At 64.9% G+C, this 113674-nt stretch carries 111 protein-coding genes, 4 tRNA genes and 1 pseudogene (2 of these 116 cut by a window edge); 50 read left to right on the forward strand and 66 right to left on the reverse strand.

What is annotated here, in order from left to right:
• The 3 genes from J2S71_RS09825 to J2S71_RS09835 form a co-directional block, all read right to left on the reverse strand.
• Positions 1 to 494 carry the 5' portion of a DUF3592 domain-containing protein gene (locus J2S71_RS09825; protein ID WP_307391340.1) on the reverse strand. It extends 271 nt beyond the left edge of the window, so the window shows 494 of its 765 coding nt (coding positions 1-494); the start codon lies at positions 492 to 494; its stop codon lies off the left edge, out of view.
• A 141-nt stretch (positions 495 to 635) separates the two neighbouring features.
• A complete protein-coding gene (gene mgtA / locus J2S71_RS09830) occupies positions 636 to 3371 on the reverse strand; it encodes a magnesium-translocating P-type ATPase (RefSeq protein ID WP_307391343.1) in 2736 nt (911 codons plus the stop codon).
• Positions 3372 to 3436: 65 nt separating this feature from the next.
• Positions 3437 to 4000: a hypothetical protein gene (locus J2S71_RS09835; protein ID WP_021726941.1), complete on the reverse strand. Its 564-nt coding sequence runs from the start codon at positions 3998 to 4000 to the stop codon at positions 3437 to 3439.
• A gap of 314 nt (positions 4001 to 4314) precedes the next feature.
• Here J2S71_RS09835 and J2S71_RS09840 point away from each other — a divergent pair, with 314 nt between their 5' ends.
• The 11 genes from J2S71_RS09840 to recO all read left to right on the forward strand — a co-directional run bounded on the left by J2S71_RS09840 (position 4315) and on the right by recO (position 14598).
• Entirely contained in the window at positions 4315 to 4668 is a 354-nt protein-coding gene (locus tag J2S71_RS09840) for an AbrB/MazE/SpoVT family DNA-binding domain-containing protein (protein ID WP_307391347.1), read from the forward strand.
• 2 nt (positions 4669 to 4670) lie between these two features.
• On the forward strand, positions 4671 to 6326 hold the full coding sequence (locus J2S71_RS09845) for an ABC1 kinase family protein (protein WP_307391350.1): 1656 nt from the start codon (positions 4671 to 4673) through the stop codon (positions 6324 to 6326).
• A 135-nt stretch (positions 6327 to 6461) separates the two neighbouring features.
• Positions 6462 to 7268 carry a class I SAM-dependent methyltransferase gene (locus J2S71_RS09850; protein ID WP_307391354.1) on the forward strand — a complete coding sequence of 269 codons (807 nt, stop codon included), beginning with the start codon at positions 6462 to 6464 and terminating at the stop codon, positions 7266 to 7268.
• A gap of 134 nt (positions 7269 to 7402) precedes the next feature.
• Positions 7403 to 8506 carry a DnaJ domain-containing protein gene (locus J2S71_RS09855; RefSeq protein ID WP_021727000.1) on the forward strand — a complete coding sequence of 368 codons (1104 nt, stop codon included), beginning with the start codon at positions 7403 to 7405 and terminating at the stop codon, positions 8504 to 8506.
• Between the two features lie 63 nt (positions 8507 to 8569).
• Positions 8570 to 9745, forward strand: coding sequence for a molecular chaperone DnaJ (gene dnaJ, locus J2S71_RS09860; protein WP_307391361.1), 1176 nt, complete (start codon positions 8570 to 8572; stop codon positions 9743 to 9745).
• Positions 9742 to 10983 (forward strand): MiaB/RimO family radical SAM methylthiotransferase, encoded by a 1242-nt coding sequence (locus J2S71_RS09865; RefSeq protein ID WP_307391364.1) that lies wholly within the window; start codon positions 9742 to 9744, stop codon positions 10981 to 10983. The genes dnaJ and J2S71_RS09865 overlap by 4 nt, the downstream gene beginning before the upstream one ends.
• Positions 10984 to 11024: 41 nt before the next feature.
• Entirely contained in the window at positions 11025 to 12005 is a 981-nt protein-coding gene (locus J2S71_RS09870; protein ID WP_021727008.1) for a PhoH family protein, read from the forward strand.
• The gene (gene ybeY / locus J2S71_RS09875; protein ID WP_021726976.1) at positions 11995 to 12504 is read left to right on the forward strand and encodes an rRNA maturation RNase YbeY; all 510 of its coding nucleotides are present in this window, start codon (positions 11995 to 11997) and stop codon (positions 12502 to 12504) included. The genes J2S71_RS09870 and ybeY overlap by 11 nt, the downstream gene beginning before the upstream one ends.
• Positions 12501 to 12878 (forward strand): diacylglycerol kinase family protein, encoded by a 378-nt coding sequence (locus J2S71_RS09880; protein ID WP_307391370.1) that lies wholly within the window; start codon positions 12501 to 12503, stop codon positions 12876 to 12878. The genes ybeY and J2S71_RS09880 overlap by 4 nt, the downstream gene beginning before the upstream one ends.
• Before the next feature lie 32 nt (positions 12879 to 12910).
• Positions 12911 to 13837, forward strand: a complete 927-nt coding sequence (gene era / locus J2S71_RS09885; RefSeq protein ID WP_307391373.1) for a GTPase Era — start codon at positions 12911 to 12913, stop codon at positions 13835 to 13837.
• Between the two features lie 8 nt (positions 13838 to 13845).
• The gene (gene recO, locus J2S71_RS09890; protein WP_021726949.1) at positions 13846 to 14598 is read left to right on the forward strand and encodes a DNA repair protein RecO; all 753 of its coding nucleotides are present in this window, start codon (positions 13846 to 13848) and stop codon (positions 14596 to 14598) included.
• A gap of 204 nt (positions 14599 to 14802) precedes the next feature.
• Here recO and J2S71_RS09895 read toward each other — a convergent pair whose 3' ends face one another.
• Positions 14803 to 15624 (reverse strand): Cof-type HAD-IIB family hydrolase, encoded by an 822-nt coding sequence (locus tag J2S71_RS09895; protein ID WP_307391375.1) that lies wholly within the window; start codon positions 15622 to 15624, stop codon positions 14803 to 14805.
• Between the two features lie 111 nt (positions 15625 to 15735).
• Positions 15736 to 16611 carry a SurA N-terminal domain-containing protein gene (locus J2S71_RS09900; RefSeq protein ID WP_307391379.1) on the reverse strand — a complete coding sequence of 292 codons (876 nt, stop codon included), beginning with the start codon at positions 16609 to 16611 and terminating at the stop codon, positions 15736 to 15738.
• 512 nt (positions 16612 to 17123) lie between these two features.
• Between J2S71_RS09900 and rpsO the strand changes: the two genes are divergently transcribed.
• Positions 17124 to 17402 carry a 30S ribosomal protein S15 gene (gene rpsO / locus J2S71_RS09905; RefSeq protein WP_021727015.1) on the forward strand — a complete coding sequence of 93 codons (279 nt, stop codon included), beginning with the start codon at positions 17124 to 17126 and terminating at the stop codon, positions 17400 to 17402.
• Between the two features lie 95 nt (positions 17403 to 17497).
• Positions 17498 to 19717, forward strand: coding sequence for a polyribonucleotide nucleotidyltransferase (locus J2S71_RS09910; RefSeq protein ID WP_307391382.1), 2220 nt, complete (start codon positions 17498 to 17500; stop codon positions 19715 to 19717).
• A 120-nt stretch (positions 19718 to 19837) separates the two neighbouring features.
• Here the strand turns inward: J2S71_RS09910 and J2S71_RS09915 are convergent, their stop codons facing one another.
• Together J2S71_RS09915 and J2S71_RS09920 are read right to left on the reverse strand one after the other, a co-directional pair.
• A complete protein-coding gene (locus J2S71_RS09915) occupies positions 19838 to 19963 on the reverse strand; it encodes a hypothetical protein (protein WP_021726992.1) in 126 nt (41 codons plus the stop codon).
• Between the two features lie 50 nt (positions 19964 to 20013).
• Complete coding sequence (locus J2S71_RS09920; RefSeq protein WP_307391385.1) at positions 20014 to 20583, reverse strand: cysteine hydrolase family protein; 570 nt, start codon at positions 20581 to 20583, stop codon at positions 20014 to 20016.
• A gap of 210 nt (positions 20584 to 20793) precedes the next feature.
• Here J2S71_RS09920 and J2S71_RS09925 point away from each other — a divergent pair, with 210 nt between their 5' ends.
• From J2S71_RS09925 to hflX, 16 genes are all read left to right on the forward strand, one after another.
• Positions 20794 to 22758 carry an oxidoreductase gene (locus J2S71_RS09925; RefSeq protein WP_307391388.1) on the forward strand — a complete coding sequence of 655 codons (1965 nt, stop codon included), beginning with the start codon at positions 20794 to 20796 and terminating at the stop codon, positions 22756 to 22758.
• A 216-nt stretch (positions 22759 to 22974) separates the two neighbouring features.
• On the forward strand, positions 22975 to 24636 hold the full coding sequence (locus tag J2S71_RS09930) for a ribonuclease J (protein WP_307391390.1): 1662 nt from the start codon (positions 22975 to 22977) through the stop codon (positions 24634 to 24636).
• Between the two features lie 6 nt (positions 24637 to 24642).
• Positions 24643 to 27171, forward strand: coding sequence for an FtsK/SpoIIIE family DNA translocase (locus tag J2S71_RS09935; protein ID WP_370873221.1), 2529 nt, complete (start codon positions 24643 to 24645; stop codon positions 27169 to 27171).
• A 4-nt stretch (positions 27172 to 27175) separates the two neighbouring features.
• Positions 27176 to 28684 carry a helix-turn-helix domain-containing protein gene (locus J2S71_RS09940; RefSeq protein ID WP_307391396.1) on the forward strand — a complete coding sequence of 503 codons (1509 nt, stop codon included), beginning with the start codon at positions 27176 to 27178 and terminating at the stop codon, positions 28682 to 28684.
• Between the two features lie 36 nt (positions 28685 to 28720).
• The gene (locus tag J2S71_RS09945) at positions 28721 to 29218 is read left to right on the forward strand and encodes a YajQ family cyclic di-GMP-binding protein (protein ID WP_307391398.1); all 498 of its coding nucleotides are present in this window, start codon (positions 28721 to 28723) and stop codon (positions 29216 to 29218) included.
• On the forward strand, positions 29184 to 30572 hold the full coding sequence (gene rimO / locus J2S71_RS09950; RefSeq protein WP_307391401.1) for a 30S ribosomal protein S12 methylthiotransferase RimO: 1389 nt from the start codon (positions 29184 to 29186) through the stop codon (positions 30570 to 30572). Before J2S71_RS09945 ends, rimO begins: the two co-directional genes overlap by 35 nt.
• The gene (gene pgsA / locus J2S71_RS09955) at positions 30572 to 31225 is read left to right on the forward strand and encodes a CDP-diacylglycerol--glycerol-3-phosphate 3-phosphatidyltransferase (RefSeq protein WP_307391406.1); all 654 of its coding nucleotides are present in this window, start codon (positions 30572 to 30574) and stop codon (positions 31223 to 31225) included. The genes rimO and pgsA overlap by 1 nt, the downstream gene beginning before the upstream one ends.
• A complete protein-coding gene (locus J2S71_RS09960; protein ID WP_307391410.1) occupies positions 31218 to 31736 on the forward strand; it encodes a CinA family protein in 519 nt (172 codons plus the stop codon). The genes pgsA and J2S71_RS09960 overlap by 8 nt, the downstream gene beginning before the upstream one ends.
• A gap of 218 nt (positions 31737 to 31954) precedes the next feature.
• Complete coding sequence (gene recA / locus J2S71_RS09965) at positions 31955 to 33061, forward strand: recombinase RecA (protein WP_307391411.1); 1107 nt, start codon at positions 31955 to 31957, stop codon at positions 33059 to 33061.
• 9 nt (positions 33062 to 33070) lie between these two features.
• Positions 33071 to 33763, forward strand: a complete 693-nt coding sequence (locus J2S71_RS09970; protein WP_021726942.1) for a regulatory protein RecX — start codon at positions 33071 to 33073, stop codon at positions 33761 to 33763.
• Between the two features lie 245 nt (positions 33764 to 34008).
• Positions 34009 to 35565, forward strand: a complete 1557-nt coding sequence (gene rny / locus J2S71_RS09975) for a ribonuclease Y (protein ID WP_307391414.1) — start codon at positions 34009 to 34011, stop codon at positions 35563 to 35565.
• Between the two features lie 6 nt (positions 35566 to 35571).
• On the forward strand, positions 35572 to 36657 hold the full coding sequence (locus tag J2S71_RS09980; RefSeq protein ID WP_307391417.1) for an ATP-binding protein: 1086 nt from the start codon (positions 35572 to 35574) through the stop codon (positions 36655 to 36657).
• A gap of 98 nt (positions 36658 to 36755) precedes the next feature.
• Positions 36756 to 37073 (forward strand): stage V sporulation protein S, encoded by a 318-nt coding sequence (locus J2S71_RS09985; RefSeq protein ID WP_040652276.1) that lies wholly within the window; start codon positions 36756 to 36758, stop codon positions 37071 to 37073.
• Positions 37074 to 37132: 59 nt separating this feature from the next.
• Positions 37133 to 38440: a tRNA (N6-isopentenyl adenosine(37)-C2)-methylthiotransferase MiaB gene (miaB, locus tag J2S71_RS09990; RefSeq protein ID WP_307392476.1), complete on the forward strand. Its 1308-nt coding sequence runs from the start codon at positions 37133 to 37135 to the stop codon at positions 38438 to 38440.
• Positions 38437 to 39387, forward strand: a complete 951-nt coding sequence (gene miaA, locus J2S71_RS09995) for a tRNA (adenosine(37)-N6)-dimethylallyltransferase MiaA (RefSeq protein ID WP_307391421.1) — start codon at positions 38437 to 38439, stop codon at positions 39385 to 39387. The genes miaB and miaA overlap by 4 nt, the downstream gene beginning before the upstream one ends.
• 22 nt (positions 39388 to 39409) lie before the next feature.
• On the forward strand, positions 39410 to 40732 hold the full coding sequence (hflX, locus tag J2S71_RS10000) for a GTPase HflX (protein WP_307391424.1): 1323 nt from the start codon (positions 39410 to 39412) through the stop codon (positions 40730 to 40732).
• Here the strand turns inward: hflX and J2S71_RS10005 are convergent.
• Positions 40729 to 41478 (reverse strand): heparan-alpha-glucosaminide N-acetyltransferase, encoded by a 750-nt coding sequence (locus J2S71_RS10005; RefSeq protein ID WP_021726968.1) that lies wholly within the window; start codon positions 41476 to 41478, stop codon positions 40729 to 40731. The two genes, hflX and J2S71_RS10005, sit on opposite strands and share 4 nt — an antisense overlap.
• 7 nt (positions 41479 to 41485) lie before the next feature.
• Positions 41486 to 42133, reverse strand: coding sequence for a transcriptional repressor LexA (gene lexA / locus J2S71_RS10010; RefSeq protein WP_021726957.1), 648 nt, complete (start codon positions 42131 to 42133; stop codon positions 41486 to 41488).
• Positions 42134 to 42322: 189 nt separating this feature from the next.
• Between lexA and J2S71_RS10015 the strand changes: the two genes are divergently transcribed.
• The 5 genes from J2S71_RS10015 (at position 42323) to J2S71_RS10035 (ending at position 46279) form a co-directional block, all read left to right on the forward strand.
• On the forward strand, positions 42323 to 42775 hold the full coding sequence (locus tag J2S71_RS10015; protein WP_021726962.1) for a LysM peptidoglycan-binding domain-containing protein: 453 nt from the start codon (positions 42323 to 42325) through the stop codon (positions 42773 to 42775).
• A gap of 105 nt (positions 42776 to 42880) precedes the next feature.
• A complete protein-coding gene (nrdR, locus tag J2S71_RS10020) occupies positions 42881 to 43333 on the forward strand; it encodes a transcriptional regulator NrdR (RefSeq protein ID WP_021726986.1) in 453 nt (150 codons plus the stop codon).
• Complete coding sequence (gene dut / locus J2S71_RS10025; RefSeq protein WP_021727010.1) at positions 43326 to 43772, forward strand: dUTP diphosphatase; 447 nt, start codon at positions 43326 to 43328, stop codon at positions 43770 to 43772. The genes nrdR and dut overlap by 8 nt, the downstream gene beginning before the upstream one ends.
• A gap of 88 nt (positions 43773 to 43860) precedes the next feature.
• Positions 43861 to 45174, forward strand: a complete 1314-nt coding sequence (locus tag J2S71_RS10030; RefSeq protein ID WP_307391431.1) for an NCS2 family permease — start codon at positions 43861 to 43863, stop codon at positions 45172 to 45174.
• 157 nt (positions 45175 to 45331) lie between these two features.
• Positions 45332 to 46279, forward strand: a complete 948-nt coding sequence (locus J2S71_RS10035) for an NAD(P)/FAD-dependent oxidoreductase (RefSeq protein ID WP_307391434.1) — start codon at positions 45332 to 45334, stop codon at positions 46277 to 46279.
• Positions 46280 to 46500: 221 nt separating this feature from the next.
• On the opposite strand, the gene J2S71_RS10040 is transcribed toward J2S71_RS10035, so the two are convergent.
• From J2S71_RS10040 to J2S71_RS10105, 14 genes are all read right to left on the reverse strand, one after another.
• Positions 46501 to 48123 carry a ClC family H(+)/Cl(-) exchange transporter gene (locus J2S71_RS10040; protein ID WP_307391437.1) on the reverse strand — a complete coding sequence of 541 codons (1623 nt, stop codon included), beginning with the start codon at positions 48121 to 48123 and terminating at the stop codon, positions 46501 to 46503.
• Between the two features lie 106 nt (positions 48124 to 48229).
• Positions 48230 to 49540, reverse strand: coding sequence for a C40 family peptidase (locus tag J2S71_RS10045; RefSeq protein WP_307391442.1), 1311 nt, complete (start codon positions 49538 to 49540; stop codon positions 48230 to 48232).
• 128 nt (positions 49541 to 49668) lie between these two features.
• On the reverse strand, positions 49669 to 50205 hold the full coding sequence (locus J2S71_RS10050; protein ID WP_021726998.1) for an adenine phosphoribosyltransferase: 537 nt from the start codon (positions 50203 to 50205) through the stop codon (positions 49669 to 49671).
• The gene (gene ftsR / locus J2S71_RS10055; RefSeq protein WP_021726936.1) at positions 50183 to 50965 is read right to left on the reverse strand and encodes a transcriptional regulator FtsR; all 783 of its coding nucleotides are present in this window, start codon (positions 50963 to 50965) and stop codon (positions 50183 to 50185) included. The genes J2S71_RS10050 and ftsR overlap by 23 nt, the downstream gene beginning before the upstream one ends.
• Before the next feature lie 5 nt (positions 50966 to 50970).
• A complete protein-coding gene (locus tag J2S71_RS10060; RefSeq protein ID WP_021726960.1) occupies positions 50971 to 51402 on the reverse strand; it encodes an FHA domain-containing protein in 432 nt (143 codons plus the stop codon).
• A 48-nt stretch (positions 51403 to 51450) separates the two neighbouring features.
• Entirely contained in the window at positions 51451 to 51831 is a 381-nt protein-coding gene (locus J2S71_RS10065; RefSeq protein WP_021726975.1) for a Rid family hydrolase, read from the reverse strand.
• Positions 51828 to 53054, reverse strand: coding sequence for a MalY/PatB family protein (locus J2S71_RS10070; protein ID WP_307391451.1), 1227 nt, complete (start codon positions 53052 to 53054; stop codon positions 51828 to 51830). The genes J2S71_RS10065 and J2S71_RS10070 overlap by 4 nt, the downstream gene beginning before the upstream one ends.
• An 84-nt stretch (positions 53055 to 53138) precedes the next feature.
• Positions 53139 to 53978, reverse strand: a complete 840-nt coding sequence (locus J2S71_RS10075) for an aminomethyltransferase family protein (RefSeq protein WP_021727006.1) — start codon at positions 53976 to 53978, stop codon at positions 53139 to 53141.
• 9 nt (positions 53979 to 53987) lie between these two features.
• Positions 53988 to 55142: a D-alanyl-D-alanine carboxypeptidase family protein gene (locus J2S71_RS10080; protein ID WP_021726969.1), complete on the reverse strand. Its 1155-nt coding sequence runs from the start codon at positions 55140 to 55142 to the stop codon at positions 53988 to 53990.
• Positions 55139 to 55885: a CDP-alcohol phosphatidyltransferase family protein gene (locus J2S71_RS10085; RefSeq protein WP_021726982.1), complete on the reverse strand. Its 747-nt coding sequence runs from the start codon at positions 55883 to 55885 to the stop codon at positions 55139 to 55141. Before J2S71_RS10085 ends, J2S71_RS10080 begins: the two co-directional genes overlap by 4 nt.
• 100 nt (positions 55886 to 55985) lie before the next feature.
• Positions 55986 to 57053, reverse strand: a complete 1068-nt coding sequence (locus J2S71_RS10090) for a tartrate dehydrogenase (RefSeq protein ID WP_307391456.1) — start codon at positions 57051 to 57053, stop codon at positions 55986 to 55988.
• 45 nt (positions 57054 to 57098) lie between these two features.
• Complete coding sequence (locus J2S71_RS10095) at positions 57099 to 57581, reverse strand: deoxycytidylate deaminase (RefSeq protein ID WP_021726997.1); 483 nt, start codon at positions 57579 to 57581, stop codon at positions 57099 to 57101.
• A 101-nt stretch (positions 57582 to 57682) separates the two neighbouring features.
• Entirely contained in the window at positions 57683 to 59173 is a 1491-nt protein-coding gene (locus tag J2S71_RS10100; protein WP_307391459.1) for a glycoside hydrolase family 32 protein, read from the reverse strand.
• 24 nt (positions 59174 to 59197) lie between these two features.
• Positions 59198 to 60034, reverse strand: a complete 837-nt coding sequence (locus tag J2S71_RS10105; RefSeq protein ID WP_021726967.1) for a class I SAM-dependent methyltransferase — start codon at positions 60032 to 60034, stop codon at positions 59198 to 59200.
• A gap of 30 nt (positions 60035 to 60064) precedes the next feature.
• Here J2S71_RS10105 and J2S71_RS10110 point away from each other — a divergent pair, with 30 nt between their 5' ends.
• Positions 60065 to 61894 carry an elongator complex protein 3 gene (locus J2S71_RS10110; RefSeq protein ID WP_307391462.1) on the forward strand — a complete coding sequence of 610 codons (1830 nt, stop codon included), beginning with the start codon at positions 60065 to 60067 and terminating at the stop codon, positions 61892 to 61894.
• A gap of 134 nt (positions 61895 to 62028) precedes the next feature.
• Here J2S71_RS10110 and J2S71_RS10115 read toward each other — a convergent pair whose 3' ends face one another.
• The 5 genes from J2S71_RS10115 to J2S71_RS10135 form a co-directional block, all read right to left on the reverse strand.
• Complete coding sequence (locus J2S71_RS10115) at positions 62029 to 62490, reverse strand: GNAT family N-acetyltransferase (RefSeq protein ID WP_021726937.1); 462 nt, start codon at positions 62488 to 62490, stop codon at positions 62029 to 62031.
• A gap of 698 nt (positions 62491 to 63188) precedes the next feature.
• Positions 63189 to 63971 carry a family 1 encapsulin nanocompartment shell protein gene (locus J2S71_RS10120; protein WP_307391465.1) on the reverse strand — a complete coding sequence of 261 codons (783 nt, stop codon included), beginning with the start codon at positions 63969 to 63971 and terminating at the stop codon, positions 63189 to 63191.
• Positions 63972 to 63983: 12 nt separating this feature from the next.
• Complete coding sequence (gene encB, locus J2S71_RS10125) at positions 63984 to 64505, reverse strand: encapsulin nanocompartment ferritin-likeEncB family encapsulin nanocompartment ferritin-like cargo protein cargo protein (protein WP_503122926.1); 522 nt, start codon at positions 64503 to 64505, stop codon at positions 63984 to 63986.
• Between the two features lie 506 nt (positions 64506 to 65011).
• On the reverse strand, positions 65012 to 66304 hold the full coding sequence (locus tag J2S71_RS10130) for a type II restriction enzyme (protein ID WP_307391471.1): 1293 nt from the start codon (positions 66302 to 66304) through the stop codon (positions 65012 to 65014).
• Complete coding sequence (locus tag J2S71_RS10135; protein ID WP_307391475.1) at positions 66297 to 67127, reverse strand: DNA adenine methylase; 831 nt, start codon at positions 67125 to 67127, stop codon at positions 66297 to 66299. Before J2S71_RS10135 ends, J2S71_RS10130 begins: the two co-directional genes overlap by 8 nt.
• A gap of 182 nt (positions 67128 to 67309) precedes the next feature.
• On the opposite strand from J2S71_RS10135, the gene J2S71_RS10140 reads away from it, so the two are divergent.
• From J2S71_RS10140 to istB, 4 genes and pseudogenes are all read left to right on the forward strand, one after another.
• Complete coding sequence (locus tag J2S71_RS10140; RefSeq protein ID WP_307391477.1) at positions 67310 to 67588, forward strand: transposase; 279 nt, start codon at positions 67310 to 67312, stop codon at positions 67586 to 67588.
• A 196-nt stretch (positions 67589 to 67784) separates the two neighbouring features.
• Positions 67785 to 68447: pseudogene (gene istA, locus J2S71_RS12365) on the forward strand (IS21 family transposase); the annotation flags it as partial.
• Between the two features lie 32 nt (positions 68448 to 68479).
• Entirely contained in the window at positions 68480 to 69205 is a 726-nt protein-coding gene (locus tag J2S71_RS10145) for a Mu transposase domain-containing protein (protein WP_307391480.1), read from the forward strand.
• A gap of 1 nt (position 69206) precedes the next feature.
• Complete coding sequence (gene istB, locus J2S71_RS10150; protein ID WP_307391484.1) at positions 69207 to 69944, forward strand: IS21-like element helper ATPase IstB; 738 nt, start codon at positions 69207 to 69209, stop codon at positions 69942 to 69944.
• Positions 69945 to 70038: 94 nt separating this feature from the next.
• Here istB and J2S71_RS10155 read toward each other — a convergent pair whose 3' ends face one another.
• Positions 70039 to 71628, reverse strand: a complete 1590-nt coding sequence (locus J2S71_RS10155) for an IS3 family transposase (protein WP_307387982.1) — start codon at positions 71626 to 71628, stop codon at positions 70039 to 70041.
• A 10-nt stretch (positions 71629 to 71638) separates the two neighbouring features.
• Here J2S71_RS10155 and J2S71_RS10160 point away from each other — a divergent pair, with 10 nt between their 5' ends.
• Both J2S71_RS10160 and J2S71_RS10165 read left to right on the forward strand, forming a co-directional pair.
• Complete coding sequence (locus tag J2S71_RS10160; RefSeq protein WP_307391486.1) at positions 71639 to 71884, forward strand: hypothetical protein; 246 nt, start codon at positions 71639 to 71641, stop codon at positions 71882 to 71884.
• A 7-nt stretch (positions 71885 to 71891) separates the two neighbouring features.
• Positions 71892 to 72533 carry a transposase gene (locus J2S71_RS10165; RefSeq protein WP_307389112.1) on the forward strand — a complete coding sequence of 214 codons (642 nt, stop codon included), beginning with the start codon at positions 71892 to 71894 and terminating at the stop codon, positions 72531 to 72533.
• Positions 72534 to 73133: 600 nt separating this feature from the next.
• Here the strand turns inward: J2S71_RS10165 and J2S71_RS10170 are convergent.
• A tRNA-Pro gene (locus tag J2S71_RS10170) sits at positions 73134 to 73210 on the reverse strand.
• A gap of 78 nt (positions 73211 to 73288) precedes the next feature.
• Entirely contained in the window at positions 73289 to 73456 is a 168-nt protein-coding gene (locus tag J2S71_RS10175) for a hypothetical protein (protein WP_307391490.1), read from the reverse strand.
• A gap of 219 nt (positions 73457 to 73675) precedes the next feature.
• Between J2S71_RS10175 and J2S71_RS10180 the strand changes: the two genes are divergently transcribed.
• Positions 73676 to 74002, forward strand: coding sequence for an MGMT family protein (locus J2S71_RS10180; protein WP_021724895.1), 327 nt, complete (start codon positions 73676 to 73678; stop codon positions 74000 to 74002).
• Between the two features lie 27 nt (positions 74003 to 74029).
• Here J2S71_RS10180 and J2S71_RS10185 read toward each other — a convergent pair whose 3' ends face one another.
• From J2S71_RS10185 to J2S71_RS10290, 22 genes are all read right to left on the reverse strand, one after another.
• On the reverse strand, positions 74030 to 75880 hold the full coding sequence (locus J2S71_RS10185) for an ABC transporter ATP-binding protein (protein WP_307391496.1): 1851 nt from the start codon (positions 75878 to 75880) through the stop codon (positions 74030 to 74032).
• Complete coding sequence (locus J2S71_RS10190) at positions 75880 to 77616, reverse strand: ABC transporter ATP-binding protein (protein WP_307391499.1); 1737 nt, start codon at positions 77614 to 77616, stop codon at positions 75880 to 75882. The genes J2S71_RS10185 and J2S71_RS10190 overlap by 1 nt, the downstream gene beginning before the upstream one ends.
• A gap of 7 nt (positions 77617 to 77623) precedes the next feature.
• Entirely contained in the window at positions 77624 to 79441 is a 1818-nt protein-coding gene (locus J2S71_RS10195) for an ABC-F family ATP-binding cassette domain-containing protein (RefSeq protein ID WP_307391502.1), read from the reverse strand.
• Positions 79442 to 79444: 3 nt separating this feature from the next.
• Positions 79445 to 80290: a deoxyribonuclease IV gene (locus J2S71_RS10200; protein WP_307391505.1), complete on the reverse strand. Its 846-nt coding sequence runs from the start codon at positions 80288 to 80290 to the stop codon at positions 79445 to 79447.
• Complete coding sequence (coaBC, locus tag J2S71_RS10205; protein ID WP_307391508.1) at positions 80283 to 81509, reverse strand: bifunctional phosphopantothenoylcysteine decarboxylase/phosphopantothenate--cysteine ligase CoaBC; 1227 nt, start codon at positions 81507 to 81509, stop codon at positions 80283 to 80285. The genes J2S71_RS10200 and coaBC overlap by 8 nt, the downstream gene beginning before the upstream one ends.
• Positions 81509 to 82225, reverse strand: coding sequence for a zinc ribbon domain-containing protein (locus J2S71_RS10210; protein WP_307391511.1), 717 nt, complete (start codon positions 82223 to 82225; stop codon positions 81509 to 81511). Before J2S71_RS10210 ends, coaBC begins: the two co-directional genes overlap by 1 nt.
• A 32-nt stretch (positions 82226 to 82257) precedes the next feature.
• A complete protein-coding gene (locus J2S71_RS10215; protein ID WP_307391515.1) occupies positions 82258 to 83427 on the reverse strand; it encodes a cysteine desulfurase family protein in 1170 nt (389 codons plus the stop codon).
• Positions 83428 to 84141, reverse strand: a complete 714-nt coding sequence (rpe, locus tag J2S71_RS10220) for a ribulose-phosphate 3-epimerase (RefSeq protein ID WP_307391519.1) — start codon at positions 84139 to 84141, stop codon at positions 83428 to 83430.
• Complete coding sequence (locus tag J2S71_RS10225; RefSeq protein WP_307391522.1) at positions 84092 to 85150, reverse strand: NAD(P)H-dependent glycerol-3-phosphate dehydrogenase; 1059 nt, start codon at positions 85148 to 85150, stop codon at positions 84092 to 84094. The genes rpe and J2S71_RS10225 overlap by 50 nt, the downstream gene beginning before the upstream one ends.
• Positions 85150 to 85818: a glycerol-3-phosphate acyltransferase gene (locus tag J2S71_RS10230; RefSeq protein WP_307391524.1), complete on the reverse strand. Its 669-nt coding sequence runs from the start codon at positions 85816 to 85818 to the stop codon at positions 85150 to 85152. Before J2S71_RS10230 ends, J2S71_RS10225 begins: the two co-directional genes overlap by 1 nt.
• The gene (der, locus tag J2S71_RS10235) at positions 85815 to 87137 is read right to left on the reverse strand and encodes a ribosome biogenesis GTPase Der (protein WP_307391527.1); all 1323 of its coding nucleotides are present in this window, start codon (positions 87135 to 87137) and stop codon (positions 85815 to 85817) included. Before der ends, J2S71_RS10230 begins: the two co-directional genes overlap by 4 nt.
• A gap of 133 nt (positions 87138 to 87270) precedes the next feature.
• The gene (gene ispH / locus J2S71_RS10240) at positions 87271 to 88125 is read right to left on the reverse strand and encodes a 4-hydroxy-3-methylbut-2-enyl diphosphate reductase (RefSeq protein WP_021724910.1); all 855 of its coding nucleotides are present in this window, start codon (positions 88123 to 88125) and stop codon (positions 87271 to 87273) included.
• Positions 88126 to 88129: 4 nt separating this feature from the next.
• The gene (locus tag J2S71_RS10245) at positions 88130 to 88915 is read right to left on the reverse strand and encodes a lysophospholipid acyltransferase family protein (RefSeq protein ID WP_307391530.1); all 786 of its coding nucleotides are present in this window, start codon (positions 88913 to 88915) and stop codon (positions 88130 to 88132) included.
• Between the two features lie 50 nt (positions 88916 to 88965).
• Positions 88966 to 89643 carry a (d)CMP kinase gene (gene cmk / locus J2S71_RS10250; protein WP_021724907.1) on the reverse strand — a complete coding sequence of 226 codons (678 nt, stop codon included), beginning with the start codon at positions 89641 to 89643 and terminating at the stop codon, positions 88966 to 88968.
• Between the two features lie 4 nt (positions 89644 to 89647).
• Positions 89648 to 90322, reverse strand: coding sequence for a histidine phosphatase family protein (locus J2S71_RS10255; RefSeq protein WP_021724878.1), 675 nt, complete (start codon positions 90320 to 90322; stop codon positions 89648 to 89650).
• Positions 90309 to 91121 carry a pseudouridine synthase gene (locus J2S71_RS10260; protein ID WP_307391533.1) on the reverse strand — a complete coding sequence of 271 codons (813 nt, stop codon included), beginning with the start codon at positions 91119 to 91121 and terminating at the stop codon, positions 90309 to 90311. Before J2S71_RS10260 ends, J2S71_RS10255 begins: the two co-directional genes overlap by 14 nt.
• Positions 91114 to 91830 carry an SMC-Scp complex subunit ScpB gene (gene scpB / locus J2S71_RS10265; protein WP_021724908.1) on the reverse strand — a complete coding sequence of 239 codons (717 nt, stop codon included), beginning with the start codon at positions 91828 to 91830 and terminating at the stop codon, positions 91114 to 91116. The genes J2S71_RS10260 and scpB overlap by 8 nt, the downstream gene beginning before the upstream one ends.
• Positions 91830 to 92648: a segregation and condensation protein A gene (locus J2S71_RS10270; protein WP_307391537.1), complete on the reverse strand. Its 819-nt coding sequence runs from the start codon at positions 92646 to 92648 to the stop codon at positions 91830 to 91832. The genes scpB and J2S71_RS10270 overlap by 1 nt, the downstream gene beginning before the upstream one ends.
• 1 nt (position 92649) lies before the next feature.
• Positions 92650 to 93342: a site-2 protease family protein gene (locus tag J2S71_RS10275; RefSeq protein ID WP_307391540.1), complete on the reverse strand. Its 693-nt coding sequence runs from the start codon at positions 93340 to 93342 to the stop codon at positions 92650 to 92652.
• A 15-nt stretch (positions 93343 to 93357) separates the two neighbouring features.
• Positions 93358 to 93894 carry a hypothetical protein gene (locus J2S71_RS10280; protein ID WP_307391543.1) on the reverse strand — a complete coding sequence of 179 codons (537 nt, stop codon included), beginning with the start codon at positions 93892 to 93894 and terminating at the stop codon, positions 93358 to 93360.
• The gene (locus tag J2S71_RS10285; protein WP_307391545.1) at positions 93887 to 95878 is read right to left on the reverse strand and encodes an ABC-F family ATP-binding cassette domain-containing protein; all 1992 of its coding nucleotides are present in this window, start codon (positions 95876 to 95878) and stop codon (positions 93887 to 93889) included. Before J2S71_RS10285 ends, J2S71_RS10280 begins: the two co-directional genes overlap by 8 nt.
• Positions 95879 to 95983: 105 nt before the next feature.
• The gene (locus J2S71_RS10290; RefSeq protein ID WP_307391549.1) at positions 95984 to 96364 is read right to left on the reverse strand and encodes a VOC family protein; all 381 of its coding nucleotides are present in this window, start codon (positions 96362 to 96364) and stop codon (positions 95984 to 95986) included.
• A gap of 83 nt (positions 96365 to 96447) precedes the next feature.
• Here J2S71_RS10290 and J2S71_RS10295 point away from each other — a divergent pair.
• From J2S71_RS10295 to J2S71_RS10305, 3 genes are all read left to right on the forward strand, one after another.
• Positions 96448 to 96523, forward strand: a tRNA-Ala gene (locus J2S71_RS10295).
• A 43-nt stretch (positions 96524 to 96566) separates the two neighbouring features.
• Positions 96567 to 96642: transfer RNA gene (locus tag J2S71_RS10300), tRNA-Ile, on the forward strand.
• A 209-nt stretch (positions 96643 to 96851) separates the two neighbouring features.
• Positions 96852 to 97805 (forward strand): N(5)-(carboxyethyl)ornithine synthase, encoded by a 954-nt coding sequence (locus J2S71_RS10305; protein WP_307391552.1) that lies wholly within the window; start codon positions 96852 to 96854, stop codon positions 97803 to 97805.
• Positions 97806 to 97885: 80 nt separating this feature from the next.
• Here J2S71_RS10305 and J2S71_RS10310 read toward each other — a convergent pair.
• Positions 97886 to 97960, reverse strand: a tRNA-Val gene (locus J2S71_RS10310).
• 189 nt (positions 97961 to 98149) lie between these two features.
• Between J2S71_RS10310 and J2S71_RS10315 the strand changes: the two genes are divergently transcribed.
• A complete protein-coding gene (locus tag J2S71_RS10315) occupies positions 98150 to 98527 on the forward strand; it encodes a hypothetical protein (protein ID WP_021724883.1) in 378 nt (125 codons plus the stop codon).
• Between the two features lie 148 nt (positions 98528 to 98675).
• Complete coding sequence (locus tag J2S71_RS10320) at positions 98676 to 99929, forward strand: Nramp family divalent metal transporter (protein ID WP_307391556.1); 1254 nt, start codon at positions 98676 to 98678, stop codon at positions 99927 to 99929.
• A gap of 3 nt (positions 99930 to 99932) precedes the next feature.
• On the opposite strand, the gene J2S71_RS10325 is transcribed toward J2S71_RS10320, so the two are convergent.
• A complete protein-coding gene (locus tag J2S71_RS10325) occupies positions 99933 to 100331 on the reverse strand; it encodes an aldo/keto reductase (RefSeq protein WP_307391559.1) in 399 nt (132 codons plus the stop codon).
• 103 nt (positions 100332 to 100434) lie between these two features.
• Between J2S71_RS10325 and J2S71_RS10330 the strand changes: the two genes are divergently transcribed.
• From J2S71_RS10330 to J2S71_RS10340, 3 genes are read left to right on the forward strand one after another with little or no spacing between them, the layout of a single operon-like run.
• Positions 100435 to 101631, forward strand: coding sequence for an IS30 family transposase (locus tag J2S71_RS10330; protein ID WP_307392479.1), 1197 nt, complete (start codon positions 100435 to 100437; stop codon positions 101629 to 101631).
• A gap of 23 nt (positions 101632 to 101654) precedes the next feature.
• Positions 101655 to 102056, forward strand: a complete 402-nt coding sequence (locus J2S71_RS10335; RefSeq protein WP_307391562.1) for a UxaA family hydrolase — start codon at positions 101655 to 101657, stop codon at positions 102054 to 102056.
• A 41-nt stretch (positions 102057 to 102097) separates the two neighbouring features.
• Complete coding sequence (locus tag J2S71_RS10340; RefSeq protein WP_021724893.1) at positions 102098 to 102529, forward strand: GNAT family N-acetyltransferase; 432 nt, start codon at positions 102098 to 102100, stop codon at positions 102527 to 102529.
• Between the two features lie 81 nt (positions 102530 to 102610).
• On the opposite strand, the gene J2S71_RS10345 is transcribed toward J2S71_RS10340, so the two are convergent.
• From J2S71_RS10345 to rpsB, 11 genes are all read right to left on the reverse strand, one after another.
• Complete coding sequence (locus tag J2S71_RS10345) at positions 102611 to 103633, reverse strand: alpha-hydroxy-acid oxidizing protein (protein ID WP_307391565.1); 1023 nt, start codon at positions 103631 to 103633, stop codon at positions 102611 to 102613.
• Positions 103634 to 103681: 48 nt separating this feature from the next.
• Positions 103682 to 105385 carry a proline--tRNA ligase gene (locus J2S71_RS10350; RefSeq protein ID WP_370873242.1) on the reverse strand — a complete coding sequence of 568 codons (1704 nt, stop codon included), beginning with the start codon at positions 105383 to 105385 and terminating at the stop codon, positions 103682 to 103684.
• Positions 105386 to 105463: 78 nt separating this feature from the next.
• The gene (ispG, locus tag J2S71_RS10355) at positions 105464 to 106543 is read right to left on the reverse strand and encodes a flavodoxin-dependent (E)-4-hydroxy-3-methylbut-2-enyl-diphosphate synthase (protein WP_021724877.1); all 1080 of its coding nucleotides are present in this window, start codon (positions 106541 to 106543) and stop codon (positions 105464 to 105466) included.
• A 10-nt stretch (positions 106544 to 106553) separates the two neighbouring features.
• Positions 106554 to 107942 carry a M50 family metallopeptidase gene (locus J2S71_RS10360; protein WP_021724888.1) on the reverse strand — a complete coding sequence of 463 codons (1389 nt, stop codon included), beginning with the start codon at positions 107940 to 107942 and terminating at the stop codon, positions 106554 to 106556.
• Complete coding sequence (gene dxr, locus J2S71_RS10365) at positions 107939 to 109084, reverse strand: 1-deoxy-D-xylulose-5-phosphate reductoisomerase (RefSeq protein WP_307391573.1); 1146 nt, start codon at positions 109082 to 109084, stop codon at positions 107939 to 107941. Before dxr ends, J2S71_RS10360 begins: the two co-directional genes overlap by 4 nt.
• Before the next feature lie 50 nt (positions 109085 to 109134).
• Complete coding sequence (locus J2S71_RS10370; protein WP_307391579.1) at positions 109135 to 109956, reverse strand: phosphatidate cytidylyltransferase; 822 nt, start codon at positions 109954 to 109956, stop codon at positions 109135 to 109137.
• 149 nt (positions 109957 to 110105) lie between these two features.
• Positions 110106 to 110891, reverse strand: coding sequence for an undecaprenyl pyrophosphate synthase (gene uppS / locus J2S71_RS10375; RefSeq protein WP_021724919.1), 786 nt, complete (start codon positions 110889 to 110891; stop codon positions 110106 to 110108).
• A complete protein-coding gene (gene frr, locus J2S71_RS10380) occupies positions 110892 to 111446 on the reverse strand; it encodes a ribosome recycling factor (protein ID WP_021724909.1) in 555 nt (184 codons plus the stop codon). It lies immediately after the preceding gene.
• Positions 111447 to 111454: 8 nt separating this feature from the next.
• Positions 111455 to 112174, reverse strand: coding sequence for a UMP kinase (gene pyrH, locus J2S71_RS10385; RefSeq protein ID WP_307391583.1), 720 nt, complete (start codon positions 112172 to 112174; stop codon positions 111455 to 111457).
• Positions 112175 to 112342: 168 nt separating this feature from the next.
• Positions 112343 to 113212, reverse strand: a complete 870-nt coding sequence (tsf, locus tag J2S71_RS10390; protein ID WP_307391586.1) for a translation elongation factor Ts — start codon at positions 113210 to 113212, stop codon at positions 112343 to 112345.
• Positions 113213 to 113252: 40 nt separating this feature from the next.
• On the reverse strand, positions 113253 to 113674 hold the 3' portion of the coding sequence (gene rpsB, locus J2S71_RS10395) for a 30S ribosomal protein S2 (protein ID WP_307391589.1). 370 nt of this gene lie beyond the right edge of the window; the window shows 422 of its 792 coding nt (coding positions 371-792); its start codon lies off the right edge, out of view; the stop codon is at positions 113253 to 113255.

A 113674-nucleotide genomic window follows, 5' to 3' on the forward strand; every position in this document is an offset into this window, starting at 1 on the left:
TGAAGCATCTGGTCGACCGACTGGTTGAGCTCCTTTTCGGAGCGCTCCCAGGATGCTCCCCTTCGGAAGACGATAACGAGGAGCACGACGCCAACGGCGAGGAAGACACCGCCGATGGCTCCGGGCATCACCAGGGGGAACATGAGTCCCCACGTTGGTATGACCTCCCCTGGGTTGTCTGGATTGATCAGAAGCTCGACCTGTTGTCCCTCATACATGTCTAACGAGGTGTAAGGCAGCATGATGTGATCATATTCCTGGCCCTTGTACTCATAGCTCACGTATACGTTGGAGCGGGTTTCGCGTGTCGTGCGTGATCCGCTATGGTTATAGGAGTCATAGGTGTATACGCTGTCTATCGTTGCCATGACCTTCTCGCCTGCGGCAAAGTCCCTCTGGGATCGAACATAGAGGAAGATTCCCGCTGCGAGGACGATTGCCCCGATGACGGAGAAGATGACTCCAAGTAGCCTGCATACCTTCTTTGCGAACATCGTGCACCTCCATGAACCGTCCCCCACACGGTGCGGTCCGCGTGGGGGAGCAATGTTTTCCAGTCCAGTACGTAGGGTAGTCCCCTCATGCCAAAAAGGCAAAGGGTTCCGACCATGGCACACCGATGCCCGTGGTGGTGGTCACGGGCGATGGGGGCGGTGGGCCAGGCGCCGCACGCACATGACCGAGCACGCATAGCCTGCGATGACGGCGGCAAGCAGCCCGACGTAGAGGGCCGGCGGCGGGGAGAAGCCCAGGACACCAGCCAGTGGCGTGAACGGGATGACGGTCGCCAAGGCGACCGCCGCGGCACTGAGGGCGATGACGGGCGCGGCGGCGCGGCTCTGGACGAAGGGCATCCTCCTCGTGCGGATAAGGTGCACGAAGAGCACCTGCGACCACATGCTCTGGACGAACCACCCGGTCTGGAAGGTGGCCACGAAGAGCACCTGGCCATCGGGGCCGAGCGTCCCCCAGGCACCGCCGCAGACGGCCGGGCACACCACAAAGAAGAGCAGCGCATAGGTGAGCAGGTCGAACAGCGAGCTGATCGGTCCCAGCTGCAGCATGGTGCGCCGGATGGCCCGTGTGCTCCAGCTGCAGGGTGCCCGCACGAGCTCGTCATCCACGCCGTCCCAGGGAATCGCCGTGCACGAGATGTCGTAGATGAGGTTGAGCAGCAGCAGCTGGACGGCCGTCATGGGCAGGAAGGGCAGGAAGGCGGCGGCCACCAGCACCGAGAAGATGTTGCCAAAGTTGGAGCTCACGGTCATCTCGACGTACTTGAGCATGTTCTGGAAGGAGCGCCGCCCGCACTCGATGCCATGCTCCAACACCATGAGGTCCTTCTCGAGCAGGATGATGTCGGCTGACTCGCGCGCGACGTCGACGGCGGTGTCGACGGAGACGCCGCAATCGCTCTCCCGCATGGCCGCGGCATCGTTGACGCCGTCGCCCATGAACCCCACCGTATGGCCACGGCTGCGCAGGGCATGCACGACGCGTGCCTTCTGCGCGGGGGAGAGCTTGGCAAAGACCGTGGCACCCTGGGCCGTCTGCGCCAGGGCGTCGTCATCCAGGCCCTCCACATCCGCGCCCGTGAGGGTTCCCTTGAGGGGGATGTCGAGCTCCTGGCACACGTGGACGGCCACGCGTGCGGAATCCCCCGTGAGGACCTTGGTCTCCACGCCATGGGCGGCAAGCGCGGCGATGGCGTCGGCGGCGGAGAGCTTGGGCGGATCCATGAAGGCCAGGGAGCCCACGAAGGTCATGTCGTGCTCGTCCTCCGCCGTCAGCGCTCCCACGTCGGCCGGGTCATCCAGCAGCGCCACGCCGAGGACGCGCATGCCCTGGTCGGCCAGCTGCTGCGCCTTCGTCGTGAGGTCGTCGCGCAGCTGGGGCGTGAGCGGGCGAGGCGCATCGCCCACCTCCACCATGCTGCAGATGCCGAGGACCTCTGCCAGGGCCCCCTTGGTGACCATGTGCGTCCCTCCTGCGCCGTCCTCCAGGACCACGCTCACCCGGCGGCGCTCGAAGTCGAAGGGGAGCTCGTCGACGCGCTTCCATCCATCAGCCAGGCCATCCATCCAGCCCTCCGCGCGCCTGATGATGGCCCCGTCGATGAGGTTGCGCAGCCCCGTCTCGAAGTGGCTGTTGAGGAAAGCGTAGCGTAGGACCCGCGGGCTCTCGGTTCCCTGTGGGTCGAGATGGTGTACCAGTTCGGCACGGTTCTCGGTGAGGGTGCCCGTCTTGTCGGTGCAGAGGATGTCGATGGCACCCAGGTCACAGATGGAGTCCAGCCGCTTGGTGATCACGCGCTCGTGGCTCATGTCCACGGCGCCCTTGCCCAGGCAGGTCGTCACGAGCATGGGAAGCATCTCGGGCGTGAGGCCCACGGCGACCGAGAGCGAGAACAGCAGGGCATCGAACCAGCTGCCCTTGGTGAGGCAGTTGAGGGCAAAGACGATGGGGACCATCGTGAGCATGATGCGCACGAGGAGCCGAGACGTCTCGCTCACGCCCTCGTCAAAGGCCGTGACCTTCTCTGTTCCCCCCGTGAGGGCGGCGCTCACCTCCCCCATGAGCGTGCGCGAGCCCGTCGCCACGACGATGCCCTCGCCCGCGCCTGAGACGACGGTGGTTCCCATGAAGGCGAGGTCGGCCAGGTCGGTGACGGCATCATCGGCGGTGGGGGCCCTGTCCGCGGACATCGAGAACTTCTCCACGGGCTGGGATTCGCCCGTGAGCGCCGCCTGGTTCACGAAGAGGTCGCGTGCCGCAACGATGCGGAGCTCGGCGGGAACGAGGTCCCCGGGGCCAAGCTGTACGACATCACCCACCACCACCTCGCCGAGCGGGACCTCCGTGCGCCCGCCGCCCCCACGCCGCACGGTGCAGGTGGTCGTGATCATGTTGGCGAGGGCATCGGAGGCATGGGCGCTGCGCTCATCCTGGATGAAGCGCAGCGTTCCCGAGATGAGCACGATGCCGCAGATGATGAGGGGCATGGAGGCGTCGCGCCCCTCCGGCGCCGGGAGGATGCAGCCCGTGAGGGCCGATACGATGGCGATGCCAACGAGGATGTAGGTGAAGGGGTCCGCAAAGGACGAGAGGAGGCGCCTGATGGGGGAGGGCCGCCTGATGCGCCTCGGGGCATTGGCGCCGTGCCGTGCGCGCGAAGCCTCGACCTCCGCGCCCGTGAGCCCATCGGGCCTGGTGCCGAGTTCGCGATAGGCCTCGTCACGTGACAGCGCCGCCATGTGACGCAGCCACGCCCCACGGTGCGCGTCACACCCTTGCGAGGGGATGTCCCTCTCCATGGCATGGCCTCCCACCTCCGATGCGGAGCGCCTCACTGCCGTCCGCATGGTACCCATCCCCCTGTGCCAACCGTAGCGAAGCCATCCCCTCCCTGCACGCGGCGGACGGTATGCGGACATGGCTAGAGAAGGGCCGCTGCGATGCTGATGGCGCCGACAAGGGCGAGCGGAATGCAGCCATCAATGAAGGACGGCAGGGGCTTGAGCTGGTAGTAGAGCATGTAGCAGACGAGGCTGCCTATGAAGCCCGCCATCGCGCCCACTGCGATGACGACCGGGAGGCCTGGCATGCCTGCCTGCGAGAGGGCAACGGCGACGAACAGCTCCATGGCGAGCCAGGCAACGAAGAGGAGCAGCTCGGTCGTAGGCTGACGCTCGAACATCTTCCAGGTGATGACGAGGAGGACGATGTAGAGCAGGGCTGCCGACGCAACGGTCACGACGGTCGCGGGCGTCGCATCCCTGAAGAGGCTGACGGCCCCACCGCATATGCGCGTGGTCCCAAACGCGGCAGCGATGACGGCTCCGATGATGGCGGCGATGCCCAGCGTGTGCAGCGGCCCCTCAGCACTGCCGCCCGAGACCTTGGGCCAGAAGAAGATGACCCACCACACGAGGTAGAGAAAACAGCACACGGCCATCAGGAGATGCCCAGAACGTATGTGCTCCAACGCGGTCGTCTCCATCGCACGCCTCCTGAGGCCAGTATAGGGGCTGGGGCGCAGGATATCCCGTCGGACGCCATGGCCGGTGGACGTTCGGACTATTCATTGGGCCACCGGTATCGCGGATGCTGATCAGTAGTATGAAGATTATTTTGATTAATCAGAATAATCAATCAAATATGGGTACTATGACAGTATGACAGTAGGCAACGACAGAGGAGGCAGTCATGACGTACGCAACTCACCATCATCGCCATGGGACGGGGCCGAGGGAAGGCAGGGGCCAGCACGGCCATGGGTGCTTTGGGCCACATGGGCCCCATGGGAGCCACATCATGGGTACCGTCACGGTCGATGGGCGCGGACAGCTCGTCATCCCGCGCGAGGCACGTGATGCGCTCGACATCCAGGCTGGGGATCGCTTCGTCGTCTTTGGCAATACGCACCGCAGGTCGTTGAGCCTTGTGAGCGCCGACTACTTCGACGGCTTTGCCGACATGCTCATGTCCCGCTCGAGCCAGCTGGAGAAGCTCGCCCGTGATCTCCGCGGCATGTCCGACGAGGCGGATGCCTGGGATGACGAGCAGCCAGAGGAGGGCGAGGAGCCACACGGCGGGGCAGTGGCCAAGGCGCCCGGCGCCGATGAGGCCTCGAAGCGCGCGTCAGATGCGGACAAGCCGGGGGAGTAGCCATGGACAGAGGCCGCTATGGACGCGTCGTGCGTCTCTTCACGCGCTTTGGCCTGGAGCTCTGGTGGCTCGATACGGGCAAGCGCCTTCGCTCGGCAGACAGGCAGAGGAGGCTCGAGCACAGGGTCTACGTGCGCCAGGCACGGCAGTTCAGGGAGACTGCCGAGCGGCTCGGTGGGCTCATCATCAAGCTCGGCCAATACCTGAGCGTTCGCGTCGACATGCTGCCGCGCGAGTACACCGATGAGCTGAGCACGCTTCAGGACAGCGTTCCACCGGTGCCCTATGGGGACATCGCTGGCGTATTCGAGGAGAGCTCCGGGACGACGGTCGACGAGGCCTTCGCGACGTTCGAGCGTGAGCCCCTAGCCGCCGCCTCGCTCGGGCAGGTGCATGGGGCAACGCTCGCCTCCGGCCGGCGCGTGGCCGTCAAGATACTGCGACCGCACATCGCGGAGACGATCGAGACGGATCTCGCCGCCCTCAAGACGATCTTTGGGATGGCACAGCGCCACACGAAGCTGGGCGCCACCATCGACTTCGATCAGCTCTATGCCGAGTTCGAGCGCACGGTCTCGGCAGAGCTCGACCTCATGCGCGAGGGCAAAAGCGCCGAGGCCGTGAGGGACAACCTGCGCGACTTCCCCAACGTCGCCATACCAGACATCCAGTGGGAGCAGTCGTCCTCCAAGGTCCTGACCATGGAGTACATGGAGGGCGTCAGCATCTCCGACATCACCGCCCTGGACGCCCTGGGCGTCGACCGTGCACAGCTTGCGACGGACCTCATTGACGTCTTCGCCGAGATGATCCTCTACAACGGCCTCTTTCACGCGGACCCTCACCCCGGCAACGTCCACGTGCGTAGCGACGGCACGATCGTGCTGCTCGACTTTGGGATGATGGGCTCGATTACCGACGACATGCGCGATGGCTTCATGGGGGTGGTCACGGCCCTCTTCTCGCGTGACGCATCATCGCTGGTCGAGCGGCTGGGCGCGCTTGGCTTCATCCGTTCCGGCACCGACACCGAGGGCTTCGTCAAGGCCGTCTCGGTGCTGCTCGGCCGCCTTGACATGGATGACCCCGCCAAGGCTCTCTCTGCCCTCGAGAACTATACCGACGAACTGCGCGACTTCATGTACGAGCAACCGTTCCAGCTGCCCGCCAACGTGGCGTTTCTGGGCAAGGCGGTGGCAACCGTCGCGGGCATCTGCCAGGGACTCAATCCCGACATCGACTTCGTTGCCGAGCTCACGCCCTTGGCTGAGGACCTGCTGGGTGGAGGGGAGAGGGGAGGTCCTTCCGATCTATCTTCCCGACTCAAGGATATGGGCAAGGATGCCATACCAGCCCTAGGGCAGCTTCCCGGCCTCATCGAGCGGGCATCCTCGGGCAAGCTGGCCGTTCGGCTCTCGAGGTCCCAAGAGGCCCGTCTCGTGGAGGCCCAGCACCGCAGCTCCGACCGCATGGTACGGGGTCTGCTGGGGATGGCGCTCTTCGTACCTGGCACACTCGGCGGGATGACCGCGGGCTGGTCACTTCCTGCCATCGTGCTGTCCGCATCAGGCCTTCTGCTCATGCTCCGTCAGGCGTACTTCGTCGGACGCGGGGAGATGCGGGGGCATCCTCCGATGCTGAGGCATGGCGGCCCATAGGCTGCCCGTATGGGCACAGGTGGCAAGGCCTGGACATATCCTTTGGAGGAATCGGTGTCCCGTGCTTGTCCCGCAGGGCGCTGCTATCATGGAGTAAGTTAGCTATAGTTAATTAATTTCATGATGGAGGGTAACATGACAGGACCTCTGCGACCGGACTACAGGAACTGGGTGCCCAAGGGCATGCTCTGGGGCATCGGGATGACGGCGTTGGTTAGCCTTGTCCTGCTCATCGTTGTTGAGATCACTGGTCTGGGACCCTCTGGGGTCATGCACATGGCACTTGCAGTGGCCTTGGCCCTTGCCGCCCTTATCTGCCTCTACGGGTTCATCGTTCTCAGCAGGATGTACCGCGCCTTCGATTACAGCGGCACACGCCAGATGGCGCGGCAGATCATAGAGGGTACGGCCGGACAGCTGCGCATCGTGGACGGTGGCGTGGGGCTCGACGTGGGATGCGGCTCAGGAGCCCTCACCATAGCCGTGGCGAAGCGCAACCCTCGGGCGCGAATGGTGGGGCTGGACCGCTGGGGAAGGGACTATGCCTCGTTCAGCAGGCGGCTCTGCGAGGACAACGCACGGGCGGAGGGCGTTGAAGACAACACGGAGTTCGTGGAGGGCGACGCCATACACCTCGACTTCCCCGATGGGAGCTTCGATGCCGTGACCAGCAATTACTGCTACCACAACATAACGGGCGCGGATAAGCAGGCGCTCCTGCGCGAGACCTTGCGCGTGCTCAAGAAGGGTGGTACCTTCGCCATCCACGACATCATGTCCCCGCGCCGCTATGGAGACATGCATGCCTTCGTGCACAGTCTGCGCGCGGCAGGCTACGAGGAGATCCATCTCGTGGACACCACCCGAGGCATGTTCATGACGCCCAGGGAGGCAAGGTCCCTCTCCCTCGTGGGGTCGTCCCTGCTGGTAGGCAGGAAATAGGGGGGCGCGGCACTGCAGCGCGACCTCGTGCTCGTCGCTTTCCTTCTGTTTGCTTTGCGCCATGTGAATCAACCTCCCGTGATGGGGGATAATCAAGAGGTTGTCCAGCCTTTACAGCTTTGGGAGACCCCTCTATGGCGTCCATGAACGAGAAGGACTACTACGCGATCCTTGGCGTTGACAAGAGTGCATCCAAGGATGACATCCGCCGCGCCTTCCAGCAGAAGGCACGCAAGCTCCATCCGGACGTCAACAAGGCACCGGATGCCGAGGAGCGCTTCAAGGAGGTCTCCGAAGCCTACGCCGTCCTGTCCGATGACGACAAGCGCCGCCGCTATGATGCCATGCGTTCCGGTGCTTCCTTTGGCTATGGGGCCGGTGCGCCACCTCAGGACCCACGAACCTATGGGGGCGATGTGTGGGGATCGCCCTTTGGCTGGGGCTTCCCCTTCGATGGCTTTGGAGGCCGGGCAGGTCGGACGGTCCGCTCACGCTCCTACAACCCCAAGGCCGGTGCCGATGTCATCTACGAGGTGGAGCTCGACCAGGAGGCGGCACGGGAGGGCTGTACGCGTGGCGTCACCTACCAGCGCTATGTGAGCTGCGATGCCTGTGCGGGTCAGGGCTCCGTGCACCGCGAGCATGCCGAGACCTGCCCCACCTGCGGAGGCACGGGCCACATGTCCGTGGACCTCACGGGACTCTTCGGCATCGGCATGTTCGAGATGGAATGCCCCGAGTGCGAGGGCACGGGCAAGGTGGTCATCGATCCCTGCCCGACCTGCGGGGGCAGCGGTCGCGTGCTCTCTGCGAGCGAGGTGGTGGTCACGATTCCCGCCCACGCGCACGATGGCGACGAGGTGCGCGTGTCAGGCATGGGCAATGCGGGCACCAACGGCAGCGAGGCGGGCGACTTCGTGTGCCGCGTGAGCGTGGCGGGGGAGCGCGTGACACCCCGACAGCAGTTTGGCTTCTCCACGCTGGGGTTCGCACTGCCCTTCATCCTACTGGGCCTCATCTTCAATGACCTTGCGTCCATGGCTGGCATCATCGTGGTGCTGCTGCTCTTGGGAAGCTGGTTTGCCTTCCGCGAGGGGGTCAGGCACCCTAAGAGATGGTGGCAGCAGGGCTCGCGTGCCATGGCCGGAGGTGCAACCAACGCGATCTTCTTTGCGCTGCTGTTCGAGTGGATGCAGGGGTGCGTCTCCATGGGCTATTCCGGTTACACCGGCAGATAGGGTGAGCCATGGTGGCGCGTGGCAGTGGATGTACGTTGACGTTTGCTTGGGAGATTGGTGAGATTGGCAGCATCTGAGACTGACTACTACGACATCTTGGGCGTCGACCGTTCGGCTGACGCCAAGACGATAAAGCGCGCCTTCTTGAGAAAGGCGCGCCAGCTGCATCCTGACGTGAGTGACGACCCTCATGCCGAGGAGAAGTTCAAGCAGGTCAACGAGGCATATGCCGTCCTGTCCGACGAGCGCAAGCGTGCCAACTACGATCGATATGGCACCGCCGAGGGCCCCGGCGGCTTTGGGGCCGACTATGTGGACATGTCAGACATCTTTGGTGGCGGCTTTGGCATCAACGACATCTTTGACTCATTCTTTGGGGGCCGGGGTGGCTCCTCGGGGCAGCGCAACGGGCGCACGCAGGGCCGCAACATGGGCATCACGCTGCACATCACCCTCGAGGAGGCGGCGGCGGGCTGCACCAAGACCATCTCCTACGAGCGCCTTGCCCCCTGTGACGACTGCGGTGGTACGGGCGCTGCCGAGGGCGGCCACCAGGCCACCTGCAAGCGCTGCGGCGGCACCGGTCGCGTGGTCGAGGTCCAACGCACCATCTTTGGGCAGATGCAGTCACAGAGCGTGTGTCCCGACTGCGGTGGCACCGGCCAGGTGATCGACAAGCCCTGCGAGACCTGCGACGGCCAAGGTCGCACGCCCTCGCGCGAGACCGTGGAGGTCAAGGTGCCCGCAGGCGTGCATGCGGGACAATCGCTCTCGCTTACGGGCAGGGGCGAGGCAGGCGTACGGGGTGCCACGTCCGGTGACCTCGTGGTCTCCATTGACGTCGAGCAGCATGCCACGTTCGAGCGTCAGGGCGATGACCTCTTCTGCAGGGTGACGGTCGATTCCCTCGAAGCCGTCGTGGGAACCACCGTGAGCGTTCGCGGCATTCTGGCGGACGAGGTCGTGGAGGTCGCCATTCCGGGAGGCACGCAGTACGGGGAACAGATTCGCGTGGAGGGGCGCGGGATGCCCCGTCTGGGTTCCAATGCCCGTGGCAACCTGTTCTGCATCGTGCAGGTGAGCACGCCCCAGGACCTTACGCGCGAGGAGCGCGACGCCATCGCGCGGATGGTGGACGTCCGCAGGGGCAGGAGTGCGGGTGGGGCGTCGGGTCCTGACGCCCGGGCGGGCGAGCGGCGTGGCAACCGGGCGTGGCGCCGCGGGAGGAAGTGTTCGTGAGCGGTGGTTCCGTCGCCTTCGTCAACCTAGGCTGTCGCGTCAACCGCGTGGAGCTCGACGACATCGCGGCGCGGCTCGAGGCCGCTGGGCTTGTCCCCACCGCACCCGCGGCCGCGGACGCCATCGTGGTCAACAGCTGTGCCGTGACGGGCGAGGCCGAAGCAAAGACGCGCAAGACGGTGCGTCGCATGGCGACGCTCGCACAGGCGCCCGAGGTCATCGTCACAGGCTGCGTTGCCAGCCTCTTTGCGTCGGAGCTCTCGGACCTCGCCACCAACGTGACCGTCGAGGCGGACAAGTCGTTGGTGGCAGGGCGCGTCATCTCGCTGGTGGGCCAAGGGGGTGGCGTACCGTCTGCCTGCGAGGGCGTGACGCCCACGGGGCGCACGAGGTCCGCGATCAAGATCCAGGACGGTTGTGACAACCGCTGTAGCTACTGCATCGTATGGAAGGCACGGGGCAGAGGCCGTTCGCTCCCGGCGGTCGAGGTGCTGAGCCGTCTGGACGAGACCTGCGGGCGAGGGGCGCGGGAGGTCGTGCTCACGGGCATCAACATCGGCCGCTATCGGGACGGTGGGCTCGACCTTGCGGGGCTTCTCGACCTCGTCATGGCGCGTTCGGACGTGGGGCGCGTGCGCATCGGCTCCATCGAGCCGCCCGACGTGACGGAGCGGCTGGTGGACGCCATGGCACGCCACGGCGGGCGCGTGGCCCCCTTCCTGCACGTGTGCCTGCAGTCGGGATCGGATGCCACGCTCAGGCGCATGTGCCGGGCCTACGATACGGCGGCGTATCGCCAGGTCGTGGCATACGCACGCGATCGACTGCCCAAGCTCTCGCTGGGGACGGACCTCATCGTGGGCTTTCCTGGCGAGACCGAGGGCGAGTTCGAGGAGAGCCTGGCCTTCTGCGAGGAGATGGCCTTCTCGCACATGCACGTGTTCCGCTACTCCAGGCGTCCCGGCACACCCGCCGCCACGGCGCCCGGACAGGTCGACCCCCGGGAGATGGCACGACGGAGCCGTCGCATGCGGGAGCTGGCCCGTCGCATGCGCCAGTCGGAGGCCGAGCGCATGGTGGGATCCGAGCAGCTGGTCCTTGTGGAGCGCGCGGGCCGCGGTGTGACGGACGGCCTCTTTGACCTGCACCTTGATCCCTCGATACCCGTGGGATCCCTCGTGCGGGCGTGCGTCCGCTCCGTCTTGGATGACGCGAGCCTGCTCGGCAGGCTATCATGAGGGGCACAGACGCTCGTGCGAGAAGGGACCACACGGAATCTATGCAGCCTACCCATGTGAGACTCACCATACCGGATTCCGTTGACCCCCTGATGCTCATGGGGCCGAGTGACGCGCTGCTCAGGCGCATCGAGGGCGCCTTCGATGCCATCATCACCGTACGAGGGGACCAGATTCTCGTGATGGGCGCCTCCGCCGAAGTCGAGCAGGTCACGAGCGTGTTCTCGCGTCTCATCCATCTCGTCGAGCGGGGAGACGTGCCCACGGCCGAGGACGTTGACCTCATCATCGGTCAGGTGGGGTGTGGTGCCCAGGAGGCGAGCGAGAGCGCCTCGAGCATTCTGCTCACATATCGCGGCCGTGCGGTGCGCCCCAAGACGGCAGGGCAACAGCGCTACGTGGACTCCATCGCCGCCAACACCATCACGTTCGGCATGGGGCCCGCAGGCACCGGCAAGACCTACCTCGCCATGGCCATGGCGGTGGCGGCGCTCAAGCGCCACGAAGTGAGCCGCATCGTGCTCACGCGCCCCGTCGTGGAGGCGGGGGAGTCGCTTGGATACCTGCCGGGCACGCTGCAGGAGAAGCTCGACCCGTACGTGCGTCCCCTCTACGACGCCCTCTTCGACCTCACCGACGTCGAGCGCGGCAATGCCCTCATCGAGCAGGGGACCATCGAGATCGCGCCTCTCGCCTTCATGCGCGGACGCACGCTGAACGACGCCTTCGTGATCCTGGACGAGGCGCAGAACACCACGCCCGAGCAGATGAAGATGTTCCTCACGCGCCTGGGGTTCTCGTCCACGTTCGTGGTGACGGGTGACCGATCCCAGCGCGACCTCCTGGGCAGGGGTGGCCTCGAGAGCGCCCGGAGCGTGCTGAACGGTCTGGAGGGCATCGAGTTCGTAGACCTCGATGTGGGTGACATCGTGCGTCACAGCCTGGTGGCGCGCATCGTGGATGCCTATGACCAGGCGGGGATCGCATCACAGGGGACGGGAGGTGCCTTCCATGACGAGTGAGGTCGACGTCTCGTGTGACGAGGGGGTGTCGGCCCCCATCGACCTTCGCGAGCTGGAGGCGGATGTCGCCCTCGTGTTCGCCGAGGAGGAGGTCACTCGGCCCTGTTCCGTCTCGGTGAGCGTGGTCACGGACGGGCGCATGCGCGCCCTCAACCGCGCGTGGCGCGGCCAGGACAGGCCGACCGACGTGCTCTCGCTCGGGTGCGAGCGACCCGATGATCCCGACCTCGCCCCCGGTGAGCCCTGCGAACTGGGAGACGTCGTGTTGGCACCCGCCTACATCGAGCGTCAGGCGCGGGAGTTCGGCACCACGTATGCGGATGAGTTCCGCCTGCTGCTCGTACATGGCCTGCTGCATCTTCTGGGGTATGACCATCTCGACGATGCGGAGGCCGCGATCATGGAGGCTCGCGAGGATGCGCTAGTGGTCAGGATCGCCACGGACGCGCCCATCGACCCCGTGACGCTCACGCGGCATCGGGAGGGTGAGGATCGATGATCCCCGGCAAGAACCCGCACCACCCCTCGTTCCGCAGGAGCTTCCTCTTCGCCTTTCAGGGCTTCAGGAGCGCAGCGCTACAGGAGCGCAACTTCAAGGTGATGCTGGCCGGTGAGGCGCTTGCCATCGTGATGGGCTTCGTGTGCCAGCTCGACCTCGTGAGCTGGGCCATCATCCTCATCTGCATAGCCGTCGTGCTGGCCAGCGAGCTTCTGAACACCGCCATCGAGACCGTGGTGGACCTCGTGAGCCCCGAGTTCCATCCGCTCGCGGGCCGCGCAAAGGACGTCGCGGCGGCAGCGACCTGGGTGACCACACTGCTCGTGGCCCTTGCGGGCATCTGCGTGTACGTGAACGCGCTGTTCTTCCGCTGACCCCTCCCCAGTTTCCCAAGGTAAGGATGCCCATGGACACGGACACAAGCGCCCCCAAGACCCAAGAGTTCCACAGCGGTTTCGTCGCATTGGTAGGGCGGTCCAACGTGGGCAAGTCCACGCTGCTCAATGCCTGCTACGGCGGCAAGATCGCCATCACGGGCCCCGTGGCTCAGACCACGCGCCGCCGCATGAGGGCCGTCGTGAACACACCGGACTCCCAGCTCGTGATCGTGGACACGCCGGGGCTGCACAAGCCCAAGGACGCCCTGGGCAAGGAGCTCAACAGGGCATCGCTCGCCGAGCTCGCGGAGGTGGACATAGCGAGCCTCCTGATCGATGCCACCAAACCGGTGGGCAGGGGAGACGAGTGGGTGGCCCGCCACGTGCAGGAGTCCAAGGCTCCCTACAAACTGCTCGTCATCACCAAGGCTGACCTGGTCGAACCCGAAAAGGCTCAGGCTCAGCTCGAGGCAGGTCGAGGGTTGACCCCCTTCGATGACGCGCTCGTGCTCTCGGCCAAGGAGGGCTTCAACGTCCGCTCGTTCGTGAGCCTCGTGTCAGCGCATCTGCCCGTGGGACCGCGATGGTTCCCCGAGGACATGGACGTGGACATGACCGACGAGGAGCTCGTGGCCGAGTTCGTGCGCGAGAAGGTCCTTCTCAACATGAGACAGGAGGTGCCCCACTCCGTGGGCGTGCTCTGCGATGACATCGCGTGGGCCCACGACGGGCACGCCTCTGTCACCTGCACCATCGTGGTTGAGCGCGAGGGGCAGAAGGCCATGGTCATCGGCAGGAAGGGCACCATGATCAAGCGCATCGGCAGTGCGGCGCGCGCAGATGTCGAGCGACTGCTGGGAGCCAGGGTCTTCCTTGACCTGACGGTGCACGTGCGTCCGCAGTGGCGACGCGACCAGAACGAGATCCGTCACATGGGCCTCACGGTGGAGGAGTAGGCCAAGCTATGGCGGGTCGGCGCACATACCGTACGAGCGCCATCGTACTCGACCGCACGAAGCTCGCGGAGCAGGACCTCATCCTCACGCTGCTCGCGGCGTCGGGAGCCGAGGTGCGCGCCGTTGCCAAGGGTGCCCGCAAGCCGGGCGGACGCCTCGCCTCGCGTGTGGAGCTCTTCTCGGAGACGGACTTCCTGCTGGCCAAGGGCAGGGGGGCGCTGGACATCGTCTCCGAGGCGTCGCTCGTCGATGCACACCAGCGTATACGCGGAGACTTCGCGCGCTTGAGCGCCGCAAGCGCCATCGCCGAGGTCGCCCGCCTCACGTGCTTTCAGGACAGCAAGGACGGCTTTTTGTATCCCATCTGCTCACGCGCACTGGCGGCCGTCGAGCAGGCCGCGGACCAGGAGCATCTCGACCTGGTCGTCGCGACCTACGCCTTCAAGGTGCTGGCCCATGCAGGGTGGCGCCCCGCGCTCGACTCGTGCGTGGCCTGTGGGGATGCGGATGTCTCGTACTTCTCCGTGCGCGCAGGCGGCGTGCTGTGCGCGAGCTGCGCCAAGGACGTGCCGGGTGCCGAGGAGATGGGCCCGGCGCGACGCGACTGGCTCTGCTCCCTCATCGGGCTCACGTTCGATGCGCTCCTGGCATCGGGGATCGACCTCGAGACCTCAACGGAGCTGGTCTCGCTCGCGCACCGGTGGGCCGCCACGCATCTCGACGCGCGCCTGCGCGCCTTCGAGTTCCTGCTCAGCGTCTAGGCTGCCCCTTCCTGAGTCGTATGCAATCTCTCCTCCCGGCTGATGGAGTCGTATGCACTGTTGGGCCGCCATCCGCGATAAACTGTAGAGTCAATAACACAGCTACCTGCGGTTATGTTGAGAGGAGTGCGCAGGCCCCTCCCAAAGAATGCGAACGACTCGGACGGACGGCCCACGAGATTGCGAACGACTCGGACGGATGGCCTAGAAGAGCCGCTCGATGGCCTCGACGATGCCGTTGTGGTCGTTGTCCGCAACGACCAGGTCACAGACGGCCTGCACGCGCTCGTTCGCGTTGCCCATGGCAACGGCCGTCCCCGCCACCTCGAGTGCGTCGAGGTCGTTGTCATCATCGCCGATGGCCACCACGTCGGCACGGTCGATGCCCAACAGCCCGCACAGACGCATGAGGCCGAGGGCCTTGTCGACGCCGCGGGCGGTGCACTCCACCGAGGTGGTCTCCGCACGCTTGAGCGCAAGGGACGTGTCCGCCGAGAGCTGGGCGAGCGTTCTCTCGCGGGCCGCGGGGCTGGGGTGGTAGATGTCTATCTTGATGACGGCGTTGGGATGGTCGGCGACGTAGGCCGTAAGGTCGTCCGAGCAATCCCACTGCCGGCGGAACATGGGCTTGTAGACGCCCACGGCATAGTCCTCGCAGTGCTCGATGAAGCCCGTCTGCGTGACGGAGCGGGTGGTGGTGCTCAGGTGCACCATGGCACCCTCGCGCCCGCCGGCCCCGATGCAGGCCAAGGCCTCTGCATCGGGGATGGGCGTGCTCGCGAGGGGCCTGCCGGCGCGCAGGTCATATACGAGACCGCCACTACAGAGCGAGCCAAGCGAAGCCCAGGGGAGCCGCCCCGCGAAGTCGTTGAGCTCCGCCGGCCCGCGACCGGTGGAGAGCGCGATGGTGACGCCCGTGGCACAGAGGGCCGCCAGGGCCTCGGACGTCTGGGCCGCTATCTGCTTCGTGCTCGTGAGCAGCGTTCCATCCATGTCGAGCGCGAGGAGCTTGGGCCTGTGTGGCATCGGGGAGTCCTTCCTGTCGGCAGCGGACGGGGCGTCGGGTCCCCTGATTATCCACCTTTCTACCCATGCCAAGACATTTTCAAAGAGGGGAAACAGCGAGAAGAGCTGGGCCTACGACACGAGGGTACCGATGTGGACGTCTGCAGCTCCAAACACGCTGTTCACATAGTCCGTCCAAGTCTTGCTCGCCGCTTGTGTTGCCTGCTGATACTTCTGGACGGCGACCGCGTACGCAGCCTGTGCCGCGGCGTAGGACGCCGAGTCGTTGGTCACCTCATAACCGGCCAGTGCCAGTGCGTAGGGACTGTCGGGATCCCTCCACGTGCCTGCCTCGGCATCCCATTCGTCCCCGGCAAGGTCGATGATGTAGCGGGCATAGTCTACCGACGTCATATCCGGGTTGCCATCACTCGGCTGGTCGGGCGCTGTCGGCACATCACCTATCGGACCGTTGGTCACCTTGTCCTTGAGCTTTAATAGCGTCGCAGCATGAGTGACCTGCTCCTTGGCTTCATCGACCTCTATGCCATAGCGCTGGGCGATGTCATCAAAGTCATCAGTGCCGCTATACTGACGCGCGTAGGCACTCACCTCCTCATCGGAAACCGTGATGCCTTGGTTTTTGGCCTCCTCCAGGAGAGCGTTGGTGCGCACTATGCTGAGCACCGTGTCGGCTGTGGGCATGGTGTAGGTGCCGTCATCGTTCTTTGCCGCCTCAAGGGAGGAGCCATACATGATGACCTCTCGGGCACTGATCACGTGCACCACGCCATTATATGTGTAGCTTGCCACGGGGTAGTCGAGCTGGTCTTCCATGAGCGTGGTTCCCGTGAGGAGCGTGGGTTGCTGCGAGGCGATCACGGCATCCTCATCGGCGCGGATCTCCTGCTCGGGCCTGAGCGTGATGGCGCCGCTGAGCGAGAGGGCGACCACGATGGCGGCGCAGGCGGCTGCCACGACGACGCCTGTCACGACGGCAGAAAACATGTGACCATGAGGCGTCTGCTGCGGGGGGAGCGGCTCTGCAGGCGTCGTATACGTCGGCGGCACAGGCACACCGGGCATCTGTGGCATGGCAGGCGGCCGGACCGAGGGCTGCCCGGCTGGAGGTGCGACAGGCGACGACGAGGTTCCCGACGCATCCTGGGACACTTGCTGGCCCAGCCGTGTCCCACACGTCGTGCACACGGCCGATTCGTCGGGTTGTTCGGTTCCGCAGGTAGGACAGCGCATGGATATCATCCCTTCAGATGGACGTCTTTGGGGTACTCCATGCCTACGATACCGCCTCATGGGGCGCCGTGCGCAGCTCGTAACACGGACGTCGCCTGGCACGCAATGTGTGCAAGCTGCGGGTTTGCATGCATGCCGCCCATCCCGTGTGACTTCGCATGACAGGCATGGTACTCTATCCAAGTCTGTACCTCCCACTTGGTGGCCCGCCCATGCCAGGCGGCCGTCCCAGTCCGAGGCGAATCATACGAAAGAGAGGATCCACCATGGCAGTCACCAAGGAGCGCAAGGCCGAGCTCATCAAGCAGTACGGCAAGGACGAGAGGGACTCCGGTTCCGCCGCCGTCCAGGTCGCCCTGCTTTCCGAGCGCATCAAGGGCCTCACCGAGCACATGAAGTCCCACAAGAAGGACTACCACACCCGCCGCGGCCTGCTCATGCTCGTCGGCCAGCGCCGTCGCCTGCTCTCCTACATCAAGAGGCAGGACGTCGAGGCCTATCGTTCGCTCATCAAGAGCCTGGGCATCCGCGACAACATCCAGTAGCATCACATATGGCTATGTGAGGGGCGCCTGCGGGCGCTCCTCTTTCATGACGGCCCGCCTGCAATGGGGCAGGCGGAGATAGCAGAGGAAAAGAAATGGCAAAGGTTACGCACGAGTTCGACCTCTATGGCAAGCACTATGCCCTCACCACAGGCGAGCTCGCAAAGCAGGCTACCGGAGAGTGCCTGGTGTCCTGCGGCGACTCTACGGTCAACGTGACCGTGGTGGTCTCCAAGGAGCGCAAGAACTACGACTTCTTCCCGCTCACCGTTGACTTCATCGAGAAGATGTACGCCGTGGGCCGCATCCCCGGCGGCTACCTCAAGCGCGAGGCCCGTCCCTCCGAGAAGGCCACCCTCACGGCCCGCATGATCGATCGCCCCATCCGCCCGTCCTTCCCGGACGGCTTTCGCAACGAGGTCCAGATCGTGGCCATGCCACTCGTGGCCGATCAGGTGAACTCCGTCGACACCATCTCCATCATGGGCGCCTCCGCGGCGCTCACGGTGGGTGGCGTGCCCTTCGAGGGTCCGCTGGCCGGCGTGCGCATCGGTCGCAACGTCGAGACCGGCGAGTTCGTCGTGAACCCCACCTATGAGGAGCGCGATGCGTCCGACCTCGACCTCGAGCTCGCGGGCTCAGCCACCTTCATCTCCATGCTCGAGGCGGGCGCCCAGGAGATCTCCGAGGAGGACATGCTGGCCGCCATGGCCTTTGGCCAGGAGGCCATCGCGGCCTTCTGCAAGGAGGAGAAGAGGTTCTTTGCCAAGGTAGAGGAGGTGGGCGGCCCCATCGTCCAGCGGCACTACGAGCTTGACCAGCCCGTGCCCGAGGTGCATGAGCGCGTATGGGCGCACTTCGAGGAGATGAGCGCCGCCCTCAAGGACGCAGACAAGCTCTCCCGCATGGGCAGGGTCGAGGACCTGAAGGAGGCCATCCGGGCCGAGTTCTCCGAGGAGGAGCAGGTCGAGTGGGGCCGCGCCATCCCCGTGGAGCTCAAGAGCCTCGAGAAGCACGCCATGCGCACGATGGTCGTGGAGACCGGCGAGCGCGTGGACGGACGCTCCGCCACCGAGGTGCGCCCGCTCATGGTGAAGCCCAACTACCTGCCGCTCGTGCATGGCTCCGGCCTCTTCCAGCGTGGTCAGACCCAGGTGCTCTCCGTGGCCACCCTCGGCATGCTCAACGAGTGGCAGCGTCTTGACACCATCGAGCCGGTCGACGGCAAGCGCTACATCCACCACTACAACTTCCCGCCGTTCTGCACCGGCGAGACGGGTCGCATGGGCAGCCCCAAGCGCCGCGAGATCGGTCACGGCAACCTGGCCGAACGGGCACTGCTGCCCGTGATCCCCTCCGAGGACGAGTTTCCCTACACCATCCGCGTGGTCTCCGAGGTCATGGAGTCCAACGGCTCCTCCTCGATGGCATCCACCTGCGGCTCGACGCTCGCCCTCATGGACGCGGGCGTGCCGCTCAGGCGCCCCGTCTCCGGTGTGGCCATGGGCCTCATCCAAGAGGAGGGCAAGACGGTGGTCCTCACCGACATCCAGGGCCTCGAGGACTTCCTGGGTGACATGGACTTCAAGGTGTGTGGCACCACCAAGGGCATCACGGCCATGCAGATGGACAACAAGGCCACCGGCCTCACGCCCGAGATCCTGAGGCAGGCACTCCAACAGGCGCACGAGGGCCGCATGCTCATCCTCGACGCCATGCTCGACGAGATTCCCGCGCCGCGCACGTCCACCAAGGAGACGGCGCCCTCCATCATCAGCCTCTCCATCCCCACGGACAAGATCCGCGACGTCATCGGCTCCGGCGGCAAGGTCATCCGTGGCATCCAGGACGACACGGGCGCCACGATCGACATCCAGGAGGACGGCACCGTCTTCATCGCCGGCACCGGTGGCGCGGGTACGGAGGCCGCCGAGCGCATCAAGGCCATCGTCAAGGTGCCCGAGATGGGCGAGGAGTACACTGGTCGCGTGGTCAACATCCAGCCCTTCGGTGCCTTCGTCGAGCTACTGCCGGGCAAGGACGGCCTGCTGCACATCTCCCGCGTCGCCAAGGGTCGCGTGGAGAAGGTCGAGAACGTCCTCAACATCGGTGACGAGGTCAAGGTCAAGGTCATCGAGGTGGACGAGAAGGGCAAGGTGAGCCTGGATCGTCTCGACAAGCCCGAGGCTCCCGCCGGTCCCGGCGCGTCCCACGAGCACAACGGTACGCGCCACGCGCGTGGGCATCGTCATCCGGGCGACAGGGGCACGGGCAACGGCTCCGGCCGCCAGCCCCGTCGTCACCACGAGGGATAGGCCTCGGTGTCGCAGCCAGTTCTGCCTCAGTGCAAATACCAGAGGTGAAAAGCAGGGCCGCCCGCCATGTTGGTGGTCCTGTGTGTGCACCACATACCGTATGTTGCCGCAGAAGATCTCTTACGTATGAGGCGTGCGTAGGTACTTCACCAGCGCGATGCACCCCAGCATCATCAGTGCCAGCCCCAAAAGCTCCTTCACATAGGCCATTGCTTGGATGAACACCACATAGGGATCAAAGGCCATGATTGCTCCTCGTCTAGTGGACGCCATACATCCGGGACATTACCGTCCGCTCACGCCTGTGCGAGCGCTGTCACCAGCTCCTCGGTCGTCGTGATGGTGGACCCAAAGCACCGCCGGCAGTGCTCGATGCCCGCCTCCTGCGTGCCGCACAGGAAGGTGCGCGTGGCATCCTCCACCACGATGGTCCCATAGCCCAGGAAGTAGGCATCCGCCAGGGTGTGCAGCACACAGATGTTGGTGTCCTCGCCAACGGCTATGAGCGTGTCCACGCCCAGCTCGCGCAGGGTGAGGTCGAGGTCCGTCTGGAAGAACCCCGAGTAGCGGCGCTTGGGGATGATGAAGTCCCTCTCGCCCGACCCCGCCCGCAGTGCCGGGTTGGGGATGGCCAGGCCCTTGATGCCATGGTCTCCCCACAGGTCAAGCTCACGGTCGAGTCCGGGGATGTGCTGGTCGCAGCAGAAGATGACGGGCAACCCCACCGCGCGCGCGGCGTCCACGACCCTCACGGATGCCCCCACGAGCCCCTGCTCGGCGGGGTCTTGGGTATAGAGCGTGTCCTCGCCCTTGGTGACCAGGACGTCTATGACGAGGAGAGCGGTCCGTGCCTTGTCCAGCCTCATGGGTGGCCTCCTTGCGCAGGGCATCGGGGTTCGGATGAGACCATCCTACCGCTCGCCGCCTCTGCTGTCACAAGCCGAAAGCAGCTGCTCACAAACGGCGTGTCCGCCGCCCGGGACGTACGTCCATCCGCCGCTTTCCCGTTGTCCCCCTACCCCTCGAGAGCCTATCTTGGGCGCAGGGGAAAATAGAGTGCATGGAGAGGGGATGGCATGTTCGATAGGCTGTTCGAGCCGGTGACCATCAACGGGATGGTGGTGCCCAACCGCGTGGTCTTCGAGCCCATGGGCAACTACTATGCGGAGCTGGACGGCAACGCCAGCGCGCGCGACGCGGCCTTCTATGCCCGCCGTGGCCAAGGTGGCTGCGGCCTCGTGCTCACGGAGATCTGCTCCGTGATGGATGGGGCGGGGCGTGGTGACGCCCGCAACCTCCTTTTGGACGCGGATGACAAGATCCCCAGCTTCAAGGCCATGGTGGATGTGGTTCACGGAACGGGCGCCAAGTTTGGCCTGGAGATCTACCATCCCGGCTGCCAGGGCACGCCTGCCCTCGCTCCCGACGGTATCCTGGCGAGCCCCTCGGGCCAGGAGTCGAAGCTCACGCATGCGCTCACACGCGCCCTCACGCACGACGAGGTGCTCGAGGTCATCGATGCCTTCATCGCCGCAGGCGTCCGCGCCCAGAAGGCCGGCTTCGATGCCGTGGAGCTGCACTGCGCCCATGGCTACCTGCTCTGCCAGTTCCTCTCGCCCTACACGAACCACCGCGATGACGAGTTCGGGGGCTCTCCCGAAGGCCGTGCGGAGATCGTGCGGCGCATCATCCGGGGCATCCGCGAGCGGACGAGTCCCGACTTCCCCATACTGGTACGCCTCACGGCTGACGAGTACCTGCGCATGGTGGGCATCGACGACGGCATCACCCTGCCACTCGCCGTGGAGTACTGCAGGCTGTTCGAGGTCTGGGGTGCCGATGCCCTCGACATCTCCGCGGGCAACTACGAGACCATGAATTGGGCGTGGGAGCCCGTCGGCTTTGACGAGGGCTGGAAGTCCGTCAACGGCAGGACCATCGCGGCCGCGGTCGGCATCCCCGTCATCGCCTGTTCGGTGGTGCGCCATCCCGAGACGGCCATGGACCTCATCGAGGGGGGCGTGGCCCTGGTGGGATCCGCCCGCCAGTTCTTTGCGGACCCCGACTGGTCGAACAAGGTGCGCGCTGGCAGGGCGGACGAGATCCGCCCCTGCATCAGCTGCATGCGCTGCATCGAGAGCCTCATGGCCGCGCACGAGGACCCCTACACGCCCATGGTCTGCTCCGTGAACCCCGAGGCCGGGCGCGAATGCGACCTTGCCCCCATCGAGCGGGATGGGGACGGCAGTCCCGTGGCGGTGGTGGGCTCCGGCCCCGCAGGGCTCGTCGCGGCGATCGTGCTGGCGCAACGGGGCTACAGGCCGGTCGTCTTCGAGAGGGACTCCCAGGTCGGGGGCCAGCTCGTGCTGGCCGAGCGCCCGCCCAAGAAGTGGCGCCTCGGCTGGCTCGTCCGGTACTACCAGTCCCAGCTTGCCAGGTGGGACGTGGAGGTTCGCACCAGCACGGCGTTCGACGAGACCGCACTCGCAGAGCTGGCGCCCCGGGCCGTCGTGTGGGCGGCAGGCTCCGAGCCCATCAGGCCCGCGTCCATCGAGGGGCTCGATGACCCCCGCGTCCTCACGCCACCGGAGGCCATCATGGCTGACCCCGCCATCTCGGGCGAGCGCGTCTGCGTGGTGGGGTCCGGCATGACGGGCATCGAATGCGCCGAGATGCTCGCTGCCCAGGGCAATCACGTGGAGCTCTACGAGATGCTCGACGAGATCGGCCCGGACCTCTTCTTCCAGAACAGGATCGACATCATGGGGCGGCTGGGCCAGACGGACGCCAGGATGTTCACGGACACCCGGCTGACGTCCGTCTCGGACGGGTCCGCGGCGTTCGAGAGGGCGGACGGGACGACCCTGACGGCCACCTTCGACCACCTGGTGCTCTCGCTGGGCACGGAGCCGATGCCCGTCCCGTCATGGTTGCGCGAGAGCGGCATCGCCATCGCCGAGGCGGGGGATGCCACGGGTGTGGGGAGGATTCAGGAGGCGACGCGCACGGGCTACGATGTGGCGCGGGCGCTCCTGGGGTAGCCTCTCACGCTGGCATGAGACGGGCGAGGGGCCTCGCCGTGTGCGAGGCCCCTCTTGGAGACATTGCATAAGACCATGGCAGAGCTTTGTGACCAGCGGCACCAAGGCTACAATGGACTGGATTAAGGGAACCAGAAACGGCATCGGCACCCTTGAGGGCCGAACAAGTGGATAGCATGGCGGCTTTATCGCACTCAGAAAGGAACCACGGCTCACATGGCAAAAGGCAACACTCCCCTGAGGATCATTCCTCTGGGCGGACTCGACGGCATTGGCAAGAACATGACGGCCTTCGAGTACGGGAACGACATGATCCTCATCGACGCGGGACTCATGTTCCCCGATGACGACCAACCGGGCATCGACCTCGTCCTGCCCGACTACACCTACGTCCTCGAGAACGAGCAGAAGCTGAGGGGCATCCTCATCACCCACGGTCACGAGGACCACATCGGCGCCCTTCCGTACCTGCTCGCGGACCTCACGCGCAAGGTGCCCGTCTACTCCAGCAAGCTCACGCTGGGCTTCATCGAGAACAAGCTCTCCGAGTTCAGGATCAATGCGCCCAGGTTCCGTGAGGTGCAGAACGGCACCCATCTCAACCTGGGCTCCTTCAGCATCGACTTCTTCTCGATGACGCACTCCATCCCGGCGGCGCTTGGCATCTACATGCGCACGCCCGCAGGGTCCGTCATGCATACGGGCGACTTCAAGCTCGACCAGACGCCCATCGATGGCGTGACGCCCAACTATCAGGCCATCTCGCGCTTCTCCACCATGGGCATCGACCTTCTGCTCTCTGACTCCACCAACGCCACGCGTCCGGGCTTCACGCCCTCCGAGGCCGCCGTGGGCCCATCGCTCAGGCACATCATCAAGAACGCCACGGGGCGCGTGTTCGTGGCCTCGTTCTCGAGTCACATCCACCGACTCCAGCAGGTGTGCGATGCCGCCTGCGCGGTGGGTCGCAAGGTGGTCGTCACGGGCCGCTCCATGGTCAACAACACCAAGGTCGCACGCGACCTGGGCTATCTCAAGATCTCCCAGGATGACATCATCGACGCCTTCGACGTGCAGGACATTCCCGACAACAAGATCGTGGTGCTCTGCACGGGCAGCCAGGGTGAGCCCATGAGCGCCCTTGCGCGCATGGCCACCGGCGACCATCGCTCGCTCACCATCACGTCCTCTGACACGGTCATCATCTCCGCCACGCCCGTTCCCGGCAATGAGAAGAGCGTCCAGAACATCATCAACGCCCTTTCCAAGATTGGCTGCACGGTGTTCGACAAGTCGAGCACGCTGGTGCATGTCTCAGGTCATGGCAGCCAGGAGGAGCTCAAGCTCATGCTGGCTATGACGCGCCCACACTACTTCATGCCGGTGCACGGCGAGGCCGTGCACCTGCGTGCCCACGCCACGCTGGGCGAGCAGATGGGCATCCCGCGCGGCCGCATCTTCATCGCGGACAATGGCGATGCGCTCGAGATGCGTGGCGGCACGGTCAAGTGGGGCGATCCGGTGGAGTCCGGCGTCGTGTACGTGGACGGCCTCTCCGTCACCGACGGCGACCCCGTGGTCTTCCGCGACCGTCAGAAGCTAGCGAGCGACGGCATCGTCACCTGCGTTGCCACGGTCTCCAGTCGCGGTGGCAAGGTCGTCGATGTGGAGCTTTCCATGAGGGGCGTCTCGTTTTCCTCGGACGGGCTTGTCGAGGATGCCCAGGATCTCGTGAGGCGCACCGTCTCCCAGAGCTCCCAGAAGGGCGGCGCAAACACAGACACCCTGCGCAAGAACGTGCGCAATTCCCTCACCAACTTCCTGTGGAGCAAGACCCACACCCGTCCCATGGTCATACCGGTCGTCATGGAGGTCTAGCGACGCATGGCCGCACAACGCAGAACAAACGCAGCACAACAGGGAAAGCCAAGGAGGCAGGCTTCGCCGGAGCCCACTCCCATCAGGGGGACGGTGGTGGGCGACCTCGTTGGCGTGGGGCTCATAGTCGCCTCCATAGCCATGATCGTGTCCGTCGTCGCCCCCTCGAGCGCGGTGGTCACACGGGCCATGGGTCAGTTCCTCGAACTCTGCTTTGGCGTGGGGGCCATCCTCTGTCCCATCGCCCTCATCGTCGTTGCGGCGACGTTCTTCGTGGATGATGACGGCCCCATCTCGGGCAGGATCGCCCTTGGGCTCGTGCTTATAGTCCTTGCCATCCTGGGCATCCTTTCCATCAACATGTCCCTTGCCGATGCCCATCCGGATGCGGTGCTGGTGCCGGAGACCGTCGTCGCGCGCGGCGGGTATGTGGGCGGTGCCATCGCATGGGGCCTGCTGGTCTCCGTCGGCCGCATCGTGGGCAACGTCATCCTGGTGGGCGTGGTCGTCGCCGGCATCGTGGTATGTGGCTTCTCCGTCTCCGATATGGTCACGCACCTGCGTGATGCCCTGCGCACCGTGCGCGACGCCCACGAGGACGCCCGGGCGCGACGGGAGGGGTTACGCTCGATGACGGCATCCGAGCCCGCTGGTGCCGATGCCGCTGAGGTACCCTTTGAGGGGGATGGGGCCACGGCTCAGAAGATGTCCTTCCTAGGCAACCGCACGACGACCGTGCTGAGGCGCAATCGCGACGCGGCTGCCACGGCGGATGGTATGGACGAGCAGGCCGCGCCCACGCACCTGCTGAAGCGCAGGCGTCATCCCGACCTTGACGTGGACGTCGCGGAGCCGGCAGCATCCGAGACGGCCCAGGCCCCTGCGGCCGAGGCGGAGCCCCATGCCAACGTGCCCGACTTCCTGCAGGACGCAGTGGTCGGCAAGACGAGGCGCCGTCGTGGCACCAAGCGCACGACAGGCCCCAGCACAGGCATGTCCGCAGCCTGCGAGACGAAGGTCGCGCGGGCGCAGACCGTGCCCCGCCCCGGCGACGAGACGGACGGCTATGGGCTCCCGTCCTTCTCCATGCTCTCGTCCAACCCCAACAGCGCGGCAAGTGCCAGCTCACGCGAGGAGCTTGACACCACCAGGATGCGCCTGCAGGGCACGCTCGAGGAGTTTGGCCTCAGGAGCCGTGTGGTGGACTACGTCTCGGGGCCGCTCGTGACCACCTTCCGCATCGAGATGGGGGAGGGGGAGCGGGTCAACAAGATCCGCAACCTCGAGGATGACATCGCGCTCACCCTGGCCGCCGAGAAGGTGCGCATCTTCGCACCCATCCCCGGAACCTCCTACGTGGGCATCGAGATCCCCAACAGGACGCGCCAGAACGTGCACCTAGGCGACGTTCTGCCCTATGCCAAGGGAGGTCCCCTTGAGGTGGCCATCGGCCGTGACTCTGCGGGCAAGCCCGTCATCGCGGACATCTCCAAGATGCCGCACATGCTCGTGGCCGGTACGACCGGATCGGGCAAGTCGGTCATGATCAACTCCATGATCATGTCTCTGCTCATGCGCACCACGCCCAAGCAGGTGCGCCTCATCATGATAGACCCCAAGCGCGTGGAGTTCTCGGCCTATAACGGCCTGCCCCACCTGTATGTGCCTGTGGTCACCGAGCCACGCCAGGCGGCGAGCGCCCTAGCGTGGGCGGTCTCAGAGATGGAACGCCGGCTCAAGGTGTTCGCCAAGGTGGGCGCACGCGAGATCAAGAGCTACAACAGGATGTGCGTCTCGGGCAAGCTCGCCGAGATGGACAACCCACCCGAGCCCATGCCCTTCCTCGTGGTCATCATCGACGAGCTCTCCGACCTCATGATGGTTGCGGGCAAGGACGTGGAGGCCTCCATCGTGCGCATCGCGCAGCTGGCACGCGCCGCCGGCATCCATCTGGTCATCGCCACGCAACGCCCCTCGGCCAACGTGGTCACGGGCCTCATCAAGTCCAACATCGACAGCAGGGTGGCCCTCAAGGTGTCCTCGGGCATCGACTCGCGCGTCATCCTGGACGAGACCGGAGCCGAGCGCCTCCTGGGCAACGGTGACATGCTCTTCAAGGACCGCGGACTCTCGCCCAAGCGCGTGCTGGGTTGCTACACCTCCGACAGTGAGATCAACAGCGTGGTGGACTTCATCCGCGGTCAGGCGGAGCCGGACTACCATGAGGAGATCCTCACCCAGGTGGTCCCTGGTCAGCCGGGCGCAGGCGACGCCCCTGGCGGCGACTTCGAGGAGACGGACGACCCTCTCGTGTGGGAGGCCGCGCAGATCGTAGTGGAGTCTCAGTTGGGGTCGACTTCGGGACTTCAGCGCAGGCTCAAGGTGGGTTATGCTCGCGCGGGTCGTATCATGGACATGCTCGAGAGCAAGGGCGTCGTCGGGCCACCCGATGGCTCCAAGCCACGTGAGGTGCTCCTCGACAAGGAGGGGCTTGAGGACCTGAGGGCACAAGAGGCAACGTATCAGGAGGTGTAGTCCTGTGGCTCGTCCACGCTTTAGCGAGATGCTCGTCGACCGCCGCCGCAGGCTGGGCCTATCCGTCGTGCAGGCGGCCGAGCAGCTGAAGCTCAAGGAGCAGGTGCTCATCGCCTTTGAGGATGGCGACTTTGGCAACATGCCCAAGAGCGGGTATGCCCAGGGCATGCTTTCCTCGTATGCGCGCTACCTGGGACTCAACCCCCGCGTGATCACCCAGCAGTTCTCGTCCGACCTGCATGCATGGGAACGGGAGGTTGGCCGCAGCAATCGCAGGGACCGTGGCGCTGCCGCAAGTCCCACGGGTTACCAGGGCAGCCGAGGCCTGCTCCCCACGTCGGGCGGCTATGCTGGTGACCTCGATGACTACGCGACCACCTCGCCCGCACGTGTGAAGGGCGAGGAGGGGGGCGTCTACGAGGCGGCGCGCCGCCGCTCCCGCACAGGCGAGCGGCGCTACACGGGACGCGACGTCACGCGCGAGCAAGAGCAGCGCAGGGCCTCCCAGTATGGCCGCACGCGCACGCGCCAGACGCGATCCGAGCGTGCGCGCCGCAACGACGTGCCACTTGCGCCCAGCGCGGGCGGGCGCATCACACGCCGTGAGGTCACCCCAAGCGACTTCGAGGATGACCTGCGCTACGGCACCGCCAGCCCCTACGAGGCGGCATCCACTGCCACGGGCCGGCGTTCCTCGCGCAACATCGTGCGTGTCGATAGGCCCAGGGTGCGACGGCGTGCGGGGGCAAACCGCGGTCGTGCAGGCCAGTCTGACCCGCGCAATCGTAGGGTCCCCTCAGGCATCCTGGGTGGGGAGACCCGCCGTCTCGTGATCCTCACCTTCGTCATCGTGGCCATACTCACGGCCATCATCATATTCTCGGTGAGCTCCTGCGCGAGTGGTGCGCAACGTGACGCGCGCGGAAGCTCGGTCGTAAGCACCACGCAGACAACGGCACAGACGTCATCCAGCCAGAGCACGCAGAGCACCTCGAACCCCTCCGACTCCACGGGCGATGCCACGGACCCAACCGACCAGACCTCCACGGAACCCACGGAGGTCGAGGTCTCCGTTGCCAGCGGCGGCGTCTCGTGGGTGGAGATCAAGTGTGATGGCAAGAGCGTCATGGCACAGCAGGTGACGGGTCCGTGGGATCAGAGCTATACCGTCACGCAGTCCATCACCATCCATGTGAGCAACGTCTCCGTGGTCACGGTCTCCAAGAACGGAGAGACGCAGAGCTTCGAGACAAAGGCCTCCGGGCTGGGCACCATCACCATCCAGGGCACCCCTGCCAGCACAGACGGCTCGGGAAGCGGCACGGGATCCTCCTCGGACTCATCGAAGGGCACCTCGGGAGGCTCTGGTGGCTCCGGCGGATCGAACGGCAGCTCGTCCTCGGGCACAAGCGGCAAGGGGAGCTCCTCGTCCTCATCAACGGGTGGCTCGACCAATGGCAAGGGCACGACCTCCAACTCCGGTTCGCCGGGTGCCACGGGCAAGAAGAGCTAGCCACATCGCACGACCACCTACCAGGAAGGGCGCATCATGGCCAAAGAGTCCAGCTTCGACATCGTCTCCGTCGTGGACCTGCAGGAGGCTGACAATGCCTATCAGCAGGCCGCACGCGAGCTTTCGCAGCGCTACGACCTCAAGCAGACCGGTGCCACCATCAGCTTCTCCAAGCGGGACGCCACCTTCACGATAGGCGCGCCGTCGGAGTTCGTCTGTGGCCAGGTGCGCGACATGCTTGGCTCAAAGCTCGCCAGACGCCAGATAGATCTCTCGGCACTCGACTGGGGCGGGGTCGAGGCTGCGACCGGCGCCTCGGTACGGCAGTCGGGCACCTTCGTCCAAGGCATCGACAAGGAGACGGCAGGGCGCCTCTCCAAGGATGTGCGCGCCCTCAAGCTCAAGTGCAAGGTAACCATCGAGGGAGACAAGCTCCGGGTGAGCTCCCCCTCGCGCGACATGCTCCAGCAGGTCATCTCCATGCTAAGGAACGCTGACTATGGCCAGCCCCTCCAGTTTGCCAACTACCGATAGCACGTTGGGCACCTGCCTGTTCGTGACGCTTGGCTGTGCCAAGAACGAGGTGGACACCGACCGCATGCGCGCCCTGCTGTTGCAAGGTGGCTTTGGCGAGGTCACAGAGGTCGAGGATGCGGACGTCGTGCTCATCAACACCTGCTCCTTCCTTGCCGCCGCCACCTCGGAGTCCATCGAGGCGACACTCGAGCTCGCGGACGACGTGAAGGACGGCGTGCGCTCGCGGCCCATCATCATGTGTGGCTGCGTGCCCTCGCGCTACGGTGCCGAGCTGCCCGATCAGCTTCCCGAGGTCGCCGCCTTCGTGCGCGCCGACGAGGAGGACGGCATCGTGGGAGTCGTCGATGACGTGCTCGGGATTGACCGCGTCCGCCGGGAGGTGGCGGGAACCAGCATCGGAAGCAGTACGAGCCTGCGCACCGTGGAGGGCACGAGTGCCTACGTCAAGATCTCCGATGGCTGCGACCGCTACTGCACGTTCTGTGCCATTCCCTACATCCGCGGGCACTACCTCTCCCGCCCCGCGCCGGAGATCCTCGCCGAGGTCGCCTCCCTCATGGAGGGTGGCGTGCGCGAGGTGGTCCTCATCGGGCAGGACACGGGCATCTGGGGCAGCGACCTTGACGACGGGACGAACCTTGCGTGGCTGCTGCGCCAGGTGGCCGGGATCGTGCGCCCCCACCAGGGGTGGGTGCGTGTGCTCTACCTCCAGCCCGATGGCATGACAGACGACCTCATCAGTGTCATTCGGGACACGCCCGAGGTACTCGACTACATCGACATCCCCATTCAGCACTGCTCCGGGCGCATGCTCGCACGCATGGGACGGTCTGGCTCCGAGGACGAGCTGCGTGCGCTCTTTGCCCGCTTGCGCCGCGAGATCGATGGCATGGTGCTGAGGACCACGGGACTCGTGGGCTTTCCCGGCGAGACGGAGGAGGAGTTCGAGGGACTACTCGACTTCGTACGGGAGGAGGAGTTCGACTACACCTCCGTCTTCCCGTACTCCCGCGAGGAAGGCACGCGTGCCGCCCACCTTGACGGCCAGGTGGGCGAGGGGGACAAGCTCGATCGCGCACAGCGTCTCCTGGACGTCGCGGAGCAGTTGGGCTTCGCCGCCACCGCCAAGCACGTGGGCGAGGTCACCGATGTCATCATCGATGGCGTCGAGGAGGGCGAGGAGGGGACCGAGCTGATTGGACACGCCTGGTTCCAGGCACCCGACTGCGACGGCGCCGTACACATCGAGGAGGGCACTGCTACGGTGGGTGACGTGCTCAAGGTGCGGCTGGTCGATTCGTTCTGCTATGAGCTCGTTGGCGAGGTCGTCAAGGGTGGAGGAGGCAGCTGATGGCTCACAGGGGCATATGGACGCTGGCCAATGTCGTGACCTGCGCCCGCGTGGCGCTCGTTCCCGCATGGCTCCTCGTCGCCGAGCTTGCCGTGACGCCGGGGTCGTGCCAGGGCGCCCTCTGGATCGTGACGGCAATCCTCTTCATCCTGCTGTCCCTCACGGACAAGCTCGATGGCTATCTCGCAAGAAGTCGCAACGAGATCACCGTGTTCGGCAAGTTCCTTGACCCCATCGCGGACAAGCTCGTCGTGGTGGTGGCGCTCGTCTTTCTCCTGCAGGTTGGCTCGGTGCGTGCCGTGGTCATCCTCGTCGTCGTGGCACGCGAGTTCCTGGTGTCGGGGCTGCGTATGGTGGCGGCATCTGCGGGCGAGGTCATCGCCGCCAGCAACCTTGGAAAGTGGAAGACGGCAACCACGATGGCATCCATCGCGGGCCTGCTGCTGGGCAATGCGCTCCGGGCATTCCCCTTCCCACCCGGCCTCCTCTACACGGAGGCATACGGCCGCATCCTGGCGGCCACATGGGCATTGATGGGCGTATCGCAGGTGCTGCTGTGGATTGCCGTCGCCCTCACTGCCTGGTCGGGCGTCGACTACTTCATGAAGGCCTGGCCCTACCTGTCTGCCTCCGAGGAGGACACCGATGGATAGGGGTGATGTCTCATGCAACAACGAGGACGTCCTTGCGCGGGCGCAACGGGTCGTGAGCGCTGCGACACGCGACGGTCGCACGGTGGGTACCGCCGAATCATGTACGGGCGGTCTCGTGTCCGGTGCGCTCACGGCCATTCCGGGCAGCTCGCTCGCCGTACGCGGTGGCATCGTCTCGTATGCCATCTCCGTCAAGCACGAGGTGCTGGGGGTCGAAGGCGCCATCCTCGACGAGCCCTCCATCGGTGCCGTCTCGCGCGAATGCGCCGAGCAGATGGCGGCCGGCGCCCGCAGGGTGCTGAGGGCCGATGTGGCCATCGCGACCACGGGCATTGCCGGACCGGGGGGTGCCGAGCCGGGCAAGCCCGTTGGCACGGTCTGGTTTGGCGTGGCGTCCTCCCGGGGCGAGCGGAGCGAACGCCATGTGTTCTCGGGGGACAGGGGCACGGTGAGGCGCAAGGCCGTGTACGTTGCGCTCGGCCTGCTTTGTGACGAGTTGTTGAAGTCCTAGGCCTGCCGCTTGGCCGCCCCCTCCGTGCGCAGCCGCCGCGCCCCGTCGCTGTGCGCAGGTGCCTGCCGACGCCATTGTCAGGCGCGACGTTGTCATGCAGGCTTCAGCATTTCTTGGCAAGCATGCCGCCAGTGACGGCTGCTACCATTGTGCCGTTCGATTGACACCGAACGACTGTTCGCATATGATGTCTGTGCATCCCAGGACAAGGAGACGGCATGGCACGTAGCAAGGGCACCCCACGTGAGGTTCACGAGAAGACCTATGGCGAAGAGCGCGACAAGATGGTCTCCGCCACCACATCAGAGATTGAGAAGAAGTTCGGCAAGGGGTCCATCATGCGCTTTGGTGACGGTGGTCCGACGATGGAGATAGAGGCCATCCCCACAGGTTCGTTGGCGCTCGACGCCGCACTGGGCATCGGTGGCGTCCCGCGTGGCCGCATCGTCGAGATCTACGGCCCCGAGTCATCGGGCAAGACGACACTTTCCCTGGAGATCCTTGCCGAGGCGCAGGCCATGGGTGGCGTCGTCGCCTTCATCGACGCAGAGCACGCACTCGACCCAGGCTATGCGGCACGCATCGGTGTGGACATCGACGAGGTGCTCATCTCTCAGCCCGATACAGGTGAGCAGGCACTTGAGATTTGCGACATGCTCGTGCGCTCCGGTGCCATAGACGTCGTGGTCATCGACTCCGTGGCCGCCCTCGTTCCCCGTGCGGAGATCGAGGGGGAGATTGGAGACACGACCGTTGGTCTCCAGGCGCGCCTCATGAGTCAGGCCCTCCGCAAGCTGGCGGGGTCACTCTCCAGGTCAAACACCACGTGCATCTTCATCAACCAGCTGCGCGAGAAGATTGGCGTCATGTTCGGCAACCCCGAGACCACGCCCGGTGGGCGCGCGCTCAAGTTCTTCTCATCGGTGCGCATGGACATCCGCCGCACAGACTCCATCAAGAGGAACGGCGAGAACGTCGGCAACCGCGTGAAGGTCAAGGTCGTCAAGAACAAGGTCGCCCCTCCCTTCAAGCAGGCCGAGTTCGACATCATGTATGGCACGGGGATCTCCAAGGAGGGTTCCATCCTCGACATGGCAGTGGACTACGACATCGTCACCAAGTCAGGCTCCTGGTTCACCTATGGAGAGGAACGCCTGGGTCAGGGGCGCGAGGCCGTCAAGGAGTTTTTGGCGACCAACCCCGACCTTCGCGATGAGATCGACCACAAGGTACGCGTCGCCTGCGGTCTCGAATTGGGTGACGAGCGTGTGGGCGAGCCTGTCGCCGATGGCGATGCCACCCCAGAACCCGAGCGCACGGAGTAGGCGCGCGGCATGGCGCCGTCCGCCCATCAGTCGGGGCTCGCATGGAGCGTCTCGCTCCCCGAACGAGGGGCGGGCACCCCTTCCCTCGGAGGGCAAAAGCCTCGTGCGACCATCGCCGTGACGGCAGCCGACGGCTCCATCGAGGAGCTTGCCGTTCCGTTGTCCGTTGGCAAGGCGGCCAGAGGTCGTCGGCGTTCGGGGGAGTTCGCCCCCACATCGCGCACCGAGCTGGTCTCCATGCTCAGACGGCTCCAGGAGGCCAAGGCACGCGATCGTATCGCGGGCCTCGTAAACAGGCGCGACTACTCAAGCCATGAGCTGAGGGAGAAGCTCTTGGCTGACGGCTATTGGAAGGGCGCCGTCGAGGCGTGCATCGCCCGCGCGATCGAGGCGGGCATCGTCAATGACGCCCGCTACGCCGACGTCTTCATCCGCTCTAAGGCATATGCCGGATGGGGGCGCTCCCGCATCGAGCGCGCCTTGGCACAGAAGGGCATCGAGCCTGCCGATGTTCCCGGCTGGCCCGATGCCTACCTTCCCGATGAGGGGGAGGCCGAGCGCGCCTATGAGGTGGCGGCGCACCGCCGCTTTACGGGCGGGGATCCCTATGCCAAGGTCGTGCGCTTCCTGGGCGCACGCGGCTTCTCGCTCGACGTCGCCCATGCCGTTGCCTCCCGGCTCAGAGACGAAGGTGCCCTCTGACCCATTGCCGGCCCCTGCGGCGCACCGTCTGCCGCAGCGATTTGACAGCAGTCCAGCCAGCACATACGATGGCTATGTTCTCCGAGTCGTCTCACGCATGCGCGCCATGCGTTTGTCTATTCTGTCAGCATTGCGTCCAGCTCTTCATACGCAGGTACTTGCAGCAGGCTGCGTCTCGGATGACGGGTTCCGCCTCTCATGGGACGGTCTCCTGAACACATGGACAAAGCATCTGAGGAGTAAGCATGCCAATCTACATCATCATCGGGGTCGTGGGACTCCTGGTAGGCGCGCTCATCGCCTACCTCGTTGTCTCCAACGGCAACAACTCAAAGGTTCAGCAGGCAAACCGGGCATTGGACGATGCGCAGGGCGAGGCGAAGCGCATTGCGGCGGACGCCGCGCGCGATGCGGAGAACGCCAAGAAGACCGCCCTCGTGGAGGCCCGCGAGGAGATCCTTCAGCTCAAGCAGCGCTCCGAAGCGGACGAGAAGCGTCGCAAGCAGGAGCTTCAGGATCTCGAGAGGCGCGTCATGCAGCGCGAGGAGTCACTCGACCGTCGCAATGACGCGCTGGATCGCAAGGAGCACCAGCTTTCCAGCATGCAGGGCCAGATAGACAGGCGCAAGGGCGAGATCGATGGCCTCTATGCCAGGCAGACCTCCGAGCTCGAGCGCATTGCAGCGCTCACCAAGGAGGAGGCACACCGGGAGTTCATCGAGCGTGTGCGCGCCGACTCCGTGCGCGAGGAGGCACAGATCCTGCGAGAGAGCGAGCAGCGCATGCGTGCCCAGGCTGATAAGACGGCGCGTGAGATCGTGTCCACGGCCATCCAGCGCTGTGCCTCCGACCAGGCGGGCGAGATCACGGTGACCTCCGTGCACATCCCATCCGATGACCTCAAGGGTCGCATCATCGGTCGCGAGGGCCGCAACATCCGCACGTTCGAGCAGGTGTCCGGTGTCTCGCTCGTCATCGACGACACGCCCGAGACCGTCGTGCTCTCCAGCTTCGACCCCGTTCGCCGCGAGACCGCACGCGTGGCCCTCGAGAACCTCATCGCAGACGGACGCATCCATCCCGCGCGCATCGAGGAGCTGTACAAGAAGGCGGAGACCCTCGTGGGCGAGCGCATCCAGGAGGCTGGCGAGCAGGCCACCTATGAATGCGGCATTCACGACCTGCACCCCGAGGTCGTCAAGACCTTGGGTCGCCTTCGCTACCGCACGTCCTTCGGCCAGAACGTGCTCAATCACTCCATCCAGGTGGCACAGCTCTGCGCCATGATGGCCGCCGAGCTCGGGCTTCCCGAGGCGCCTGCCAAGCGTGCCGGCCTCCTGCATGACATCGGCAAGGCCATCGACAGTGACGTGGAGGGACCACATGCCGTCATCGGCGCCGACCTCTGTCGTCGGTATGGCGAGAAGTCCGAGATCGTCCATGCCATCGAGGCGCACCATGCGGACGTCGAGCCCAACACGGTGCTCGACGTCCTCGTGCAGGCCGCCGACGCCATCTCTGCCGCACGTCCCGGTGCGCGCCGTGAGAGCGCCGAGACCTACATCAAGCGCCTCGAGAAGCTCGAGGAGATCTCGAACGCCCATGAGGGCGTCGAGCGCACCTATGCCATGCAGGCCGGTCGCGAGCTGCATGTGATGGTTCAGCCCGAGAGGATCTCCGATGCCCAGGCAACCGTGCTCGCGCACGACATCGCCAGGCAGATCGAGGACGAGATGCAGTATCCCGGCCAGGTGCGCGTCGTGGTCATCCGCGAGTCCCGCGCCGTCGACATCGCCAAGTAGCCTCCGATGTCTGGGGCGGGCTCACTCGAGGGGTTCATCTCCGCCATGGGCGGGGAACGTGCGCTCAGGGTGGACGAGAACCTGGGGGATGGCTACGTGCGCCTGAAGGTCTCCGAGGCCGAGCGACGCCAGGCCCAGCAGGACATCCGCCACCTGGAGGACATCGTCATCGAGATGCTGCGAAACTCCCGTGACGCGGGGGCTCGCAGCATCTTCGTGTCTTCCTCGCGTGAGGGGGGCATCCGCACCCTCACGGTGATCGATGATGGCGCTGGCATCCCGTCGGCCCTCCAGGACCGCATCTTCGATGCGCGTGTGACCTCCAAGCTCGACGCCCTGCGCACGGACCGGTGGGGCGTCCATGGGCGCGGCATGGCCCTCTACTCCGTTCGCGAGAACGTGCTCTCGGCACGCGTGGTGTGCTCGGCCCCTGGCCAGGGATCCTCCATCCAGGTGCTCAGCGACACGAGCGCCCTTTCCGAGCGTGCCGACCAGTCCAGCTGGCCCATCATCGAACGTGATGACGAGGGCGTCCCACATGTCGTGAACGGCCCCCATAACGTCATCCGGACCTGCGTGGAGTTTGCCCTCGAGGAGCGGGGGGAGTGCCGTGTGTACCTGGGCTCCCCGGCAGAGATCGTGGCGACCCTGGTCAAGGTGTCCCAGGGACGCATCGATCCCACGAGCCTGCTCTTCGTGGATGACTTCGGCACCCTGGGCTGCGTGGAGCGCTTCGCCCTCGCCTCGGACGCGTACGACCTGCTATCCATTGCCGCGTCCATCGGCCTGGAGGTAAGCGAGCGCACGGCCCATCGCATACTCTCGGGCCAGATACGGCCCCTGCGCGACGTCCTTGCCTGCCGCACGCACGAACCCTCTGGCCGAGGACACGCACGCTCGTCGGTCAACCTCGCGCGTGACCAGCGCCACCTGCATGTCTCCAAGGATGACCTGGGCGAGTTCTCCCGCGCGATGGAGCGGGACTTTGCAAGGCTGGCGGAGCGCTACTATCTCAGCTTGGAACGTGAGCCACAGGTGAGTGTGCGTTCGGGCAAGATTACGGTCACGTTCTCCGTCATTCAAGATGATTGACTTTCCCATATGCTGTACCATACAGAAAATGCTCGTCATGGGCCACAAACGAAGTACCGCGCATGCAGACATGCGTATGCGGCAAATGGGAGTCACACATGGATTTTCTCAAGGTGTCGAGCAAGTCATCGCCTGCGTCGGTCGCAGGTGCCATTGCCGGCATGGTCAAGGACGGCGTGCCCGTCAATATCCAATCCGTCGGAGCGGGTGCCGTCAACCAGGCAGTCAAGGCGATTGCCATCGCGCGCGGCTTTCTCATCCCGACGGGGGTGGACATCTCCTGCGCACCCACCTTCTCTGACATCGAGATCAATGGCCAGACGCGGACGGCCATACGCATCGCCATCTACGTGCATCGCATTACGCCTCAGGCCGCCATGGTCGAGCCGACGGATCCCACGAGTGTGGTCGCCTAGTGCCTGCGTATGACGTCCTGGCAGGGAGGACCTACTTCGTGAGGACCTTCGGCTGCCAGATGAACCTCCATGACTCAGAACGCGTGAGCGGCCTGTTGGACTCCTATGGCTGCAACCTGGTCGACGAGCCGACCGAGGCTGACATCGTGGTCTTTATGACCTGCTCCGTGCGCAGGAAGGCGGACACGCACCTCTACGGGGAGGCGACGAACCTTGCACGGCTGCCCCAGGCACCGGGAGGGCGACGCGTGGTGGCCGTAGGCGGCTGTGTGGCGCAGCGCGAGGGGGAGCGGCTGTGCGACCTCATCCCCAACGTCGACGTGGTCTTCGGCACCAGTGCGCTCTCGTCCCTGCCCCATCTTTTGGCCGCGGCCTTCGATGAGGGGGTGGGTCATGTGCAGGTCGACACGCAGGAGGAGGGGAGAGGCTTCTCCACGGAGCTTCCGTCCCGCCGCGCGCACGAGTGGCATGCCTGGGTGCCCATCATGACAGGGTGCAATAACTTCTGCACGTACTGCATCGTGCCCCATGTGCGCGGGCGCGAGCGCAGCCGCAGGCTGGAGCGTGTGGTGAGCGAGGTGTCCGCCCTTGTGGGGGATGGCGTGCGCGAGGTCACGCTACTGGGCCAGAACGTCAACTCCTACGGTCGCGACCTGTATGGAAGCCCCCGCTTTGCGGAGCTGCTTCGCGAGGTGGGTGCGACGGGCGTCGAGCGTATGCGCTTTACGTCCTCCAACCCCAAGGACCTCTCGGACGAGACGATTGCGGCCATGGCGGACGTGGGGGCGGTCATGCCTCACCTGCACCTTGCCGTGCAGAGCGGCTCCACACGGGTGCTGCGCGCCATGAGGCGCACCTATACGCGTGAGCAGTACCTCAGGCGCGTGGCGGCACTGCGCGCCGCCATCCCAGACATCGCCCTCTCGACGGACATCATCGTGGGCTTTCCCGGCGAGACCGAGGAGGACTTCGAACAGACGCTCTCCCTCGTACGGGAGGTGGGCTTTAGCTCGGCCTATACCTTCATCTACTCACGGCGCCCCGGCACACCCGCGGCGCGGATGCGGGATGACACCCCTCGTGAGGTCATTCAGGGACGATTCGGCCGTCTGGCACGGGTGGTCGAGGATTGCGCCCTCGCCGCCAGCCAGAAGGAGCTCGGTGCCACCATCGAGGTGCTGGCTGAGGGCAGCTCCAAGCGCAACGACCACATGATGGTGGGCCATGGCCCCAAGAGCCAGACGGTTCTCTTCGCCCTGCCCGAGGGACATGCGTGCGACGAGTACGTGGGCAAGCTCTGTGACGTGCGGGTGGATGACGCCCGCCCCTGGTTCCTGCGTGGAACGCTCGTGGGGAGTCCACGGTGACATCCCCCGGCCCCATCGTGGCCATCGTTGGCCCGACCGCGTCAGGCAAGAGCTCGCTCGCCGATGCGCTTGCCATGAGGTTGGGGGGCGCCGTCATCTCCGTGGATGCCATGCAGGTGTATCGCGGCATGGACATCGGCACGGCCAAGACGCCTCCTGCCGGGCGCGAGGCTCCGCTCCTCATGGTGGACGTGGCGGACGTGCGCGAGGACTACTCCGTCCAACGCTTCCAGTCCGAGGCGCGCGCATGCGTCGACGTGCTGCTGTCCCAAGGGCAGGTTCCCATCCTCTGCGGCGGTACGGGCCTCTACCTCGACGCCGTGATAGACGAGGTGTCGTTTCCCCAGGGCAGGCGTGGCAGTGAGACGCGCTTGAGGTGGGAGCGGATGGCCGAGGCGGAGGGTGCCGAGGCACTCCATCGGGAGCTTGCCATGCGCGACCCCAAGAGCGCCGAGCTCGTTCACCCCCATAACATGCGGCGCGTGGTGCGTGCCCTCGAGATGCTCGACGAGGGTGTGAGCTATGCGCGCCAGCACGAGGGTCTCAGGCAGCGCACCCCCCATTACCTGACGCAGCTGTATGCCATGATGCTGCCACGTGCCGTGCTGTACGAGCGCATCGATGCGCGAGTCGATCGGATGTTCTCCCAGGGACTCGTCCAGGAGGTCGAGAGCCTCAGGGCGCAGGGGCTCACCGAGGGCATGACGGCTGGGCAGGCCATTGGATACAAGGAGGTGCTCGCCGCCCTGAGGGGCGATTGCTCCCTGGATGAGGCTCGCGAGCTCATCAAGCGAAGGACGCGCCACTACGCCAAGCGTCAGCTCTCTTGGCTCAGGCGCGACGGGAGGGCGCGTCCCCTCGATGCGACGTTGCCCCCTGACGAGCTGGTGGGACAGGTACTGTCTGGGATCCAGACATCCCGGGACGCCTGCCGCAGGAGGAGCTGACCAAACTGTGGAAGGGTGACGCATGGCTCGATTCAAACCTCGGTCCACGGCACCGGTACCGGAGCGCGCACTCCTGGTGGGCGTCGACCTTGGCACCGCAGCGTGGCCCCTCAGGGACTCGATGGCGGAACTCGGCCGCCTGGCGGTAACGGACGGGGCCGTCGTGGTGGGACAACTCACACAAAGGCTTCGGAAGCCCGTGTCGCGCACCTTCATCGGCAGCGGCAAGACCGAGGAGCTCGTGCGCATGGTACGAGCCCTTGACGTTGACGTAGTGATATTCGACGATGAGCTGACTCCCTCCCAGCAGACGAGCCTCGAGCGAATCGTGGGAGACTCCGTCAAGGTCATCGATCGCACGGCGCTCATCCTGGACATCTTTGGCAAGCACGCCACCACGCATGAGGGGCGCCTGCAGGTGCAGCTGGCACAGCTGCAGTATGTGCTCCCGCGTCTGAGGGGCATGTGGAGTCACCTGGTGGGAGAGCAGGCACGCGGCGGCATCGGCAGCCGTTTCGGCCAGGGCGAAAGCCAGCTGGAGATCGATCGTCGTCTGGTACGCGACCGCATCTCGCACCTTCGCCGCGAGCTCAAGGAGCTGGACAAGCGACGACGCATGCAGAGCAGGGCGCGCTGGGACTCGGGAATCTACCGGGTGGCCCTGGTCGGCTACACCAATGCCGGGAAGTCCACGTTGCTCAACCGTCTGACAGGTGCGGACGTCTATGCCAGAGACGAGCTCTTCGCCACCCTCGACCCCACCACACGCTCGCTCGACCTAAAGGCCGGTCGACGCATCACCCTGACGGACACGGTGGGGTTCATCCAAAAGCTCCCGACGAACCTCGTGGAGTCGTTCAAGTCCACGCTGGCAGAGGCTCGGGCCGCCGAACTCGTGCTGAAGGTTGCCGACGCGAGTGATCCCAACTGCGAGCGACAGATCGATGCCGTCGACGCCATTCTCGCTGACATAGGTGCGGCGGACATCGCCTCGGTGGTCGTGTACAACAAGTGCGACCAGCTCGACCGCGAGGTGGTACATGGCATGGAGGCACTGCACCCAGATGCGGAGTTCGTCTCGGCGCTTACGGGGACGGGGACGGATGGCCTGCTGTATCGCATCGCACGCGAGGCCGCGCGCGGCGACGTTACCATCACAAGCCTCATCCCCCACGACAAGGGGCTGCTCGTGAAGCTGGTTCATGAGCGCGGCCAGATCGTGCGCGAGCGTTACGAGCAGGGCGGCCTGCTTGTGACGGCCCGTGTCCCTAGGCGTATGGCGGACACGCTCGAACCCTATGGCGTGAGTGACGCAGGGGAGGCGCAAGGGCGAGTGGGGGCCTAGAGGAACAGGCTCAGCAGGAGCAGCATGGGTTGGTGCAGCACATAGATGGGCAGGGCATGCCTACCTACGAACTCAAGCGGCCTCAGGCCCACCGAGTGCAGGAACGCTGGGAAGCCATGGGCGCCGAGCGAGGCCCCGATGCCTGCGCCAGCGAGAAAGAGCAGCGAGTAGGGGAGTAGGGGGTAATAGTCCCCCGAGGCGAAGTGCGGCCCCGGAAAGCCCAGGGGAGCGAGGTAGGGTGTGGCATAGAGCTGCCGGGGCAGCTGCAGAACGAATTGTCCCACACCCACCAGCCCCTGGGGAACGCGCAGACAGGCGAGGAAGAGTGCCATGAGAGGGATCGAGCACAGCCAGGAACGGCGGCCCCTGAGGAGCCCTGCCGACCTGAGCAGTGCCGCAACGAGCGTGGACGCGCCCATGCAGAAGATGATGCCAAAGCTGATGGGCGTGTCCACGGCAGCGATGGTGGTGACCCCATAGATGAGCGCGGCAACCACCAGATATTTGCCGGCACGCCTGTAGTTGTCCCGCGAGAGGGCGCACATCATGCCGGCAATGAAGAGAAACGTCCAGCCGATTGACGCACGCCACACGTCCTCGAAGGGCGAATGGAACAGGGGGAGCGTGCGCCCCCTCAGCGTCACGAGATCGTACGAGAGGTGAAAGAGCACCATCGACACGACGGAGCACCCCCTCACGGTGTCGATGAGGCGCAGCCGCGACGAGCGCCTCGGCTGCGGGGCCATCCGCAGCCTAGGCAATGGTCCTCATGAGTGCGACGACCTTACCCAGGATGATGGGATTCCGTACGTAGATGGGATCCATCGTGTCATTCTCCGGCTGGAGGCGGATGCGACCCTCCTCCCGGTAGAAGGTCTTGACCGTGGCGGAATCGTCTATGAGAGCCACGACGATCTCGCCATCCTGGGCATCATGCTGCTCGCGTACGGCAATGATGTCACCGTCGAGAATCCCCTTGTTGACCATCGATGTGCCATGGACCTTCAGCAGGAAGGAGCTGCCGCTGCCGACGACACTGGCGGGGAGCGTGAGCTGATCCTCCACATTCTGCTCGGCAAGAATGGGGGTGCCTGCGGCGACGCGGCCGATAAGGGGAAGGGAGATGGTTCCCTCGCTCACATGCTCCTCCACCGACGCAAGCGCTTGTCCGCCGGGCAGGTCGTCCTCAACCACCTCAATGGTGCGCGGCTTCTTGGAGTCGCGCTTGATGAGGCCACGCTCCTGAAGGACCTTCAGGTGCATATGAACCGTCGAGGGCGAGGCCAGCCCCACGGCCGTGCCAATCTCCCTCACCGAGGGCGGATAGCCATGTTCGGTGGTGTAGGAGCAGATGAAGTCGTAGATGGACTGCTGTCTCTTGCTGAGCCTGTCCTTGGCCATTGGTCCCCCTCGTCCCCGTGACTAGGTAGCGTAGCAAAAATACAAACACATGTTCTCTCTTTGCTTGACAGTGAGTGTCGTTGTCCCTATAGTAGCACATATGTTCGCAGTACACGTGTTCTTTTGGCAATTGCTGTCGCGTGGTCTTGGTATACCAGTCTCGTACACACGCCGGGAGGGGAGTAAGCCATGCAGTCCTACAGACGCATCCAGAACGGTGTCGCAGCATTTCCCATCGCTGGCACGGCAGCGCTCAGACCTCGGCAGCACCGTGGTCTCGTGATGCTCGAGGGCGGTGCCACGGCACAGCGCCACCTCGCCGATGTGCGTGTCAGGCGCGAGGGGCGCCTTCGGCCGCACACGCTTGTCCTTGGGGCCCTTCTCGTCTGCGTCCTTTCCGTAGGCGCACTGATCCTTTCGGGCATCACATCTGCAGCCGCCGCACAACAGGCGCTGGATCGGGCAGACACCGTAACGATAGCGGTGCGGCAGGGAGACTCCCTGTGGAGCATCGCTCATGAGCATGGCATTGCCGGAGTCGATGACGGACGTATCGTCTCTTGGATCGAACAGCACAATGGGGTCTCTGCTGACGGGCTTGTGCCCGGCCAGAAGCTCGTCATCCCCACCTCCACAGCATGATCACAGTCACGGCCCTATCGCATAGAGGATTGCGGTTTGGTCACGTAGAAGGCTGAGCCGCGTGATCCTGTGGTATCCTCCATTTGTACATATATGAGGAGGAGTATGCGCTGTCCCAAGTGTGGTTGCGAGGAGTCGAAGGTCGTCGACTCTCGCCCGTCCGAGAACAATGACGCCATTCGCCGCCGCCGAGAGTGCATCAGGTGTGGTACGCGCTTTACCACCTACGAGCGTCGCGAAGAGATGCCCATCATGGTCGTCAAGAAGGATGGCCACAAGGAGGCCTTCGATCGCACAAAGATCATGCGGGGGCTCATGGTGGCCACCATCAAGCGCAACGTTCCGCTGGAGCGGCTCGATGGTCTCATTGACAGCATCCTCAGTGAGCTCAGGGACTCCGGCACGGTCGAGGTGAACTCCCAGGAGCTGGGCAAGATGGTCCTCCAGCGCCTCGTTGATATAGACAAAGTTGCCTATGTGCGCTTTGCCTCGGTTTATCGCGACTTCAAGGACATTGACGAGTTCGAAGAAGAGCTACGGAGCCTCATCAATGGGTAATGACAGGATCTCTCTACCTATCAAGCGCCTCGACCCGTCGATCGAGCTGCCCTCCTATGCCCATGCGGGCGATGCCGGCCTCGACCTGAGGGCAAACGAGGACGTTGTCCTCAGGCCCCTCGAGCGGCGCCTCGTCCCCACGGGGCTTGCCATAGCCGTCCCCGAGGGATATGCCGGCTTTGTGCAGCCGAGAAGTGGCCTCGCCTTCAAGGAGGGCCTTTCTATGGCCAACACCCCCGGCCTCATCGACGCGCACTACCGCGGGGAGCTCAAGGTGTGCGTCGTCAATCTCGACGCCACGCACGACATCACTATCACCAGGGGCGAGCGCATCGCCCAGCTGGTCATCCAGAAGGTGCCCGAGGTGTGTCTCAGGGAGGTCGGCGAGTTGGATGAGACGGACAGGGGCACGGGCGGCTTTGGTTCCAGTGGCGTCTAGCTTCAAGACGCCAGGTGCTTGAGGCATCGGGGATGCCTCCTTTTTTTCGTTCGCGTGCCCATGACGGCAGGTACAGAAGGGGAGTTTCATGGATTCGTTCTTTAAGGTCAGCCAACGGGGGTCTTCTACCGGCCAAGAGGTACGGGCCGGCCTCACGACCTTCCTGGCAATGTCGTACATCATCGCGCTGAACCCCCTCATTCTCTCGAATGCGGGCGTTCCCATCTCCGCAACCATCACCAGCACCTGCTTTGGCGCCGGCATCATGACCATCCTCATGGGCATCTTTGCCAACCGCCCGCTCGCGCTTGCCTCTGGCCTGGGCATCAACTCCATGATCGCCGTTGCCACGACGACGCTCTGCAACGGTGACTGGCATGCCGCCATGGGCGTCATCTTCGTCGAGGGCGTCGTCATCCTGGTCCTGGTGCTCTGTGGTCTCAGGCAAGCCATCATGGATGCCATTCCCATCTCGCTGCGCCATGGCATCTCGGTGGGCCTCGGCCTCTTCATAGCCATGATCGGCCTGGCCAATGCCGGCATCATCACGGGGGACGGCAGCACCATCCTCGCCCTGGGCAAGGTCACGAGCCCCGCCTTCATCCTAGGTGTCATCTCCATCGTCGCCACCATCGTCTTCGTGGCGCTCAGGTTGCGTGGCGCGCTGCTGCTGGGCATCATCGTCGCCGTCATCTGCGGCATCCCCCTGGGGCTCATCCAGGCTCCCCAGGGCATGCTCTCGTTGCCGGACTTCTCGAGCTTTGGGGCCCCGTTTCAGGCGGATGCGAACGGCACCATCGGCCTCCTCAAGGTCATGACCACCCCTACGCTGCTCGTGCTCGCATTCTCACTCATGATGTCCGACTTCTTTGACACCATGGGCACGGCGATGGCCGTGGCCAAGCAGGGCGACTTCCTCGAGGAGGATGGCAGCGTCAAGGACATGTGCACGATCCTGATCGTTGACTCCTGCGCCGCATGGGTCGGTGGCCTGCTCGGCGCCTCCTCCGTCACGACGTTCGTGGAGTCCGCGTCCGGCGCGGCCGACGGCGGCCGCACGGGCCTCTCGTCCGTGTTCGCAGGTGTCCTGTTCCTCATCGCCGCGTTCTTCGCACCTGTCATTGCCGTCATCCCCGGCGCAGCCACCTGTGGGGCCCTTGTCTACGTTGGCTACCTCATGCTCTCCGAAGCCCTGGAGATCCAGTGGAACGATCTGCTCGAGGGCCTGCCATCCTTCCTGATCATCGCGGGCATTCCGATGACGTACTCCATCTCCTCGGGCATTGGCCTGGGCTTCATCGCCTACGTGGTCGTCGCCGTGGCGACGGGCCAGGTGCGCAAGGTCAAGCCGCTCATGTGGGTCGCCGCGCTCGCGTTCCTCATCTACTTCCTCGTGTCGTAGCGGGACGTAGCCAGGAGCCATACAAGAGGGGAGGGGGCAGACGCCCCCTCTTCGTCTGCACACAGGTCCGGGGCGACTGAAAGGCACATACCCTAATGGGTAGCATTCCAGTGACAATTCATGCCATGAACGCTCTCTCTAGAAAGGTCGTTGTGAGATGTCCGAACAGCAGAAGGATCTGGTCATCATCGGTGGTGGCCCCGCGGGGCTGTCCGCCGCCATCTATGGGGCCCGTGCGCTTCTCGATGCCGTCACGCTCGAACAGGAGGCGGTCGGCGGCCAGATCATCCTTACGAGCGAGGTGGATAACTATCCCGGCGTGCCGCACACGGATGGCTTCTCGCTGACGGATGCCATGCAGAAGCAGGCCATCGACCTGGGCGCCTCCATCAAGATGGGACAGGTGGCCTCCCTTGCGCGCAAGGAGGATGGTTCGGGGTTCGTCGTGGAGACACCGGAGGGCACCTATGACACCAAGACGGTCATCATCTCCGGTGGCGCCACGCCACGCCATGTTGGCTTCGAGGGCGAGGAAGCCTTCGGGGGCCACGGCGTCTCATACTGTGCCACCTGTGACGGCATGTTCTATAGGGGCAAACAGGTGTTCGTCATCGGTGGTGGCAACTCTGCCGCCGAGGAGGCGCTGTTCCTCACGAAGTTTGCCGACAAGGTGACCATGGTCGTCCGCAAGGACCATCTGCGAGCCCAGGCCTCCGTGGGCAGACAGATCGAGGAGAACCCCAAGGCCAGCATCCGCTACAACACAAGCGTCACGAAGGTCGCTGGCGATGTCCTGCCGAGGGACATCACGTTCCGCGACACCGTGACCGGCGAGGAGTCCACGGAGACCTATGACGAGGGCTCGTTTGGCGTGTTCGTGTTCGTGGGCAGGGTTCCCGCAACGGGGCTTGTGAGGGGCCTCGTGAAGCTGGATGACCACGGCTATGTCATCACCAACGACCGCATGGAGACCTCCGTGCCGGGACTCTTTGCGGCAGGCGACATTCGGCAGAAGTCACTGCGCCAGATCGTAACCGCAACGGCTGACGGCGCCGTCGCGGCCACGAGCGTCGCCTCGTACCTTGGGCAGCCCATCGAGGGATAGATCCGAAGGGTGGAGATGAATCGTGCGAGGTCTCTCGGTCGATCTGTCCCGCGTGCTGGCTCATGTCCGCACGCGGGACCTTTTCAGTGGCAGAGGCAGGCACGACCAGCGCCGTGTCTGGGACGCTCCAAGGCACACCAATGACCCCATATCGGTCTCATATAAACCATGATAATATATCTTATGTAAAGTAATAAATGAGACGCCCCATCTGCCGTACCCTACCGTCTCGGTGTGTGCTCGGTCGCCAACGAGCTTCGGCAGAGGCGCCAGACATGGTCCTGTATGCTGTCCTCGGCGCGCATGTCCATGATGACGAGCAGGTCATCCAGCGCCTGCAGGCGCGTGTCGCCATTGGGTACGATCTCCGTCCCGGCACGGTACACCGTCACGATCATCGAGCCCCTCGGCCAGTCGATGTCCCTGAGGCACCGGCCCTCGAGCAGGCTGCCGGCACCCACGGTGTAGTCGTGCAGCACCTTCTCCTTCTTATGGCGCACGCGTGGGGTCTTCGCGGTGACGTCCAACAGATTGCCCAGGAGCCTCTCGTAGAACGGATCCGTCCTGGTGATGTTGGCGACGACATACGCCACGATCGATACGATGGAAGCTGCGAGCAGCGAGTCCATGCTACCCGTGAGCTCGAACGCTAGGACGACGCCCGTGACCGGGGCGCGCACCACCGACGAGAACAGTCCTGCTATGCCCAACACCATGAAGTTGACGATGTACATCGCATTCATGGAACATGTGTTCGTAAGAACGTTACCATAGACCGCTCCCGCGAGCATGCCCATGACGCATAGGGGGAAGAGCGTGCCGCCCGGGGCGCCTGACGCAAAGCACATTGAGGTGAGGGCGTACTTCCCCACCAAGAGGAGCACGAGCGTCAGGAAGGGCACCATGGTGGGGTATTTGAGCAGTTCGACAATGGCATCCCCGCCGTCAAGGAGCAGGGGCGCCGCGAACGCGGCGACGAGCGTGAGCGCGAAGGGCAAGGCGAGCCTTCCCCCATAGGGAGCCCTGGCAAGCACCGTGCCATAGAGGCCCTCGTTGAGCAGGAACATCCCCCTGTTGTGAAGGGCGCCCAGAAGCCCCATGACCAGGCCCATGAGCAGGACGAGCACATAGTAGACGTGCGGGAGGTCCTGGACGAACGCGAGCCGGAGCACGGGCCGCACCCCCAGCACCTGGGACACCAGGAAGTCGGCGGACACGGCCGATGCCATGGCGGAGATGATGAGCGAGGGCGTGAACTCCTTGTGTATCTCCTCGATGGCGAAGAGCGTGCCGGTGAGCGGCGCATTGAAGGCGGCACTCATGCCTGCGGCAGCCCCACAGGTCACGAGCAGGCGCTCCTCCCCCCTTCCGCGGCGCAGCAGCCTTGAGATGGCCTTGCCACCCATGCCGCCCAGCTGAATGGAGGGACCCTCGCGTCCCAGGGAGAGTCCGGAGAGCGCCAGGAGCGTCCCCTCCGTGAACTTTGCCGCCAGCACACGATGCCAGGGCATGTCAAGCTTGCCCATGACCTCGGCATCCACCTGGGGGATGCCGGATCCCTGCGTATAGGGCTCCCAGCTGACAAGCTTGGCCACAACCAGACAGCACGCGGCCATGAGGGCGATGAGCCCTGCGAGGGCCATGGGGTGTGCCTGTGCGAACGGGATGATGAACCTGAGCGTGCGCTCGGCCAGCGTCAGGCACAGACGGTAGAGCGTGACGATGCCGCCGGCGGCAAGCCCCACGAGGACGCCCTCCCATACCATGTCGAGCTGGAAGCGACGCGAATTCCGCCTGCTTACCTGGGCGCGAGCGTCCGTCTTTATCGCCTGCGTGGTGCCCATCCCCCATCGCGCTTGCCCCTGCCTACCCCACCTGCCACAAGAGGGGGACGAACCCCGTTCGTCCCCCTCGTATCATAGCGATTCATGCCGCGCGGCCAAAGCCCGCTTAATACGTGCCGCCTCCGATGAAGGCGTACACCGTGGTGATGCAGACGGCACGACCGGGGCTGGGAGCATGGATCATCTTGTTGTTACCAATGTAGATGCCCACGTGTCCCGTGCTCGGGAAGACGAGGTCGCCCACCTGGAGCTGGCTCTTGTCCGTCTTCCAGTCACCCGAGGCCTTGAGGCTGGCAATCATCTGATAGGTGGTGCGCCCACGCTTGCCGCCATAGCACACGTTGACGAGACCGGAACAGTCCACGCCACTCGCGCTCGTTCCACCCCACACATAGGGGACGCCAATCATGGCATAGGCGGTGGAGACGCCACCGCCGGCGCTTGCGCTGCTGGATGTGCCCTTGCTGCCACCACCACTGGATGATGGTGCGGACTGTGGCTTCGAGGTCGTGGGCTTCGAGGTGGTCGTGGGCTTCGAGGTCGTGGTAGCCGTGCCGTTCGATCCGCCATTGCTGGGATTGCTGCCATTGCCGCCCTTGGACCCATTGTCAGAGCCATTGGAGCCGTTCGAGGTGGGGGCGGCATTCGAATTGTCGCTGGAATCGCTGGAGTCGCTTGTGGGCTGCGCGGCATTCTGCGCCTCGGGCGCCGTGGCGGTACCACTGGCAAGCTGGGTGACGGTGGCCGCGGCCGTGGACGGCTCGGTGCCGTTCTCGTTGGCCCCGGCGACCTCGCTCGCGGCCTCTTGGGCCAGCTGCTGCTGGACCTCCGCGCTCAGGCTGTTGTAGTAGTCCTGCGCCTTGGCAACCTTCTGGTTGTACTCGTCGATCTGGGAGTTGATGCTGTCGATGGTCTGCTGCTGACGTGCCTGCCTGGCCTCGAGGTCGCTCCGCTCGCTCTTGAGCTGGGATTGCAGGGTGGTGACCGCGGAGATCTTCTCCGACTGGGCATCGCTCATGCGTGTGGCGTAATACACGTTGGTGACGAAGTCCGAGAAGCTGTCTGACCCCGCCACGATGTCCATCAGAGAGATGCCACCGCTGGTGTAGGAATCGTGCACGTTCTGGCTCAGGTCATCCTTGGCGACGTCCAGCTGCTGCTGCGTGTCGTCGATCTTGGACTGGTTCTCGTCGATGTCATACTGCGTGTTCTCAAGGTCAGAGGAGGCGGTTGCCAGCTTGTCCTGGAGATCGCTCAGGGAGCTGGTGAGGGACTCGATCTGCTGTCGTGCTGCATCGAGGTCGGACTGGGGGTCGGCATAGGCGACAGGGGCGGCACTTGCGAACATGAGTGCGGCGGTGAGACCACATGCGACGGCACGACGTGCGACGGACTGAAGATGATGGTTGGTTATCAAGAACGTCCTCCTTTCGCATAACGCTAAGAATTTTAGCTGTTACTGTCCCCTTCTTCACGCGCCTTCATAGAATGGACAATGGCATGTGAAGGGGTTGTGGTGAACGCCATGAGGTGCACCCGTGCCCCCTACCCCACCTGAATGAGGGTGAAGACCTCCTGGTCGAACTCCTTGGAGATGACGTCACGCGGGTTGAGGTAGGCAAGCTCCAGGATGAAGGAGAAGCCCATGACCTCCGCGTTGGCCTGTTCGATGAGCTTGGCGGTGGCGACGCAGGTGCCGCCCGTGGCCACGAGGTCGTCCACGATGAGCACCCTGTCGTCAGCATCGAGGGCATCTTGGTGAATCTGCAGTTCGTCGGTACCGTATTCGAGCTCGTAGCTCTGGGAGTACACGGCACGGGGGAGCTTGCCGGGCTTGCGTGCGGGCACGAAGCCGGCACCCAGCCGGTAGGCGACGGGGGCACCGATGAGGAAGCCACGTGCCTCGGCCCCAACGACCTTGGTGATGCCGATATCTCCGAAGTGGCTGACAATCTTATCGACGGAGGCATGCAGACCCTCCGGCGAAGCCATGAGCGGCGTGATGTCCTTGAAGATCACGCCCGGCTCGGGATAGTCGGGGACGTCGACGATATACCTCTCAAGATCTGTAGTAATGGCCACGTTCGTTCCTCTCGCGCTCTCTGGTCCTCTTGCCGCCCTCCCCCTCGCTCATCTGCGAAAAGGCGGTGGATATCTGACGACGCAGCAGAATGTCGCGCACCTGGGCAGTGAGCGAGAGCATCTGCTGCATGGCATCGGCAAACTGTTGGCGGTTCTCCGGGGTGTCCTCCATCTGCACACCGCCACCCTTTCGGGCAAACACCACAAGCGCCTGCTCGAACATGGCGCTCTCGCGGTTGGCGGCCGTCACATACTGACGCAGGTTCTTGGGGCCAATCCCAAAGTGGCGCAGCCGGTCACATGTGCGGATGAGGGCGAAGTCGCGTCCATCCACCAGATCGCGCCCATGAGGCGAGCGCTTGAGGCCGATGAGCCCCGCCTCGGCAAGCTCGCGCACAAAGCTCACGGGCGTGCCAAGCAGCTCGGGCATGCGGTCTATGGGATGCAGCCTCGAGGTGGTCTGGGTGTCCTCCTGCGGTTCGACATCACTCAAAACGGCCCCAAAGACGCCGTTCTTCTCGTTATCGAGCTGTTCCTTGATGACCTGCAGGGGCAGGAAGCGGTTCTTCTGCAGGTACAGGATGGTCTCCAGCCGGCGAACGTCAGACGGGGAGTACAGACGGTACCCCGAGGGCGTGCGAGAGGGCTCGAGCAGCCCCTCGTCCTCGAGATAGCGCACCTTTGAGATGGAGAGGTCAGGATACTGCCCCTGCAGGCGCTTCACGACCTTTCCTATGGTGAGGTACCTGGCATCCGCCATGAAGGCTAGTCCTCGGTTTTGATGCGTGCGGCCTTCCTGTTGGCATGGAACACCATGCGGAAGGTGCCAATCTGGACGGTGGAGCCATCACGAAGCACGGCCTTGCTGACGATTGCGCCGTCCACCCACGTGCCGTTGAGCGAACCGAGGTCCTCGATAGTGGCATAGCCCGACCCCATGCCCGAGAGGTCGATGCGGGCATGGTGGCGTGAGACCGTCATGTCATTGAGGAAGACCGCATTGGCAGGGTCGCGCCCCACCGTGATGAGGTCGCCATCGAGCTCGAGCACGGAGCCCGTCTGGGGACCCTTCACGATGGCGAGCGTCGGATACGCTGGTGGGACGGAAGTCATGAGATCGGGCGTCGTGGCATCGGTGGCAGGAACCCTGAAGATCTCCGTGGCATCCATGTCTGCCTTGTTGCCATTGGACTGCATGGGACGTCTCCCCTTTCGACTATGTCAACAAAACCTATGATAGCGTTCCTATCTGCATGCCACACAGCTCAACTCCACATGTGCGCCCTTGGGCAGACGTGAGACCTCCGCGACGCTACGTGCGGGCGCCGGCATGGCAAAGTGACGCGAGAAGCACTCATCCACCACCGGAAGGTCATCAAGACTCGTGAGGAGCACCGTTACCGTGGCAATGTCATTCAACGTGCAGTCGCACTCCTCAAGCAGCAGTGACGTGAGCTGCAGGGCACGCTCGAGCTCGGCCCGCGTGCCACCCTCCACGAGCGTGCCGGGATCGTGGACATCGAGACCCAGCTGACCTGCGGTAAAGATGAGGCGGCCGGCCGTGGTGCCAGCGGAGTAGCTGCCCTCGGCATCGGGAACGGCAGGTGCGTTGATGGCATACTTCATTGGTCATCCCTCTCGCAGGGACGCGCACGCTGGTTGGTGGCATAGACCAGACGCTCCAGCGCACTCTCGAGCACCTCGCGGGGACAGGCAAGGTTGAGGCGCACAAACCCCTCCCCACCCGTGCCAAAGAGGTATCCCCCCTCCGCGAAGACGGAGGCCTCCCCCTCCATGAAGTCCTCAAGCTCACGATCGGTCATTCCCCAGGCCCTGAAGTCGAGCCAGGCAAGGTAGGTGCCCTCAAGCGGCGCGATCCGCACGTCGGGCAGATAGCGCTCCACCATTCCCCTGAGCAGCTGGTAATTGCTCCAGATGACGGCAACGAGCTCGTCGAGCCACTCGTCACAGGCCGTGTAGGCCGCCGTGGTCGCAACGTAGGCAAGGGAGTTGAGTGAGTCCGTGCCGATCTCGGCCAGCCCCCGCCGGAAGCGCCTGCGCAGCTCCTCGTCGGTGATGAAGATCTGTGCGGACTGTATGCCCGTGATGTTGAAGGTCTTGGAGGGGGCGGTGCAGATGACGAGACGGTCGTACTCACCGCCCTCGGCAACCCGCATGAGGGCACTGTGCTTGTAGCCCGGCATGACGAGGTCGTCATGGATCTCGTCGGCAACGATTATGACGTCATGGGCGACGCATATGTCCAGGAGCCTCCTGAGCTCGACGGCACTCCATACCCTGCCTACGGGGTTATGCGGGCTGCACAGCACGAGCATCGTGTTGGCGGGATCCTTGACCAGCTCCTCGAGTCCCTCGAAGTCCATGGAATAGGCAAGCCCGCCATCCTGCGTCAGCTCGCGGCAAAGGGGGCTCTCCACGACGGTACGACCATTGTCCCTGATGGCGCGGGCGAACGGATAGTACACGGGAGGCTGGATGATGACGCCGTCCCGTGGCTCGGTGAGCGTGCGCACGGCCGTATAGATGGCGGGCACCACACCCGGCGTGTTCACGAGGGACGTCTTGTCGGGCTCCCAGCCGTGCCGGCGACTCTGCCAGCCCGTACAGGCGTCATAGAACTCCTCCGTGGGGGCAGGGTATCCGAGGGGCTGCTCGTCGAGATAGTCCTTGAGGGCCTTGGTGATGGGTGGCGCGGGCACGAACTCCATGTCCGCAACGGACAAAGGAACCACCTCGGGCGAGAGATCAGGCACCTTCCTCGCCATAGCCTCCCACTTTGCGGAACCATGATGGGCACGGCGCGGCAGGGTCGAGAAGTCATAGGACATAGCACTCTCCCTCCAAATGCAAAGGTAGAACGTGACAAACGTCTCAGCCCCATTGTAGGCGAGAGGTGGCATGCATGGGAATACTCAGCCCGCAAGACCACGTGCCCCGATGAAGTCCATACCCTCGCGCACCATACCAGAGGCACGCAGCTCCCCCTCCCCTATCGTCAGGCGATCGGGAACAGGGAGTTGTGAGAGCACCGCAGTCCTCCGCGCCATCCATGTGCGCAGGGCAGCGTGACCCACAGGCATCACGGAGCCAAACGAGAGCAGGCTCCGCCATATGGCGCGCGCATAGATGGGTGGCACCAGCACCAGATAGGCGGGCTGGGGAAGGTCAAGGGCACAGACGATGGTGGTGATGCGGCCGTCGAGGTCGAGGTTGGCAACCTCGCCAGCCAGGGGGAGCCGTTGGTGCACATCCCCTGGCACGTAGTCGGAAAGCACGGCAGGGGCAGTGGGGCCCGTGAGCGCGAGGGGTACGAGCGAGGCCGTCTCATCCGACATGGCAAGCCCATCGTACGGCCTCACGCCGTCTCGCTCGATGTGTGCCACAAAGCCCAACCACGAGAAGAGCACGTCCATGCGAGGGGAGGCATCGAGGATAAGGTATTCGGAGGCACCCGTACGCACGAGCAGCGGAACGGAGGCCACGCTGCCATCCCCCAGCAGGCAGGCCCCAAGGGCGCACGTCCCCACGGAAAGCCTGGGGCCCGCACATGCGGCCTCGCAGAACGCCTGGGCGGGAGCACCCGAGACAAGCCACATGCCCATGCCCGTAAGGTCGACGAGCGCGGCATCTACGTCAAAGGCCGCCAGCTCCACGTCCTCATCCGCATAGCGAACGGGACCCAGGAGCGCCCCCTCCTCTTGGATGAGACCACCCAAGAGCTCATGCTCCTGCCTGAGGACAGACGTTGCCATGCGTTCCCCCTATGCCGCCTCCACAGGCGCTGGGTAGAGCAGCGACATCACGAGGGGCTCGAACATGGAGACCTGATAGAGCCGCTTGCTTGCGCGGAACACCTGCGCGCAGGGGGCGACGCCATCCTGCGTCCACACGGTCACGCCGTAGATGCCGCCGGCATCCTGCAGCGTGCCCTCGGGAGGCATGTGCACCGTATAGGAGATGGGCTCGTCGGGCGAGAAGCGGCCGTAGACGTCGTACGAGCCCGTGATGGCCAACTTGCCATGGAAGCTCAGCGTGCTCGTGACCCATCGCACGGTCCGTGCCGCCTCGCTCATGCGCCGCCATGAGAAGTAATGCTCGTAGGCCCAGCTCATGAGCGCCTCCGTGTCCGCGAAGCGGCCGTCGTTGGTGGAGCAGCCCAAAACGCAGCTGTAGACGGAGACCGTACCATGCGTGGAGGCGCCTAAAAACGCCTTGCCGCTCTCGACGACCCCCGTCTTGATGCCCCTCAGCCCCGCATAGGTCTCCATGAGGTCATCGGTGGAGCGGAAGGTCCTCTGCTCTCCTCCCAGCGTGACGTCCACGGAACGCATGTGTACGGTCTGGGCGATGAGCGGGTAGTGCTCGAGGGCGTAGCGCCCCATGGTCACGAGGTCACGCGCACACGAGTAGTGGCCATCCTGGGAGAGGCCGTGCACATTGGCAAAGCGCGTGCCCGTCATGCCCAGCTCCCGTGCCTTCTGGTTCATGCGATCCACACAGGCGTCTATGGAGCCGAAGACGTTGATGGCAAGGTTGTCCGCCGCATCGTTGGCGGAATAGATGAGCATGAGCTGGAACAGCTGGCGCACGGTGACGCCATCGGCTGGCTTGAGCTCCGCAATCTGGGCGTCATCCTGATAGTCCCCACGTGTGATGGTCGCGGGGGCATCGAGGCTGGCGCCGGAGTCCAGAACGACCATCGCCGTCATGACCTTGGTGATCGAAGCCGGCTCCATCTGCTGGTCGGCGTTCCTCTCGAGGATGGTGTGACCCGCACCGTCGGAGACGAAGTAGCACTGTGCCTCGCTCACCTGGGGCTCTGGCACCTCAGCGGCATACGCGTAGGCGCGGGGCACCACGGCGACCGCCATGAGTGAGCACAGCGCGAAGGTGGCCAGTGCGATGCCGGCCCTCATCGGGACCCGCCCCCCTGGGACTCGAGGCACTTCCTGCGAATGGTGAGGCCCGTGCGCGTATAGACGACCGCCGTGATGAAGGACAGGACGCATCCCAGGTAGACGAAGAGCACGCCCACGCAGGAATCGGTGCCGTTGATGCCGGGCAACCAGACGGCACGGACGAGATGGAGCGCTGCAAGCGGCGGCCACTTGAGCAGCATGAGCACGAAGCCCGTCATGAGGACGGCCGTGGCGGCCTTGCCCACGTAGGCGACGTCGACGGGACGCTTGCGATAGCGTTGAAGCATCATCCCACCAATCAGGAGGTAGACGTCACGACCAATCACGAACACGGCCGTCCAGAGCGGGAGCTCGCCGGTCACCAAGAGTGCGAGAACGCCCGTGAAGAGCAGCACGCGATCCATCACGGGATCCATGACCTTGCCCAACCAGCTGACCGTCTGCGTACGGCGGGCCACCTGCCCATCGAGGAAGTCGGTGGCGGCTGCCACGGCATAGCAGGCAAGCGCGAGCGTTCGGTTGATATGCCGCACGAAGAGCACGAGGAACACGACCGTGAGGACGAGGCGGAGCATCGTGATTGCGTTGGCGGCCGTCAGCACCCGATGAGAGGGATTCCCCGAGGTGCCAAGGGGGGCCGTGATCGTCCCCGCGGCCTGCGCGCCAGCAACGGAGGGGTCGACGCCCATCATCACGCGTTCGGACAGCCGATGCGTAAGGCCATGTCTCACTTGTGTCACTGGCGTGTACCCCCTCGCTCGGCCTGCACCGCCCCACGCGTAGCCCTGCAGTCACGGTAGTACATCCTAGCGCAAAAGAAGGACGGCCCTCACGTGTCAGTCAGTCGTTTGCCAGAAGCCTCACCACGGCATCGCCCACGCGCTGCGTGCTGGCCGTGCCGCCAAGATCGGGCGTGAGCGTCTTCGCCTCGACCAGGAGTCGCTCGATGGCGTCGATGAGGCGCGCGCCCCACTGCGGGTGGCCCAGGTGATCCAAGAGCTGGCTGGCGGACCACACGGTCGCGAGCGGGTTGGCGATGCCGCGGCCCGCGATGTCGGGCGCAGAGCCGTGGACGGGCTCGAACATGGAGGGGAAGACCCGCTCGGGGTTGAGGTTGGCGCCAGCCGCCAGACCCATGCCACCAGCGATGGCGGCACCCAAGTCGGTAAGGATGTCACCAAAGAGGTTGGAGGCCACGACCACCTGGAAGCGCGCGGGGTCCCTCACCATGAGCATGGAGGCGGCGTCCACCAGGTAGGAATGGGTCTCCACATCGGCATACTCCTGCGAGAGCTCGTCGAAGATCTGATCCCAGAACACCATGGAATAGTTGAGGGCGTTGCCCTTGGAGATGCTCGTGAGCGACTGGTGCTTGGAACGGGCGAGCTCGAAGGCATAGCGCATGACGCGCTCCGTGCCGTAGCGCGAGAACACGCCATCCTGTATGACCACCTCACGCGGGGTGCCCCTGTAGAGCCATGCACCGTTGCCAGCGTACTCCCCCTCGGAGTTCTCGCGGATGAAGGTCATGTCCACATCCGCCTGGCTGACGCCCTTGATGGGACACGGGGCACCCCTGAGCAGGCGCACAGGGCGTACGTTCACATACTCGTCGAAGTCGTGACGGATGCGCAGCAGCAGGTCGCGCAGGGAGACGTGATCCGGCACGCCGGGATAGCCCACGGCGCCCAGGAAGATGGCGTCAAAGTGGCTGAGCGTGTCGATGCCATCGGCCGGCATCATCTCGCCCGTCCTGAGGTAGTGCTCACAGCCCCAGGGGAACTCCGTGAACTCAAGGGAGAAGCCACCGTCGTACGCCGCCACGGCATCGAGCACCTTGATTCCCTCGGCGATGACCTCGGGTCCGATGCCATCGCCGGGAATGAGTGCGACCTTGTGCGTCTTCATGGTGGCTCCCTTGGGGCTCGTGGGTTGGCGTGACATGCCACGGCCTCAGACGAGGGCGTCAACGGGCAGCGAGACCTGCCGGTACGTGACGCCACAGCGGTCAAGGACGAGGCGCGAGACCTCGGCACCCTCCGTGTCATGATACTTGTCGTCCAGGTAGACCACCTCACCGATGCCCGCTTGCACCAGGGTCTTCGCGCACTCCTGGCAGGGGAACAGCGTGACGTAGATGGTGCCGTCCTGCACGTCCTTGAGCGAACCGCGGTAGTTGAGGATGGCGTTGGCCTCGGCGTGGATCACGAAGTTGTGCTTGTCCTGGATGGAGTCGTCCGTGACGTCCCAGGGGAACTCCTCGTCGGAGAGTGCCTCCGGCGTGCCGTTGTAGCCTACGGAGAGGATGCGCTGGTTGGTGTCGGCGATGCAGGCACCCACCTGCGTCTGGGGATCCTTGCTGCGCAGGCTGGCGGCGTACGCCACCCGCATGAAGAACTCGTCCCACGTGATGGCGTCCTTGCGCTTGCCTGACATAGAGATACCTCCCAAAGAAAACGCCTCCGGGAGGGATTGTATCTCTGCACATGGTGACCCTCCCCTGCCATGGGGATCGTTTTCCCAATGGTTACGCGAGGCTAGCGATCCACGAGATAGTCGATGGAGAGGGGCTCCATGCCATAGACCGTGGCCTGCTCCGCCGTGGTGTGGATGGCGAGCGGCAGCGTCTCGTCTTCCGTGAAGTAGCGCGTGGAGAAGACGGCGGCGCCATCGTTGAGGTAGATCTCCAGCACGGAGGTATCCACGATGACGCGCAGGTCCCTGATGCCGTCCACGGCAGCGCGCCGTATGGCGCGCCCCTGCCCGGCAGTCGTGCCGGCATCGGTCCTGGCAAACCCGAGCGTCGCGATGCCATCCGCGACGGTGAGCGTGAGGAAGTCGCCGAACGTCATAGCGAGATCGCCCCTGATGCCTGAGACCACCACATCCGCCACCTTGGGGCAGAGCTCCGTGGCAAAGCCCGTGGCGGTGTGGCCCATCTCCTGTGAGCTCCTGCGCAGGTCATCGAACTCCTTGACGGGATGCTGCAGGATGAGGCCGGTCCGCGCATCGCGCGTGAGCTCGCGCGGCACCGTGAGGCAGCCCTTCCATGTGGTGGTGGGGTTGTCATAGGGACGCACGTCGTTGGCATCGTGCGGCAGGCTCATCCAGCCAATGAGGAGCGTGCGGCCCCGTTCGTCCACGAGCGTCTGGCAGGCATAGTAATCGAAGCCATGGTCCCAGTCGTGGAACGTGGAGGCATCGATGGCGGCGTGCGGGGCGTCCGCGCCCATGAGCCCCGTGTCCTGATGCATGACGTCCAGGATCGTGCCCTCCATCGGGAAGTAGCCGGCGGCATGCACGTTCTGGCAGGTGAGCTTGGAAGGGTCGTCGGGGTCGGAGGCCATGGCCATGCCCTGCGGACAGGTGCCCAGGTACTCCCGGCCGTCCAGCGCGATGCGATCGGGGCACTCCCACATGTAGCCGAAGGGCGTTCCGCCCAGGTTGGTGACGGAGCCCTCCATCGTCCAGACGAGGCCATCGGGCGAGGAGTAGCAGAGGATGGCGCCGCGGCTGTCCGCGCGCGTGCGGGCGCCGAGCATCATGTGCATGCTCCCGCCCTGGCTCCACACCTTGGGATCGCGCACGTGGCAGCTGCAGTAGGCCGGATAGGCGTCGTTGCGCATGACCACCGTCTTTGGTCCCAAGTTGATGCCGTTGTATGACTTGATGAGCGTCTGGTTGGCCAGGCGGCCGGAGTGGGTGCCATCGCCCTTGCCGTCACGGACGTTGCCCGTGTAGTAGAGCCAGAGCTCGTCGTCATGTATGTAGGCGCCGCCCGAATAGGACCCATCGCGGTCGCTTGGGCAGTCGGGCATGATGTGGCAGCCCAGGAAGGCCCAGTGCACAAGGTCACGACTGGTGAAGTGGCCCCACCCGTGGGGGCTGTCCGCATGGGGTGGGTAGGTGGGCGCATACTGGCTGAAGAAGTGATACGTCCCCCGGAACTGGTTGAGCCCGTTGGGGTCGCTCACCGACCCGTTGTGTGCCGAAAGGTGGAGCTTGGGACGCCAGGACTCGTTGCTCATGGGACGCTTCCCCTCTGTCGATGTCTAAGATGACCCCATCTTAGGGCCTCGGTGTGAGAACGATTCCATAATCTGTGCAGGCGGTACGCTTTTGCCGTTGGGAGAGGTGGCGCCCTTACGCCTGAGCACGAGGTAGGTGTTGAGGTCGCCGCCATGGCCATCCGCAGGGAAGGTGCCCACGGGCTGCGCCGAGGGAACGGCCCTCGTGAGCGCCCGCACCTCGTCATCGTCGACGTAATGGCAGAAGCGGTAGGCGCCCGGCTTGCCCTGCCAGCCGAGGAGGTAGTCGTTGGCACCCAGCTCGCCCTGCGCGAGACCCAGGGCGCCAAGCGCCCGCGCGGTGGTCGCGCGCGCCTTGGCGGCCAACGGGTCGGAGTCCATGAAGCGCCAGAGCGAGACGACGGCGAGCCCGCCGGGCCGCACCGCTGCCACGAGCGAGGAGAGCAGCCGCTCACGCGCGGCGGAGGTGGGCAGGTGGTGCATGAAGCCAAAGGAGACGGCCGCATCTGCCTCGGGGAGGCCCAGGTGCAGGGGACGCTCGAGCAGCGTGCGCGCCACGTCAGCCTCAACGAGGGGGGCATCGCCAGCGAGGGCCCTGCAGTTGTCCACGCCCACGTAGGAGAGCCGCGTGTGGGGCAGCCGCTCCTCCAGGAAGCGTCCCAGCCGTTGGTTGCCGCAGGCCACGTCCACCACGCCCAGCGACGGCGGGTCGGGTGGCAGCAGTTCCAGCAGGTGCTCCCAGCCCGGCCAGGCGGACTGACGCGTGGCCGAAAACGATGCGGCCTGCTCGCGGTAGAAGGCGGAGGTGAGCGTGACCATGCGTCGTGCGAGCCCAAGGCTCATGTCTGGGCATGTGGGCATGCCGTTCCCTCCCCGCTATACTGGGTGGCCATGGAAGAGCTGCTCCTGGACATAATCGCACACCTGCGCCGGCAGAAGGACCGCGCGCTCACCTCCCGTGAGCTCGAGGGCATCCTCATGGAGCACAACCGTGGCGTCGCGGGCCACGTGCGCCACGTTCACAAGCGGCAGCTCCTCCCCTACTACCTTCACGTGAAGGAGCAGGGGCACGACACGTGGCAGCGTTGGGGCGTTGACGCGGCACTGGAGGAGCGACTCCTCGCCACGCTGCGCCTGAAGCCACGGCACACCGCCTCGGGCGTGGCCACCATCACGGTGCTCACAAGGCCCCATCCCTGCTCGAGCGACTGCATCTACTGTCCTGCGGACCTGCGCATGCCCAAGAGCTATCTCGCGAGCGAGCCCGCCTGCCAGCGCGCCGAGCAGAACTTCTTCGACCCCTTCCTGCAGGTGTCCGCCCGCCTGCAGGCGCTCCACCAGATGGGCCACTCCGTGGACAAGGTGGAGCTCATCGTGCTGGGCGGCACCTGGAGCGACTACCCTCGGGACTACCAGCTGTGGTTCGTGAGGGAGCTCTTCCGTGCGCTCAACGAGTGGCCGTACCCCATGGAGGAGCTGCACGCGCGCGCTCGGGCCTATCGCGCGCTGGGGTTCTCCAACAGCCCGGACGAGTGCGTCCGGCGCGTGGCCGCGGAGCAGGCGCGCATCGATGCGGGCAAGGAGAGCTACAACCAGGGGTTCGCCCGTCTGTACGCTGGGCCTGACGGCTCCGGCGCCAAATTCCAGACCACCACGATGGAAGAGCTCGAACGCGAGCAGCGCCGCAACGAGACGGCAGCGCATCGCGTGGTGGGGCTGGTCATAGAGACGCGCCCCGATGCCATCACGCCAGAGCTGCTCACGCGCGCGCGGCGACTGGGCTGCACCAAGATCCAGATGGGCATCCAGTCCACGCGCCAGGAGGTGCTGGACGCCAACCACCGTGCGGCCACGGTCGCACAGGTCAAGCGGGCGTTCTCGCTCGTGAGGCTCTATGGGTTCAAGCTGCACACGCACCTTATGGCCAATCTCCTGGGTTCGACGCCCGATGGGGACAAGCGTGACTTCGAGGCCTTCGTGAGCGACCCCGGCTTTCTGCCGGACGAGATAAAGCTCTATCCCTGCGCACTTGTGGCGGGCACGCAGCTGGTGCGGGAGTACCGGCAGGGTCGTTGGCGCCCCTACAGCGAGGACGAGCTCATGGACGTGTTGGTGGCGGACATGCTGACCACCCCTTCCTACGTGCGCATATCGCGCATGATCCGCGACATCAGCGCCACGGACATCCTCGTGGGCAACAAGAAGACCAACCTACGCCAGATGGTCGAGGGGCGCATCCGTGCGGAGGGGCTTGCCGGCCGCGTGCGTGACATACGCTTTCGCGAGATTGCCCGCTCCGAGGTTGACCTGGGTGCGCTGACGATGGATGACGTGCACTACGAGACGGCCGTCTCCACGGAGCACTTCCTGCAGTGGGTGACGCCAGAGGGGCGCATTGTGGCCTTCCTGCGCCTCTCGCTTCCCCACTGGGACGAGCTTGCGGCGGGAGCGTTCGACGTGCGAGCCGAGGAGCTGCCCGTGCGGCCCGGCGAGGCCATGATCCGCGAGGTGCACGTGTATGGCAAGGCCGCGCACCTGGGGAAGTCCGACTCCAGCTCGCAACACCAGGGGCTGGGCCGGGCGCTTGTGGCTCGTTCCCGCCAGATTGCGCGCGATGCGGGCTATGTGCGCCTCAATGTGATCAGCTCCGTGGGAACGCGCGAGTACTACCGCCACCTGGGCTTCGAGGATGCGGGGCTGTACCAGCGGGTGGGGCTGTGACTAACACGAGCCGGGGGCTTCTTGCTTGGCAATGATTGCCTGGCCAATGCGATGGGGTATGCCAACGACCAGCGCATTGGCCAGGCAACATGCGCTTCATGCCGAGATGATCCACACTCTTGCACGGACGTCGTCTATTTGAGGGACATCACATATATCTGGCATGGATTTTCTTCGCCCCATAGCGTAGGAAGTACCTCAAACTCCTTAAATCCAAGTGAAATGTAGAATCGGTTGGTGGCGTCATACTCATCATACCTTCTCATCTGCACAGTCTTCACCTGGAGGAATGAGTACCCATGTGCCACTGCCATTTCCTTGGCCTCTTCAAAGAGCCTCTTCCCAATGCCCCGTCTGTGGTACTCCTTTAAGACCCCCATTACATGCAATTCAACCGTATCTTTTCCCGTTTCTCTCAAATAGATAAATCCTATGGGGCGATCCGCATCGTATGCCGCATAGAATGCATGGTTGGCACTCTCGTGTATATAGCTTTCCCGGGCTTCAGGAATGCCAAACCAATCAGGCAGGTCCTCCAATATCAAGCGTGTAACACGTTGCCTTTCGACTGCGTTCGTAACCTCCTTGATAACCACGTTCTCTATGCTCCTTAGATCAAGCGATCACCTAGGAAGTAGTATCGCTTCCCCACACCAGGCCTCTTAACTAGGCCTCTTATACGCCCCCAGTCCAAGGCTCCTTGTATACTGTGGGGAAATCCGCACTACAGATAAATGCCTGGCCCCTCTCGGCACGCTACCGTCTTCGGTAGGATGCCATGCCCAATCGAGCCCTTGAGGTAGTGTTGTACCTCTTTCCATGGTGCCCCAAAGCCGTTCTTGGTCAGCAGCGTCTCGACGAGCTTCTCGCTGCGTGGTAGTGCTACGCCATTGTCGGAAGAATCCTTTATGTAGCATATATGTTCGCCCAGCCCATTCATATCCTCACACAGGGGGTGTGGATACCGCAATGCCAGAGGCATGACGCAACAAAGATAATGTCGAATAAGCATTCCAGTCTCTTGCTCACAGCGTCTCGCAGACTGTAACACTGCGGTAAATGTGAGCTAGGCGTTCTTGGAACCAGGAAGTGGAGACCTCATATCCCAGCACCCTAACGCATGGCTGACCCTGCTGGGGAGGGATGACCCTCGTCCGGAGGGTGAGAGCACTGGGAGGACGAAGGCCCTTCCCAGCGCTCCTAGAGCATTACTATCACGATAGGCCACACACTATGTGCAAAGGCCTTTCCTTCCATTTCGCGCGTGGACAACTCCCTATAGAGGAAACAACAACTACCCCTGGAAGACGACGACGGCCCTCTGGTTCTTGACGCGCAGGAGCGCCGTCTCGAACACGCGGAAGTCGTGGTCGAGCTCGGAGGAACCGAGATAGCCCGTGATCATGTCCTGGCCGATGGCGAGGTCCATGTTCTGCTCGCCACAGGCCAGCAGAAGAGCCGTCTTGGTAGGCAGCACGGGAGTCTGGAAGATCTTGCCCTCGATGAGCGCCGCGATGCGCTTGCCCTCCAAGGTGCCCGTGCCGGGCTGGATCCTCTGCAGCTGGGCATAGACGTCAGGGCTCACGACCAGGGCCTTCTCGCCGTAGACCTGGCTCTCGAGCAGCGCCTGGAGGCCACCCGCCACGTCGGTGAACGCGTTCTCGCCCTCGGACCAGTCCCGCGCCTCGGCCTTCTGCGCCTCGGGCAGGCCGAGCAGGCCAGCGGTGCCATACTCCTCGTTGCCCAAGAAGATCATACGGTCCTCCTGAAGGGCGCAATCGGTTGCGGCGACGGAGACCTCGGAGTAGGACAGGGGAATGCCCATCCGCTCGGCCGCCTGGATCGCACGCCAGGATAGCGTGAAGTCGGCAGCGAGCATCGGAAGCTCCACGGCGCGTCTGCCGCCGTCCTGCGCGGTGGGCGCCTCGAGCATCTGTATGCCAGAGCCCAGTGGCCCGTAGATGTCGAGGAACTTCCTGCCCGTCAGCACGGCCTTGGCCGCCGCGATGACCTTCGCGTCGACCTCATCCCACTGCACATCCGTGAGCTTGCTGTCATCCCTCATGAGGTAATCCATGACGCTGTCCCCCTAATCCTTGAGGCTGCCGATGGTGCTGGCGCCATCGGAGCCGTTCGTGTCGCTACCCTCTAGGACCTGGGGAAGCTCGACGGGCTTGATGCCCAGGTCGTCGAGCATCTCCTGAACCTCCTGGGTGCCCGCGTCGTACTGGACGCCCTCTTGGGGGTCAAGGTACTTCAGGAGCGTGAGCAGCTCGCCCATGTGGGCCTTCTCCTCATCCCTGATGTCGGCAAGGACGGCCTTCGCCACAGGGTCATCCGTCGCCTGCACGTGGGCGTCGTAGCCATAGATGGCCTCGAGCTCGCCCGAGAGGTCGGCCCTGATTGCCTGTATAAGCTCCCCCTTGTTCATCTTGCGTTCAACGTTTGCGGAAAAAGGATTTCCAAACATCGTGTACCGCTCCCTTCGACGTGGTGTGCGAGTTATCCCATTATAGCTGCAACTGATATACATTCTCAATATAATAGGCACGTCGATGGATGGTGAGTCCCGTGTCACCACAGGGTGGCATAGTCTCTTTGTTGACCACATGGACGATTTGAGCGGAGCCTACCTCTTCGCCGACTTGGTTACGCCCACCAAGTTTCCGTCTCCGTCCTACCTGGGTAAGACGTGGACGCCTTGCATGAAGACGGCTGGAGTCATCAGCGTGTCTGGTGCTAAGCTGCGCTTTCACGATCTGCGTGACATCTTCGCCACGCGGACCCTCACCCCGGCATTGACATCGTGACTGTCACATCCATCCTCGGTCATCGTGACACGTCCACCACCCTTTGTCATTACGCTCGTTGGATGCCAAACGCCACCGTCCCTGCCATGGAGAAAATGGATGGCGTCGTAGGCGGATCCTCGTAACGCCCGTGTACCATAGGAAATGTTCTCCTCCACACAGAGAAAGGGCACCCTCATGGACGTTCCTCCTCTGTATTGCCCCCGCTGGGGGCGAAAGTCAAGCGGGGCGCGGTCGCCTTTGGCGACCGCGCTGGCACAAGCAAGGGTTGTAGCATGCCCTATCGCAGAAACAGCGTTGTGCATCGTCAATCGTCCTCCGGCAGAGCCATAATCCAATTCAGCCAGCTGATGACGGTCGTGGCGCGCCTGACCACGGTGGCGCCGTTGTTGCACACATTCAGCTCTAGCATTACTTCGATGACGTCACTTTTCTCAGGCATCGTGCCACTCCTGAATGCGATGCCGAACAAACGGTGGAATATCTCATGTTTGAACATGAGGGCAACATAGGCAAGCTGACGGTCACGATATCTGAAGTCAAGTATCGCCTCTGCTAGCGGCGTCAGCTTCACATGTCCGCGCTCGCTCCGGTCAAACAGACCAAGATATTGGCCAGCCGATGGGTAGTATGCCGCTTGCCTCGGAACGTAGCCGATGAACTCGGCCACGTCACTCGCGAGCATATCCCCGCCCTCGGCTTTGACACGCTCCAAGAGCGCTAGGACGATTTCGAAGCGATCCGCTTGGATAAACTGAATGGGTGCCGTTGCTTGGTTGTCATCCGTCTCGACCGCTGTGCGCTCCCAGGTCTCCCTCAGGTCTGACCACGAGATGGCTACATCCTCGAACGTATACGCCTGAGTCCTTATGTGTTGGATGGACGAGAAGTTACTTGGATCCCAGAATTCATACTCATGCAGGTAATATGTGAGATTTGTGTATTGGGAGAACACAAGGCGAATGGGTTTTCTGACCATGTTGAGATACTTGCGATACGGAAAGTAGAACTGGCGCACGTTAAAGTCGTTGTGGATGACGTTCTTGGCCTCCAAGATAACCACCGAGCGCTCGGACTCGAAGCCGCCATCAATTTCAAGCTGGGCAGCATGCACGTCTATGGTCAGAAAGCCACCGTCAGCAACCTCGACATCAAAGACGAAGTCATTGGTTCCCATCCGCCCGTTGAAGGTCTCGATCAGCCATTCCTCATCAAGGAACTCCTCGAGCGTCCTGCTGGCAATGAGCGCATTGATGGCATTGGCTTCACTCGTCAGGCCATCGATACACAAGGTCTCAAAGTCTGGAAGACTAATCGGCAGCGGCCGAATGCCTGTCATGTCTGGAAAAGGCTCATACAGGTTGAACGTTCCGAGCACGTAGGAGTGCCGCGTGTTGGGAAGCACATCAATGCCGCGATCTTTCAAGGGCTTTGCTACGTTGACCGAGGTGTCGAACTTGGTCATGAGCCTTGGCTCACGATATTCCTTGATGGCGGATGCCTCAATCACATAAAAGCCATCCTCATGGATGGCCCTCAATATCTGGGGATTATCATCGAGAATAAGCCCCCATGCTTGGTCAGTCTTGCCCTCAGCCACTGATAAGCACCTCATTCACAGCGCCACGCCTGTCACCACGCGAATTAATGGCACGCTTCGCCTTGACCGTCCTAATGTTGAAACCCTTGTACAGGTTGCGGATTTCCTCGCAGTCGCTGTTCGACTGCAAGAAGGCGATGCCCGCATTCCGAAGCTTGATACACTCGCCACGTAGGCGCTCCTGTTCCTCAAAGCCGAAGCCCCCCTGCGTATAGCCCGTGAATGCCGAGGTAGCAGTGATGGGCATATACGGAGGATCGAGATAGACAAATGCTCCCTTGGGTAAGTCAACCAAGCAGTCGGCATAGTCTCCGCATCGAATGTCGATATCCCCTTGGAGATATATCGACATCGCATGGATACCAGGCTCATTGACGATGTTGGGATGCTTGTAGCGCCCATACGGGGCATTGAGCTGACCTGCGGAATTGACTCTGAACAAACCATTGAAGCATGTCTTGTTGAGATAGATGATCCGCGCCGCCCTCTGCACATCTGTCAAATCGTCAAAGGCATCTGTGCGGTCGACGCCTCGGACCTCATAGAAGTAGTCGCTGGCGTCATTCCGCTCATGCTCGCACAGCAGCTCCAGCAATGCGTCGGGCTCATCACGCACAACACGGTAGACGTTGACTAGCTCCTTGTTGAAGTCGTTGATGCGGGCGTGCCTTGGTTGCTTATACAACAAAACCGCAGCTCCACCTACAAATGGTTCCACATACAATGATGGGTTGTTCGGGACAAGCGGCGCAATATCATCAAGGAGCTGGCTCTTTCCACCAGCCCACTTCAATACCGGCTTCAGCATCGCGTTACGCTTCATGTAACACCCCCGTCTCTTTTCACCTGCATTTATACGTGCTTTTAGAATCTCATCTGGGATTATAAGTCTTGTAATTGCGCATCATGGCTCCCAAGCTCGCGCATAAGGGCAGCTAATTTGTGTCGCGCCCCCGTCGCACAATCGGTGCCGCAGGGCGAGGGCGTCGAGAGGGGCTGGGCGGCATGACGAGCATGAGCGCGCGGATGGTGGCGGCGGCGGACGGCGGCGACGGGGACCTCCTGTCCTGGGTCGCGAGGTACGGGGACGAGGCGTCGTGCGAGGAGGGGCTGATGCGGCTGCGCTTCCCGGGCGGCTGGGTCTGCCCGAGGTGCGGCAACCGCAGGTGCAGCCCCGTAGCGGGCAGGCCGAGGAAGCGGCAGTGCACCCGCTGCAGGCTCCAGTTCTCGGTGACCTCCGGGACCCCGATGCAGGGCTCGATGTTGATATTCACTAAGAAGTGACGCAGATGAGCATCGGTTCTTGAGCACCGTGGTCATCGAAAAATGAGCAGTTCGGTCATGTTCTGGCCGTGCCCCGAGCGTCGGGGGCACGGCCAGAACTATGTTTCCCTTCGGGCGGCGACTTTGGCGAGAACCCCGCCCCGGGAAGGAAGGAGAAATGACCGTGTCCCTCGACGAGCAAGAGGATATCAGGAGGATGGACAGAGATGGGGTGCCAAGGGCGCAGATAGCGCGCAAGATGCACCTGAGCCGTAACACCGTCGCGAAGTACGCGGACAGGCAGGACATGTCGCCGGAGCCCCCGGTACCCCGCGAGAGGGCCCACCTGGCCACCGACGCGATAGCCGCCTGGATCGACTCGGTCCTCGAGGCCGACCTGTCCGCGCCGAAAAAGCAGCGCCACACGGCCAGGAGGATCTACGACCGGGCCGTGGCCGAGAGGGGCTACGCGGGGTCGTACTCCTCGGTGAGGCGGCACGTGGCGAGGTGGAAGGAGGAGCATGCCACCGGACCGCGCGAGGGCTACCTGGAGCTCGAGTGGGCACCGGGCACGGCCCAGGTCGACTTCGGCAGCTTCGAGGCCGTGATAGCCGGCGCTCCCGCTGCGCTGAAGCTGCTGGTCGCGACCTTCCCGCACTCCAACGCCCGCTTCTGCGTCGCGCTTGCTTGCGAGAGGGCGGAGGTCTTCTGTGCCGGGCTCCGGATGATATTCGAGTGGGCGGGGCGCGCCCCGCGCACGCTCGTGCTCGACAACGCCACCGAGGCCGGCAGGATGGCCTCCGGCAAGATCGTGGAGCCGAGGCTCTTCTCGCAGTTCAGGGCCCACTACCGCTGCGAGAGCCGCCACCGCGACCCCACTCGGGGAACGAGAAGGGCTCGGTGGAGAACGCCGTGGGCTTCTTGCGCCGCGACCTGCTCGCGCCGGTACCCGAGGCGGCCTCGCCGGACGGGCCCAGCGAGGTGCTGCACGAGGGCTGCGAACGGATCGACGGGCGATCGGAGGGCAGGGAGGGAAAGCCCACGCGCGAGGCGTTCGCCGAGGACCTCGCCGGCATGCTTGCCCTGCCCGGCGTGCCCTTCGACGCCGTGCGGTGGCAGAGGGCCAAGTCGGACAGGCGCGGCTACGTGCGCATCGACGGCGACCCCTGCTGTGCGGGACCCGCCTGGCACGACCGGGAGCTCGTGGTCGGCGTGCGCGCCGAGACGGTGGAGGTGCTAGCGGACCGCGGCAGGCACGTCGCGACGCTGCCAAGGAGCTTCGGGCAGGGAGAGGCCGTGCGAAACCCCGCCTCGCCCATGCCGGCCCTCGTCGCGAGGCCCCGCGCCTCTGGCGAGTCCGTCATCAGGCGCGATATGCCGCAGGGCCTGGCAGACGCCATAGACCGGCTGGACAAGGCCGGCAGAAGGCAGGCGCTCCGCGTGCTCGGCAAGTGCGCCGAGGTGTCCGGGTTCGAGGCGGCCTGCGAGGCCGAGGAGCGCATTCTCGCAAGCGGCAGAATCCCCGACGAGGCATCGGCCGACATGCTCGCCAGGCGCATCGCGGCAGGCGGACGCGAGGAGTGCGCGGGGCCCGACCTCTCCGTCTACGACGGCTTCCTCGGAAGGGAGGCGATCTGAGTTGGGAGCGGCGGATGCCCTCGCGGAGAGGGTCGTCGCCGCCGGCAGGCGCTGCTCCCTCACCAAGTCGGTGCTCGCGGAGTGGGCCAGGAGCGGCACGCCCCGGCAGGTCGAGTACCTGGCCGGCTATCTCGAGGCCGAGTGCGCGAGCCGCGACGCGTCGAAGCGGGCGAACCTCCTGAGAAGGTGCGCCCTTCCACAGGCCAAGACCTTCGAGGACTACGAGTGGGGGCAGATAGCGTGGCCGGAGGGGTTCGGCAGAGACGACCTGCTCTCGCTCCCCTTTCTGGACGCCCGCGAGGACCTCGTGCTCATGGGGGACGTGGGCACCGGCAAGACCCACATGGCCGAGGCCCTGTGCGCGCTCTGCTGCCAGGACGCCCGCCCCGCCCGCCTCCTCGCCGCGTCGTCTCTGGTGACGGGGCCCGGGCGCGCCCGCGACGACGGCAGGCTCGATCGCGAGCTCGCCCAGATCGGGAAGGCCGAGCTCCTGGTCATAGACGAGCTGGGCTTCCTGCCGCTGGACGCCGACGGGGCGAGGCTGCTGTTCCAGGTGGTCTCGCAGGCCTACGAGGCTCAGTCCGTGGTCTTCACCACCAACCTCGAGTTCTCCAAGTGGGGCGCCGTCTTCGGCGACGACCAGATGGCAGCGGCCGTGATAGACCGCGTCGTGCACCACGGCAGGCTGCTCAAGTTCAAGGGTGAGTCCTACCGTGTGAGACACGCCCTCATGCAATAGAGGGCTGCTCAGAAATCCCGCTCAGGACCGGTGCGCAAAGTGCTCAGAAATTAATGACCATTCGGGGCCGGTACCGCTTTTCCGTACCTTGCTGCTAGGCTGCGAGGCCCAAGCTCTGCCTGTATTGTAGGGGGCTCATCGAGCCCAGCGAGCGCTTGATCCTCGTCTTGTTGTAACGCTCTATATAGGCGTCTATCCTCTCCTTGAGCTCATCCAACGTGACGCCCGCCCAGTCCCTGCCATAGAGCATCTCGACCTTCATGGTGCCGAAAAAGCCCTCCATGCGGGAGTTGTCAGGGCTGCACCCCTTGCGCGACATGGAGCGCATGATGCCGGCCTTCTCGCAGATGGAGATCCACTCGGGCCAGCGGTAGTGGCAGCCGCAGTCCGAATGGATCACGAGATGGCGGCGCTCCTCGTCTGTCGTAGTGGCCAAAGCCGCCTTGAGCATGGAGTTGGCCATCTCGGCGTTGGGCGAGGTCGAGGTCGTCCAGCTTACGATGGCGCCGTCGAAGCAGTCCAAAACCGGGCTCAGATAGAGCTTGCCGGCCGGTATCGAGAGCTGCGTGACGTCGGTGAGCCATAGGAAGTTGGGAAGTCCGGCTTCGAAGTCCTGGCAGACCTTGTTGCCGGGGTGTTCCGAGACCTCGCCCTTGTAGGAGCTGTAGGCCTTCCCGGGCTTTGCCTTGCCGTGCGCCTCGAGCTTCTCCTCAGCCATTATTCGCCCTATCCTGCGCTCGCCGATGACATGTCCTCGTGCCTCGAGCTCGTCGTGGATGCGGCGCCTTCCGTAGGCGCCGTCGTTGGCGTTGAAGACGGCGCAGACCAGCTCCCGCGCCCCGGCGTCCCTGTCCCCGGCGGCGATGGCCGAGAGTTGGTACTGGTGGCTCGATCGGGCCATGTCGAGCGCCGAGAGAAGCTCGCACAGCCTCCATTTGGGGCGCAGCGACTCAATCAGCAGAGTCTTCTCCCTGTTCGTGAGCTCGTTTGCCGGGTCGGCGCCCGTCCCTTTTCCCAGGATCTCGAGGGCGCCCTCCAGGATGTCGCGCTTGAGCTCGAGTTGGCGCAGCTCTTTCTCGAGTTCGGCCTTCCTGGCCTCGAGGGCATCTATTTCTGTCTGCGTGACGGGAGCCGCTCTGGCGGCTCCGGCGTCGGACGCGCCATTTGAGACGGCGTTGCTTGTGTCGGGCATCGGGGGCTCCTTCTCAGGCAATAGCTCTCGCTTCCACTTGTAGAGGGTACAACGCGTGGAGCCGACCTCGTCGGCGATCTGTTGCGCGCTTCCGGCTCGTCTGACAAGCGCTGTCACGGCTTTCTGCTTCTCTTCGAGAGTGAACGTCCTGGGCTCGGCTGTCCGCCTCTCGCCAGGTGCCAGCTCGTCTATCCACTCTCTGAGCTTTTGCGTACTTCCGGGGTATCCCAGCTCGCGTCTCGTATAGGCGTTGCAGCGGCCGTGCTCCAGATAGTGGTTGACGGCGGCCCGCCTTTGCCCTTCTGAGTAGCGTTCTAGGTTGCGCCCCCTGAGCGCGCCTCCGTTGTCCTGCCATTCCCGATACCATCCTACAAGCTGTGCCCGGCTTGGATATCCCAACTCGCGTATCGTAGCCGTGGCTTTAAAACCATACTTGATATAGAGCTCGACCGCTCTTGTCCTCTGCTCAAGGGAGTACACGCCATCCTCCAAACATCATCGTTTGGTACGGATTTCCGGTACCGGCCCCTTCTGCTCACTTCATCTTGACAAAACACAGGGCTCGAGGCTGCCGCTGCCGAAGTGGTTCCTGGCGTTCCGGCTCGTCGCCGGCTCGAAGAGGGGCGTCTCGGCCGCCGAGCTGGCCCGCGCCCTGGGCACGAGCGAGACCACCGCGCGATACGTGGTCCTGAGGCTGCGCGGCGCGATGTCCGCCGGATTGGGGCGCCTTCGGCCGGGTCTCGGGTGAGGCCGAGGTGGACGACTTCTTCGTGGGGGCCGCGGCCGCAGGGACCGTGGGCAGGGGGACCACCAGGCAGCCGATGATCTGCGCGGTGTCGCGCGGCGGCCGGGGCGGCCCCGGGACGTGCGCCCTCAGGGTCGTCCCCGACGCGGCGGGCGGGGCGTACTCGCGCTTCGCCGAGGAGCACGTGGGGGTGCTCTCGCACGTCCGCGCCGACATGTGGCAGGGCGTCACCGCCGGCCTGCGCGGCTGGCCGGGGCTCGACCAGCGCCCGTTCGACGCGTCGGACCCGGCCTCCTCGCTCGCGCTCGTGCACCACGTGATATCGGACTTCAAGGCGTACGCCCTCGGCACCTTCCACGGGCTGTCGCGGGCGAGGCTGCAGGGCGTGTGCGACGAGTTCAGCTGGAGGTACTGCCACAGGGGCCCCGCGCCGGCGTCCGCGCTCGCCGCCGACGTCGCGGCCGCCCCGCACGTCCCCCGCGCCGAGCTCGAGGCCTCGTTCGGCCCGCAGCCCCGCGTCGCGAGCCCGAGGGCGCGCACGGGGGCGAGGGTCAGGCAGCGCGAGCGCGTCGAGGAGCTGCTGCGCGAGGCCGGGCCGGGCGACGGCCTGCTGGGGCTGCTCGACGACGGCTTCCGGGAGCGGAGGGAGTGAGGGGGTTATGCGCGAGCTTGGGGGCCATGTTGCGCATTACGTACCCATCTGAGATCCACCATTCCCTTTGTGCCAGGCATGCTTCTGTTCAGGAATAGCCGTACGCTCCTCGGGTGCCTGCGCTCTCCGCTTGAGAACTGTGAGCCTGTCGTTTGCATCGCGCATATCCTTGTCGCGTCTCTGCTGCTGTTGCCGAACCTTCTTCTGGGCCTCGGTCGGCCCATACGGCTACGGAGATGTTTTTTCGCGAGCTCTCGGACATTGGATACGACATGCTTCGCCCAGATACGCTGGAAGCTATCAGCTTTGTAGGACTGCGCATGATCCACAATGAAGTCTGCGATGACATTGCCTGTGCGGCGTAGCACCATACTCAGCATCGTCGCATACGCCTAAGGCCGCAATGCACAGTCTTGACGTTCTCGCACAGCTTCCTCTCATCCTTGCTGACCTTGTTGGCGTCGGCCAATGCCTCCTCGGCTTTGTCAGCGGTCACGTTGTAGTTCTCGACAGCCCGCTGCTGCATTGGAGTTGGAATTCATAGTGGAACAATACAAAAAACAGGACAAACGAAAATAACGTTCGCCCTGCTCAGAGTTCTGGTCGGGTGGACTGGATTCGAACCAGCGACCCCTTGACCCCCAGTCAAGTGCGCTACCAAGCTGCGCCACCACCCGTTCGCTCACCTTGCCGGTGCGCGAGTACGTAATGTAACACTCCCCTCACCCCAAGGCAAGCATAAAACGCGATTGGCCCTACGTGCCCTTGGAGACCACCGTATACTCGCCTGAATGCGGGTTGATAACGAACGAGACGAACTCGCCTGCGAAGGGATCCCCCAAAAAGCCGGGGTCGCTCTCTCCCAGCGCGCCGTTCAGATAGTCCTTGAGACTCTCGGGCCTCACCCATGCCACGCCATACATACGCACTCCTCTGTTTCGGAACCAAGACCTGGTTATCCTATGGTTGAGGGGTTGCCACCCACGTCGTATTTGCGACGAACAGGAAACTGATATGTTGAGACTCGATTCAAAGTGTACATTCGATGCGCCTGGCCCTGCAAAAGCCCAGTTGATATTTTTCTCATGTGCTTTAAATGTACACTTTGACGAGAGAACGCTCCCACGGCAAAGGAGGCCGTCATGTCCGTGAGCACGCGCACGGGCTTTTTCCAGAGGGCCTATGGCATCGTTCGCCAGATCCCTGCAGGGCGCGTCGCCACGTACGGGCAGATCGCTGCCATGCTGGGAGAGCCCCGCAAGGCACGCTTCGTGGGCTTCGCCATGCACTCCAGTCCTGGCGTGGCCGGGGGCGTCCCCTGCCACCGCGTGGTCTTCAAGGACGGTGCGCTGGCACCGGGCTTTGCCTTTGGCGGACCCGAGGCGCAGCGAGCGCTCCTTGAGGACGAGGGCGTGGGCTTCCTTCCCGATGGCCGTGTCGACATGCACGCCTTCCAATGGGAGGCATAGCCGGGGCGCGCGTGTAGGGACAGGACGCTACCGGGCGAACTGGCTCTCGTAGAGGTCGGCATAGAAGCCACCCCTAGCCAGCAGCTCATCGTGCGTGCCCGTCTCGATCACCCGACCGTTGCGCATGACCACGATGCAGTCCGCGTTCTTGATGGTCGAGAGGCGGTGCGCCACCACGAGCGAGGTGCGCCCCTCCATCATGCGGTCGAAGGCATCCTGCACCTGCAGTTCCGTGCGCGTGTCGATGGAGCTCGTCGCCTCGTCGAGCAGCAGCACCGTGGGATCCTGCAGCATCACGCGGGCGATGCACAGCAGCTGCCGCTGACCTGCGGAGAGCAGGGCGCCCGACTCCCCCACCACGGTGTCATAGCCCTGGGGAAGCTGCTCTATGAACTTGTGGGCATGCGCGCGCTTGGCAGCGGCGACCACCATCCCATCCGTGGCATCCGGCATGCCATAGGCGATGTTCTCGCGGATGGTGCCCTCAAAGAGCCAGGTGTCCTGCAGCACCATGCCAAAGGACTTCCTGAGCGCCCTGCGCGTGTAGCCACGCACGTCCGTGCCGTCCAGGCTCACGTCTCCCCTGTCCACGTCATAGAAGCGCAGCAACAGGTTGATGAGGGTCGTCTTGCCACAGCCCGTGGGACCCACGAGGGCGAAGCGCCTGCCGGGGGCGATGTGGACGTCGATGTCGCACAGGAGCTCGCGCCCCTTGTCGTAGGAGAACCACACGTGGTCGAGGTCGAGCCTGCCCGAGGTCGCCGGAACCGTCAACGCGTCTGGAGCATCGGGCCCCTCCACCTCGGCGTCGATGAGGGCAAAGAGGCGTCGTGCGGAGGCAAAGGCCGCCTGCACCTGCGTGACCACGGTCGATATCTCGTTGAAGGGCCTCATGTACTGGGTGGTGTACGAGAGGAAGCTCTGCACCTGCCCCACGGTGAGCACAGAGGGATGCCCGGTGATGACACAGAGGCAGCCCACGACGGCCACGGTGGCATAGGTAATGTTGTTGACCACACGGGTGGAGGGATTCGTGAGCGAGCTGATGAACTGCGCCCGCTCCCCTGCCACGTAGAGGCGCTCGTTGATCCGTTGGAACTCGTCCGTCGCCTGCGCGCCGTGTGCGAAGGCCGAGACGAGCGACTGGTTGGCCATCATCTCCTCGGTGAGACCGGTCAGCTCGCCCTGGATGGCCTGCTGTTCCATAAAACTCCTGGAGGAATGCCGGGCGATCTGGCCTGCGACCACGATGGAGAGCGGCGTGAGCACCAGGACCACCACGGCCATGCTCGCCGAGAGCGAGAGCATGAAACAGATGGTGACGACGATGGTCATGATGCCGTTGAAGAGCTGGTTGAAGCCCTGGAGCATGCCCTGGCCCACGGCATCCACGTCGTTGATCACGCGTGAGAGCACGTCGCCATGCGAGTGGGAGTCCACGAACGAGAGCGGGAGCGCACCCAGGCGCTCGTAGGCATCGTTGCGCAGGTCACGCGAGGCCTCATAGGCCAGGCGGTTCGTGCAGAAGAGCGAGACCCACTGCGTCACCGCGGCAAGGACGACGATCACGGCAAGGCGCCGCAGCAGGGGTGCGAGCCCCACGAGGTCGACCGATCCGGTGCCCAGCATGAGGTCGATTCCCTGGCCGACGAGGATGGGCACGTAGAGCTGCAGAATGACCGAAGCCGCCGCCATGACGAAGGACATGACGAGGGACGTCAGGTGTGGCCTCACGTACCGCATGAGACGCATGATGACGCCCCCCGAGGAGAGGTCGCTGGGCTCGAGGATCCGGTTGGTGGTGCCGGCACCATCCTCGCCCTTGACGGTCGCGAGCACGGAGGTGGGCGCGCCACCACCCGCATACGGATTGGCCATCAGGCCTCCACCTCCTCTTTCGAGAGCTGCGAGAGGCAGATCTCGCGATAGAGCCCACAGTCTCCCAGGAGCGCACGGTGCGTGCCCAGGCCAGCGACGTGGCCGTGGTCCAGCACGAGGATCTGGTCGGCCCGCATGACTGCGGAGACGCGCTGCGAGACGATGACCGACGTCACGCCACCCGCGAGGTCGTGCAGGGCATGGCGCAGACGTGCATCGGTCTTGAAGTCGAGGGCGGAGGCGGAGTCGTCCAACACCACGATCGAGGGAGCGCCCACAAGCGCGCGGGCGATGGTGAGGCGCTGGCGCTGGCCGCCGGAGAAGTTCTTGCCTCCCGCCTCGACGCGCCCGTCGAGGCCTTGGGGCATCTGGCGCACGAAGTCGGACGCCTGGGCCGCCTCGAGGGCCTGCCAGAGCTCGTCGTCCGTGGCATCCGCCTTGCGCCAGGTGAGGTTCGAGCGGATGGTGCCCGAGACGAGCGAGGCCCTCTGAGGCACCACGGAGACGAGGTGGCGCAGCTGCGCAAGCGGATAGGAGCGCACGTCGTGGCCCAGCACACCCACGGAGCCGTGGGTTGCATCGTACAGGCGTGGCAGCAGGTTGACCAGCGTGGACTTGCCGGAACCAGTGCCCCCAATGACGCCCAGGGTCTCCCCGCGCCTCAGCGTGAGGGTGACCTCCGAGAGCGAGGGGAGAGGGGCTCCCGCATAGGAGAAGCTGACGTGCCGCAGGGCAAGCGCCGGTGCGTCCGCCGCGACCGTCCGCTCGCTCGTGCCAGCGTCCGTGACGGAGATGGCGACGTCGAGCACCTCCATGACGCGCTGGGCACTGGCCGACCCACGGTTGAAGAGCACGACCAGGTTGGCCACGTAGATGATGGCGATGAGCGTCTGGCCCATGTAGTTGACGAAGGCCATGACCTGCCCCTGCGTCAGCGCGCCCACCTGGATCTGCAGGGCCCCCGTCCACAGTATCGCCACGACGCCCAGGTTCATCACGAGGAGCGTGGACGGGCTCAGGACGGCCGAGAGCCTGCCCACGGCGATGGCCACCTGCGTCTGTTCCTCGGAGGCGGCGCGAAAGCGCCTGGTCTCGTGCTCCTCCTGGCCAAAGGCCCGGATGACGCGCACGCCGGAGAGGGCCTCGCGCGTGATGCGCGAGATCTGGTCGAGCCTCTCCTGCATGAGGCGGAAGAACGGCACCGACTTGGCCATGACCAGCGCAAAGACGACGGAGATGGTGGGCACGCACAGCAGGAAGACGAGGCCGAGCCTGAGGTCGATGAGCAGCGCCGCGACAACGGAGCCCATGCCCAGGATGGGAAAGCGCATGAGTTGGCGGATGCCCATGGCCACGGCCAGCTGCACCTGGTTGACGTCATTGATGGTACGCGTCACCAGGGAGTTCGACCCAAAGCGGTCCACCTCCGCCTGCGAGAGTCCCATGGACTTCTCCATGAGGTCGTGCCTCAGGTCCGTGCCCATGCCCTGTGCGACGAGGGCGGCCATCTTCTGGCAGACGAGGGTCGACCCATAGCCCACGAGGGCGAAGCAGGCCAGCAGCGCCCCATAGCGTAGGACGACACCCACGTCATGGGCGCCAACACCCTCATCGACCATGCGGGCGATGACCAGGGGCGTGATGAGGTCGAAGACGACCTCGATCACCTTGGCGAGCATACCCGTGATGGCACGGGCGCGATAGGGCCCGAGGTACCGTCTCAACAGCTCGAACATGGCCTTGCTATCCCTCCAGACGTTCCGAGAGCCCCAGCCACTCGTCCTCAAGGCTGGCGATCTCGCGCTCCACGGACCCAAGCTCCGCCTGCTTGTCCATGAGCGCCTGGTAGTTGGCGGGGTCGACCTCCATCAGCTCGCTCCGCAGACGACCGGGCTCCTCACGGAGCTTGGCCAGGCGGCGCTCCACGGCATCGAGGCGCCGCTTGAGCTCACGCCGCTCCCTGTTGGGGAGGGTAGGTGCCCGGTGCGTCCGCGCGACGTCCAGGCCGCCGTCAGCGGCGACGTCGCCACGGGCGGGGACCGAGCGACCCCCCTGCATGGACTCCTTCAGGAGGGAGAGGTACTCGTCCACGCCGCCCGGCACGTGCCTGACGGTGCCATCCAGGATGGCAAACTGGTCGTCCGTCACACGCTCCATGAGATAGCGGTCGTGCGTGACGAGGATGAGGGTGCCCGGCCAGCCATCCAACAGGTCCTCCAGCACGGCGAGCATGTCGGTGTCGAGGTCGTTGCCGGGCTCGTCGAGCACGAGCACGTTGGGCTCGTCCAAAAGCACGCACATGATGGCGAGGCGGCGCAGCTGGCCACCCGAGAGGTCGCGTACGATGGTGGGCCACTCGCGCCGCTCGAAGCCCAGACGCTCCAGCAGCTGCTCACAGCTCACCTCCTTGCCATCGATGACCACATAGTGCCGGTAGCCGGCCACGACCTCGCTCATGCGCCAGTCGTCCTTGGCGTGCAGCGCGTCCAGATTCTGCGAGAGGATGCCAAAGCGCACCGTCCTGCCGATCTTGACGAGGCCGGTGAGGGGCAGGAGCCGACCAGTCATGAGCGAGAGGAGCGTCGACTTGCCCGCACCGTTCTCGCCGAGGATGCCGATGCGATCCCCGGGGCCGATGAGCCAGTCGACGTCGTGCAGGACCACGTCGTCCCCATAGCCGGCGCTCACGTTCCTCATCTCGATTACCTGCTTGCCCAAGCGGCTGACGGCCAAGTGCCTGAGCTCTATCTCGTTGCGCAGCGGTGGGTCGTCCGCAAGGAGCGCACGGGCCGCCTCCACGCGAAAGCGCGGCTTGGAGCTGCGGGCACGGGCGCCGTGCGCAAGCCAGTTGAGCTCCTTGCGCAGCACGTTCTGGCGGCGCTCCTCCATGGCGGCCGCCTGGCGGGCGCGCTCCACGCGCTGTTGGATGTAGGCGGAGTAGCCGCCCTCGAAGGGGTCTATGGCGCCATCGTGCACCTCCCACATGTGCTCGCAGACCTCATCGAGGAACCAGCGGTCGTGCGTGACCACCAGGAGCGCTCCCTCACCCGCGCGCCAGCGGCCCTTGAGGTGGGCGGCCAGCCAGGCGATGACCCGCACGTCCAGATGATTCGTGGGCTCGTCCATGAGGATGACGTCCCAGGTGCCCACGAGCACGCGTGCGAGGTCGCAGCGGCGACGCTGCCCACCGGAGAGCCTGCCTATGCGGGCGTCCAGGTCAAGATCGCCCACGAGCTCGTCCATGACGGAGCGGATCCGGGCATCCGATGCCCACTCGTAGGCGGGAGCGTCGCCCACGATGGCGTGGCGTACGGTCTCGCCATCCGAGAGGGCATCCGTCTGGCCCAGGAAGCCCACGTGGATGCCGTTGCGATAGGTGACGGTGCCGCCATCCGGCTCGACGGTGCGGGCGATGATGTCCAGGAGCGTCGACTTGCCGTCGCCATTGCGCCCCACGACGCCGATGCGCTCGCCCTCGTTGACGGCGATCGTCTGGTCCTTGAGAACCTGCTTGCCTGGCCACTCATGCGAGACGTGCTCGCAGCCGATGAGAATGCCCATGCGCTAGCCCCTCTCACCCGCAAGGCCTCTGAGCAGCGCGATCTCTCGCGCATAGCCCGAAGGCTCGTTGGGGGTCTCCAGAATCATGGGAAGGTTGCGGAGCCGCTCATCCGTGACGATGCGCTCGAAGCACGCGACACCCAGGTGCCCCTCCCCTATCCTCTCGTGTCGGTCCTTGCGGGCACCGACGGGATGCTTGGAGTCGTTGAGGTGAAGGGCCTTGAGGCGCCCGAGGCCGAGCACGCGGTCGAACTGTGCGAGCACGCCATCGAGGTCGCTCGCGATGTCATACCCGGTATCGCTCACGTGGCAGGTATCCAGGCAGATGCCCAAAAGCTCATCGTGGCGCACCCCATCGACGATGCGTGCGAGCTCTTCGAAGCTGCGACCAACCTCGCTGCCCTTGCCGGCCATGGTCTCAAGCAGCACCATCGTACGCTGACCGGGCTCGAGCAGCTCGTTCAGCCCCTCCACGATGAGCTCGATGCCACAGTCCGCCCCCTGCCCCACGTGGCTGCCCGGATGGAGGTTATAGAGGTTGCCGGGCAGGGCCTCCATACGCTCGAGGTCCTCGGCCATGGAGCGACGGGCAAAGGCCCGGACGTCCTCCTTGGCGGAGCAGAGGTTGTACGTGTAGGGCGCATGCGCCACGAGGGGCCCAAAGGCATGCTCGGCCATGATGTCACGCAGGGTGGCGACATCCGACTCCACGAGCTTCCTGACGGTGCCCCCACGGGGATTGCGCGTGAAGAACGCAAAGGTCGTAGCGTCGAGTGCAACGGCGGTTCGCCCCATGGCGGCATACCCCTTGGCCATGGAGAGGTGACAGCCCACGCAGAGCCTAGGCACGAGGCGCGCCCCCATCCCGAGGGGCAAGACGGCAGGCCAGCTCGTCCACGATGGCACAGGCGACGTCGGGCAGGGGCAGCGTCTCCAGCTGCCGCACGCCCGTGGCGTCCACGAGGGCGATGCGGCTCGTGTCCGCCCCAAAGGTGGAGTCCGCCCGCGAGACGTCGTTGGCCACGATGAGGTCGGCGTGCTTGCGGGCAAGCTTCGCCTGTGCGTTGGCGATGAGGTCGTCCGTCTCGGCGGCAAAGCCCACCACCGTGCGCCCGCGCTTGGTGCGTCCGAGCTCGGCCAGGATGTCGGCGGTCTCCACAAGCTCGATGGCGTCCAGGTGCTCATGGGACTTCTTGAGCTTGTGGTCGGCCGGGTGCGCGGGCGTGTAGTCCGCGACGGCGGCCGTGCAGACGACTGCATCCGCACCTTCGAACGCGGCGAGGGTGGCATCGTGCATCTGGGCGGCGGAAACGACGTCTACACGACGAACGCCCCGTGGCGTGGCCAACGCGCAGGGGCCCGAGACGAGCGTGACGAGGGCGCCACGGGCGGCCAGCTCCCCCGCGATGGCATAGCCCATCTTGCCCGTGGAGGCATTGGCAAGGTAGCGCACGGCATCGATGGCCTCGTGCGTGGGACCGGCCGTGACCACGACCTCCCTGCCGGCGAGCTCCTGGGCTCTCGCAGCAGCCTGTCCAAGCACCTCGAGGGCGGCGACGACGATGCCGTCCACGGAGGCAAGCTTGCCCTCGCCCACGTCCCCGCACGCGAGAGGTCCGCTCACCGGATCCACGAACAGCACGCCGCGCGAGCGTAGCGTTCGGGTGTTGGCCTGCGTGGCGGGATGCCGCCACATGTGCACGTTCATGGCGGGTGCCACGAGCACGGGGCAGTGCAGGGCGAGCAACGTGGTGGAGAGGGCGTCATCCGCGATGCCGCAGGCCATCTTGGCCATGATGTCAGCCGTCGCCGGCACGACCACGCAGAGCTCGGCACCATCCGCAAGGCTGATGTGCGGGATGGGGTCCCCCTCGTTGCCGTAGAGGCTCGTGATAACGGGATGGCCGCTCAGTGCCTCGAAGGTGGGGGTCCCCACAAAGCGCGTCGCGTCCTCGCTCATGACGACGCGCACGTCGCAGCCTGCCCTCTGCAGGCCCCGCAGGACCTCCACGGCCTTGTAGACGGCGATGCCGCCCGTGACGGCAAGCAGTACCCTCCGCCCGCCCACTAGTCTGCAACCTCCTCGGTCACGAGCATGCGATGACAGTAAGGGCACTCGTGGATGGGGCCCCGCCGATGGAGGTCCGCATACTGGCGAGGCTGCAGGGCCACGCGGCAGACGCTGGGCACGTTGCCCTGGAGACGCTCGACGGCGAGGCCCCCAAAGCGCTTGAATGAGCGCTCATAGGTTGCCTTGGTCTCGGCCGTGAGGTCGGTGAGCACGTCCTTGCGCTCGCCCGCCAGCGTGCGCACGCGCGCCATGAGGTCGCCCGAGCCCCTCTCGAGCGCCTCCTGCTCCTGGGCAAGCTGTCCGTCCAGCCTCCCCTGCATGGCCCGTGCGTTGCCCTCCGCCTTCTGGAGCTTGTCGAGGCACTCGACAAGCCCCCCATACCGGTACTCGTTCTTCTCGAGCTTCTTGGCGAGGGAGGTGAGCTGCGCCTCGAAGTCGGTAAGCTCGCGATGGTTGGTGGTCTGGGCGGCGCGCTGACGCACCTCGGCCTGCACGGCCAGCAGATGGTCCCGCTCGGCCTCGCTGTCGTCGACGTCCATCTGGGCGTCCTTGCGCTGGCCCATGACCTTGGACGTCTCGGATGCCAGCTTGCTCTTGGCCCTCTCGATGGCAGCGATCCTCTTCCGCTGCGGCATGTCCCGAAGGGCCCTCTTGAGCCGGATGAGCTCCAGGTCGATGTCCTGGAGCCTGAGAAGTGCCTCGTACTCGTTCATGAATCCCCCTTGGGGTGACAGCCGTATGCGGTTCAGCGGGCGGAACGCACGACGTCCACCAGGGCATCGGCAAACCGGACGAGGTCATCCTCGCTCACACGCTCATCAAAGGATACCCTGAGCGAGCCGAGCGCAACGTCGCGGGGGATGCCCATCGCCAAGAGCACATGGCTCGCATCGAGCGAGGTCGATGAGCAGGCCGACGCCGCCGACACCTCAAAGCCCGCCTGATCGAGCTTGAGGACGAGCGTCTCGGAGTCGATTCGACGCGTCATGACGGAGACGATGCCAGGGAGGCGATCGTCCCCCATCGCACCATCCGTGGTGGGCTCTATGCCGCAGTCCGCCTCGGCCAGACGCTGGTGGAGCGCGCGTGCGCGCCCCGAGACGAGCGCGCGAAACTCCTCGAGGTGCTCCGTGCAGTAGCGGGCCGCCGCGGCAAAGGCGAGGGCGGCCCGCACGTCCTGGGTACCCGGGCGCCTCCCCTGCTCCTGCCCGCCGCCAAAGGCCTGGGGGCGGAAGGGGCGCCGACCGCGTAGGGCAAGGGCGCCGATGCCCACGGGCCCACCGATCTTATGGGCGGCGAGGCTCACGGCATCGACGTCAGCGAGGTCGAGCGGGATGCGTCCGAAGGCCTGGGCGGCGTCGGTGTGCACGAGTGCGCCCACCCCGTGAGCCATCCGGGCGGCCTGCCCCACCGGCTGCACGACGCCCGTCTCGTTGTTGGCGCTCATGAGCGAGACGAGCGCACAGGAGTCGTCCAGGTGCTCCCCGAGCCAGTCGAGGCGCGCCTTGCCGTCACGCCCCACGGGGACGAACCCGACCTCGAAGCCACGCTCGCGCAGGGAGGGAACGACATCCACCTCGGAATCATGCTCGATGGAGAGGACGAGGATGCGCCTCCGCCCGCGCTCGCGCAGGCGGAGGGCCTCCGCCATGCCATGCAGGGCGATGTTGTTGGACTCGGTCCCACCCGAGGTGAAGACGATGTCGGCGGGGCGAAAGCCACCCCCCAGGCACCGCGCGATGTCTGTACGCGCGCCATCCAGCGCCCGGGCGGCACGCCGCCCCAGGGTATGCAGGGAGTTAGGGTTGGCGCCTGCGATCTCGGATGCCTCATAGGCACGCTCCGCCTCGAGCGCGGCGGCGCGCATCGGGGCAGAGGCCGCATAGTCCAGATAGGTGAAGCGCGTACCGCCCATCTACACGCTCCTCGCCAGGCCGCACTGGCCGGCGGCCCGTATGGCCTCGACATTGGCGGCATGGTCCCCAGAGAAGATGGCGGAGCCCGCCACGAGCATCGTGGCACCGGCCCTCACGACATCCTCGGCAGTGCGCACGCCGATGCCGCCGTCGACCTCGATGAGGGGACACACGCCATGGCTCGTGCAGAGCGCCCGGGCCTGACGGACCTTCCGCAGCGAGGACGAGATGAATCCCTGCCCGCCGAGGCCGGGGTTCACGGTCATGATGAGCACGAGGTCGATGTCATCGATGATGGACTCCAGCACGCTCACGGGCGTTGCCGGGTTGAGCGCGATGCCCGCCTTGGCACCCGTCGCATGAATGAGCTGCACGATGCGATGGGCGTGGCGCTGCGCCTCCCAATGGAAGGTCACGATGTCGGCTCCCGCCTCAAGGTACCACGGGGCACTCTGCTCGGGACCCTCCACCATGAGGTGCACGTCCACGGGCAGGCTGGTGGCAGCCTTGACCTGCCTCAGGATGCCTGGCCCAAAGGAGAGGTTGGGCACGAAGTGTCCATCCATCACGTCGTAGTGGACGTAGTCCGCGGTGCTGATGCTCGAGAGGTCCTCTCCAAGCTTCGTGAAGTCCGCCGAAAGCACGGAGGGGGCGACGAGGATGTCATGCGCACGCATCGGTGGCAGCACCTCCTCCCTGGGGACGGATGCCATAGAACTCCTCGTTGGGCACGCGCTCGAGCAGCATCTGGGCAGCACGACCGATATCCGTGCCCTCGTAGAGCATGGCATGGACGCATGAGGTGATGGGCATCTCTATGTGACGCTCCTGGGCCACCTCATGAAGGCTCCGCGCCGCGCGCGCACCCTCGACCACCATGCCCGTCGCGCGCTCATAGCCCTCGAGCGTGGCGCCGTGTGCCAGGGCCTCGCCAAAGCTGCGGTTGCGTGAGTGATGCGACGTGCAGGTTGCCACGAGGTCACCCATGCCGGCGAGTCCCATGCAGGTGAGCGAGTCGCCCCCACAGGCCACGACGACACGGCTCATCTCGGCAAGGCCACGCGTCATGAGGACGGCCTGGGCGTTGTCGCCCATGTTCCATCCCGCACAGACGCCACAGGAGATGGCGATCACGTTCTTGCCGGCGGCGCAGACCTCCACGCCCCTGAGGTCGCTCGTGCGGTACGCGCGAAACTCGGGACAGACGAACAGGCCCTGAAACACGCGGGCAAGCTGCCCGTCTGGGGCGGCAACCACGGCCGCGGACACCATGCCGAGACAGATCTCCTCCGCATGGTTGGGGCCCGAGAGGGCAGCGATGCGATCGGTGTGGCCCCACACGTCCGCGACGACCTCCGTCATGAGGAGGTGGGACGTGGGCTCGATGCCCTTGGTGAGCACCAGGACCGGCGTCGTGGACGGCACCCATGCGGCGAAGGCGTCCAACACGCCGCGCAGGTGATTGGAGGGGACGGCCACGACGATGGCGCCGGCACCCTCAAGCGCCCCCGCGGGATCCGTGGTGGAGCAGACGTTGGCGGGGAGGCGATACTCGCGCAGGTGCCGGGGGTTCCGATGGCACTCGTTGATCGAGGTGGCGACCTCCTCGCAGCGCGCCCAGAGCACGACCTGGCGCTCCGAACCGTTGCGGGCGACGAGGCCCGCGGCGGCGGTGCCCCAAGAGCCTGAGCCTATGACGCAGACGCGTGACGCCATCGCCATCACCGGTCCCTGTCCGTGTGGTGGATGACAAACGCGCTCTCGGTGCCCTTGCGCAAACGGGCGATGTTACCGCGATGCTTGAGGATGACCGCCAGGCACACGGCCACGACCGGAAGGGAGCGCGCAACCCCAAGGCCCATGGCCAGGGAGCATATGACAAGCGCCACGGCAGCGGCGATGGAGCCCAGCGAGACGTAGCGTGAGGGAAGGGCGAAGAGCAGGAACACCGCAAGGATGGCAAGGCCGACCGGCCACCACAGGAGCAGCACCGCACCGAAGCCCACCGAGATGCCCTTGCCGCCCCTGAGGCCCAGGTAGGGAGAGAACATGTGGCCGAAGACGCAGGCTGCGAAGAGCAGCGAGGCGGAGAGGCCCAGCTGGCTCATTGCGCTCGTCTCCGACCAGGGAACACGCGCCACCAGCGAGAGCACGAGGCGCCCAAGCGCCATGGCAACGGCGCCCTTGCCCACGTCGAGGCCGAAGGTGATGGCCGCAGCCCTGCCGCCGGCGGCGCGCGCCACGTTGGTCATGCCGATGTTGCCCGACCCCACGGTGCGCACGTCCACGCCCGCGAGCCTCTTGGCCACAAGCAGGCCGCACGGGATGCCACACAGCAGGAATGCGACGATCATGCAGATGATGGTGCAGACGAGCACGGTTGGCGTCACTTGGGGTCGTCCCTTCTCCTGAAGCGCAGGCGGATGGGCGTGCCCTCGAGGTCAAAGGTCTCGCGCAGACGACGCTCGAGGAAGCGCTCATAGTTGTCGTCAACGAGGTCGGGGGCGTTGCACCAGAGCGTGAACGCCGGTGGCTTCGTGGCCGTCTGGGTCCCGTAGCGCACCTTGAGGCGACGGTTCTTGCGCGTGACGGTGTATCCGCTCTCGCGGATCCTCGTGATGAGGGCATTGAGCTGACTCGTCTTGACGCGGGAGCCATGTGCGGCGGCCGCCTTGGTCGCGGCGGTCAGCACGCGATCGATCGAGCGGCCCGTGAGGGCCGACGTGGTGACGACAGGGGCCCACGCTGCGAAGCCCATGCGCTGGTCGAGGCTCTGGGTCACCTTGTCGCGCTTCTCGGCGGAGTCGACGAGGTCCCACTTGTTGAGCACGGTGACGAGGCCACAGCCACGATCGACGGCCATGCCCACGAGCTTCTGGTCCTGCTCGGTCACGCCCACGGTGGCGTCCACCACCAGGAGGCAGACGTCCGCACGGTCCATGGCCTCAAGGCCGCGCACGAGGCTGTAGTACTCGACATCCTCGTGCACCTGCGCCTTCTTGCGCATGCCCGCCGTGTCCACGAGACGGAGCCGCTGGCCCTTCCAGCTGATCATGGTGTCCACGGCGTCGCGCGTGGTGCCCGAGAGGTCGGCCACGATGAAGCGGTTGCTCTTGGCCAGACGGTTGGCAAGCGATGACTTGCCCACGTTGGGCCTGCCGATGATGGCCAGCCTGAGCGCGTCGTCCTGCTCGGCGGGGCCCTCGTCCTCGCGCAGCGCGGTCACGACGTCATCGAGGAGGTCTCCCGTGCCATGGCCATGACCGGCGGAGATGGCGCGAGGATCCCCGACGCCCAGCGAGTAGTAGTTCCACGACTCGAGCTCGGCCTCGGGATCGTCTATCTTGTTGACCACCAGGAAGACGGGCTTCTTGGCCGTGCGCACCACACGGGCCACCTCCTCATCCTCGTCCGTGACGCCCACGGTGCCGTCCACGACGAAGATGATCACGTCTGCCTCGTTGCAGGCCATGACGGCCTGATCGCGGATGCGTGGCGCAAAGGCGTCCTTGCTCTTGGCGGACTCGATGCCACCCGTGTCGACGAGCGTGAACGTGCGGCCGTTCCAGTCGCAGTCGTGGTAGGAACGGTCACGCGTGACGCCCCGAGATTCGTGAACGATGGCCTCGCGGGTCACGGCAAGGCGATTGACCAGCGTGGACTTGCCCACGTTGGGCCTGCCGACAACCGCGACGATTGGCTTGGGCATATCACTCCTTGCTACGGTGCCCCGACAGGAGCAGTCTAGCATGCCCGGCCTGGCGACACCGCAGACGCCGGCCAGGGGATGGGACCTGAACGTGAGTCCGTGCCGCCGCCACGGGACATGAGCCCAGTGCGCGCTATCCGACCCCCACCATATGCCCGATTGCCGAGACGACCTCGTCTATCTGCTCCTGCGGTGTGGAGGCGCCCGCCGTGACGCCGATGTGCTCGGTTGCGGCAAACCAGGAGGCATCAAGCTCCGAGGAGAGCTCGATGTGATGCGTCTGGGGACAGAAGCCCTCGCAGATGGAGGCGAGCCTGCCCGTGTTGGCGGAGTTGCGCCCCCCTATGACCACCATGACGTCGGAGTCGCGCGCCAGGCGTGCCGCAGCGGCCTGGCGCAGCGTCGTGGCCTCGCAGATGGTGTCGATGATGCGCAGCTCCTCCACCCTTCCGATGAGGGCGGAGGCAAGCTCCCTGAGCGCCGCGCGCGCCTGCGTGGTCTGCACCACCACGCCAACGCGCCTGGCCACCCCCACGCCCTCGAGGTCGGCGGGACTCGAGATGGTGAGAGCCCCGGGGGCGTGGCCGAGCGTGCCCTCGACCTCGGGATGCCCCGCCTCGCCAAAGACGATGACCTGATAGCCCTCCTCGGTCAGGCGCTCGGCCGCCTTGTGCGCGCGCACGACGAAGGGGCAGGTGGCATCGAGCACCACGTCGTGGGCCCTCCGCGCGACCTGCTCCTCTGCGGGCGTCACGCCATGCGTGCGCAGGAGCAGCGTCCCACCAGGCTCATCCGCCGGATCCTCGATGACGCCCACGCCCGATGCCTCCAGCTGCGAGACGACCGTGGGGTTGTGGATGAGGGGCCCCAGCGTGTGGATGGGTTTCACGGAGTCGCGCGCGGCCTCGCGCACCATCCTCAGCGCACGATCCACGCCGTAGCAGGCGCCCGCCTCATCGGCGACGGTGATGGTGGGGATGGTGGCCATGCCCTCACATCTTTCCCGGATGCTCGCGGCGCAGCTCGTCCCTGAGGCCGTACACGCGCTCCATGACGGCCTTCTCCATGGCGTTTGCCTGCTCCTTGCGCCCCTTGACGCCCAGCTCGTCAAAGCTGATGCAGGCGCCCGCCTTGCAGTGCACCTTCACGAAGCGCTTGAAATAGGTGCCCTGGGGCGTAATGTCCCGTGCACCGACGATGGCCACGGGCTGCACGGGCGCCTTGGCGAGGCGCGCGACCAGGGCGAAGCCCTTGTGGAACTCGATGGGCTGGTCATCCGAGCGCACGCGCGTCCCCTCAGGGAAGATGAGGATGCACTCGCCACGCCTGAGGGCCGCCTCGGAGCGGCGCACGAACTGCATGTCGGCCGCGGAACGCTTGACGGGAATGCCGCCGACATGCGAGAAGAACCAGGTGACGATCCGTGTCTTGCCAAACTCGCTCTTGTAGATGGGGCGCACGGTGATGCCGTGCAGGTAGAGTGAGCAGATCACCACGACGGGATCGAGCATGGACTCGTGGTTCATGACGAGCACGCGGCCACGACGGTCCTTCCACAGAAGCTCGCCATCCTCGAAGTGCCAGCGCCAGAGCAGCTTGGAGACACCCGTGACGATGAGCACCACGATGCAGAACGCGATGCGCTGAGGCAGCGGGAAGTCCCTGACGGCATGCGTGAAGTAGTCATCGGGCGTGTTGCGGTGGAAGGCGCGCAGCTTGCCTGCGTCCCGCGCCGTGCCCGCCTGCCTTCCGCCTGCGCCGGCGGTCGTCTCTGCCATGTCGAACCCTCTCCCGTCGCCAACCATGGCGACAGACACGTCTGCCTACGCTAGCCCATGTAGCCTATCACGGTTTCGACGACCTCGTCGAAGCTGAGCCCGGAGGAATCGAGCACGTGCGCGTCGGCCGCCGCCTTGAGCGGGGACTCCGTGCGTGTGACGTCAAGCTCGTCACGACGTCTGAGATCATCGAGGATCTGCCGCTCCTCGGCCACGCTGACCGAGGCGTCGGCCTTGGCGGTGTCGCCACCCTCGCGTTGCACGGCGCGACGGTGGGCTCGGGCCTCGGCATCGGCCGTGAGGAACACCTTGACGTCGGCATGGGGAAAAACGACGGTTCCCACATCGCGCCCCTCGGCGATGACGTCTCCCTGAGCCCCCATCTCGCGCTGCAGCGCCACCATGCGCTCGCGCACACGAGGCTGCGCCGCCACGATGGAGACGCTCTGGTCGATGCGGGCCGTGCGGATGTCCTCCGTCACGTCAGCACCGTCGAGGCGCACGGTCTGGGAGCCGTCAGCCGCCATGCCGAAGGTGATGGCGATGCCGTGGGCGAGGCGTGCCACGGCATCCTCGTCACGCAGGTTGACGCCGCGATCCAGGCAGGCGAGCGTGACGCAGCGGTACATGGCGCCCGTGTCCAAGAACGTGAGGCCACGCCTCCGGGCGACCTCCTTCGAGACGCTCGACTTGCCGGAGCCTGCGGGCCCATCGATGGCAACTATCATCAGATCACTCGCCCCTCTCCATAGTGACGGTCGTATCCATGCCCAACAGCTCGGGGTGCTCGGCCCTGAGCTTCACCTCCTCGGGCGAGAGCCCCAGCGCCGCCAGCGTATAGCGCCCGCCGTCCCAGGAAAGCACCTGGGAGCTCACGTTGGGTAGCCTGAGGTTCCAGAAGGTCTCCAAGGGAATGTGGAGCGCGGCTCCCACGAGCGCTCGCGTGAAGCCTCCGTGCGTGAGGCACGCCGTACGCCCCGAGAGCTGCGAGAGCTCCCCCAGCACGCCCGTCGCGCGACCCATGAGGTCCTCGAACGACTCTGCGCCCGGTGCGGGCAGGGAGTGCCCCTCCTCGTCACGGGACCAGGGGAAGTCATAGCCCTGCGTACGGAGCTGTGCCACGGTCAGGCCCTGGGCGGAGCCAAACTCGATCTCCGCCAGATCATCCATGATGACGCAGGAGATGCCCAGGCGGTCGGCCGCCTCCTCGCCGATGGCCTTGCAGCGCGCAAGGGGCGACGTCAGGATGCGGTCGGGCCGCCATGCCTCGATGGCATCGATGGCCCGGAACATCTGCCGCTCGCCCTCGGGCGTGAGGTCGACGTTCTTCCTGCCCGAGAGAAAGTGCTGGACATTGGCGACGGTCTGCGGATGACGCATGAAGAGGATGCGATTAACCTCTGCCATGGTCTCCTCCCCCTTCAAGAAGTGCCTCGAGACTCGCCTGCTCTGCGAATGAGAGCCTGCGCAGCTGACCAGGAAGCATCCTGCCGAGCTTGAGCGGACCGAACTCGTCCCGGTGCAGGCGGATGACCTCGTGGCCCACGGCCTTGAGCATACGCTTCACCTGATGCTTCTTGCCCTCATGAATGGTAAGCCCCACCACGGAGCAGCCGTACGGCACCCCCTCGCCCACCACGGGAAGGGCACGCCCGTCGTGTGGGCCGATCCTCTCCACCTGGGCGGGACGTGCCTTGTCCGTGCGCATGGACACGCCTTGCTCGAGCCGACGAACGTCCCCTGCGCCCAGCGTGCCACGCACGAGGGCCACGTAGTGCTTCTCCACATGGTTCGAGGGATGCAGCATCCTATTGGCCACCTCGCCATTAGTGGTGAAGAGCAGGAGGCCCGTCGTGTCCGCATCGAGGCGTCCCACGGGGAAGAGGCCGGGATATGTGTGGGTGGGCACGAGCTCGGCCACGCAGCGCCTGCCCTGGGGGTCGCTCATGGTGGTCAGACAGCCTGCGGGCTTGAAGAGCATGAGGTACACATGATCGTCGGTCAGCGTGCAGGGGACGTCATCCACCGTGACCGCGTCCACGGCGAGATCCACCTTGCTGCCGAGCTCGCTCACGACCTCGCCATTCACCCGCACACGTCCGGCGGTCATGAGGTCCTCGGAACCGCGCCTGCTCGCCACGCCCGCACGGGCGAGGAATCGCTGCAGGCGCATGGTGCGCGGGTGCCCTGACGCAGGCTCACTCATCGCTGGCATCCCCACCATCCCACGCGAAGGCGGACTCGTCCTCGTCATCGGAGACACCGCCATCGTCATCCAGAAGGTCACGCTCGTCATCGATGTCCTCGGACGTCTCCTCGAGCGTACTCGAGAGGGTGCGTCCCGAAAGGCGCTCGCGGATGAAGCGCCTGGACTCCTCGTCGGGGGCAAAGTCCTCGAGCCTGGGCAGCTCGGAGAGGGATCTCAGGCCAAACTGCTCGAGGAAGCGCTGGGTGGTGCCAAAGAGCGTCGCCCCGTTGCGCGCCCCCTCGTGACCCGCCACGCGCACGAGGCCCTTCTCCCTGAGCGAGGCGATGACGCCATCGGAGTTGACGCCGCGCACGCCGCGCACGCCCTCGCGCGAGACGGGCTGATGGTAGGCGATGACGGCGAGCGTCTCGAGCGCCGCCTGGCTCAGCTGGCGGGTGTCCCAGCTCAGGACATAGGACTCCACCTCGTCGTGGAAGGCGGGATGCGTGAAGAGCCGCCATCCCCCCGCCACCTCACGCAGCTGGAAACCGCGGTTGGCATCGGCGTACTCTGCCGCGAGCACGGCCAGGGCCTCGGACACCTCACCGGGTGCGGCCCCCAGGGCCCTCGCAAGGTCCACGGCCGGCACGGCATCGCTTGAGACCAGCAGCAGCGCCTCGAGGCGGGACCGCAGGTCACCATCGTCCAGATGCTCAAGATCCTCCATCAGAGGTCCTCCTCACTGCTCGTGAGCTCGGAATCGTCCAGCTCGAAGGTGGGGGCACCCTCCATGCGACTGACGCCGATCTCACCAAAGGCGTCCGATTGGGAGAGCGTCACCACCCCGCGCTTGGAGAGCTCGAGGATGGCCAGGAAGGTTGCCACCACGGTCTGCGCGCGCAGGTCGCCATCGAGCAACTCGGAGAAGGTCAGGCGCGGCCTGGCGCGCGTCATGCGGTCGACCGAGGCGACCGTGAGGGCGATGGGAAGTCGCTTGGGGGCCACATGCTCCGCCTCCAGCAGGAACCCCTCACGGCGGCTGTCAAGGTCCGCGCAGATGACGGCAAGCGAGCGCAGGGAGATGCCCTCGAGGTAGTCAGGCATGAGCCCCAGGAACTCGGGGTCGGGGCCAGCCGTACGGGGCAGCATACGGCCCTCCGCCTCCCTGCGCGCACCCAGTGCGGCGGCGGCATTCCTAAACTGCTTATAGGCGATGAGTCGCTGGACGAGCACCTCGCGCGCCGCCTCGGGCGAGAGGCTGGCGAGCCCCTCGTCCTCGGGGTCGCCCTCGTCCTCCTGGGGACGTGAGGCATCGTGCTCGGGCATGAGTGCCTGGGCCTTGATGTCCAGCAGCGTGGAGGCGACTAGAACGAAGTCGCTCGCCACGTCGAGATCGAGGGTTCCCATGCGCTCCACCTCGGTGAGGTACTGGTCGGTGACCTCGGCGATGGAGATGGAGCCGATGGCCACCTTCTGGCGCCCCACCAACTGAAGAAGCAGGTCGAAGGGTCCGCTGAACACCTTTGTCCGCACGGCAAACGACACGCTATCCCGTCATCCCCAAGAGCAGATCCGTGAGGTTACCCGCCGTCGCGTCGAGATAGAGACCAAGGATGTCGACGTCGAGCACCATGGGCACGACATACAGCACGACGAGGAGTACGACCATGGAGTAGCGCTGCATCCGATAGTACCTGGCGAGGGCGCGATCCGAGAGAAAGAGCGAGATGACCTTGGAGCCATCGAGCGGTGGCAACGGAATGAGGTTGAAGAAGGCGAGCACAAGATTCACCTGGACGAACACGATCAGGAACCACGCCACCCAAGCGAGGACGGACGAGGGCGTCCCCATGAGGGCGATGGGCGCACCTCGCAGCACGAGCGCATAGAGCAGCGTCCCCACCAGGGCCTGCAGTATGTTGCAGCAGGGCCCGGCAAGGGCGACGAGCACCTCCCCCACGCGGTGGTTCCTGAGATTGTAGGGGTTATAGGGAACGGGCTTGGCATAGGCGAAGATGGGGCCGCCCATGAAGGCCATGAGGAGCGGCAGGATGATCGAGCCGAAGGGGTCGAGATGCGCCGCAGGGTTGAGCGTGAGACGTCCGGCGTTCTTGGCCGTGGGGTCGCCCAGCCGATAGGCGACGTACCCATGGGCGCACTCGTGCAGGATGGACGAGAAGATGACGACGACCACGGACATGACCATCAGGACAAGGCGGTAGGTGGACAGAGAGCTCATGGGGATCCTCCCTAGCTAGCGCATGCGCCAGCGACGTGCCAGACGGCAGAGCATCCAGTCGATGACGAACAGTATGATAGCGGTAAGGGCGAAGTCTCCCCGGAAGGCGCCGCCCAGGGGCGTCTCCACCACGAGCACGCCCAGAAGCGGTCGGGGAATCCACCGACCCACGACGTTCATGAGACCGACCAGATAGAGGCGCATCGACCCCGAGAGGCACGCCGCGGCTATCACCAGCACCGAGAGCACGATGGCACAGATGCGGCAGATGACGGCAACGACGTGGGCGACGGTCCCGAGCGCGGATGCACCCACCCTCGAGGAGGGGTGTGGTGGCCGCGCCCGCCGCTCGTCCTCGTAGGAGTAGTCATACCCCGTGCGCGAGGGGCTGGGAACCGCCTGCCTGGTGAGTGGGGGTTGCTGCTGGTGGGAGGCCGTGCGGGGCATAGGCGCCGTCGCGTGCGGCCGCGCCCCCACACGCGTGGCGTCACCGGCCCGCTGTGGCGTGCCGGCGGTGTCGCCGGGACGGTCGCTCCTGAGGTGGCTAGGCATTGAGTCCCTCCTCGATCCTCTCGGTCAGTTCGAGCCACTCCTCCTCGAGCGGGGGAATCTTCCTCGAGAGGTCGTTGTACTCCTTCAGGGCCCTGTCGAACGCAGCGGCATCGTTGTAGAGGCCCTCGGAGGCCATGAGGTCCATGAGCTCCTTGTAGCGCTTCTGCGCAGGCCTGAGGGCGGCCTCCACCTGCCTGAGGCGGCGGCGCTCCCCCCGCACGGCCCTGCTCGCGGCATTGCGGCGCTCGGCTTCGGCACGGCGCTGCTCGCGCGTCTTCACCTTGCGCCCCGTCGACCTCTCCCCCTCCATGGGTGTGGGCCGAGCGGACGGCGGTGCCGGCGCCGGCACGGGCCCCGGCACCGCCACATCCGCAAGCTCGGCGCGCTTGAAGAGGTAGTAGTCGTAGTCGCCGTCGTAGAGCGTCACCGTATGGTCGCGCACGTCCACGACCTTGTTGGCAACGGCACGCACGAGATGCTCGTCGTGGCTGATGAGCACGATGGTGCCCGGGAAGCTTCTCAGGGCCTCCTCAAGCACGTCCACGGAGTCGATGTCCAGATGGTTCGTGGGCTCGTCCAGGCAGATGAGCGGATCGGGTGCCACGAGCATGCGTGCGAGCGCCAGGCGCGCCTTCTCGCCACCGGAGAGCACGCCCACCCGCTTGTCCACGTCGTCCCCATGGAAGAGGAAGGCCCCCAGCAGGCGGCGCTCCTCGGAGGTAGTCCAGCCAGGGGCAGCCGCGTCCATCTCCTGCAGCACGGTGTTGCCCTCGGTGAGGGTCTCGAGCTGATGCTGCGCGTAGTAGGACTGCGTCACGTTCTGGCCCAGCTCGATGGTGCCCGTGGTGGGTGGCTCGTGGTTGTTGATGAGCTTCATGAGCGTGGACTTGCCCGCACCGTTGGGACCCACGAGCGCCACGTGGTCGCCCCGATAGAGCTTGAGGTTGACCCCCTCGTATACGAAGGTGTCACCATAGCTTTTCGCGACGTTCTCGAGCGAGACCACCAGGTCGCCCGTGCGCGGCGGGTCCGGGAAGCGAAAGTGCACCCTCTTGGAGGACTCCGGCAGCACCACCAGCTCGTCCTCGATCTTCTCGATGCGGCGTATGCGCTCCTGCACCTGCTTGGCCTTGGTGGGCTTGTAGCGGAACTTCTCCACGAAGACCCTCATGTGGTTGATGTCACGCTCCTGCGCGGCACGCTTGGCGCGCAGCTGCTCGAGGTTGTCCTCGCGCTGACGCAGGTAGCTCGAATAGTTGCCCACATAGGTGGTGAGGCGCTTGTTCTCGAGCGCAGCCACATGGCTCACGCAGGAGTCCATGAACGAGCGGTCGTGACTCACGAGCAGCACGGCGCCGTCATAGCCGGAGAGGAACGACTCCAGCCAGCTCACGCTCTCGAGGTCGAGATGGTTGGTGGGCTCGTCGAGCAGCAGCAGGTCGGGATGGCGGAGCAGCAGCTTGGAGAGGGCGATGCGCATCTGCCAGCCACCGGAGAACTCCGAGGCGGGCTTGTCGAAGTCCTCCACGGGAAAGCCGAGACCACCCAGGATCTGGCGGGCATGTGCCTCGAGCTCGTAGCCACCCAGTCGCTCGAAGCGGTCCTGGGCGGTACCATACTCCTCCAACAGCGCATATTGCTCGTCCCCCTCAGGCATGGTGGAAATCTGGCGCTCCATGTCCTTGATACGCGTCTCGAGCTGCCGTATCTCCCGGGCAGATTCGACGACCTCGGCCAGGGCGCTCCTGTCGCCGCCGATGTGGGTCTCCTGCTCGAGGTAGCCCACCGTGGCGCCCTTGGCAAGGCTCACCGTGCCCTCGTCGGCAGACTCCTGTCCCATGAGGATCCTGAGCAGCGTGGTCTTGCCGGCACCGTTGGGGCCGACGAGCCCCCACCGCTCGCCGGCGTTGAGCTGCAAGGTAGCGGCCGAGTACAGAACCCGGCCGCCAAAGGACTTTGATAGCTTGTCCGCAAGAACGATCAAACGGCACTCACTCCCTGGTTCGAGCGACAGGTCTGCTCCAGTATATGCGACAGCGCAGCCGCGTTTGGCCATCCCCCGCCAACATACAGAAACCCACCAGCCGCGCTACCGATCGCAGGTGAGGTGGATGGCAAAGCCCGCAATCTGCCGCTTGAAGTAGATGAGGTGAATGGAGCCATCGGGGTTGAGGGACATCGTCTCGGGGTCCACCTCGAAGCCACGCTGCGCAAACCACTCGATGGCAGCGGGAATGTCGTTGACGTAGAAGCCGATGTGGCCCTTCTCGCCACGTGCGGCCTCGGGCAGCATGACCTCCACGAGCGTGCCGGCAAAGACGGAGACGGGTGCCGTCACGCTGCGTCTGAGCCCCATGAGCACAGAGAGGAGGGCCACGATCTCCTCGGCCTCCTCCTTGCTCGCGGCGTTGATGCCCACATGTGAGATATGCATATCGAACAGCTCCACGGGACCGTCCTGCTGCTCCATGGTTCCCTCCCTGAGTCTGGGGACTTCCAAAAAAGTCCTTGACCGGCACCCTGCGTTTGGTAATATACCTCTTGCACCAGCGCGGGGAATTAGCTCAGTTGGGAGAGCGCATGACTGGCAGTCATGAGGTCAGGGGTTCAAATCCCCTATTCTCCACCATGCCATCGAGGGCGGCGGCTTAGGTCGTCGCCTTTTTCTATCCGGGCCTATGGCGCAACGGTTAGCGCAGGGGACTCATAATCCCTGGGTTGGGGGTTCGAATCCCTCTGGGCCCACCACATGACCAGCCCGCCGCCACAACGTTGGCGGCGGGCTTTCCTCGGCCCGACGGGCGCGCCAGCCGCCACTCGCGGAACAGGATCGCCTCAAGCGCATCGCGAACGCATATAGTAGTATGCATGGTTGCGAAGGGGCCTGGCTGGCTCCCAGTCCTCATCAGGAATCATAGTTCACCACGGTGCGCCTTCGCATAGAGGAGGCGACTGTCATGAGCATAGGGTTTCCCATTCCGTCAAAGGAGCATGAGTCGAGGCGGGCGCTCCTCCCCTCCGACCTTGCCGTCATCGAACGCCCCCAGGACCTTGTGTTCGAGCGGGGCTATGGCGACATCCTGGGAATCACTGACGAACGGTACACGCGTACGGGAGCACGGACGGGCTCGCGCACCGAAGTGTTGGCGTGTGCGAGCATCGTCGACCCCAAGGTGGGCGACGCTGACTACCTTGGCAGCCTGGCACCGGGAACCACCATCTTCGGTTGGGTGCATGCGGCCGAGAACCCCGAGGTCGCCGATGCGCTCACGAAGGGCGGCCTCACGGCCTATGCATGGGAGCACCTGTACGAGGACGGACGGCACGTCTTCTGGCGCAACAATCAGCTTGCGGGAGAGGCGGCCGTGCTGCATGCGTTCCTCTGCCAGGGACGGATGCCCCAGGGGCAACGGGTTGCCGTCATCGGCCGAGGAGACACGGCCTTGGGCGCCATCGGGGTGCTGGAGGGGCTCAGTGCCAACGTCACCGTCTATCAGCGCAGGACCGAGGCGCTGCTGCGCAAGGAGCTCCCCTCGTTCGATGTCGTGGTCAACTGCGTCATGTGGGATCTCACGCGCACGGACCACATCCTGTCGCGCGATGACGTGGCGCGCATGAGGCCTGGCTCCCTCATCATCGACGTGAGCTGCGACGAGGCCGGTGCCATAGAGACGAGCCACCCCACCACCATAGGTCACCCCACCTACACGGTCGAGGGGGTCCTGCACTACGCGGTCGACCACACGCCCTCGCTCGTGTACGGGACCGCCTCGGAGGCCATCTCGGCAGCCGTGGCACGCTACGTCAACGAACTGAGCCGTGGGAGGCATTCCAAGGCGCTTGAGGGTGGTCTCATCGTCCGCGATGGCGTGCCCGTCCGCCGCCGGACGCCACGGAGCGCGGGCAACTGATGCGGCTCGTGCGTGCGCGGCAGAGGGCAGCGCGACAGAAAGGGCCAGGGCCCGCAGGGACCCTGGCCTTGTGCACGCCATGGTGGGCGATGCTGGATTCGAACCAGCGACCCCTTCCGTGTGAAGGAAGTGCTCTACCCCTGAGCCAATCGCCCGTGCGGAAGAGATACTACCAGAACATTTCCCCACAGCCAACGGGAATTTGGCATTGTGGGCAAGGGGGATGTCTGAGCTGGACGTCGCCACCCCACAGCCTCGCGGGACGGACGCCCCGCACACGATCCGCGATTCGCTACACTAGGTACATGTGAGATGACATACCGACGCAAGAAGAGGGATGCCCCATGACGCCGGAGAGCAAACGACTCAAGGTTGGCTGTCTGATTGCCATGACCATAGGCCTTGCCGCCATCATCGTTGGCATTGGGCTCTTGCTCACTGGCTCGCGGGGCGTTCCCCTGGTGCTTGCCACCATCTTTGGCGTGCTCTGCCTCTTTGCGGCCGCCCGTGGATCCATGCTGGCCAATGTGCCCGCGAATGCGGGAAGGGTGTTCGTGCTCTCCCTCGTCATCGCCCTGGCCTGCATCCTCATGGGAGTCGCCATGGCCGTCCTCTTTGCCGCAGAGATGGTCGCCAACGTACTGTTTGCGGCGATGACGCTCATCATGCTCGTCGTTGCTGGCCTCGCGCGCGTCATCGTCAACAAGCTGTCTCGCGTGTAGGGCACATGCACGCAAGAGTGGTGCCTCGGGGCATTCGACAAGGGCCGAGTGCCCCGTCTCATGTCGAACGGTGCGCATGGTTGCCTGATATTGCTATATCAGGGGTAACGGCATCTGCATGAGGGATAGGGACGGCAGGGAGTGGCCTATGGTTGCAGCGCTTAAGAGGCTCTTTGGCTCCGTGCACACGGGGCAGCGGGGCGGTCTCGACATACTCAAGTTCATAGGTCCCGGCCTGCTCGTCACCGTGGGCTTCATCGACCCAGGCAACTGGGCAAGCAACATGGCCGCAGGCTCGACCTTTGGCTACGCGCTACTCTGGGTGGTCACACTCTCCACCATCATGCTCATCGTGCTGCAGCACAACGCCGCACACCTGGGCATCGTGAGCGGCCTATGCATCTCGGAGGCCACGACCAAGTACCTGCCCGGCTGGCTTGGCCGGGGGCTGCTGACAACGGCACTCGCCGCCGTGGTGGCAACGACGATGGCCGAGGTGCTGGGTGGGGCCATCGCCCTCCAGATGCTCTTCGGGCTCGACCTGCGCCTAGGCAGCGTACTGGTGGCCGGCGTCTCCCTCACGCTGCTGCTCACCAACTCCTACCGGCACATCGAGCGCTGGATCATCGGCTTCGTCTCGCTCATCGGACTCTCCTTCCTGGTGGAGGTCCTCATGGTGCATGTGGAGTGGCCCGCGGCCACCCTAGGCTGGGTCTCTCCCAGCTTCCCTGCGGGTTCGATGCCCGTCGTCATGTCCGTGCTCGGTGCCGTCGTGATGCCGCACAACCTCTTCCTTCACTCCGAGGTCATCCAGAGCAGGCGCTTCGATGCACAGGGTGATGACGTCATCCGCGAGCGGCTGGACTACGAGTTCGTCGACACGCTCCTCTCCATGGTCATAGGCTGGGCCATCAATTCCGCCATGGTCATCCTGGCGGCGGCCACCTTCTTCCGGCATGGCATCGTCATCGACGACCTCGCTCAGGCCGCAAGCGTCCTCTCCCCCCTCGTGGGGCCGGCCGCAAGCCTCATCTTCGCGGTGGCGCTCCTGCTTGCGGGTCTCAGCTCCTCGGTGACGGCAGGCATGGCCGCAGGCACCATCACGGCAGGCATGGCGGGCGAGCCATACGACATCCACGACCGCCACTCCTCGCTGGGCATCGTGGCCACGTTCGTGCTGGCCGTGGCGACCGTCTTCTTCGTGGGCGACGCCTTCCAGGGGCTCGTGTGGTCACAGGCGCTGCTCTCGCTCCAGCTGCCCTTCACGATATTCCTGCAGATCTACCTCACGTCATCCAGGCGCGTCATGGGCGCGTATGCCAACGGCCCGGGCCTCAAGGCACTGCTCGTCCTCATCGGCCTCGTCGTGACGGCACTCAACCTGGCGCTGCTGTTCGGCTAGATGTCACTCCATATCCAAAGGGACCTTATGCGTCGGCGGCGGAAAGGCGTCGTCGAGCAGGGCAAGGTCATCGGAAGTCAGCTCAATCGTGCGGCTCTCCCAGTTTGCCAAGATGTGCCTGACGCTCGAGCTGCGTGGAATGGCAATGACATGCTCGTCATGGAGCGCGAAGGCAAGCAGCACCTGCAGGGGCGTAATGCCATGGTGCGCCGCAACCTGCCTCACGGCCTCGTCCTCGACAAGCCCTTGGCGGAGTCTTCCCGCCTGTGCCAAGGGACAGTATGCCATGAGGGGAACGCCATTCCCGTTCATCCAGGGCAGTAGGTCATATTCAATGCCGCGCGAGCCCAGGTGGTAGAGATCCTGGTTTATAAGACAGTGCTCCCCCCCTTCGACATCCATGAGCTCCGGCGGGTTCTAGCGAACGTCGCAACACCGAAGGCGACGGAAGGGGCTTTCGGTGGAATGGGTTTACGGCAACGTTCGCTACCAAACGCGCAACGAGATGTGCGCAGCTAGGAGGGCGCACTACTTGAAGCTTGTGCAATCTGGCATGAACTTCACGCAAGCGGCAAAAGCAGTTGGCGTATCCAAGCGAACCGGCAAGGTGTGGCGCAACGGGCGCGCGAGGGCCACCGGCCGCAACGAAGACCCCTCGGTGGACTGGTATCGTGGGGACATGGAAGAGCCGAGGAAGATCCACGACAGGTACCTGGGCCAGGACGAGCGGCTGCGGATAGCGGACATGCTCAAGCTGGGCGGGGCCATCACCGAGATGGCGGCGGCGCTGGGGAGAAGCAAGCCGACGATCAGCCGCGAGGTGCGGCGCAACGAGGACCCCATGTCGGGCGAGTACATGCCCTACCGCGCCCAGCAGCTATCCGCCGGGCGGCTGAAACGGCCGAAGCCGCGCAAGGTGCTCGAATACGCGCCGCTGCACGACTATATCCAGGAGAGGCTCGGCGAGCACTGGTCTCCCGAGCGGATCTCCCGGCGCCTGAAGCTCGACTTCCCCGATAATGAGCATATGAGGGCATGTCCGGAAACCATATACCAGGCAATCTACATCCAGGCGAAAGGCCAGCTCAAGCGCGACCTGGAGAAGAAGCTGCGCTCGGGGAGGACGAAGCGCAGGCCGCGCACCGCCCAAGACGGGCGCAAGGCGCGCTCCCGCGACCCGATGGCGATGATATCCGAGCGGCCCGCGGAGGTGGCCGACCGCGCCGTGCCGGGGCACTGGGAGGGCGACCTGATCGTGGGCGCCGGCAACAAGAGCGCCATCGGCACCCCCGTCGGGAGGACCAGCCGCGACACGATCCCGCTCCACCTGCCTGACGGTCACGATTCCGGGCAGGTGCGGCAGGCGGTGATAAGGAAGATGCAGCACCTTCCCAAGCTGATGCGCAACTCGCTCACCTGGGACCAGGGAAGCGAGCTGGCGCAGCACCTGAAGATCGGCGCGGCGCTGGGCCTGCAGGTGTACTTCTGCGATCCGCACTCCCCTTGGCAGCGGCCGACGGACGAGAACACCAACGGGCTATTACGGCAGTACTTCCCCAAGGGGACGGACTTGAGCATCTACCCGGAGGAATACCTGGACGCGGTGGCGGAGGAGCTGAACGACAGGCCCAGGAAGGTGCTCGGCTGGAAGAAGCCGAGCGAGGTGTTCCTGGAGCTGATAGAGGAGTCGATCGCAGCATGATGAAGGCAGCTGGTTACTAGCAGGTGTTGCAACCACCGCTAGAATCCGCCAGTCCTGGCGAACGCCCGACCAAGCATGGCCTCATCTATGCGGCCACACCGGCAAGCGATATCGTATGTGGTCCCTGTCAGCTCGCCAGCGGCATTGGTGCACAGCTCTTCACCACGGGACGTGGCACCCCCTATGGTCTAGCACAGATTCCCGTCCTCAAGATTTGCTCCCGCAGCGAGGTCAAGCGTATGTGGCCGGACCTCATCGACATAGACGCAGGGCCCATCTCGAGCGGAGAGCGCTCCATCCAGGCCATTGGTAGCGAACTCTTCACGCTACTCATCGATGTCGTCAGCGGTAGGAGACGGTCATATGCCGAGGAACACGGACTCGTCAATGATTTGTGCGTCTTCAATCCGGCACCTATCACGTAAGAGTCACGTATGCCAAGTAACCGCAACAGATAGGAGAACTTATGGTACGTTACGCCACCCTCTCTGATCTCACCGTCTCATACGAGCTCATTGGAACGACCATCGCAGGTGGAGACACGCTCAACAAGGGCATGTTTGCGCGAACCTTTGTTGATCAGCTCAACGAGGAGCGTCACAAGCTGGGTGTCTTCGAGACGGAGGATGGGGAGGTCGTCGGCTTCGTCGGCATCAACTGCACCTGGCAACTCCACGATGGCGTGCGTGTAGCTGAAGTCACAGAGCTTACCGTGGCGGAAGGCTATCGTGATGGTGACATTCGCTTCCAGCTCCTCGAATGGGCAACGGAGGTCGCTTGCGAGGCGGGTTGCGAACGGATGATTCTCTCGAGCCGGCTTGGTCACGATGAGAGTCATGGATTCTATGAGACCTATGGGTTCACCAAGACACACTATCGCTTCGACAAGGACATCTGATCATACGCGACGCCCTTTCCTGAGCCAGACGTCCCATCCCGTATTGAGGTGAGCATCCGTGGTCTGACATCAGGAGGGCGGCTACAGGACCATGTCCCGGCACACCTCGGCGACGTTGAGCGCACCGCACATGCGCATGGCGTCCTCGAGTTCGTCCCTGAGCTGTGTGAGATAGGCCATGACGCCCGCGGCGCCCGCACCATACACGCAGACCACGAACGGGCGGCACACCAACGTGGCACTGGCACCGAGCGCGAGGGCACGGAACACGTCGATACCCGTGCGAATGCCACCATCCACCAGCACGTCGCACGCCCCGCCCACGGCGTCCACCACCGCAGGGAGCACCTCTGCCGTCGCGGGCACGCCATCGAGGACCCGGCCGCCATGGTTGGAGACCACGATCGCATCGGCACCGGCCTCGAGGGCCTTCTCCGCGCCACGGGAGCTCAGGATGCCCTTGAGCACGAACGGCACGCGTGCCTCATGGCATTGGGCGGCAACCTCTTTGAGCTCGGCCACGCTCTTGGGGCCCGCAGGCGGCTCGAAGTCCCTCAGGAAGGGAAGTCCGGCACCGTCGATGTCCATGGCGATCGCACGGGGGTGCGACGAGAGCGAGAGGGCCACCTTCTCGTGGAGCATGCCCATCGGCCACGGCTTGATGGTGATGATGCCCGCACCACCCAGGGAGCCGATGATCTCGGTGGCCTTCTCCACTATCTGGGGGCGTATGCCATCCCCCGTCCAGGCAACGGTGCCCGCCTGGGCCGCCGCCTCGAGCACGCAGGTGTTGTACTCGACATCGGTGAGCTTGTCCCCGTAGTGGCGCTGCACGTCGCCGACCGGGGCGATCATGACGGGAAGGGTCAGCGTGCGTCCGAAGAGCGAGGTCTCTGTGGAGGGTTGGCCGCCCTCGTAGATGGTGTCCATGAGCAGCCGATGGCCTTCCCACGCGACGCGATTGCGCACGGCGACGGTCCCAGAGCCCTTGGCCCCGGGACCCGGCACATGGGCGCCACAGGCCCTGCCATCGCAATCTGGGCAGGCCTTGCACCAAGGCCCCATCGAACCCCGTGCCTCGGCAGCGATATCCGCGTAGCTCATGACCTCTCCCCAACCTGAATCCCGTGCCATGCCCCCTGGCACGATGGCCTACACGCGCTCCGAGAGCACCCGTAACGTCAGTAGCTTGCAGACGTCCTCGACGGCAACCTCGCTGCGCTCGCCCGTCGCACGCACCTTGAGTTCCACCTTGCCGTCCCGGGCGGAGCGCTTGCCGCATATAACCTGGTATGGGAAGCCCATGAGGTCGGCATCGTTGAACTTGACGCCTGGGCGCTCCTTGCGGTCGTCCAGGACGACCTCGACGCCGGCCTGGGCAAGACCGTCGGCCACGCGCCGGGCAAGGGGCCACACCAGGTCGTCCCTGGTGTCCAGGGGAATGACCTCCACCTCGTAGGGCGCGACGCAGACGGGCCAGGCGATACCCTGCTCGTCATGATGCTGCTCGACGACGGCCGCGAGCGTGCGCGAGACGCCGATGCCATAGCATCCCATGAGGAGGGGGACCTCCTTGCCGCTCTCGTCGGCGAAGGTGGCACCCATGGCCTGTGAGTACTTGGTACCCAGCTGGAACACCTGCCCGCACTCGATGCCGCGGGCGCCCTCGAGCGGCGTGCCGCAGACGGGACAGAGGTCACCCGGCTGGGCGGCAATCACATCGACCCAGGCGTCGTCCGCGATGGAGAAGTCCCGCCCGAGCTTGGCATGAGCGAAGTGGAAGTCCCGCTCGTTGGCACCGACGAGCCACCACTGCGACCGCTGGAGCGAACGGTCGGCGCAGGCGCGCACCCCCTCGGGCAGGCCCACCGGACCCATGAACCCCTTGACGAGACCGTGCTCCTCGAGCTCCTCCCCACTCATCAGGTGATATGCCCCAAAGGCATGCTCCGCCTTGACGTCGTTCATCTCGTGGTCACCAGGGATGAAGGCAACCGTGGGCCTACCATCGCCATCGATGAGGGCCAGCGCCTTGCGCGTGCCGCTCTCGGGGACACCCAGCAGGCGCGACACGTCGGCGATGCTGCCCGCACCGGGCGTGGGAACCTTCTCGAGCGTGCCCTCCTCCCCCTCAAAGAGGGGTGCCACCACCGTCGCGGCCTCCGTGTCCGCCGCAAAGCCGCAGTCGTCGCAGTAGACGAGCTCGGCCTCGCCCTCCTTGGCGAGCGCCATGAACTCGACGGACGTGTCACCGCCAATCTGGCCGGAGTCGGCCACCACCCGCAGGCAGCACAGGGCGCAGCGCTCGAAGATGCGCGCGTAGGCGGCCTTCTCTGCATCGTAGCACTGCTGCAGGCTCTCCTTGGTCGCGCTGAAGGAGTAGGCGTCCTTCATGATGAACTCGCGGCCGCGCATGAGGCCAAAGCGGGGGCGCAACTCGTCGCGGAACTTGTCCTGGATGTGGTAGAGCGTCACGGGCAGCTGCTTGTAGGAGCGCAGCTCTCCCCGCACGAGGTCGGTGTAGGTCTCCTCGTGGGTGGGACCAAGGGCATACTCGTGCCCGTGGCGGTCCCGGATACGCATGAGCTCGGGACCATAGGCATCCCAGCGGCCACTCTGGTGCCACAGCTCGGCGTCCGTGAGGATGGGCGTGAGCATCTCCTGGGCGCCGATGCCCTCCATCTCGTCACGGATGATGGCCTCGATCTTCAGGAGCGAACGCCATGCGAGCGGGAGGTAGCTGTAGAGGCCGGACGCCTCCTTGCGGATCATGCCCGCACGTAGCAGCAGCCTGTGGCTGGCCACCTCCGCGTCGGCGGGATCCTCCTTGAGCGTGGGGGCATAGAGCTTGGACATCCTCATACAGCTTCTCACGAATGGCTCCTCGTGTCGTCGTTCCTGGTTCCGGTGGGGATGGTACACCCCCAGGGCACGTCACACCCGCCTGGCGACCTCCTCCATGAGCGCATCCACGATGCGGTCCTCGGGCACGTTCCGTATCCTGCGGCCGTTCTCGAACAGCACGCCCTGGCCCCTGCCGCACGCGATGCCCAGGTCGGCGTCGCGTGCCTCGCCCGGCCCGTTGACCACACAGCCCATGACCGCCACCGAGAGCGGGGCATCCACCTCGGACAGGCGCCGCTGAACCTCCTGGGCAATGCCTATGAGATCCACCTGGCACCTACCGCAGGTGGGACAGCTCACGAGCTCCGGATGCAGGCGACGCATGCCCAGGGCGCCCAGGAGATCCCAGGCGACGCGCACCTCCTCCACCGGATCCGCCGTGAGCGAGAGCCGCATGGTGTCGCCGATGCCCTCCTCGAGCAGGATGCCCACAGCGGTGGCATTCTTGACCGTCCCCTGGCGGAGGGTCCCCGCCTCGGTGACGCCCACGTGCAGGGGTACCTGCGGGAGCTCGCACGCGAGGCGCCGGTAGGTCTCGAGCGTCACCGGCACGGAGTGCGCCTTGGCGGAGAGCACCACGTCATCGAAGCCGCGCACGTCGAAGTGGGCAACGAACGAGAGCGCCGAGGCGACGAGCTTCTCGGGAAGGGTGAGGTCCTCGCGATCGGCAACCGCGGGATCGAGCGAGCCGGCGTTCACGCCGATGCGAATGGGGATGCCGACCTCCCCGGCCGCCTCGATGATGGCATCCACGCGCTCGAAGGAGCCGACATTACCGGGGTTGATGCGCAGCGCCGCGGCACCACGCCTGGACGCCTCGATGGCAAGCTTGTAATCGAAGTGAATGTCCGCAACCACGGGCAGGGGGCTCTCGGCACAGATGGCCTCGAAGCCGTCCAGCTCGTGGAAGCTGGGGATGGCCACCCGTATGATCTCGCAGCCCTCGCTGGCCAGGCCACGAATCTGCTTGAGCGTCGTTGCCGGATCCGACGTCTTCGTGGTGCACATGGACTGCACCGAGACGGGGGCGCCGCCCCCCACGGGCACCGTCCCCACCTGCAGTCGATGCGTACGGTCGCGCGCCGGCCGCTGCCGTTCACCTGCCTGCATGGCACCGCTCCTATCTGGCAAGCATCCCCAGGATGTCGTTCCTGAGGGCATAGACGAAGATGACCACAAAGAAGGCGAGGCCCACGTAGCTCACATACCGTTGGGCGCGCACGGAGAGGGGTCGCCTGATGACGGCCTGGACGACCTCGATGAGGACCTTCCCACCATCGAGGGGGGGAATGGGCAGGAGGTTCATGAATCCGAGCGACATGGAGACGGCCGCCACGAAGAGGAGCAGCGTGTTGATGCCCTCGGAGGCGGCCTCGCTTGCCATGGCCGAGATGCCTATGACGGACGAGGCGCCCTGCAGTGTCTCCATGGTGTGCTGGGGCATGATGAGACGCACGGCAAAGTCCGCGACCATCTGGCCATACCGGACGGCATAGCCAGCCGATTCCACCAGGCCCAGCTGCCGATGGCCCACGCTGGCGTCGATGCCCAGCTTGTCCCACACCCCATCGGCGGGAACGTCGATGGTGAGGGTCCTCTCGACGCCATCCTGTCCCACGGCCACGACCTCGAAGTCGCGCCCCTGCGACCGTACCGCACCGAGGGCCTCCGTCAGGCTGCTCCAGCTATCGACATCCGTGCCATCAATGCGCCTGATGGTGTCCCCCGCCTTGAGGCCCGCGGCATCGGCGAGGCTCCCGGCCTCCACGCCGCCAAGCGTGTTGGTGTCCAGAATCGTGTCGACGCCCACGGTGGAGAGGCTGACCGTCACGATGAGGAAGGCCACCACGATGTTGACGAGCGGTCCGGCAAGCAGGGTGATCACACGCCTGAGAAAGCCCTTGCCCAGATAGGTCTGGCTGCGCTCATGGGCGAGGAAGGCCTCGGCATCGCCCTCGATGGGGCGCGGCTCCCCCGCCGCCGTGCTGCCCGGACGCGAGAAGTCATGGCCGCGGTCATACTCCGTGAGCAGGCGGTCGTCACGTGCGAGCGTCTCGAAGGCCTCGGGATAGGTCGCCTGCCCCTCGTACTCCCCCTTATCGGGATTATAGTAGGGCCTGATGGACGCCCAATCGGACAGCGTGGCCAGAAGGTCGAGCGCGTCGTCCACGCTCACGTCCAGGGTGGCGGCCACATCGGATGCACCCACGCGACCACGGCGTTGCACCAGGGCCAGGCAGGCCGCCAGCTTGTCGGACCGTGTGCCCTCCATGCCGCAGATGCGGGTATAGCCGCCCAGGAGGATGGGTGTGACGCCAAAGCGCGTGCCCCTGCCCTTGGACTTCCAGGACACGTTGTGCCTGAAGGGCATGCCCAGAAAGAACTCGGTCACACGCATGCCGCAGGCGCGGGCAGAGAGGTAGTGGCCACCCTCATGCACGAACACGAGCACCGAGAGAACCACGATGCCCCAGAACAAGGCAGCAAGGACGGGGGCGAGCGCACTCATCGCACACACCTCGAGAGGAAGCGGCCTGCCAGCTCACGACTGCGCATATCGATGTCGACGAGCTGGCCGAGGGACTCGACCGGCACGACCTCGCTGCGCTCCATGACGTGGGCGACGCAGGCCTCGATGTCGAGAAAGCCGCAGCGGTTCTCACGGAACGCCCTGTTGGCGACCTCGTTGGCCGCGCTCATCGCACACGGTAGCGTGCCGCCCCTCCTGCCTGCCTCCCGGGCGAGGGCCAGACATCCGAACGTCTCCTCATCCGGCGCCTCGAAGACGAGGTCGGAGACCGTACGCCAGTCCACACGGGGGGCGGGCGGCTCCCAGCGTTCGGGATAGCTGAACGCGTACTGGATGGGCAGGCGCATGTCGGAGGGACCAAGCTGGGCCTTCACGGAACCGTCGGCGAACTCGACCATGGAGTGGATGTGGCTCTGGGGGTGCACGAGCACGGTGACGTCATCGATGCCCACGTCAAAGAGCTGGGAGGCCTCAAGGACCTCGAGCCCCTTGTTCATGAGCGTCGCGGAGTCGATGGTGATCTTGGGACCCATCCGCCAGGTGGGGTGCCGGAGCGCGTCGGTCGCCGTCACCCTGGCGAGCTGCTCGCGCGTCATACCCCTGAACGGACCACCCGAGCAGGTGAGCCAGATGGCATGGGGCGCACGGCGCTGTTCCCCCACCAGACACTGGTAGATGGCACTGTGCTCGGAGTCAACGGGGATGAGGCGCCCCGGCCGCGCCAAGGGCATGAGCAGGTCGCCGCCCACGACGATGGATTCCTTGTTGGCATAGGTCACCACCTTGTCCGCCCTGAGGGCGGCAAAGCCCGCCTCGATGCCGGCAAAGCCCACCACGGCATTGAGCACGCAGTCCACGTCATCCAGACGCACGAGATCCGTGAGCGCCTCATGCCCAAAGCTGCAGCTGCACCCTGTGGGGAGCTCGGAGAGGATGGGGTCGTCCCGATGTGCCCCGTCCGTGACGGCCACATGGGCCACGCCAAACTCGCGGGCCGCCCTCACGAGCATGTCCGTCGAGGCGTGCACCGAGAGCGCCACGACGCTCAGCCTGTCCGCATGCTGGCGGCAGACGTCCAGCGCCTGCGTGCCGATGGACCCCGAGGCGCCCAGCAGGGCCATGCGCAGTGGCCTCCTCCGTTCGGCACGAGGTGCCGTGTCTTCGAAGATCGTCAAAGAATTCCTCCCAGATGGAGCATGAAGAATGCAACGGTACACCCAAAGAGCAGGGAGTCGGAACGGTCGAGCATGCCACCGTGCCCCGGCATGAAGTCACCGGAGTCCTTAAGCCCCACACCGCGTTTGATGCGCGACTCGAACAGGTCTCCCACCACGCCAAACAGGCCAACGGCGAAGCCCGAGGCCACGGCGAGGGGAAGCGACAGCGCAAAGGCGCCTGACGCCCACAGCACCACCCAGATGAGCATGCAGGCGGCCATACCGCCCACAAGACCCTCGATGCTCTTGTTGGGGGAGATCTTGGGGGCAAGCTTGTGCCTGCCGATGCGTGAGCCCACAAAGAATGCCATCGCATCGTTTGCCCAGATGGAGACTATGACGCCGAAGGCAAGCAGCGCGCCCATGATGCTGCCCTTGTCATACATCCTGATGAGGACGATGGGCGAGAACATGAGCGAGGTGTAGAGCGGACCGAATACCGTGGTGCTCACGTCCCCGATGTTCGCGCGCGGCGTGACCACATACCACCCGGCAGCCGCTACCAACAGGAGCAGCACGAGCACGAGCATGGCGAACAGCGACCTCGTGAGAGGCGCCAGGGCAAACAGCGCCGCCATGGACAGGCCCAAAGGCTCGTTTGCCATACGACCGGCGATGCGCGTCATGTGAAAGAACTCGGAACAGCACTGCCAGGCCATCGCCGTCACGAGCAGGGCCGTGGCCCAGCGCCCCAGGAAGAGGCAGGCAATGACCACGAGGGCGTAGATGGCACCAGATGCCACGCGCGTTATGAGCTTCTCCGTCCAGCCGCGCACGCGCTGCCCACGGAGACTGCCCTCACGGCGCGACTGCTCCTTGGCATCGCGCGCACGTTCGAGGCGGGCGATGCCCGCATCAAGACCACGAGGCCTCGCGGATGGCGAAGTCTCGTGGCCGTCCCCCGTCCCCTTATCGCCATGGGGTCTCACCGAGCCGCGACACCACCAAAGCGACGGCTTCTACCCTGGTAGGAATGGATGGCACGCAGCAGATCCCAGCGGTCGAAGTCCGGCCAGAGGGTATCGGTGACGTAGAGTTCCGTGTAGGCGAGCTGCCACAGTAGGTAGTTGGAGAGCCGCAGCTCACCTGACGTGCGAATGAGCAGGTCGGGATCGGGCAGGCCATGGGTATAGAGGCAGCGGGGCATGAGCTCGGGCGTGATGTCGTCCACCGCAAGCTTGCCGTCGCGCACCCGTTCGGCGATGATGCGTGCGGCGCGGGCGATCTCGGCACGCGCGCCATAGTTGACGGCCAGGGCAAAGGTCATGCCCGTGTTGTCCTTCGTCTCGTCGAGCCCCCGCTGGAACACCTCGAAGGTCTCCCTGGGGAGCGCCGTGAGGTCACCAAAGAAGCGCAGCCGCACGTTCTCCTGGTGGAAGAGGGGCAGCTCCTCGATGAGCGTGGTGGCAAACAGGTGCATGAGCAGGTCGACCTCGTGTTGGGGACGCTTCCAGTTCTCCGTGGAGAAGGCATAGGCCGAGAGCACGTCGATGCCCAGGCGCACGCTGGCCGTGACCGTCTCTTTGAGGGAGTCGACGCCTGCGACGTGGCCGCTCGAGCGGTCGAGCCCCCGTGCCTGTGCCCAGCGCCCGTTGCCATCCATGATGATGGACACGTGCGCGGGCATGCGCGCAGCGTCAATGGCCCCCAGGCTCACGTCGCCGGGTGCGTCCGCAAAGTACGCGCGCTGTCGTGTGATGTCCGTCTGCACCTAAATCTCCATGACCTCGGCGGTCTTGGTCTTGAGCATGTCATCGATCCTGGCGACATAGGAATCCGTGAGCTTCTGGATGGCCTTCTTCTCCCGCGCGACGTCATCCTCGGAGAGGTCGGCATCCTTCTGGGCGCGCTCGGCCGCATTGTTGGCATCGCGGCGAGCGTTGCGTACGGCCACCTTGGCCTCCTCGGCATACTTGCCGCACTCCTTGACCAGCTCGCGGCGGCGCTCCTCGGTGGGCTTGGGGAAGGGCAGGCGGATGCAGCTGCCATCGTTACCAGGAGTGATGCCCAGGTCGGACATCTCGATGGCCTTCTCGATGGCCCTGAGGGAGCTCTTGTCCCATGGCTCGACGACCAGCATGGAGGCCTCGGGGACCTTGACGGCCGCCAGCTGCGTGATGGGCGTGGGCTGACCATAGTAGTCCACCTTGATGTCCGCAAGCACCTGGGCACTTGCCCTGCCGGTGCGCACCTTGGCAAAGTTGTGTCTGAGGCCCTCGACGCACCTTTCCATGTGCCGCTTGGCGGAATCGGTGTATTGGCTCATGATTGCTCCTATCCTTCCACGACGGTCGTGCCGACCGCCTCTCCCCTGAGGGCACGTTCGAAGACGTTGTCCCCATCGAGGTCGAAGACCATGATGGGCATGTGGTTGTCGTGGCAGAGGGCCGCTGCCGTGGCATCCATCACCTTGAGCCCCTGGGCGAGCACGTCATGATAGGTGATGGTGTCGAAGCGCTGGGCATCGGGATGCGTCACGGGGTCGGCGTCGTAGATGCCGTCCACCTTGGTGGCCTTCATGAGCACCTCGGCCCCGATCTCGCAGGCGCGCAGGGCCGCCGCGGTGTCCGTCGTGAAGTAGGGGTTGCCCGTGCCGGCTGCGAAGATGGTGATGCGCCCCTTCTCCAGGTGGCGTATGGCACGACGACGGATGTAGGTCTCGGACACCTGGTGCATCTCGATGGCGCTCATGACGCGGCACTGCATGCCATTGTGCTCGAAGGTGTCCTGCAGAGCCAGACTGTTGATGACCGTGGCCAGCATGCCCATGTTGTCGCCCTGGGCGCGATCCATGCCAGCCGCCGCCCCGGAGAGGCCACGGAAGATGTTGCCGCCGCCCACGACCACGGCGATCTGGACGCCCCCCTCATAGGCGGGCTTGAGCCTGTCCGCAATCCGCTGGGGGACATCCGGGTCGATGCCAAACTCCTTGGATCCCATGAGCGCCTCGCCCGAAAGCTTGAGCAACACGCGATGATACCTGTATCCAGACACTACCCACCTCCGATGCGCGCAGGGACGTTGCATACGCCCGAACCAATCGCATTGATTCTACCAGAGGTGTCCTATGTGCCCTGCTCCGTTTTACCGGTAGGCAGAGCCTACAAGAACGAGGGGGCCGACATCCGTCGGCCCCCTCCACGAGGTGAGGTGTGCGACGCCCTACGCGCCGAAGGCGAAGCGGACGAAGGACTCGATGGTGATGGTGTCGCCGCAGGCCTTGCCGACCTTCCCAGCCAGCTCGGAGATCGTCACGGAGCCATCCTTGATGAACTCCTGCTCGGTGAGGACGACCTCCTTGTAGAACTTCTCGAGCTTGCCGGTGGCGATCCTCTCCTGGATGGCCTCGGGCTTGCCGGAGTCGGCGGCCTGGGCCATGTAGATGGACTTCTCGTGCTCGATGGTCTCGGCAGGCACGTCCTCGCGCTTTGCGGCGACGGGGGCGGCGGCTGCCACCTGCATCGCGACGTCATGCGCAAAGGCCTTGAACTCGTCGTTGGAAGCCGTGGCCTCGCTGCCGAAGGAGAAGGCGACGATGTCGGCGAGCTTGCCGCCGAGGTGGGTGTAGGACGCGAGGGCACCCTGCTCCTGCTCGATGCGCTGGAAGCGGGCGACCTTCATGTTCTCGCCAATGACGTGGATCATCTCGGTGAGCTCGTCGGAGACGGTGCCGTCGCCCATCCTGCAGGCGAGCAGCGCATCGACGTTCGTGGGATCCTCGTTGGCAACGACCTCGGCAAGCTGGGTCGCAAAGCCAGTGAACTTGGGATTGGTGCCCACGAAGTCAGTCTCGCAGGTGAGCTCGAGGAGGGCGCCTTTGGTGCCATCCTCCGAGACGTACGCGGCGATGGTCCCCTCGTTGGTGTCGCGGCCAGCACGCTTGACGGCCTTGGCGACCCCCATCCTGCGCAGGACGTCAACGGCCGCCTCGAGGTCGCCATCGGCCTCGACGAGGGCCTTCTTGCACTCCATCATGGGGGAGTCGGTCATCTCACGAAGCTGCTTGACCTGGGCAGCGGTGATCTTTGCCATAAGGGCCTCCTTGATCGGGAACGAAGTGGGTAGGTGAGGGCTACTCGGCCGCGGGGGCTTCGGAAGCGACGACTTCGGGAACGGCGGCGTGGGTCTCCACGGCAGGGGTGGTGGCGCCGGCGGCCATCTCCTCGGCACTGATCTGCTCCTTGCCGGAGCCGGCCAGCACGGCGTCGGCCACGAGCTCGCACATGAGGTTCACGGAGCGGATGGCATCATCGTTGGCGGGGATGCCGTAGTCGACCACGTCGGGGTCGGAGTTGGTGTCGAGCAGCGAGACGACGGGGATGTGCAGGCGGTTGGCCTCGCGGATGGCGATCTCCTCGCGCTTGGAGTCGACCACGAAGAGCGCTTGGGGCAGGGCCTTGAGGTCGCGCACGCCGCCGAGGTTGCGCTGGAGCTTCTCGAGCTCCTTGGTGAGCATGGCCTGCTCCTTCTTGCCCCGCAGCGCCATGCGGCCGT

The organism is Olsenella profusa DSM 13989, assembly GCF_030811115.1.
GTDB lineage: Bacteria > Actinomycetota > Coriobacteriia > Coriobacteriales > Atopobiaceae > Olsenella_F > Olsenella_F profusa.

Bases quoted from the DNA above. Each gene is read 5' to 3' on its own strand.
- mgtA (WP_307391343.1), bottom strand. From the start codon at position 3,371: ATGGGTACCATGCGGACGGCAGTGAGGCGCTCCGCATCGGAGGTGGGA.
- J2S71_RS09835 (WP_021726941.1), bottom strand. From the start codon at position 4,000: ATGGAGACGACCGCGTTGGAGCACATACGTTCTGGGCATCTCCTGATG.
- J2S71_RS09840 (WP_307391347.1), top strand. From the start codon at position 4,315: ATGGGTACCGTCACGGTCGATGGGCGCGGACAGCTCGTCATCCCGCGC.
- J2S71_RS09845 (WP_307391350.1), top strand. From the start codon at position 4,671: ATGGACAGAGGCCGCTATGGACGCGTCGTGCGTCTCTTCACGCGCTTT.
- J2S71_RS09850 (WP_307391354.1), top strand. From the start codon at position 6,462: ATGACAGGACCTCTGCGACCGGACTACAGGAACTGGGTGCCCAAGGGC.
- J2S71_RS09855 (WP_021727000.1), top strand. From the start codon at position 7,403: ATGGCGTCCATGAACGAGAAGGACTACTACGCGATCCTTGGCGTTGAC.
- J2S71_RS09870 (WP_021727008.1), top strand. From the start codon at position 11,025: ATGCAGCCTACCCATGTGAGACTCACCATACCGGATTCCGTTGACCCC.
- ybeY (WP_021726976.1), top strand. From the start codon at position 11,995: ATGACGAGTGAGGTCGACGTCTCGTGTGACGAGGGGGTGTCGGCCCCC.
- J2S71_RS09880 (WP_307391370.1), top strand. From the start codon at position 12,501: ATGATCCCCGGCAAGAACCCGCACCACCCCTCGTTCCGCAGGAGCTTC.
- era (WP_307391373.1), top strand. From the start codon at position 12,911: ATGGACACGGACACAAGCGCCCCCAAGACCCAAGAGTTCCACAGCGGT.
- recO (WP_021726949.1), top strand. From the start codon at position 13,846: ATGGCGGGTCGGCGCACATACCGTACGAGCGCCATCGTACTCGACCGC.
- J2S71_RS09895 (WP_307391375.1), bottom strand. From the start codon at position 15,624: ATGCCACACAGGCCCAAGCTCCTCGCGCTCGACATGGATGGAACGCTG.
- J2S71_RS09900 (WP_307391379.1), bottom strand. From the start codon at position 16,611: ATGTTTTCTGCCGTCGTGACAGGCGTCGTCGTGGCAGCCGCCTGCGCC.
- rpsO (WP_021727015.1), top strand. From the start codon at position 17,124: ATGGCAGTCACCAAGGAGCGCAAGGCCGAGCTCATCAAGCAGTACGGC.
- J2S71_RS09910 (WP_307391382.1), top strand. From the start codon at position 17,498: ATGGCAAAGGTTACGCACGAGTTCGACCTCTATGGCAAGCACTATGCC.
- J2S71_RS09915 (WP_021726992.1), bottom strand. From the start codon at position 19,963: ATGGCCTTTGATCCCTATGTGGTGTTCATCCAAGCAATGGCCTATGTG.
- J2S71_RS09920 (WP_307391385.1), bottom strand. From the start codon at position 20,583: ATGAGGCTGGACAAGGCACGGACCGCTCTCCTCGTCATAGACGTCCTG.
- J2S71_RS09925 (WP_307391388.1), top strand. From the start codon at position 20,794: ATGTTCGATAGGCTGTTCGAGCCGGTGACCATCAACGGGATGGTGGTG.
- J2S71_RS09930 (WP_307391390.1), top strand. From the start codon at position 22,975: ATGGCAAAAGGCAACACTCCCCTGAGGATCATTCCTCTGGGCGGACTC.
- J2S71_RS09935 (WP_370873221.1), top strand. From the start codon at position 24,643: ATGGCCGCACAACGCAGAACAAACGCAGCACAACAGGGAAAGCCAAGG.
- J2S71_RS09945 (WP_307391398.1), top strand. From the start codon at position 28,721: ATGGCCAAAGAGTCCAGCTTCGACATCGTCTCCGTCGTGGACCTGCAG.
- rimO (WP_307391401.1), top strand. From the start codon at position 29,184: ATGGCCAGCCCCTCCAGTTTGCCAACTACCGATAGCACGTTGGGCACC.
- pgsA (WP_307391406.1), top strand. From the start codon at position 30,572: ATGGCTCACAGGGGCATATGGACGCTGGCCAATGTCGTGACCTGCGCC.
- J2S71_RS09960 (WP_307391410.1), top strand. From the start codon at position 31,218: ATGGATAGGGGTGATGTCTCATGCAACAACGAGGACGTCCTTGCGCGG.
- recA (WP_307391411.1), top strand. From the start codon at position 31,955: ATGGCACGTAGCAAGGGCACCCCACGTGAGGTTCACGAGAAGACCTAT.
- J2S71_RS09970 (WP_021726942.1), top strand. From the start codon at position 33,071: ATGGCGCCGTCCGCCCATCAGTCGGGGCTCGCATGGAGCGTCTCGCTC.
- rny (WP_307391414.1), top strand. From the start codon at position 34,009: ATGCCAATCTACATCATCATCGGGGTCGTGGGACTCCTGGTAGGCGCG.
- J2S71_RS09980 (WP_307391417.1), top strand. From the start codon at position 35,572: ATGTCTGGGGCGGGCTCACTCGAGGGGTTCATCTCCGCCATGGGCGGG.
- J2S71_RS09985 (WP_040652276.1), top strand. From the start codon at position 36,756: ATGGATTTTCTCAAGGTGTCGAGCAAGTCATCGCCTGCGTCGGTCGCA.
- miaB (WP_307392476.1), top strand. From the start codon at position 37,133: ATGAACCTCCATGACTCAGAACGCGTGAGCGGCCTGTTGGACTCCTAT.
- hflX (WP_307391424.1), top strand. From the start codon at position 39,410: ATGGCTCGATTCAAACCTCGGTCCACGGCACCGGTACCGGAGCGCGCA.
- J2S71_RS10005 (WP_021726968.1), bottom strand. From the start codon at position 41,478: ATGGCCCCGCAGCCGAGGCGCTCGTCGCGGCTGCGCCTCATCGACACC.
- lexA (WP_021726957.1), bottom strand. From the start codon at position 42,133: ATGGCCAAGGACAGGCTCAGCAAGAGACAGCAGTCCATCTACGACTTC.
- J2S71_RS10015 (WP_021726962.1), top strand. From the start codon at position 42,323: ATGCAGTCCTACAGACGCATCCAGAACGGTGTCGCAGCATTTCCCATC.
- nrdR (WP_021726986.1), top strand. From the start codon at position 42,881: ATGCGCTGTCCCAAGTGTGGTTGCGAGGAGTCGAAGGTCGTCGACTCT.
- dut (WP_021727010.1), top strand. From the start codon at position 43,326: ATGGGTAATGACAGGATCTCTCTACCTATCAAGCGCCTCGACCCGTCG.
- J2S71_RS10030 (WP_307391431.1), top strand. From the start codon at position 43,861: ATGGATTCGTTCTTTAAGGTCAGCCAACGGGGGTCTTCTACCGGCCAA.
- J2S71_RS10035 (WP_307391434.1), top strand. From the start codon at position 45,332: ATGTCCGAACAGCAGAAGGATCTGGTCATCATCGGTGGTGGCCCCGCG.
- J2S71_RS10040 (WP_307391437.1), bottom strand. From the start codon at position 48,123: ATGGGCACCACGCAGGCGATAAAGACGGACGCTCGCGCCCAGGTAAGC.
- ftsR (WP_021726936.1), bottom strand. From the start codon at position 50,965: ATGGCGGATGCCAGGTACCTCACCATAGGAAAGGTCGTGAAGCGCCTG.
- J2S71_RS10060 (WP_021726960.1), bottom strand. From the start codon at position 51,402: ATGCAGTCCAATGGCAACAAGGCAGACATGGATGCCACGGAGATCTTC.
- J2S71_RS10065 (WP_021726975.1), bottom strand. From the start codon at position 51,831: ATGAAGTATGCCATCAACGCACCTGCCGTTCCCGATGCCGAGGGCAGC.
- J2S71_RS10070 (WP_307391451.1), bottom strand. From the start codon at position 53,054: ATGTCCTATGACTTCTCGACCCTGCCGCGCCGTGCCCATCATGGTTCC.
- J2S71_RS10075 (WP_021727006.1), bottom strand. From the start codon at position 53,978: ATGGCAACGTCTGTCCTCAGGCAGGAGCATGAGCTCTTGGGTGGTCTC.
- J2S71_RS10080 (WP_021726969.1), bottom strand. From the start codon at position 55,142: ATGAGGGCCGGCATCGCACTGGCCACCTTCGCGCTGTGCTCACTCATG.
- J2S71_RS10090 (WP_307391456.1), bottom strand. From the start codon at position 57,053: ATGAAGACGCACAAGGTCGCACTCATTCCCGGCGATGGCATCGGACCC.
- J2S71_RS10095 (WP_021726997.1), bottom strand. From the start codon at position 57,581: ATGTCAGGCAAGCGCAAGGACGCCATCACGTGGGACGAGTTCTTCATG.
- J2S71_RS10100 (WP_307391459.1), bottom strand. From the start codon at position 59,173: ATGAGCAACGAGTCCTGGCGTCCCAAGCTCCACCTTTCGGCACACAAC.
- J2S71_RS10105 (WP_021726967.1), bottom strand. From the start codon at position 60,034: ATGCCCACATGCCCAGACATGAGCCTTGGGCTCGCACGACGCATGGTC.
- J2S71_RS10110 (WP_307391462.1), top strand. From the start codon at position 60,065: ATGGAAGAGCTGCTCCTGGACATAATCGCACACCTGCGCCGGCAGAAG.
- J2S71_RS10120 (WP_307391465.1), bottom strand. From the start codon at position 63,971: ATGGATTACCTCATGAGGGATGACAGCAAGCTCACGGATGTGCAGTGG.
- encB (WP_503122926.1), bottom strand. From the start codon at position 64,505: ATGTGGTCAACAAAGAGACTATGCCACCCTGTGGTGACACGGGACTCA.
- J2S71_RS10135 (WP_307391475.1), bottom strand. From the start codon at position 67,127: ATGAAGCGTAACGCGATGCTGAAGCCGGTATTGAAGTGGGCTGGTGGA.
- J2S71_RS10140 (WP_307391477.1), top strand. From the start codon at position 67,310: ATGACGAGCATGAGCGCGCGGATGGTGGCGGCGGCGGACGGCGGCGAC.
- J2S71_RS10175 (WP_307391490.1), bottom strand. From the start codon at position 73,456: ATGTATGGCGTGGCATGGGTGAGGCCCGAGAGTCTCAAGGACTATCTG.
- J2S71_RS10180 (WP_021724895.1), top strand. From the start codon at position 73,676: ATGTCCGTGAGCACGCGCACGGGCTTTTTCCAGAGGGCCTATGGCATC.
- J2S71_RS10185 (WP_307391496.1), bottom strand. From the start codon at position 75,880: ATGGCCAATCCGTATGCGGGTGGTGGCGCGCCCACCTCCGTGCTCGCG.
- J2S71_RS10190 (WP_307391499.1), bottom strand. From the start codon at position 77,616: ATGTTCGAGCTGTTGAGACGGTACCTCGGGCCCTATCGCGCCCGTGCC.
- J2S71_RS10195 (WP_307391502.1), bottom strand. From the start codon at position 79,441: ATGGGCATTCTCATCGGCTGCGAGCACGTCTCGCATGAGTGGCCAGGC.
- J2S71_RS10210 (WP_307391511.1), bottom strand. From the start codon at position 82,225: ATGAACGAGTACGAGGCACTTCTCAGGCTCCAGGACATCGACCTGGAG.
- J2S71_RS10215 (WP_307391515.1), bottom strand. From the start codon at position 83,427: ATGGGCGGTACGCGCTTCACCTATCTGGACTATGCGGCCTCTGCCCCG.
- rpe (WP_307391519.1), bottom strand. From the start codon at position 84,141: ATGGCATCCGTCCCCAGGGAGGAGGTGCTGCCACCGATGCGTGCGCAT.
- J2S71_RS10225 (WP_307391522.1), bottom strand. From the start codon at position 85,150: ATGGCGATGGCGTCACGCGTCTGCGTCATAGGCTCAGGCTCTTGGGGC.
- der (WP_307391527.1), bottom strand. From the start codon at position 87,137: ATGCCCAAGCCAATCGTCGCGGTTGTCGGCAGGCCCAACGTGGGCAAG.
- ispH (WP_021724910.1), bottom strand. From the start codon at position 88,125: ATGGCCACCATCCCCACCATCACCGTCGCCGATGAGGCGGGCGCCTGC.
- J2S71_RS10245 (WP_307391530.1), bottom strand. From the start codon at position 88,915: ATGGCAGAGACGACCGCCGGCGCAGGCGGAAGGCAGGCGGGCACGGCG.
- cmk (WP_021724907.1), bottom strand. From the start codon at position 89,643: ATGATAGTTGCCATCGATGGGCCCGCAGGCTCCGGCAAGTCGAGCGTC.
- J2S71_RS10255 (WP_021724878.1), bottom strand. From the start codon at position 90,322: ATGGCAGAGGTTAATCGCATCCTCTTCATGCGTCATCCGCAGACCGTC.
- J2S71_RS10260 (WP_307391533.1), bottom strand. From the start codon at position 91,121: ATGAGTGAGCCTGCGTCAGGGCACCCGCGCACCATGCGCCTGCAGCGA.
- scpB (WP_021724908.1), bottom strand. From the start codon at position 91,830: ATGGAGGATCTTGAGCATCTGGACGATGGTGACCTGCGGTCCCGCCTC.
- J2S71_RS10275 (WP_307391540.1), bottom strand. From the start codon at position 93,342: ATGAGCTCTCTGTCCACCTACCGCCTTGTCCTGATGGTCATGTCCGTG.
- J2S71_RS10280 (WP_307391543.1), bottom strand. From the start codon at position 93,894: ATGCCTAGCCACCTCAGGAGCGACCGTCCCGGCGACACCGCCGGCACG.
- J2S71_RS10290 (WP_307391549.1), bottom strand. From the start codon at position 96,364: ATGGAGCAGCAGGACGGTCCCGTGGAGCTGTTCGATATGCATATCTCA.
- J2S71_RS10305 (WP_307391552.1), top strand. From the start codon at position 96,852: ATGAGCATAGGGTTTCCCATTCCGTCAAAGGAGCATGAGTCGAGGCGG.
- J2S71_RS10315 (WP_021724883.1), top strand. From the start codon at position 98,150: ATGACGCCGGAGAGCAAACGACTCAAGGTTGGCTGTCTGATTGCCATG.
- J2S71_RS10320 (WP_307391556.1), top strand. From the start codon at position 98,676: ATGGTTGCAGCGCTTAAGAGGCTCTTTGGCTCCGTGCACACGGGGCAG.
- J2S71_RS10325 (WP_307391559.1), bottom strand. From the start codon at position 100,331: ATGGATGTCGAAGGGGGGGAGCACTGTCTTATAAACCAGGATCTCTAC.
- J2S71_RS10330 (WP_307392479.1), top strand. From the start codon at position 100,435: ATGTGCGCAGCTAGGAGGGCGCACTACTTGAAGCTTGTGCAATCTGGC.
- J2S71_RS10340 (WP_021724893.1), top strand. From the start codon at position 102,098: ATGGTACGTTACGCCACCCTCTCTGATCTCACCGTCTCATACGAGCTC.
- J2S71_RS10345 (WP_307391565.1), bottom strand. From the start codon at position 103,633: ATGAGCTACGCGGATATCGCTGCCGAGGCACGGGGTTCGATGGGGCCT.
- J2S71_RS10350 (WP_370873242.1), bottom strand. From the start codon at position 105,385: ATGTCCAAGCTCTATGCCCCCACGCTCAAGGAGGATCCCGCCGACGCG.
- ispG (WP_021724877.1), bottom strand. From the start codon at position 106,543: ATGCAGGCAGGTGAACGGCAGCGGCCGGCGCGCGACCGTACGCATCGA.
- J2S71_RS10360 (WP_021724888.1), bottom strand. From the start codon at position 107,942: ATGAGTGCGCTCGCCCCCGTCCTTGCTGCCTTGTTCTGGGGCATCGTG.
- dxr (WP_307391573.1), bottom strand. From the start codon at position 109,084: ATGGCCCTGCTGGGCGCCTCGGGGTCCATCGGCACGCAGGCGCTGGAC.
- frr (WP_021724909.1), bottom strand. From the start codon at position 111,446: ATGAGCCAATACACCGATTCCGCCAAGCGGCACATGGAAAGGTGCGTC.
- tsf (WP_307391586.1), bottom strand. From the start codon at position 113,212: ATGGCAAAGATCACCGCTGCCCAGGTCAAGCAGCTTCGTGAGATGACC.